A 95918-nucleotide genomic window follows, 5' to 3' on the forward strand; every position below is an offset into this window, starting at 1 on the left:
GGGGTGGGGGAGCGCGCGCCAGGCGGAGAGGGGACACGGGCCCGCCCCTCACGCGCTGGCGGCGGAGTCAGGCATTGAACTCGGCGGCGAGCTCCCGGCGGTCCTGCTCTCCGATGAGGTGCTGGGCGTAGCGGACCAGGTCCGCCTCGGTGAGGATGCCCTGGAGGACGCCGCCCTCATCCACCACGGGCAGGCAGCCGTACTTGTGTTCGAGCATCAGCGTCACCGCCCGGCGCAGCGGCGTGTCCGGGCGCACCGTCTGCACGTCGCGCGTCATGATGTCCGCGGCCCAGAGCGGCTGCGCGGCCGGGTCCGTGGCGTGGGTGGCGGCGGCGCGCAGCAGGTCGCGGTGGGTGATGAGGCCCACCAGCTTCTCTTGCCGCACCACCGGCAGGTGACGGATGCGGTGCAGCCGGAGCAGCTCATCCGCCTTGGCCAGGTTCTGCGTTTCCTTGAGCGTGACGACGTCACGGGTCATCAGCTCTCCGACAATCTGCATGGCGGTACTCCTGGCAGGTGGAAGACGACGATTGTCCCTTCATCGTTGCATCTCCGGGGCCAACAGGTCTGCCCCAGGGAACGGTGTTTCCCTGCTTTGGGGCGCGCAAGGTTTGCGTGGCGGCCCGCCACTCCGCAGGCATTGCGCGGTCGACAGGCGCTTGCGCCCGCGGCCGGGTTGAAGCCGGCCGCGCTGTGCGTTAGATGCTCGCCCTGTCGCTAGGGGTGTCCCGGAAGGGACTGAGACGGCCGTGGTCCCGGCCAACCCTTGGAACCTGAACCGGTTCGTACCGGCGGAGGGAAGCGGCCCGGGAGGCTTGCTGCCCCCCGACCGCCTGCCCGTCCGCCCTCTCAAGAGGAGATGCGTGATGAGCGGAGCGTCCAGAAGCCTGAAGGTCGACGGGAAGGTGCTGGAGGGAATCAGCCGGGGCCCGCTGCCAGCCTCGCGCAAGGTGTACGTGCCCGGCGTGCTGCACCCGGACCTGCGCGTGCCCCTGCGCGAAATCAGCCAGACGCCCACGCGCCACGGCCACGGCCCGGACGCGAAGGCGACGGCCAACCCGCCCGTGCACGTCTACGACTCCAGCGGACCGTATACGGATCCGGCCGCGGAGCTCGACCTGCGGCAGGGTCTGCCCGCGCTGCGCGAGTCCTGGATTCTGGGCCGCAATGACACCGAAGCGCTGTCCGGCGTGAGCTCTGAATACGGCCGCGCCCGTGAAGCGGACCCGCGTCTGGCGGGCCTGCGCTTCGCCCACCGCCGCTCGCCGCGCGTGGCGAAGTCCGGCGCCAACGTCACGCAGCTGCACTACGCGCGCAAGGGCATCATCACCCCGGAGATGGAGTACGTGGCGCTGCGGGAGAACCTCCAGGTGGAGGCGTCGCTCGCAGCCCAGCACCCGGGCCAGTCGTGGGGCGCGGCGATTCCGCGGGTGATAACGCCCGAGTTCGTGCGCGACGAAATCGCGCGGGGCCGCGCCATCATCCCGGCCAACATCAACCACCCGGAGCTGGAGCCGATGATCATCGGTCGCAACTTCCTGGTGAAGATCAACGCCAACATCGGCAACTCGGCCGTCACGTCTTCCATCGAGGAAGAGGTGGAGAAGATGGTGTGGTCCATCCGCTGGGGCGCGGACACGGTGATGGACCTGTCCACCGGCCGCAACATCCACGAGACGCGCGAGTGGATCCTCCGGAACGCGCCGGTGCCCATCGGCACCGTGCCCATCTACCAGGCGCTGGAGAAGGTGGGCGGCAAGGCGGAGGACCTCACCTGGGAGCTGTACCGTGACACGCTCATCGAGCAGTGCGAGCAGGGCGTGGATTACTTCACCATCCACGCGGGCGTGCTGCTGCGCTACGTGCCGTGGACGGCGAAGCGCCTGACCGGCATCGTCAGCCGTGGCGGCTCCATCATGGCCAAGTGGTGCCTCGCCCACCACCGGGAGAATTTCCTCTACACGCACTTCGAGGAAATCTGCGAAATCATGAAGGCGTACGACGTCAGCTTCAGCCTGGGAGACGGGCTGCGGCCGGGCTCCATCGCGGATGCCAACGACGCGGCGCAGTTCGGTGAGCTGGAGACGCTGGGCGAGCTGACCCAGATTGCCTGGAAGCACGACGTGCAGGTGATGATTGAAGGCCCGGGCCACGTGCCCATGCACCTCATCCAGGAGAACATGACGAAGCAGCTGGCCGTGTGCGGCGAGGCGCCGTTCTACACGCTGGGGCCTCTCACCACGGACATCGCGCCGGGCTACGACCACTTCACCAGCGGCATCGGCGCGGCGATGATCGGCTGGTTCGGCACGGCGATGCTCTGTTACGTGACGCCCAAGGAGCACCTGGGCCTGCCGGACCGGGACGACGTGAAGGAAGGCGTCATCACGTACAAGATTGCCGCCCACGCCGCGGACCTGGCCAAGGGGCATCCAGGGGCCCAGGCCCGGGACAACGCGCTGTCCAAGGCCCGCTTCGAGTTCCGCTGGGAGGACCAGTTCAACCTGTCGCTGGACCCCGAGCGCGCCCGCGCCTTCCACGACGAGACGCTGCCGGCGGAAGGCGCGAAGGTGGCGCACTTCTGCTCCATGTGCGGTCCGCAGTTCTGCTCCATGAAGATCACGCAAGAGGTGCGTGACTTCGCGGCGAAGCAGGGCGTGAGCGACGACGCCGCGCTTCAGTCCGCGCTCGATGAGAAGAGCGAGGAATTCAAGAAGGCGGGGAGCCAGTTGTACCGCTAGGCGGGTGACCCGTCAGATCACCTGTCCTGGACGTGACAATCGGAGCGGGTGCGTGTCATGGTGGACCCCGCTGGGTGCGGTGCACGCGCCCGAGACATCTTTGGAGGGGATTTTCAATGGAGACTCCGCCGCAGGAGCAAATGGGTTCGTTCGTCAGTGGCACGCCGATGCCGACCCAGGATGAGAAGACGATGGGGCTGCTCGCTCACATGGGCACCATCCTGGCCAACTTCGTGGGCCTGGGCTTCGCCGTGCCGCTGGTGCTGATGCTGACGAAGGGCAAGGAGTCCTCCTTCGTCCGCGCCCACGCCGTGGAGTCGCTGAACTTCCAGATCACGATGTTCATCGCGGGCTTCGTCAGCGCCATCACCCTCTGCATCGGCGTTGGCGCCGTCCTGCTGCCCATCGTCGGCATCGTCGCCATCGTCTTCGCCATCATCGCGGGCCTGAAGGCGAACGAGGGTCAGCTCTACAAGTACCCGGTCAACATTCGACTGGTGAAGTAGCGCGCCACGCGGGGCCGGCCGAAACGGTCCAGGAACACTCGGGCGGGCCAGGCGCGAAGGCGCGGGCCCGCCCGTCGTGTTTTCAACCGCCGATGCCCATCATGGACAGCAGCGTGGCGCCGTTTCCGGGCTCGGTGAAGCGGTGCCCTTCTGGCTTGTCGCCCAGCGCCCGGCGGATGGCCACGGCCAGCTCCACGTCGCTGGCGCCGCCGCGGATGAGCTGGTGCAGCGGCGCCTGCGCCCGGCCGCCGAGGCAGCTGCGCAAGTCGCCATTGGACGCCACGCGCACGCGGTTGCAGGTGCCGCAGAAGTTCTGCGTGAGCGGGGAGATGAAGCCCACGCGGCCTCCGGGCGCACGCCAGTAGCGCGCCGGTCCGGCGGCGTCGCCCGTGTCATCAGGCTCGGGTTCCAGCGGCAGTCCTGAAGCCTGGAGCCGCTCCACCAGCTCCGCGGTGGGCACCGGCGTGCCCTGACCGAAGGGCATCAGCTCGATGAAGCGGGGCGTGAAGCCGCGCGCGTGCGCATAGGCGATCAGGGCGGAGGCTTCCTCGTCGTTCACGCCCCGCATGACGACGACGTTGAGCTTGAGAGACGCGTAACCGGCGCCCGCCGCCGCGTCCACGCCTCGCAGCACCGCGTCGAAATCCCCCTGCTTGGAGATGCGGTGGAACGTCTCCGCCAGGAGGGTGTCCAGGCTCAGGTTGAGTTGGGTGACGCCCGCCTCGCGCAGGGGGAGGGCGAGCCGCTCCAGGTGGCTGGCATTGCTGGTGATGGCCAGGTGCTGGATGCCGGGCACCGCGGCGACGCGCCGGGCGATCTCGAGGATGTCCGGGCGGATCAACGGCTCGCCGCCGGTGAGCCGCACGCGGCGGATTCCCATGCGGGCGAAGACGGAGGTGATTCGCTCCAACTCCTCGGGGCCCAGCAGGTCCCGCTTGCCGCCCCACGAAGCGGGCGAGCAGTAGCTGCACCGGAAGTTGCACCGGTCGGTGATGCTCAGCCTCAGGTACGTCATCCGCCGCCCCTGCGCGTCCAGCAGGGGCGGAGCCAGCACGGAAGGTGGGGGCTGGAGGGCAGGAGTCGTCACGGCGGACCTGTCCTCATCATAGCCGACCCCCGTGCGGTCATCTCTTCCAGCCAGGCTCACCCCTTGTTGCCAGCCACCGAACGAACGACGGCCGACTTGGGCTCGTCCTCGTCACTGGCGGAGTGGCCAGGCACGGCGGCGTCCACGTCGTCGTCCAGATCCGTGAGCCGGGCCAGCTCCGCCTCGGCGTCATGGGCGTCCTGCTCGGCCTGCGGGAGCTGGAGCTTCTTCGTCGCCATCTCCTGCTTGATGCGGATCAGCCCCTCCTCGCCAATGTCGAGGAACGCCCGCACGACCTCCGGATCGAACTGCGTGTTGGCGCAGCGTTTGATCTCCTGGATGGCGTTGGTGAACGTCGTGCCCTTGCGGTAGGGCCGGTCGCTCGTCATCGCGTCCAGCGTGTCCGCCACGGCGAAGATGCGCGCGCCAATGTGGATTTCTTGCCGCTGGAGGTTGCGCGGATAGCCGGCGCCGTCCCAGCGCTCCTGGTGCGAAAGGACGATGGAGGCGGGCGTGTCCAGGAACGGAATGGCCTGGATCATCTGGAAGCCGATGTCCGGGTGCTTGCGCATCTCCAGCCACTCGTCCGGGGTGAGCTTGCCCGGCTTGAGCAGCACCGCGTCCGGCACGCCAATCTTCCCGATGTCGTGCAGCAGCGCGCCGCGTCCAATCTCCTCCAGATCCTTGCCCTGGATGCCCATGCGCTGCGCGATGGCGGACGTGTAGCTGACCACGCGCTGGGAGTGGTCGCTCGTCTCGTGCTCGCGCGCGTCCAGGGCGGCCACCAGGGCCAGCAGCGTGTTCTGGTACGTGTTGGCGATGTCGCGCAGGGCGCTGCGCAGCTCGGCCGTCCTGTCCCGGACCTTGCGCTCCAGCTTCTTCTGGTAGCGCTTGCGGGCCATCTCGATGCGGCGCTTGGCCAGCGCCCGCTCGATGGCCCGGATGAGGTCCGTGAGCTTGGGTGGCTTGAGCAGGTAGTCCACCGCGCCGCGGCGCAGGCAGTCCACGGCTGACTCGGTGTCACCATAGCCCGTGAGCATGATGACGGAGGTGTCGGGGAGCCGCTCGCGGAGGTTCTCCAGGAGCCAGAGGCCGTCCTTGCCCGGCATCTTCATGTCGCTGATGACGAGCGGCGTCTCCTCCTCGCCCGCCAGGTCCAGGGCCATCTCGGCCCCGTTGGCGACGACACAGTTGTAGCCTTCCTCACGTAGCAGGACAGAGATGACGTCTCGTACGGAGTCGTCATCGTCGACGATGAGGATTCGGGGTGGGGCAGGGGGGATGGCTTCCACGGCGAGCGATTCTAGAGGTTTCCTGGATTCATTGGCCAACGAGTACGGGAATTTACCATCGGATCAGGGTTCACGGCTGATCGATTCGGGGACCTGGCGAGGGGACGACCCCTGGCGGTGGGTGGGACAGGCAGGCTCCGCGTCCTGTCCGCCCCTCTGAATCAGGCGCCGGGACCGACCGCTCGCTCGTGCCCCCTGCGTCCGAGGAGGCAGGGGGACGGCTCCTCACCCTTGACGTCGGGTTGCGTCAGGTGCGGGGTTGGGCGGGCGAGCGGTCATACCGGAAGGGGGCCAGGTCCACGGCGGGCCGCTCACCCAGCACGGCCTGCGCGACGAGCTTCGCGGTGATGGGGGCCAGGAGGATGCCGTTGCGGAAGTGGCCCGTGGCCAGGAAGAGCCCGGGCACGGGGCCTTCACCCAGGTAGGGCCGCTTATCCTCGGTCCACGGCCGGAAGCCCGCCCACGTCTCCGTGACGGGCGCCGAGCCCAACTCCGGGCACAGCTCCAGGGCCATGTCGAGGATGCGCGCCAGCCCCGCCGCGGTCACCTGCTTGTCGAAGCCCACCAGCTCCATGGTGCTGCCGGCGATGACCCGGCCGTCCGCGCGCGGCACCAGGTAGCCTTTCTCGGACGTGACGATGCGGTCCAGCAGGGGCAGGCGTGTCTGGAATTGAACCATCTGCCCGCGCGCGGGCCGCACCGCCCGGGCCTCCACGCCGGCGCCGTGGACCAGGGCGGACCAGGAGCCCGCGGCCAGCACCACCGCGTCGGCGCGCAGCAACTCGCCGTCCAGGTCCACGCCCACCGCGCGGCCACCCTCCTGCACCACGCCGCGCACGTAGCCGCTGCGGAACTCCGCGCCCACCCGGGCGGCGGCCATCGTCAGGGCGCGCACCAGGAGCCGGTTGTCCAGCTGATGGTCGTCCGGGAAGTGCGCGGCGCCCACGGCCTTCGCGGACAGGCGTGGCTCCAGGGCGCGGGCCGCGGCACCGTCGAGCAACTCGGCCCGGAGGCCCATGCCACGCTGCCACGCCACCGTGGCGTCCAGGTGGTGCAGACTGGCCTCGTTGAAGGCGACCTTGAGGATGCCGCAGGGCCGGTAGGCCACATCCACGCCGGACAGCTCTCGCAGCTCGGCGGCGAAGGCGGGATAGAGGCCGCGGCTGCGCAGGCACAAATCCAGGAAGGCGCCCGGACCGTCGGACTCCATCTGGGGCGCGAGCATTCCCGCCGCCGCGCTGGAGGCCTCCGCGCCTGGAATGGAGCGCTCCAGCACGTCGACGCGCACTCCGGCCTGCCGCAGCCGCAGCGCGATGCCGCAGCCCATGATGCCCCCACCCACGATGATGACGTCCGCGACTTGCATGGGCGCTTCCTGCTCGCCCGCGCGGGTGTTTGCAAGCGTCGCGCGGGCTCTCCCCGGGCCCGGTTGACGGCGGGGCGCTTTGTCGTTACTCATGCTGCGATGCTCTTCGCGTCCCTTCACCATCACCATGCGCACCATCGGCTCGGCCCCGACGGGACCGTTCGCCATGCGCATGCCTGGGTGAGACGCTAGACGCACCCACCTCGGCACCTGCCGCAGCGACCGAAGGCCCGTCCCTCCAGGACGGGCCTTTTTTCGTTTCCGCGTCGTTGTCTCCTCGCAGTTTCGAAGGTCCCCCATGCTGCTGAAGATTGCTCTGCCCAACAAGGGCCGCCTCTCGGACGAAGTCCGGGAGTTGTTCAATGACGCGGGCCTGGAGGTGCGGGCCCGGGGCGAGCGCGCGCTCACCGCGTCATTGGGCGGAGAGTTCGAGGCCATCTTCGTCCGCGCCCAGGACATCCCGGAGTTCGTGGCGGACGGCGCCGCGCATGCGGGTGTCACCGGTTGGGACCTGGTGTGTGAGTCCGGACGTGAGCTGGACCTGCTGATGGACCTGGAGTTCGGCAGGTGTCGCCTGGTGGTGGCGGCGCGGGAGGAGGGCGGCTTCGCCTCGCCGGAGGACGTGAAGGAGGGCATGCGGGTCGCATCCTGCTTCCCCCGGCTGACGCAGGCGTTCTTCGCTAGGCGCGGGCAGCGGGTGGCGGTGGTTCCGGTGTCGGGCGCGGCGGAGATTGCGCCCCACCTGGGCATCGCGGACATCGTCGTGGACCTGACGTCCACTGGCTCCACGCTGAAGATGAATGGCCTGCGCGAGGTGGCCACGGTGCTGGAGTCCAGTGCGCGGCTGGTGGCGTGCAAGGGCAATCCGGTGGACGCACAGCAGCGGCTGGACGAGCTGAAGCAGGCGCTGGGTTCGGTGTTGGCGGCGCGCGACAAGCGCTACCTGATGGCCAACGTGCCGAAGGATTCGCTCATCCGGGTGCGCGAAGTCCTCCCGGGCCTCAATGGTCCCACCGTGGTGGACGTGCTGGACGGCGGTGACTTCGTGGCCGTGCACGCGGTGGTGCCGGCGAAGACCATCTACCGCACCATCAATGCGCTGAAGGCATTGGGCTGCGAGGGCATCCTCGTCACCCGCATTGAAAGGTTGATGGCGTGATGGCCTTCCTTGCTTCGTCGACCCTGAGGTACCGCGGTCCTCTGTCCGCTCTTGCTCGGGAGGACTTCCGGCGTCTGCTGGACCGCGCGACTGGATCCGATGCCCGCGTCGCGCTGCGCGTGCGGGAACTCATCGCCCGCGTGCGAGCGGAAGGAGACCAGGCGCTCTTCGAACTCGCGCGGCAGTTCGACCGCGTGGAGCTGACGGCGTTGGAGGTTCCGCGAGAGGTCTGTGCCGCGGCGCTCGCTGGATTGGAGCCATCGGTCAGGGACGCGCTTTCCCGAGCGGCTCGCAACATCGCCCTGGCGCATGCGCCGCAGAAGCCGCAATGGGTGGAGGTCGAAACCGAGCCCGGTGTCCTCGTGGGCCGGCGGCCGGATCCGCTGGGCCGCGTGGGGGTGTATGCACCGGGAGGCCGTGCGGTGTACCCCAGCAGCGTACTGATGGGCGTGGTGCCCGCGAAGGTGGCGGGCGTGGGCGAGGTCATCGTGTGCTCGCCGCCGGGGCCCGATGGCTTGCCACACCCCAGCGTGCTGGCGGCGGCATCCCTGGCAGGCGCGGACCGCGTCTTTTCGCTGGGCGGCGCTGGCGCGGTGGCGGCCATGGCCTATGGCACGGAGAGCGTGCCGCGCGTGGACCGCATCGTGGGGCCGGGCAATGCCTATGTGGCGGAGGCCAAGCTGCAGGTGGTGGGCGCGGTGGCGATTGAAGCACCCGCGGGCCCCAGTGAAATCCTGGTCGTGGCCGACGACACGGCGAACCCCGCCGCGGTGGCGCGGGAGATGTTGGCTCAGGCGGAGCATGACCCAGAGGCGGCTTGTGTCACGCTGGCGCTGGGCGACGCGCTGGCGGACGCCATCGCCGCGGAGGTGGAGCGGCAGGCCGAGCGCGCGAAGCGGTGGGAGATCGTCACGTCTGCCCTGGGCTCTCGCGGCGCGGTGCTGACGGTGGCGTCCCTGGAGGAAGCCTGGCCCTTCGTGGCGGACTTCGCTCCGGAGCATCTGCTCATCGCCACCGCGTCGCCGCGGGAGGACCTGGGACGGGTGCGCAACGCGGGCACCGTCTTCCTGGGTGAGCGCTCGTCGGTGGCCTACGGCGATTACATGACCGGCTCCAACCACGTGCTGCCCACGGCGGGGTTGGCGCGGGCATACTCGGGACTCAACCTGCTCGACTTCTACCGGTGGACCACCTACCAGCGCGTCGCGCCCACGGCGGCGGCGTCTCTGGCGGAGGACGTGGGGCGGCTGGCCGACAGTGAAGGTCTCTTCGCGCACGCGGACGCCGCGCGCGCCTGGGGGCGGCCATGATTCCCAGGCGGGCTTCGTACCGGGACATTCCGCTGTACGCGCCTTCGAAGCGGCCGTGCCGGGTGGACCTGAGTGACAACACCAACCTCTTTGGCGTTCCGCCCTCCGTGGAGCGGGTTCTTGCCACCACCGTGTCCCGCGTACCGCGTTATCCGCAGGGGTATGCCCCGGACCTGCGCCGGGCGCTGGCTGCGTCCATTGGAGCGGCGCCCGACGAGATAACGACGGGCTGTGGCTCGGATGACGTCATCGACTCGGCGCTGCGCGCCTTTTTGGAGCCCGGGGACACGCTGGCCTATCAGGACCCGACCTTCGTCATGGTGCCGCTGTTCGCCAAGGTGAACGGACTCGAGGGCGTGCCGGTGCCGTTGAAGCCGGACTTCGACGTGGATGCGGACGCACTGCTCGGCACGGGGGCGAAGGTCATCTTCCTGTGCTCGCCCAACAACCCCACAGGCACCGCGCTGTCGCGGGCGGCGGTGGAGCGTGTTGCCGAGAACGCACCCGGCATCGTCATCATCGATGAGGCCTATGCGGACTTCGCGCCGGGGAAGGACTTCCTCGACCTGGCGCGACGGCGGTCGAATGTCCTGGTGACGCGCACCTTCTCCAAGGCCTTCGGGCTGGCGGGGCTGAGAGTCGGGTGGGGCGTCGGCTCTCCCGAACTGGTGGCGGAGGTCGAGAAGGCTCGCGGACCCTACAAGCTCACCAGTGTCGCGGAGGCCGTGGCCGTCTCGGTGCTGAATGGTGACGCGGACTGGGTGCGAGCCCGTGCGGAGGAAGCCGTCGCCTGTCGTGAGCGGCTGCGCGGCGAGTTGGTGTCGTTGGGTCTGACGCCTCTGCCATCGGAAGCCAACTTCCTGATGGTGCCGCTTCCGGGCGCGCTGGCAGTCGCCGAGCGGATGCGAGAGCGGGACGTGAATGTGCGGGCGTTCCAGGCGCTGACGGGCGTGGGCGACGCGCTCCGAATCGGTGTGGGGCCCTGGCCCTTGATGGAGACGGCGCTGGCGGCGCTGCGGGAGGCGTTGCGATGAGAGTCACCTTGTTTGACTACGGCGCGGGCAACCTCCACTCGCTGGCCAAGGCGCTGGCCACGGTGCCGGGCGCTGAGGTGCGCGTCCAGGAGGACCCCGTGCGTTCGCTGGACACCGACGTGCTGGTGCTGCCGGGGGTGGGCGCATTCGGTGCGGCGGTGGCGCGGCTCGAACCGGGGCGTGAAGCCATGCGCGCGGCACTGGAGCAGGGCCTGCCGTGCCTGGGCATCTGCCTGGGCATGCAGTTGCTCTTCGAAGGCAGTGACGAAGGCGAGGGCGCCGGCCTGGGCTACTTCGCGGGCCGGGTGACACGGCTGGCGGCGAAGCGAGTGCCCGAGATTGGCTGGAACCAGGTTGAGGACGAACGCACGCTGGCGGGTGCGCGGCTGGACACCGTGTACTACGCGCACAGCTTGGCCTGCCGCGCCGCGGATGCTTCGGTGGTGACGGGGTGGACGACGCACGAGGCGGACCGCTTCCCGGCGGCGGTGCGCAGGGGAAGGGTGGTGGGTGTGCAGTTCCACCCGGAGAAGTCCTCCACGGCGGGCGTGCGCTTCGTGCAGGCCTTCCTGCGGGAGGTGGCGCCGTGATTGCGATTCCAGCCATCGACCTGCGCGATGGTGCGTGTGTCCAGCTCGTGGGCGGCTCGTACGCGGCGGAGAAGGTCCGGGTGGAGGACCCGCTGGAGGCATTGAAGCAGTGGCGCCGTCACGGCTTCCGCGCGTTCCATGTCGTGGACCTGGACGCGGCGCTGGGCAAGGGCTCCAACTCGGACGCCATCTTCCAGCTGACCGCCTACGAGCGAGGGCTCACCTTCTCCGTGGGCGGCGGCGTGCGCGATTCCGACCGGGTGGAGACCGTCCTGTCGGGCGGAGCCGAGTTCGTGGTGGTGGGAACTCGCGCCATCGAAGACGCCGGCTGGCTGGCGGACATCGCGAACCGCTTCCCCGGCCGGGTGGTGGTGGCCGCGGACGTGAAGGGGCGCGAGGTGGTGACGCGAGGCTGGACGGAGGGAAGCCATCGCGACATCCGGGAGGTGCTGGCGGCCTTCGAGCCCTTGCCGCTGGGGGGCCTGCTCGTGACGGCGGTCCACAAGGAGGGCCAGCTGTCGGGAGTGGACCTGGCGTTGATGTGGGAGGTGGCGAGCACCAGCCGGCACCGTCTGTACGCGTCGGGTGGCGTGACGACGATGGAGGACCTGCGGGCCCTCGCGGCGGCGGGCGCATATGGGGCCGTCATTGGCATGGCGCTGTACACCGGAAGGCTGGATGCGAGCGCAGTCGCTCGGGAGTTCACGGGATGACCACTGTCATTCGGGAGACGAAGGAGACGCAGGTCCGGGTGGAGCTGTCGCCGGGTAAGGGCGTCACGAACGTGGACACGGGGTTGAAGTTCTTCGACCACATGCTGGCCACCTTCGCGCGCTACGCGGGGCTGGACCTCTCGCTGCATGCGCGGGGGGACCTCACGCACCATGTGATGGAGGACGTGGCCATCACGCTGGGCACGGCGGTGCAGCAGGTGATTCCAGCCACGGCCGCGCGTTTCGCCGAGCGCACCATCCCCATGGACGACGCGCTGGTTCAGGCCTGTCTGGATGCAGGGGGGCGCTTCTATTACCAGGGCCCGTTGAAGAACCGGCTCTACGAGCACTGGATGCGCTCGTTCAGCGAGCACGCCCGGGTGACGCTGCACCTGCGGGTGCTGCGCGGAAAGGACAGCCACCACGCGACGGAGGCGTCCTTCAAGGCGCTGGGGCTGGCGCTGCGGGACGCCATGGTGGACTCCGGCTCGGTGTTCAGCATGAAGGGCTCCGTGTCCCTGGAGGTGACGTGATGCTCACGCGACGGCTCGTCGTCTGTCTGGACGTGAAGGGCGGACGCGTGGTGAAGGGCGTCCAGTTCGAGGGACTTCGCGACGTGGGTGACCCGGTGGAACTGGCCCGGCGCTACGAAGCGGAGGGGGCGGATGAGCTGACGTTCCTCGACATCTCCGCCAGCGCCGAGGAGCGGGACACCTTGTGGGAGCTGGTGCGGCGCACCGCCGAGCAGCTCTTCATTCCCCTGGCTGTCGGCGGCGGGGTGCGCACGGTCGATGACGTGGGTCGGGCGCTGCGAGCGGGCGCGGACAAGGTGAGCATCAACTCCGCGGCGGTGGCCAACCCGGCGCTGCTCACCGCTTGTGCGGAGCGCTTCGGCGCACAGTGCGTGGTGGCCAGCATCGACGCGAAGCGAGACGGCGAGCGCTGGCGCGTCTACACCCATGGCGGCCGGAAGCCCACGGACCTGGACGCGGTGGTCTGGGCGCGTGAGTGCGTGGCGCGAGGGGCAGGAGAAGTGCTCCTCACCAGCATCGACCGGGATGGCGCGCGGACGGGCTATGACCTGGCGTTGACGCGGGCCGTTTCGGAGGCGGTGGACGTGCCAGTCATCGCCTCGGGGGGCGCGGGCAGTGCGGCGCATGTCCGGGATGCGTTCCAGGAAGGCGGCGCTGACGCGGCATTGGTCGCTGGCATCCTGCACGACGGCCTCACCACGGTGGGCGCCATCAAGGCGGTGCTCCGCGAGGGCGGCCTTCACATCCGGAGCGTGGCATGACGGACTCAGGAAATCTGATGCAGGCCGCCGCTGAAGTGGCGCGGATAGCGGGTGACGCGGCGTTGGGGTTCTTCCGCGGTGGCATCGCGGTGGACACGAAGTCGGACGGCTCTCCGGTGACAGTGGCGGACCGCACGGCGGAGTCCCGTGCGCGCGAGTGGCTGGAAGCGCGCTTCACCCAGGACGGCATCCTGGGTGAGGAGTTCGGCGAAACGCGTCCAGGTGCGAAGCGGCGGTGGATCCTGGACCCCATCGACGGGACGAAGACGTTCATCCGCGGTGTCCCCCTGTGGGGCACGTTGGTGGCGTTGGCGGAAGGTGAGCGCATCCTCGTGGGTGCCGCGTACTTCCCCGCGGTGAGTGAGTTGCTGGTGGCGGCGCCGGGGCGGGGCTGCTTCTGGAACGACCAGCGCGCCGCCGTGTCCACGCAGGCGGAGCTGTCAAAGGCGGTGGTGTTGTCCACGGATGAGCGCTTCCCGGTGTACCCGGAGCGCGGGGCCGCTTGGCGCGCGCTCGCGCGGGACGCGGCCGTGGACCGCACCTGGGGGGATTGCTACGGCTACCTGCTGGTCGCCACCGGGCGCGCGGAGGTCATGGTGGATGAGCTGCTGTCCCCCTGGGATGGAGCGGCCTTGCAGCCCATCATCGAGGAAGCCGGCGGTGTGTTCACCGACTGGACGGGGCGGCGGACCGCGTTCGGCGGAAATGGAATCGCCACCAACGCGGCCATGGCGCGCGTGGTGCGGGAGCGGCTCGGCGCCGTGGAGACACGCTGATGCTCGACCTGGACGCGCTCGACTTCGCGAAGGGCAACGGACTGGTGACGGTCGTCACTCAGGACGCGAGCACCGGTGACGTGTTGATGGTGGCGCATGCGGACCGGGAAGCCCTGGAGCGCACACTGGCCACGGGGGAGATGCACTACCGGTCGCGCACGCGCGGCCTGTGGCACAAGGGCGCCACCAGTGGAAACGTCCAGCGCGTGGTGGCGCTCCGCGCCGACTGTGACGGTGACGCGGTGCTCGCGCGCGTGGAGAAGGCGGGCCCCGCGTGTCACACGGGGACGGAGACCTGCTTCGGCCCTGGCCGTTGGGATGCGCTGATCGCGCTGGATGACACGCTCGCTCGGCGCGCCGCACCGGTGGAGCGGCCCGATGATGCGCCCCCAAGCTACACGCGCCGCCTGCTGGAGGACCGCAACCTGCGCTTGAAGAAGCTGGGCGAGGAGGCCGCGGAGTTGGTGACGGCGTGCGCGGACGCGGACCCGTCACGCGCCGCGGAGGAAGCGGCGGACGTGCTCTACCACGTGCTCGTCGCGGTCCGGCCCCTGGGCCTCTCGCTCGACGACGTGAAGGCGGTCCTCGCCAGGCGCGCTTCGCGCTGATCCACCGCGCATGTCCGCTGTACGACAGGATCCGGTGAATCCTGGAGATGACGCGGGCGTATACGTGTTTTCCCTGAGTGTCCGTGTCGGTCCGGTTGGATTTGTCCGTTTCCGCTGCAGGACAGGACCGCGGTGCCGGGCGGAATGAATGCTGGTTCAGGTATCGTGCACTTCAACGAATGGAGTGTTCCTGCTACAGATCCGACCGCACGGCAGCGTGGCAAGCCGGGCGGGTGCCGGTCAGGCGCTCGCCTCACCGGAGGCATCGTGAACGGCCCTACCTACAAAGCGGAGATCATCGACCGAGTCATCTTCTCCCGCTGGGAGAATCCTCCGACCAAGGAGGACGTGACGCTGGTGCTGGCGCAGATGCAGGAAGCGGCGGCGCGGCTCAACACGAACCTCATCTACGTGGGGTCGGTGAGCTCGAAGTCGAAGGTGCCCGACGCGAACGAGCGCACCGTACTCAACCAGTTCCTCATGGATGCCCGCCGCACCTGCGTGGAGCAGGCGTGGCTCATCTATGAAGGCACGGACCTGCAGCACAACCTACAGCGCGTCATCATCTCCGGCGTGCTCATCCTCACGCGCACCTTCGACAACTTCCTGTCGGTCGCGAAGTCGGGTGACTCCATCGTCAAGGACGTGAGCGCGGTGCTGAAGAAGGACGCCGCGCCACTCTTCACGATGGCCAAGGAGCGCGGCCTCGTCGCCTGACGTCGGTCGGCGGCGCCTTCAGCGGGCGCCGTGGACCTCCAGCTCCTTCAGTTCGGTGTCCGCGCGCTCGGGGAAGACGCTCACGGCGTCCACGTTGCGCAGCGGCACCTGGAGCGGGCACTGCTCCCACTGACCCATGCCGGTGAAGCGGCACACGGTGGGGTTGACGAAGGCGAAGTCCTTCTCCGGATCCTTCAGGCCAACTCCCTGTGGCGTCCGGACGATGGCGCGCACCGTTCCCGGGCCCGTGGCGCGGATCCTCACCGATACGAGCTGCTTCAGCGTGGGCGCGTAGCTCGCGCGCAGCGCGCCGTCCGCCTCCCATCGTTGACTCTTGAGCGCCTTGCCGACCGGAACCCCGGTGTTCTCGTCCCGGTCGAACGCCTGGAAGCCGGGCTCGGTGCCTTCAATCCGGTCTGGCTTCATGGCGCTCGTCTCGGGAGGAATGGGCACCGCGGCCAGGGCGACCAGCGCGGGCGTGGGCGCCACGAGGTTCACAGCGGCGGCGCGCAGCAGCGCGTCATCCAGGAAGCCTGCCTGCGAGCAGCGGGGCGCCAGCTCCCCGGCGAGCGCGAGCACCGGGGGCCGTACCGTGAGGTCTGACTGGGCCGCGGGTGCGAGCCCCAACTGGACGAGCGAGGCACAAGCCCCTCCCAGGCCTGGCCCCGCATGCTCCAGGTTCCATTTCGCGCTCGCGACGTCGGCATTCGGCCCCACCGCGGCATTCAGCAGGGCTTGCCCCACGGCCCGGGCGCACGAATTGGCGGCCGGTGGGCAGCGCTCACACAGGCTGGCCAGCAGGCCACGCAGCGGTGTGGCTTCTCCCTCGGATAAGGGAGAGCGGGCGTCCAGGGCCACGCCCAGCGCGCAGGCGCGAACGGGCGGCTGACGGCATGCGTCGAGCTGCTGGCGCGCTTCGTCGAGGACCCGGGTGTCCTGGGGCGTGCGGAGGGCGCTTTCGAGCGCCCGTTCCAGCGTCCGGCACTCTGGGGCGGAGGAGGGGTCGGGGACCCCGGCCGGGGCGTCACCCGCCTGGGCCATGCGCTCGGGCCGAGGACCGGGCGCTTCCTCCTGGTGCGTCACACACCACAGGCGCCCGAAGGCGATGAGTGCTACGAACATCAAGAGGAGGGTTCGGAGCGGGAAACGGCGCACGAGCAAACTCCTTGATTCCAACCGGGACCGGGGGTTATCAGCCCACCCGGGTTCCATCCGCAATAATTACGGAGGCGTGCGTGGCTGAGACGTTCGACGTGGTGATCATCGGTTCGGGCCCCGGCGGCTACGTGGGCGCCATTCGCGCGGGTCAGCTGGGCCTGAAGACGGCCATCATCGAGAAGGACAAGCGGCTGGGCGGCACCTGCCTCCACCGCGGCTGCATCCCGACCAAGTCCCTGCTGTGGACCGCGGAGCTGTTCCACCACGTCCGCGAAGCGGCTGACTTCGGCGTTGACGTGAGCAGCCCGGCCATCAACTGGCCCAACGCGATGAAGCACAAGGACAAGATTGTCACCAAGGGTGCCAACGGCATCGACTTCTTGATGAAGAAGAACAAGGTGACGGTGGTGAAGGGCCACGGCCGCATCGCCGGCAAGGGCAAGGTGGAGGTCACCGCCGCGGACGGCTCCAAGCAGGTCCTGGAGGCGAAGAACATCATCATCGCCACGGGCTCGGTGCCCAAGTCCCTGCCCAACGTCCCCGTGGACCACAAGCGGGTTCTGAACAGCGACTCCATCCTGCAGATCGACCGCGTCCCCAAGAGCATCATCGTGCTGGGCGCCGGCGCGGTGGGCTGTGAGTTCGCCTCCGTGTTCAACCACGTAGGCAGCAAGACCTCCATCGTGGAGTACCTGCCCGCGCTGCTCCCCATCGAAGACGCGGACATCTCCAAGGAGCTGGAGAAGATCTTCAAGCGCCGCGGCATTGACGTGCACACCGGCTCCGCGGTGGAGAAGGTGGAGCACACGGCGGACGGCGTGCGCGTCACCATGAAGGTGGGCAACGAGACCAAGACGCTGGAGGCGGAAATCCTCCTGTCGGCGGTGGGCCGCTCGCCCGTCACCGAGGACGTGGGTCTGGACAAGACGAACATCCAGGCCGAGCGCGGCTACATCAAGGTCGACTCGATGCTGCGCACCTCCGAGCCGAACGTCTACGCCGTGGGTGACATCATCCCCACGCCGATGCTGGCGCACATGGCCAGCGCGGAGTGCGTGGTGGCGGTGGAGCACATCGCCGGGAAGAACCCGCAGCCCATCAACTACGACCTGACGCCGTCGGCCACGTACTGCTACCCCGAGGTCGCCTCGGTGGGCCTGACGGAGAAGAAGGCCAAGGAGCGCGGCTACGATGTGAAGGTGGGCATCGCTCCGATGGGCGCCGTGACGAAGGCCGCCATCTCCAACGAGGCCACCGGCATGATCAAGATCGTGTCGGACCGGAAGTACGACGAGGTCCTCGGCGTGCACCTCATTGGACCGCACGCGACGGAGCTGCTGGCTGAGGCGTGTGTCGCGCTGAAGCTGGAGATCACCACCGAGGAGCTGGCCAACACCATCCACGCGCACCCGACGCTCTCGGAAATCGTGCACGAGGGTGCCGAGGCCACGCTGGGCCACCCGCGCCACTTCTAGGCGGCGGCGCCTCGCTTGAAGTCCCAGGGGCCGTCCCGGTGTGCCGTGGACGGCCCCTCGTATTTCCGGCCCCCGCGGCCGCGCGAGGTGACGGTCCCCTGCCTGGCCGCCCTCACGAGTGCTCTGGGCCTGTCCCCAGGCACCGGGGGCATTAGTAGAGAGGCGACAACTGGTGGACGACTGGTGGATGCTGACGCCTCGCGTCAGTGGCTTCCGCTTGAACGTCCTCCGTCCAACCCATAGAAGGCCCGCGATCCATGGCGACTCCCGACCGGTTCCCTCTGCCCCAGGTGACTGAGACCACCCGCAAGCCGGAGTGGCTGAAGGTGCGGCTCCCGCACGGAGAAGGCTACGAGCGGGTCAAAGCCATCGTGAAGCGCACCAAGCTGGCCACGGTGTGCGAAGAGGCCCGCTGCCCGAACATCGCCGAGTGCTGGGGCGGGGGCACGGCCACGGTGATGCTGATGGGCGAGGTGTGCACGCGCGCGTGCCGCTTCTGCCACGTGAAGGTCGGCGCGCCTCCTCCGCTGGATCCGATGGAGCCCATCCATCTGGCCCAGGCGGTGAAGGAGATGGACCTGGAGTACATCGTCGTCACGTCCGTGAACCGGGATGACCGGCCGGACGGCGGCGCCAGCCACTTCGCTTCCGCCATCCGCGAGCTGCGCCGGGAGAGCCCGCGCACCATCGTCGAAGTGCTCATCCCGGACTTCAAGGGCGTGGAGAAGGACCTGACCACCGTGGCGGAGGCCAAGCCTCACGTGGTGGCGCACAACGTGGAGACGGTGGAGCGCCTCACGCCGACGGTCCGTGACCGGCGCGCGAAGTACCACCAGTCCCTGCGCGTGCTGGAGTACCTCAAGAACCGCCCCGAGGGCCTGTACACCAAGACGTCCGTCATGGTGGGCCTGGGGGAGACGGACGCGGAGCTGGAGCAGACGTTCAAGGACCTGCGCGACGTGGGCGTGGACGTGCTGACGCTGGGCCAGTACCTGCAGCCGTCGCAGTACCACCTGCGCGTGGAGCGCTTCGTGTCGCCCGCGCAGTTCGAGGCGTACAAGGCGCTGGCCGAGTCCTACGGCTTCCTCTACGTGGCCTCCGGTCCGCTGGTGCGGTCCAGCTACCGGGCCGCTGAGTTCTTCATGAAGGGCCTGATGGAGCGCGAGCGGCTCGAGCGGCTCGGCTGAGCTGTGACGCTCCGATTCATGGCTTGACCCAACACCCCTGCTTCCCGGAAAGACGACTCCATGGCGTTCTTCGAATTCAAGCTCCCCGACCTTGGTGAAGGCGTGATGGAAGGTGAGCTGGTGAAGTGGCACGTGAAGGCGGGGGATTCCGTCAAGGAAGACCAGGTGCTCGCCGAGGTGATGACGGACAAGGCCACCGTCACCGTTCCCGCTCCCAAGGCGGGCCGTGTCGTGAAGACGCACGGCAATGAAGGCGACATGGCGAAGGTGCACCAGCTCCTCGTCACCCTGGAGGTGGAGGGCGATGCGCCGGCGCAGGCCGGTGGTCATGGCGAGGCCAGCGCGCCGGCGGCGGTGCCCGCGGCGGGTGGCCATGGCGGTCGTGCGCCTGTCTCGGCGTCCAAGGTGCTGGCCACGCCGGTGACGCGGCGGATGGCGCGTGAGCACGGGCTGGACCTGGCGGCGATTGCCGGCACGGGGCCGCAGGGCCGCGTGACGAAGGCGGACGTGGTGGCGGCGCTGGAGGGTGGCGAGAAGAACGTCGTCGCGGCTCCGGCCGAGCAGAAGGCGCGTCCCGCGGCTCCTGCCGTCAGCTCGGGCGCGGCGGACGAGCGCGTTCCGCTCCGGGGCCTGCGCAAGAAGATCGCGGAGAAGATGGTGCGGTCGAAGTTCACGGCGCCGCACTTCGCCTTCGTCGAGGAAGTGGACGCCACGGAGCTGGTGGCCCTGCGCGCGCGGCTGAACGCGCAGCTGGCGGCGGCCGGTGAGAACACCAAGCTCAACTACCTGCCATTCATCATCAAGGCGACGGTGGCGGCGCTGAAGAAGTTCCCGCACCTGAATGCGAACTTCGACGAGGCGTCGCAGGAGCTGGTGGTCCGCGGCGAGTACAACATCGGCATGGCGGCGGCGACGCCGGACGGCCTCACCGTGGCGGTGGTGAAGCACGCGGACCGGCTGACGCTGGCCGAGCTGGCGCGTGAGACGGCCCGCCTGGGCGCCGCCGCGCGCGACCGCAAGCTGAAGATGGAGGAGCTGACGGGTGGCACCTTCACCATCAGCTCGCTGGGGCAGAGCGGAGGCCTGTTCGCTACGCCCATCATCAACCACCCTGAAGTGGGCATCCTGGGCGTGCACCGCCTGAAGAAGCGCCCGGCGGTGGTGGGGGACCAGGTCGTCGTGCGCGACATGATGAACCTGTCGCTGTCGTGCGACCACCGCGTCATCGATGGCTCGGTGGCGGCGGACTTCACGTACGAGATCATCAAGTACCTGGAGAAGCCGGACCTGCTGTTCCTGGCCATGGCGTGAGGTGAGCGCCGTGGCAGGTCCACGCCTCTGACGTGAGGGGCGTGGTGGCCCTGGAGCCGGGCCGGGAAGCGCCTGGTGCTGGGGCCCGCGTTCGAGGGCCGCGCGCGGGTGCCCCGAGCCGGTTAGGCTCTCCCCGTATGGCCGAGAACCCTCGCGAGCTGATCCGCGCCGCGCAATCCGCCGAGACACAGGGGGACGTGGCCCGTGCGGTGGAGTGCCTGCAGAATGCGGCGGAGCTGTACCGTCAGGCGGGTAATCCGTCCCGCGCGTTGCAGCTGCTTCGCCATGCGCAGCGGTTGGACGGCAGCCGCGCGGACATCGCGGATGCGGTGAACCGGCTGGAGTGGATGCCGGAGCCTCTGCTCGCGCGGCCTGGAACAGATGCTGACGACGAAGAGGCATTGCCTGCGTCCGGGGTGGTGCGTTCCCTGGAGTCGGAGTTGTTGCCGGACGTCGTCCACCGGCAGCGGCTCATCGAGGATGCGCTGCGAGAGGCGGCCCTGCACGCCGGTGACGAGGCGCCTCGCGACGCCGCCCAGGCCTGGGTCATCGAGACGGAGGTCGCGGAAGATCTGCAGCGGCTCGAAGCGCAGATTGCGCGCATCGCGGGGGCGGTCGCAGGGGCGGAAGATTCCTCGTCGCCACCGGATGCGACCGTGGACGTGCGGGGCGGTGTTGCGTCCGTACCGGGTGATGGCGTGGGCGAGCAGGAACTTCTGGGCGTCGAGGAGTCCACGACGCGGCTTGCGTCATCACGAATGGCGGGTGAGGCAGAGGAGGTACCCGCAGGAGAGGACATCCTCACGGATGCGCGGCCTCGGCGTCGCAGAGAGGCTCGGCTCATCGAGCGCGGCCCTACGCGTGCGGATGCCGCGCTCGACGCATGGTGCTCCTTCTGTTGCCGCCCGCGTATTGACACGGGGGACCTGGTCGCGGGGCCTGCGAGCGCGTTCATCTGCAAGAACTGCCTGTTCGAGTCGCAATCGCTGCTGGGAGACGCCACCCTGGTGCCTCTGCCCACGGTGTCGCGGCCGGAACGGCCCGTGACACCTGTCTTGGGGCTCGTGGGGCAGGGCGTGACGCAGGCGCTGCTGACGCAGTCGCTCGAGGCCCACGCGCGGACCCTATTGGTCATCGGGCCCGAAGGCAGTGGCAAGAGCGTCTGGTTCCAGCAGCTCCAGCGAGAGGCAGTGGGCGTCATCACCCCCGTCGCGGACCTGGACCTGACGACTTCCTCTCGCACGCTGCTGGTGGAGGACGTGGACCGCCTGGACGCGACGTCACACGCGACCCTGCAGGCCTTCCTGGCCCGGGACAGCCGACCCGTCGTCATGCTGAGCGCGAGGGGCATGCGCACGGAGGCTCGGGGCCTGAGCCTGCGCGGAGATTCATACAGTGTTCCTGTGTCCACCACCGCCGCGCTGACTCAGGCCGTGCGCGGAACCGTGCCCACGGACATTCTGGAGCACGTGCAGGTGCTCCTGCCGCTCCAGGTGCCCACACCGTCTGAATTCGTGGAGATTGCCCGCCAGCGCCTGGCCTCGCGAGAGCCCGCGGTCTCCGTCTCGGAGGAAGTGCTCATGGCGCTGGCCCAGGAGGCCAGCCGCTCGCCGCGCGCGGGTCATGAGTTGCATGCCCTCCTCAACCGGGTGCCCGCGGGAACGTGGAGCCTGGCGCCCACCGTGAAGCCCTCGCCCATGCGGAAGGCTCGAAAGAAGCGAACGTCATGAACACCATCACCATCTACCGCCTGGGCCGAGTGGAGTACGAGGACGGGCTCGCGCTGATGCACCTCTTCAGCGAGTCACGCCGCCAGGGGCTCTCCGGCGATGCGCTGCTCCTCTTGGAGCACCCGCCCATCCTCACCCTGGGCCGTGCCGCGAAGCGCGAGAACATCGTCGCCAGCGACGCGCAGCTGGCGAAGGAGGGCGCGGAGGTCTTCGAGACCAACCGTGGCGGCGACGTCACCTACCATGGCCCCGGCCAACTGGTGGGCTACCCCATCTTCCTGCTGCCGGAGGACCGACGCGACGTGCGTCGCTACGTGCGCGACGTGGAGCGCTCCGTCATGCAGGTGCTGGCCCAGTGGGGCATCACCGCGGGCCCCATCCCCAAGTGGCCCGGCGTCTGGATTGGCGCAGAAGGTGCTCCGGACGCGCGGAAGATCGCCGCCATTGGCGTGCACCTGTCGCGTTGGCTCACCACGCACGGCTTCGCGCTCAACGTGAACACGAACCTGGACCACTTCCAGCTCATCGTCCCGTGTGGCATCCGAGAAGCGGGCGTCACGTCCATGCAGCGGGAGTTGGGCCGCGCACTCCCCATGGCGGAGGTGGAAGAGGCCATCGCCAGCAGCTTCTGCACCGTGTTCGACAGCGAGCGCGTGGACGCGCCACCGCCGATGCGGACGGTGAGCATCGCGGTGGTGAAGGGGCGTGGTCCCGAAGCACGGGTGCTGCTCGTGCGCCGTCGCCCGGAGCGGGGCGGCTTCTGGCAGGTCCTCACCGGGAGGCTCGAAGCGGGTGAGTCGCCAGCACAGGCCGCGGCGCGGGAACTGGAGGAGGAGACAGGCCTCCGCGTGCCGCTGGTGGACCTGGACTACCGCCACGCCTTCGCCCTGGGAGAGGCGCTGCCGCCGCAACTCGTGGAGGAGAACGGCTTCGCCGTCCACGTGCCGCCGGACGCGGACGTGCGCCTGGGCGCAGAGCACGACGCCTTCGAGTGGGTGGACGTCCCCACGGCCCTGGAGCGGCTGCCCTTCCAGGGCCTGCGGGAGACGGTGAAGCGCGCTACAGCTTGATGACCAGGGACTCGCGAGCGGCGATGGCGTCGGGGCGGTGCTTGCGCACCTGACGCAGCAGCCGGTCCATGCCCGCGTCATCGCGTGACGGGTCGTGGTGGAAGAGCACCAGCTTCTTCACCCCGGCCTCATCCGCCGCGTGCACCGCGGCCTGCCAGGTGGAGTGGCCCCAGCCGGTGCGAGCCGGCCCGGTGCGGCCGTGGTACTCGTCCTCGGTGTACATGGCGTCGTAGATGAGGACGTCCGCGTCCTGGGCGAACGCGTAGAAGGCCGCGTCCATGTCGCTGCCATGCTCCAGGTCGGTGGCGTACACCACCGAGCGGCCCTGGCACTCGACGCGGTAGCCCATGTTGCCGCCCGGGTGGTTCAGCTCGATGGTGTGAACCGTCGCCGGGCCCAGCTGCAGTGTCTGCGTGGCGGCCAGGTCCGTGTACGTGAGCTGGGCCCGGAACACGCCGTCCGCCGTCACCGGGAAGTAAGGCGGCACCATCTGCCCGCTGAGGAGCTGCTTCACCGACTGCCCGTGCCGCGCCGGACCGTAGACAGTCAGGTCGCTCGTGGGCAGGAACATGGGGTCGAAGAAGGGCAGGCCCTGCAGGTGGTCGTAGTGGTAGTGCGAGATGAAGATGGAGCCCTTCACCGGCTTCTTCTTCGCCACCAGCGCATGCCCCAGCGCGCGCGCGCCGGTGCCCAGGTCGAAGATGAGCAGCTCGTCCCCGCAGCGGACCTCCACGCAGGGCGTGTTTCCGCCGTAGCGCTTCGTGTGCGCGCCCGGTGAAGGAATGGATCCGCGCACACCCCAGAAGCGCACCTCGAAGGGCACGCGGGCCTGGTTGCGCGCGACGGTGTTCCGTCGCCTCGCGGGGGGCTTCTCAGCCTGTCTTGGCTTCCGTGTCGTCGTCCTCGGCGAAGAGCTCAATCAGGTGCCCCGTACGCTCGCGCTTCGTCCTCAGGTAGTCGACGTTATGCGGATTGTGCTCGGTCCGGGAAGGGATTCGACGCCGGACGGGAATGCCTTCTTCGACCATGCCCGCGATCTTCAGCGGGTTGTTGGTCATCAGGTCCACCGAGCGCACATCCAGGCTCCGCAGCATCTCCGCCGCGATGTCGTAGGTGCGCAGGTCGTCCGCGAAACCCAGCTGCCGGTTGGCTTCGTAGGTGTCCAGGCCCTTGGACTGCAGGGCGTAGGCCTTGATCTTGTTCCCCAGGCCGATGCCGCGCCCCTCCTGCCGCAGGTACAGCACGACGCCCTGTCCCGCCTGGGTGATGAAGTCGAGCGAGCGGTCCAGTTGCTCGCGGCAGTCGCACTTCAGGCTGCCGAAGACCTCGCTCGTGAGGCACTCGGAGTGGATGCGCACCGGCACACCCTCGTGTCCTGAAACCTGTCCCACCACGAGCGCGACATGCTCCCGCCCGTTGCGCTTGTCCCGGAACACGATGGTCCGCAGCGAGCCGCGCTCGGTCGGGATGTCCGCCTCCGAGAACCGTTCCAGGTGTTGCGTGTGCTTACGGGTCGGAAGGACCTGAGGTGAGCGTGTGTCCGACATGTTGAGTCCTCTCCAGATGCGGGCCCCTGTTTGGAGTCCTCAGGTTCTCAAGTCAAGGCGGCTCGCGCTTTCGAGCACGAACCCCCAAGAGGATGCTCCACGGCGTCCTTCGTTCCTCAGGCCACCCATGAGAGCGGAAGCAGTTCTACCGCGTCCCCCTCCGTCAAACTGCTGGCTTCCCGCGGGAAATGCAGCAGATGGGTGGCCGCCGCCGCAGAACGCAGGGCACCAGACGTTTGTGTCGCCAGCGGACGGGCCCAGAGGTTGCCTTCTCTCCAAGCAGTCGTGACGCGGACGAAATGCGCCAGGCCAGGAGGCTTGGCGAGCTTGCCATCCAGGCGTCCAGTCACACGTCCGGGCCCCACCTGCGCATGCCCCAGCAGCTTGCGGAGGGCCGGGCGCACGAAGAGCTCGAACGTCACCAGGGAGGAGGTGGGGTTACCCGGAAGTCCAAAGAAAAGCGTGGCGCCACGACGGCCCACCACCAGCGGCTTTCCTGGCTTGATGGCGACGCGCCAGAAGTGCTGTTCCACGCCCAGCTCGGCCAGCACTTCCTTCACGTAGTCGCGCTCGCCCACGGACACCCCCGCGCTGGTGAGCACCACGTCGAACCCGTCCAGCCGGGAGAGCGCGGTGAGTACGGCGTCGCGCGTATCCCGAGCAATGCCCAACTGCGTGGGAGTGCCGCCCGCGCGGCGGACCGCCAGCGCCAGTGACGGAGCATTGGTGTCCACGATGCGGCCGTTGGGCGGCTCGTCCGCGTGGCACAACTCGTCGCCCGTGGAGAGGATGGCCACTCGCGGTGCGCGCGACACAGGCACGACCTGTCGGCCTTGGGCCCAGAGGAGGCCCAGTTCGGGGATGCCCAGCGGCGTGCCGCGTGCCAGCAGCAGCTGCCCCTCCCGAGCGTCCTCGCCCCAGGGCCGCACGAACTGGCCCGGGGCCACCGCTTCGAGCACGTCGACCTGATCCACGCCGCTCTGGACCACGGGCCGTGTCCGCTCCCGCATCACCACCGCATCCGCACCCGCGGGGAGGGGAGCGCCCGTCATGATGCGGGCGCATACCCCGGAGGCCAGCGCCTGGTGGCCCACCGCGCCGGCGTAGATGGTCTCTCCGACGTCGAGCCGGACGGGCAGGGGGCCCACCAGGTCCGCGCTGCGCACCGCGTAGCCATCCATGGCCGAGTTGTCCCAGGGAGGGAGTGTCCGCTGCGCCGTCACATCCTCGGCGAGCACGCGCCCCAGTGCGTCATCCAGGGGCAACCACTCGGTGGGAAGGGGCGCGCACAGGGCCAGGATCTGCGACCGGGCTTCTTCTTCCGGCAGCAATGTGGCGGAGTCGTTCATGCCCGGCTTATAGCCATGCCGTGGCTCTGTGGCTTGGACCCGTTCACGAACAAAGTCCGTGAGATAATCAAGTGTTAGTTTGACAGCCTACCTGATCATCGTTACAAGCAACGGTGATCGCGAGGCTTGCCTGCCCTCTGGGCAGGTCCGCCAACCCGTTGAAAGGACACGGGAACTCTCAAGGAGACTGCGTCGATGGCCAAGCCCAAGTCCGGGGCCAAGAAGACGACTCCCGCTGGCAAGGCTGGCGCAAAGCCCGCTGCGAAGAAGGACTCCGCTGCCCGGCTGGATCTGATCAAGAACGCCTCCAAGCGGGTGGCGAAGGCGGCGACGAAATTGGCGAAAGCGGCATCGGACGTATCGAAGGGGGCCAAGAGCGCGGTGAAGAAGGCCGTGCAGGAGAAGGCCACTGCGAAGAAGGCCGCGCCTGCTGGGAAGACGGCCTCGGCCGCGAAGGCCGCAGCCCCGGCAGCGAAGACCCCGAAGGCATCTCCGGCGAAGGCGCCTCCCGCGGCGAAGTCCGCCGCGAGCGCCAAGGCGGCGAAGGCGAGCGCGGTACCCGCCGCCCCTCCGGTGGAGAAGCCCCGTCCTCGCGCCACCAAGTTGCCGCCTCCGGGCGAGCCGCTCACCAAGCGTGAGATGGAGCAGTTGCTGACGGCCGGCGAAGGCCGCGGCGTCACGGGCGAGGGCAGCCTCAAGGGCCGCCTGGTGGTCACCAACGACATGCCGCACCTGGTGGTCGTCGGGCGCGACAAGCGCGAGCTGACCTTCCTCCTTCAGGGCCCGGATCAGGAAGTCCTCCCGGCCTACGTGGACCACAAGGTCTCCGTCAGCGGACTCATCCGCAAGACGACCAACCACGCTGGCGTGGTGGACGTTCGCAAGTACTCGGCCAAGAAGCCGGACGCCGAGGTGGTGGAGACCGCCCCGGTGGAGACGGAGGCGCGGCTGCGCTACCTGTCGCCCGGTGAGGTCTCCATGGTGACGGCGGCCGGCATGGGCGCGGGCATCAAGGGCTTCGCGGGCGTGCGTGGCAACCTGGAGATGACGGGCGAGGAGTTCGTGCTCGTCGTGTCCAATGGCGGCACGCGCCAGCAGGTGTCGTTCATCATCGAGGGCAAGGCCGCTGGCAAGGCCCTGCGCAAGCACGTGGGGTACACGCTCCAGGTGCAGGGCGTCGTCGACAAGACGTCCGGCTGGGGCGGCCGCATCATGGCGGAGAACGTGGAGCTGCGTCCGTCTGAAGCGCGCGCCGTGTCTCGCGACGAGATGGAGCTGGTGCACATCGAGGGAGAGGTCCCCACGTCCGTGGACGTGCGCCTCAACCACGGCCTCACCGTGCGCCTGCCCGAGCACCCCGGCTTCACCTGGGCCATCGAGCCCACGGTGGCCAAGCGCGTGGGCCTGCGCGAAGCCAACTTCGAGCCCGCGCCCGAGGACGGTCCTGGGACCCGCGAGTTCTTCTTCACCCCGCGCAACCCGGGCGCCTTCGAGGTGGAGTTCTTCCTGGCCAAGGCGCTGTCGCCCGGCCTGGTGGACCGCTCCTTCAAAATCAACGTCACGGTCAAGCCCTGAGGGTCGTCGCCCGGAGCAGGTTCCGGGGGGCGGCCGGTCGCCGGGGGGTTCCCGTCCGGCCGCTCCGGGCTTACCCGTTCCCGTAGCGGCCGCGCCGCGACCCCACCGTGAGCCTTTCTCAAGACCTTCTCAAGCAGATCCTCGCTGAAGCAGACCACCCACTGGGCATCAAGGAACTTCTCCGGCTCGCGGGCCTGCACCCCGGACAACAGACGGAGCTCAAGCGCGCCCTGCGCGAGCTCGTCCGTCAGGGCGACATCCTCAAGGACGGCAAGCGCTTCGTGCCCCGGCAGCCATCGCGGCGCGAGGCCGACGTGCGTGCAAGGGAGCAGGGCGCTCCCATGGCGTGGCGTCAGCGTGACGCCGAAGGGCCCCGCGAGGGCGGGCCGAACCGCGGACCTCGGCATGCCGGGCAGCGCGCGGCGGGCCCTGGTGGATTCGCGGCCCGCCGGCATGAGCCGGGGGCGCGCGGCAAGAGCGCGGGCTGGCAGGATCGGGGCCCAGGGCGTGAGCGCCGGGGCGCTTCGAAGCACGGAGGGGGCTTCCGCCAGGAGCGGGCGGAGTGGCCCGGCCGCCGGGGCCGTTTCAGCGAGGTCGAAGAGGATGGCCAGCTGGAAGGCATCCTCCACGTCCACCGGGATGGCTTCGGCTTCGTGCATCCGCTGTCGGGGGAAGGGGACAACGTCTTTCTGCCGCCGCACGAGGCTCAGCGCGCGCTCGACAATGACCGGGTGGTGGTGGCCGTCTCGGGGCGGCCTCCGCGCCTGGAGGGCCGGATCGTCCGGGTGGTGCAGCGCCGTCGCGAGCTGGCGGTGGGCACCTACGTCGTGAAGGGCCGCTACGCCGTGGTGTACCCCACGGATTCGAGCCTGCCCGGCCCCATCCGCGTGCCGCTGACGCAGATGGCGCGCGAAGGGGACCTGGTGAAGGTTCAGCTGGGCATCGGTGCCCAGATGCTGGACCCGGACCGGGGGCTGCACGGCGAGGTCGCCGGCTCCCTGGGCAAGCCTGGCACTCCGAGCGCCGAGGTATTGGGCGTCGCCTACTCGCAGGGGTTCTCCGACGAGTTCCCGCCAGAGGTCATGGGCGAGGCGGACCGCTACGCGGTGACGGTGTCCGAGGAAGAGGTCCGCGGTGAGCACCGGCGCGACCTGCGCGCCATGCCCCTCATCACCATCGATGGTGAGGACGCGCGCGACTTCGACGACGCTGTCTGCGTGGAGGACCGGGCGGATGGGTGGCGGTTGGTGGTGGCCATCGCGGACGTGACGCACTACGTGTGGGAAGGCAGTGCGCTCAACGCGGAGGCGCTGCGTCGCGCTACGTCCGTGTACCTGCCGGACCGGGTGCTGCCCATGCTGCCGGAGCGGCTGAGCAACGGCATCTGCTCCCTACGCCCGGACGAGGACCGGCTGTGCATGGTGGCGGACCTGACGTTCGACCGCCGGGGCCACCGTCGCTCCTACGACTTGTATCCGGCGGTGATGCGCAGCGTGGCGCGGTGCACGTACAACGAGGTGCAGGACGTCCTCGACGGCAAGGACGTACCGCACCGCAACGCGCACAAGCCCCACTTCGAGCGGCTGATGTCGCTGGCCCGTGCGCTGATGACGATGCGCAAGGAGCGCGGCGCCATCGACTTCGACCTGCCCGAGCACAAGGTGGTGCTGGACGAGGAAGGCCTGCCCGCGCGCATGGACAAGCGCGAGCGCAAGGACAGCCACCGCCTCATCGAGGAGTGCATGCTCGCCGCCAACGAGGCGGTGGCGACCTTCTTCCAGGATGAGGGCCTGCCCACGGTGTACCGGTTCCACGGCGAGCCGGACCCGGAGAAGCTGGCCACGTTCGCCGCGCTGGCGGAGGCCTATGGCTTCAAGATGCGCGTCGAGGACGGCGTGTCGTCGAAGGAACTGGATGCCTTCGTCAGCCAGCTCCAAGGCCACCCGGAGCAGCGGGCGCTGAACCAACTCCTGCTGCGCTCCATGATGCAGGCCGTGTACACGTCGTCCCGCGTGGGCCACTACGGCCTGGCCGCCGAGCACTACCTGCACTTCACGTCGCCCATCCGCCGCTACCCGGACCTGCTGGTTCACCGGCTGCTCAAGGCGCACTGGGCCCGGAAGGGGCGCAAGCCTTCGCAGTCGATGCTGGAGCGCGAGGAGGACCAACTCGAGGACATGTCCGCTCAGTGCTCCGAGCGCGAGCGCGCGGCGATGCAGGTCGAGCGGGAGGTGGTGTCCTTCTACGCGTGCCTGCTGATGAAGGACCGCGTGGGCGAGGAATTCGCCGCCACCGTGGCGGCCATCACCGACTTCGGCTTCTTCGTCGAACTGGACGAGGTGCACGTCGAAGGCCTGGTGAAGGCCGAGACGCTGGGGCCCGGGGCGAAGCTGGACAAGCTGACGCACTCCCTGGTGTACGCGAATGGCCGCCGGGTGCGCGTGGGACAGAAGCTGCGGGTGCGGCTGACGTCCGTGAACGTGACGGCGAAGAAGATCGATTTCGAGGCGCTCCAGTTCGACGGCGAGGCGCCGCTGAGCCGTGTCGCGACGCGGGGCGAAAAGCCGCAGCGGCGTCAGGCGTGGACGGCCGAGGTACCGTCGCATCGCGAGCGGGATGGCCGGCGGGAGGAGCGGGCAGGGCGCCCGGGCCGCCGCGAACGGGAAGCCGCCGCCGCGAGCCGGGGCGCGCCCTCCGGGCATCACGAGGAGACGGGGCCGGGCCGCCCACGCGGACGCTTCTCCCGCGAGGGCCGTCGTGAGGAGGTCGCGCCGCACCGGAAGGAGCCTCGGTTCCCGCCCAGTGCGCCAGAAGGACAGGAACCTCCTCGTTCCGAGTCGCCCGCGTGGCCCAAGCGCAGGACGTTCATCCGCCCGGAGCCGCAGGCACCGGCGCCCGTGTCCGCCGAAACGGCCGAGCCGCTTCCGCCCGAAGCGCCGTCCGCGCCCGCTCCATGGGAATTGCCGGCGGGCGAAGACGCCGCCCGGTCTCCACACCCGGGTTTCGACCGGATTCGCGCGTTGGCGTCCCAGCGTCAGCGTGGGCCTGAACCCCGCGGCGCTTCCCACGGCCGGTCGTTCCAGAAGCAGAAGCCTCAGGGCGGCCCAGGGCCCCGGTTCCCCGCACCCAAGCCCGGGCGCGAGTCCGAGGACGACAGGGCATTCTCGATGGAGCCCCCGCGCCCGCCGCCCGAGGCGCCCGTCGAAGCGCCCCCGCCTGTTCCCAGCCGGGCCGTGACGGAAGCCCCGATTCCCGTGGCCCCGGAGCCCGTTCGAGCCGAGCCCGCGAGCGTCGAGCCGCCCGTGACGACTCCCGCGCCCGCGCCAGAGGCGGCTGCGCCGAAGCGGAAGAAGGCCGTGGCGAAGGCAACGCGCACCCCCGCGCGGAAGAAGACCGTCGCGGCCGGCAGCGCCAGGCAGGCCGTTGCCACGAAGGCGAAGAAGCCCACCGCCAAGGCGAAGAAGCCCACCGCCAAGGCGAAGAAGCCCACCGCCAAGGCGAAGAAGGTTGCGCCTGCTCGGGCCGCCGCGAAGGCCACCAAGGTGGCCGCGTCGAAGTCCAAGGCGAAGGCGCCGTCGAAGAAGGCCGCGAAGCCCGCCGTGGCGCGTGCCGCGAAGCCAGCGAAGGCTTCGGGAGCCGCGAAGAAGAAGGCGCCTTCGGGGCGAAAGAAGCGCTGAGACCGACGCGGGCCTCCTACTTCAAGGGAGGCCCGTGACTTCAGGAGGCAACGTGAGCTTCGTCCGGCTGCTGGGTGTCATGCTCGCCATCGCGGGCGCCGTGTTGCTGTGGTCCGGGCTGAAGGCCCGGGACTCGCTCGCGGAGCGGGCCACGGAGTTGATCACCGGCCGGAACACCGACCGCACCACGCTGTATCTGGCGGGGGGCGGCGCGGCGTTGGTGGGCGGAATCTTGATGGTGCTCGCAGGCGGAGGCAGACGGCGCCGCTGAACCGTGGGCCAGAAATCCAGAAGGCCACCATCGGCTGAAACGCGAAGGGCCCGGAACCGGCGCGCGGTCCCAGGCCCTTGCGTACTGTCCGGCAGGCTGCGGTGGGTTACGGCGCGGGCGCCGCCGCCTTCGCGGCCTTCTGTGCCTCACCGAACTTCTTCGTCATCTCCGCGAACTGCGCCTGGTACTCGTCCATGCGCTTCTGGTGCTCGTCGGCGCGAGCCGTCGCTTCGGCGACGACTTCCTTGTTCTTCGCGTTCTCGGCCGCCTCGGACAGCGCCATCTCCTTCTGCTGCCGCTCGAACTCCATCAGCCGACCCATCACCACGCGCTTGTTGAGGTAGGTGTTGGCGGAGTTGGGGTTGATGGCGATGACCTGGTCGTAATAGCTGAGCGACTTCTCCAGGGACTCCTTGAGGATGGGCGCGCCCATGGAGCGGGCGCCGCCGCGCTGCGCGTAGATCTCCGCGATCCACCCGAGCGACGCCTCGTCCTTCGGATCCAGCTTGAGGGCCTCGTTGAAGTACTTCTCGGCGTCCTCGGTGGTGCCGCCGGTCATGTACATGCTGGCCAGCGTCCGGTAGATCTCCGCCTTCTCCGCGGGCGTCGTCTTGAGCTCGCCCATCTTCAGGACGGCCTCGGCGGCCTCGTTCATCTGCCCCAACTGCATGTGGGCGAAGGCCTTCTTCTCCCAGACCTTCTCCTGCTTGGGGTCCGCCTGGAGCGACAGCGCGTAGGCCGCGGCGGCTTCCTTGAACTCCTTCTTGCTCAGGTGGTCGCTGCCGACGATGCGGTGCTTCTTCGCGGTGTCTTCCTCGGCCTTACACCCGACGACTGCGCCACCCAGCGTGAGCGCTCCGACCAGCAGACCGACTTTTCCCAGGCGCTTCATATCTGTGCCTCTCAAGATTTTTGAGGACCCACCCTCACGGGTCCTGATTTGGCGGGGATCATACCCGAAGTCGAGCCGCCGCGGCCCTTCGCCCGATGGCCTGCTCCCTGGTGAGCAGGCAGGCCGCGCACCGGATGTCCCAGTGCGTCATGCTGTCAGCACGAGCTTGACCAACTCTGGCGGGCTGCCGACGCGCATGGGCGGTCCCCAGAAGCCGCAGCCACGGCTGACGTAGATGTTCGAGTCACCGTGCGCGTACAGCCCGGCGGAGTGCTCCCACGCCAGACCAATCAGCATCGTCATGGGCACGAGCTGTCCACCGTGGGTGTGCCCCGAAATCTGCAGGTCCACGCCGCGCTCCGCCGCCACCTTGAAGTTCGCGGGTTGGTGCGCCAGCAGCACCGCGGCGCGGTCGGAATCCCGCCCCGCGAGCGCCAGCTCCAGGTCGTACCCCTTCTTGTTGCGCCGCCGGCCTCCGCTCCAGTCATCCACGCCCACCAGGTCGAAGGATGCGCCCTTGTCACCGATGGGGACGTGCCGGTTGCGCAGCACCGAGATGCCGAGTGACTCCAGGAAGGCCGACCACTCCTCGTCACCCGAGTAGTAGTCGTGGTTCCCGGTGACGAAGTAGCTGCCATAGCGGGACTTCAGCGCGGCGAGCGCGGACACGTGGCCGCCCAGCGAGGCCACGTCGCCATCCACGAGGTCTCCCGTGATGGCGAACAGGTCGGGGCGCAGCGAGTTTGCCTGCTGGACGAGCGCGTCCATGTAGCGGCGCTGGATGAAGTGGCCCACGTGGATGTCGGTGAGCTGCACGATGCTCAGCCCGTCCAGGGCCTTGGGCAGCTTGGGAATCCTCACCGCCACTTCAGTGATGAGCGGCGGCGAGAAGGCGCGCCAGCTTCCGTAGGCGGCCAGCCCGCCCCCCGCGACGAAGGCGGTGCCGGCCACGGCCTGGCCCAGGAATCGCCGCCGGTCCTCGTCCACGGTGGGCCTGGATGCTGGCGTGGGAGGAGCGGGCGGGGCGTGTGGCCACAGCCGTCTTGCCAGGGCCGTGAGCCCCCGGCCGGCGTCCGTCAGGAGCAGGGCGATGACGAGGCAGAGCGCCACGCCCATCCACGTGTACACCGCCATGGTGAGCAGCCCTTCGGCGCTCTCCGGAAGCAGGTCCAGCACGGTGCGCCGGTTCCCCAGCACGCCCGTCATCAGCACGAGCACGCCGATGGCCAGCAGCCGAGGCAGGCGGCCCTGCACCAGGGGGCGCACCAGCCGACGGTACAGATACAGGTGGCCCAGCACCGCGCCGAGCCCGATGAGCATCGAAAAGGAGAAGAGTCGCAGCGGCATGACGGAAGGGCGCGGGAGGGGCCTCACGGTACCACGGCACGGCCCGCGGTGAGCCTGGCGCCGGGGTTGCGAAGCGCCCCCCACCGTGAGGCAGCCGGGCTCGCGGGGCGTCAGGGCGCCTGATAGAGGCACACGCGTCAGCCTGGGAGGACCATGGACATGGACAAGGTCATCGTCATCACTGGAGCAAGCAGCGGCATTGGCGCGGAGCTGGCGCGGCAAGCAGCCGGGAAGGGCGCCCGCTTGGTGCTGGCCGCGCGCCGCAAGGCGGAGCTGGAAGTGGTGGCCGGACAGTGTGGGCACGAGGCACTCGCCGTGGTCACGGACGCGACCCGGCGCGCGGACATGGAGCAGCTGCGTGACGCTGCGCTCGCCCGATTTGGCCGCATCGACGTGTGGGTGAACAACGCGGGGCGGGGCATCACGCGCTCCGTGGCGGAGCTCACGGACGAGGACCTGGAGGCCATGTGGCGCGACAACGTGAACAGCGCCCTCTACGGTATGCAGGCGGTGTTGCCGCACTTCCAGTCGCGCGACGCCGGGCAGTTGGTGAATGTCTCCAGCACCCTGGGGCGGCTGCCCATCGTTCCCCACCGTTCGGCGTACAGCGCGGCGAAGCATGCGCTCAACGCGCTCAGCGCCTGCCTGCGCCAGGAGCTGCGTGAGACGTACCCGGGCATCACCGTGACGGTGGTGATGCCCGGCGTGGTCGCAACGGCTTTCGGGGACAACGCGCTTGGCGGAGGGCCCGATTCGCGGGGGCTGCCAGGGGCGCAGCGCGTCGAGGATGCCGCGACAGTCATCCTCGATTCCATCGAACGTCCGCGTGCCGAGGTCTATACCCAGGCGGCGACCCAGGCCCAGGTGGAGCGGTACTACCAGGATGTGGAGGCCTTCGAGCGGGGAAGCACCTGAAGCAGCCGAGCCGTCCCCGCGGCGACGTCAGAGCACCCAGGCGCGCCGGGTGTTCACGTCGCTCTTGATGCGGTGGTAGGGGTTGCCGGAGTCCTGCACGATGATGGTCTCCGACCCGTCGTCCAGGATGGCGGTGACCCGGATGTCGTTCAGGTTCCAGTTGTCACCGGTCTCAAAGGGGTTTGACTGCCCGGATTGAAACCGGATCGCGAACTCGCGCATGTTGCTGGCGCCGCTGTGTGAGCTGGAGCCGCTGCCGCATGTCATCGCCATCAGCGGGACGGCGACGGCGGAGCAGGCCTTCCAACTCGCGCAGGAGGGCGTGCGTGCCTTCCTTCCCAAGCCGCTGGACCTCGCGCGGCTGGAGGCCGTTTGGCTGGAGACGCTGGCGCGTCCCCCCGATCTGGTCACCGTGCCGCGGGCGAGCGCGGGACGGGTGCCCCTGCACGGCTTCGAGAGCCTCGTCCGCGACACGTTGGTGGACGAGGCCCTGGCGAAATCCGCCGGGAGCGTGCGCGGGGCCGCGAAGCTGATCCGCATCTCGCGTCAGCTCCTCCAGCACATTCTGAGCGGCCGGAAGTAGACGCCATGTCAGGTGCGGGCTTCCCGCTCTCCTCGGGCGCCCGAGGCCAGGACTCCGGTTACTCGTAACGGAGCGACTCGATGGGCGCGAGGCTCGCCGCGCGCCGCGCCGGCCAGATGCCGAAGAACACGCCCACGGTCGCCGAGAAGGCGATGGCCACGATGATGGCCTCTGGTGCCACCACCACCGTCCAGCCCGCCATGCGCTGGAGCATCGCCGCGCCGCCCATGCCCAGCAGCAGGCCCAGCGTTCCTCCGGCCAGGCACAGCACCAGGGACTCCACGAGGAACTGGAGCATGATGTCCATGCCGGTGGCGCCCAGCGCCTTGCGCAGACCAATCTCGCGCGTGCGCTCCGTCACCGACACCAGCATGATGTTCATGATGCCAATGCCTCCCACCAGCAGGGAGATGGCGGCGATGCCGGCCAGCAGCAGGGAGAACGTCTGCGTCGTCTCCTGCATGGTGTTGAGCAGCGAGGCCTGGTCGCGGATGTTGAAGTCCGCGGGCTGCTCCGGGCGCAGCCGGTGCTCGCGCCGGAGCTTCTGGTCGATCTCCGCCATCGCGTCGTCCATGGACGTGTCGCTCACGGCCTGCACCGCGATGGAGCGGATGCGGTCGCTGCCCATGACGCGGAACTGCGCGGTGGACAGCGGGATGTAGAGGCTCTCGTCCGGGTTGTTGAAGCCCTGCGCGCCCTTTTCGGCCAGCACCCCGATGACCTCGAACGGAATGCCCCGGATGCGGATGGACTCGCCCACCAGGGACGCGGTGTCCGTCAGGCCCAGCTGCGCACCGGCCAGGGCGCCCAGCACCACCACCCGGCGGCGGCCCTTGTCCTCCGCGTCCGTGAAGAGCCGGCCGTTCGTGATCTGTCCCATGTTGACGCGGAAGTAGTCCGGCCAGGTGCCCACGACGGACAGGTTCGCGTTCTTCGCGCCGTACTCCACCTGGAAGCGCGACTCGATTTCCGGCGCCACGGCCTGGATGTGGCGCGCGTTCTCCCGCAGCGCCTCCGCGTCGTCGATGGTCATCGACGCCTGGGCGCGAATCATGCCGCCTGTGAACGCCTGACCCGGGCGCACGGTGAGGACGTTGGTGCCCAGCCCCTGGAGCCGCTGGGCCACCGAGCGCTGCGCCCCTTCGCCCAGCGCGACCATGGTGATGACGGCCGCGATGCCAATGACGATGCCCAGCATGGTCAGCAGCGACCGCAGCTTGTTGGCGAGGACCGCATCGAATGCGACCCGGATGATTTCACCCATGACGTGTCCTCCTGATGGACCTGGGGGTTAGCGCGGCCCGCGCGGGCCACCACCCGCGCCGGGAATCACGCCGCCCGACATCTGGCGCATCCGCTCGGTGGTCTGCTTCTGCTGCTGCTGGAGCTTCGCCACCGTGATGAGCACCACCTTCTCGCCATCCTCCAGGCCACTCACCACTTCCGTGCTCTCCCAGTCACTCAGGCCCAGGGTGACGCGCCGGGGCTGCGGACCGGTGGGGCTCTGCACGAAGACGACGCCCTGCCGCGTGTCCGTCGCGCCCTGGACATCCTCGCGAGCCCGGCGGCCCGCGCGGCCCTGGCCTCCGCCGCCCTGGCCTTCACCCATGCCGCCCTGGCCCCTGGCGGGCACCGCGCCCGGCCCGGTGCCATGGGCTACCGCGGCGGTGGCGCCCGCACCGGCTTCTCCCACGGCCGACACCGTCGTCGGTCCGGACGGCGCGCCCGGGCGGTTCGAGGCTCCCGGCGGCCGCATCACTGCGCGCATCGCATCTTCGGAAACACCCACCGCGGAGGCCGCGGTCCGGGCGTCCCGCACGCCCACCACCGCGGTGTTGGGCACGGTGAGGGCATTGCGGCGGCGGGAGATTTCAATGGCCACTTCCGCGTTCATGCCCGGCCGCAGCAGGCCGTCCGGGTTGTCCATCCGCACCAGTACCGGGAAGAGGGTGACGTTCTGCTCCACCAGGGCCTGCGGTTCGATCTTCACCACCTCGCCGATGAAGGTGCGGCCCGGGTAGGCCTCCATGGTGACGCGCGCCTTCTGGCCGGGCTTGATCTGCCCGACGTCCGTCTCGTCCACCTTGGCGCGCACCTGCATCACCGACAGGTCCGCCATCTTGAACAGCGCGGTGCCACCGGACACGTTGTTGGTGGCGGAGGCGATGATGACGCCCGGCTGGATGGTCCGCTCCAGGATGGTGCCGGGGCTGCGAGCGATGATGGTGACGTCCCGGCTGCGCTCACGCGCCAACTGGAGGTTTGTCTCCGCCCGCACCTTGGTGGCCCGTGCCGTCGCGGACGCGTCCACGGCCGTCTCGTATTCCTGCTGCGTGACGTAGCCGTCCTTGCGCAGCGCCTCCATGCGCTGGCGCTGGGCCTCCGTCGTGTTCAGCCGCACCCGCGCGGACTCCAGGTCGGCCTGGGCCTGCGCCAGCGCGTTCTGCACGTCGCGCGGCTCGATTTCCGCCAGCAGCGTGCCCTCGGCAACGGTGTCTCCCGTGTCGTAGTGGACCTTCAGCACTTCACCGGAGGCCTGGGACTTCACCTCCACGACGCGCAGCGGCTCCACCAGGCCCGCGGATTCGGCCACCACTTCCATGTCCCGGCGCTCCACCACGGCCACCGCCGCCGAGCGCTCGTTCGTCTTGGGCTCCTCGCCGCGCTGGGTGACGTACACCCCCGCGCCGAGAAGGAGCGCCGCGCTGCCTGAGATGATCCACTTCTTCGTCTTGCTCACGACGACCTCCCGTTCCCTGGCCCACGCAGCGAGCGTGGCGAATATTCAGTCCCGATTCCGCTCGTCCCGCTCGATGACGCCGTCCTTCAGGAACAGCACCCGCTGCGCATGCGCCGCGATGTCCGATTCGTGGGTGACGAGCATCAGCGTCTGACCCTGGCCATGCAGCTCGCCGAAGAGGGCCATGATCTCCTCACCCGTGCGGCTGTCCAACGCGCCCGTGGGCTCGTCCGCCAGCAGCAGGGCGGGCTGCGTCACGAGCGCGCGGGCAATGGCCACGCGCTGGCGCTGACCGCCGGACAGCTCGTTGGGCCGGTGGTCCATCCGCGCGCCCAGGCCCACCTTGTCCAGCATCGCCGCCGCGCGCTCGCGCCGCTCCTTCTTGGGGATGCGCGCGTAGATGAGCGGCAGGGCGACGTTGTCCAGCGCGGAGGCGCGGGGCAGCAGGTTGAAGCTCTGGAACACGAAGCCCAGCTCCCGGTTGCGGATGCGGGCCAGCGCGTTCTCCGACATGCCCGCCACCGGCTGGCCGTTGAGCCAGTACTGGCCTTCACTGGGGACGTCCAGGCAGCCGATGAGGTTCATGAAGGTGGACTTGCCGGAGCCGGACGGGCCCATGACGGCCACGTATTCGTTGCGGCGGATGGTGAGGTCCACGCCGCGCAGCGCGCGAACCACCTCGGAGCCCATCGTGTACTCCTTGCGCAGGCCCTCCACGCGGATGATCACGTCGGAGATGTCCCGCGCCGGGCCCGCGCCCGCCTGCTGCGGGGAGTTGGTGGACGTGCTCACAGCGGCCTCCCCGCGAGCGCTTCCAGCTCCGCGCGCGCAATCCGGTAGTCGAAGCGGGAGGCCACCAGGTTGATCTCCGCCGTCACCAGGTTCTCCTGGGACGTCAGCAGCTCGATGATGGTCGTGGCGCCCAGCTTGTAGCGCTCCTGCTGCACCTTCAGGTCCTCCTGGGCCACCGCGACGGACTCCGTGGCCAGGGCGATGCGGTTCGACGCCAGCTTGAGCTGGTTCAGGGACGTTCCCACGCTCGAGCGCAGCGCGCGCCGGGTATCCGACAGCGTGGCCTGGGCCACCGACGCCTGCGTCCGCGCACTCACCACGCGCTCCTCGCGAACGAAGCCGTCGAAGATGGGGTAGGACAGGCCCATCCGGACCGACCAGCTCGTGCGGCCTCCGTTGAAGGCGGGCTCGTCATTGAACCAGTCATAACCGCCGGAGAGACGCACCGTGGGCAGGTAGGACGACCTGGCCACCTTCACGCTGGCTTCGGCCGCCCGAAGGTCCGCCTCCGCCGCCTGGATGGACGGCGCCTGGGCGGTGATTTCGTCCGTCAGCGCCTCGTCGGTGAGCGCGAAGGTGGACACGTCCTGGAGCTCCAACGGCTGAGCGTCCACCGGGCCATCCTCGCCGATGAGCCGGCCCAGCGACAGGGCCGCGGCGGCGTGCTGGGTCTGCGCGGAGAGCAGGGCCTCCTGCGCGGAGGTGAGGTCGTACTTCGCCCGCAGCACGTCGGAGCGCGTCGCCGAGCCCACCGCCAGTCGCCGATCCGCGGCCTCCGCGTTCTGCTTCGCGCGCTCGATGCGGGACACGGCGACCTCTTCCAGGCCCCCGGCGCGGAGGACTTCGTAATAGGAACGCTCCACGTCGAGCACCGCGGACGCGCGCTGCGCGATCAGTCCGGCCCGCGCGGCGCTGGAGCGCGCCTGGGCCTGCTTGCTGGTGGCGCCGCGCTGGCCACCGGTGAAGACGTTCCACGAGGCCGACAAGCCGGCGCTGTACGTGTCGCTGGGGGCGTTGAACACCGCGCCCGTGGTGGGGTCCAGGCGCTGGCTGCTGGCCAGCGAGGTGTTCGCGCTCGCGGACAGGTTGGGCAGGTAGGCTCCAAACGCGCTGCGCTCGGCGGCCCCTGTCGTGGTGACGGTGCCGGCGGCTTGCGCCACCTGGGGGCTCGTCTTCAGCGCCCGGGCGATGGCTTCCTCCAGGGAGACCGTCGTCATCGTCGTCGTCGTTGCCTGGGCCAGACCCACGCCGGGCGCCGTCACCAGCCCGAGGAAGCCCAGGGCCAGGGCCGTCATCCGGTAGGGTTGCCGCTTCCACCACGGTGTCTGTGCGTTTTTCATCGCAAGCCGGGCCAATGCACTTGCCTTGCCACGGTCCAACCCATGGAAATGTGGAGGGAAAGTGGCGCCGAGCCTGCGGGAACCGCAGTGCGAGTGCGGATTCCGCATGCGATGCCGGCCATCTTCGCATGCACGCTTCGGGGCCTCCTTGGGGCCCGCGCGCGCGAGCCTGAACAGCGGGCCTGGGCCCCGTGATTGCACTGGGCAGGGCGACATGTGGGCGCGCCGAGGTTTTGCGCCTGCTCCTTCGCCCTGCCAGCGGCCACGTGGCCGCCCTCCAGCCCCAGGAGAACGCTCCATGCCCCCTCTCATGCTCGGACGACCGACGGCTCCCGAGGCGCGCGGCACCGACAGAAGAGAGTGCGGATTCCGCACTCCGCATGCAGAGTTCGCAGCCTGTGGAGGTATGCGATGGAGTTGGAGTCCCCACGGCGGAGGTCGGCGGTGAGCGGCGCTCCCTGGTGGCGGCCGCTTGGGCCTCGAGCGCCCTGGGTGGCGGCGGTGCTCATGTGCGTGGTGCTGATGTCCGCGGCGCTGTTCATCCGGAACACCGCGCTGGCGTCGTCCGCCCTGGTCACCCGGGGCATGGCCAACGTCATCATGGTGGCCGGCTTCGAGGCCTTTCGCGACACGGAGGGGCTCCCGGACCCGTCCGCGCTGAACGCCTTCCTGGCATCCCACCGGGAGGGCGGCCTGCGCTACGTGGCCGTCATGGATGACGACCAGGTGCTGGCGTCAGCCGGGGAGGCGAAGCTGGGGCGGCTTCTCTTGCATGAGGGCTCGCCGCTGGTAGTCGACGGGGCGCGCGCGCGCTTGGTCAGCCGCCTCCGCCGGCCCCGTCCCACCTTCGGTCCCCTGACGCGGGAGGAGGTCCGCGCCATGTCGGCGCAGGGCGATTCCCAGGAGCCGCGCAAGCACCTGCGCATGGTCTACGAGTTCGAGCCGCTCACCGCCCTGGCGTTGGAGTCGCGCTCGCAGCGTCTGCTGGGCGTGGCGGTGGCCTCGTGCGTGGGCATCCTGGCGTTGGCCTTCGCCTTCTCGCGCTCGTTGGCGCAGCGGGAGGCGCTGTCGGAGGAACTGGAGCGAGGCCGGCGGCTGGCGGCCCTGGGCACCATGTCCGCGGTGCTGGCGCATGAGCTTCGCAATCCCCTGGCCTCGCTCAAGGGCCATGCGCAACTGCTCGCCGAGCGCGTGGAGCGTGATGCCGTCCTGGCGCCCAAGGCGGACCGGGTGGTGTCGGAGGCTGTCCGGCTGGAGCAGTTGATGAACGACCTGCTGGGCTTCGTGGCCAGTGGAGAGCTTCGCCGCGTGGAGGCGGACCCCAACGACGTGCTCCGCGCGGCGGTGGAGAGCACGGGCGCGGCGCGTGTGGAGGCTCGCTATCTGCCGGACCGCACGCCCTTGCCTTTGGACGCGGGCCGGTTGCAGCAGGCGCTGGAGAACGTGCTGCGCAACGCTGTCCAGGCCAGCCCCGAAGGCCAGCGCGTGCAGGCGACCGTGGAGTGGCAGGACACGTCCCTGGTGTTCACGGTCAAGGACCACGGGCCCGGCATCGCGGCGGGGGAGGAGGAGCGCATCTTCGAGCCCTTCATCACGGGCCGCGTGCGCGGCGTGGGCCTGGGGCTGGCCATCACCCGCCGCATCGTCGAACTGCACGGCGGCACGGTGAGCGCGCGGAGCCATGCGGGCGGCGGCGCGGAGTTTCGTCTCACCGTTCCCGCGAGAGGAGCCTGAGCCATGGCGCGAATCCTGGTGGCGGATGACGAAGAGGGCGTGCGCTCGTTCCTCGCCGAGGCGCTGGAGTACGAAGGTCACTCGGTGACCATGGCCGCCGACGGCGAAGAGGCCGCGCGGCTGATGGCGCGGCAGGGCGTGGACCTGTTGCTCACGGACCTGCGGATGCCCGGGATGGACGGGCTGACCTTGCTGCGCAAGGTGCGCGAGGAGCAGCCCGACGTGGAGGTGGTGGTGCTCACCGCCGTGGGCACGGTGGAAAGCGCCGTGGCGGCGATGAAGGCGGGCGCCTTCGACTTCCTGCTCAAACCGGTGGGCAGCCCCGCCGAGCTGCGCCTGACGGTGGCGCGGGCCCTGGAGCGGCGCGCGCTGCTCAACTGGAAGACAGAGGCGCGGCAGTCAGCGGGCGAGGCGGAGCTGAGTTGGGGTGCTCCCGCCATGCACCCGGTGGTGGAAGCGCTGCGGAAGGTGTCGCCCACGCAGGCCACGGTGCTGCTGGTGGGGGAGAGCGGGACCGGAAAGGAGGTGACCGCGCGGGCCCTGCACCAGTGGAGTGAGCGCGCGGACGGGCCCTTCGTGGCCGTCAACTGCGCGGCGCTGACGGAGACGCTCCTGGAGAGCGAGCTCTTCGGCCACGAGAAGGGCGCGTTCACCGGCGCGGTGGCCCAGCGGCGCGGCCGCATCGAGCTGGCGCAGGGAGGCACCTTCTTCCTGGACGAGGTCGGCGAGCTGAAGGCCGAGCTCCAGGCCAAGCTGCTGCGCGTCCTCCAGGAGCGCCGCTTCGAACGCGTGGGCGGTACGCGGACCCTGGAAGCTGACGTGCGCTGGGTGGCGGCTACCAACCGCGACCTCAAGGCGATGATGGCGCGCGGTGAGTTCCGCGAGGACCTCTACCACCGGCTGGCCGTGTTCCCCATCCGGCTGCCGTCCCTGCGCGAGCGGCGCGAGGATCTGCGGCCGCTGTCGGAGCTGTTGCTGCGCCGCATCGGCGACGAGCTGGGGCGCCCGGGCTTGCGTCTGTCACCGGAGGCCGTGGCGCGGCTGGAGGCGTTCACCTGGCCGGGCAATGTCCGCGAGCTGCGCAATGCGCTCGAGCGGGCCGCCATCCTCGCGGATGGGCCGGTGGTGGAGCCTCGGCACCTGTGGCTGGATCCAACGGGCGTGGCTGGGCCCGTGGTGGATGCGCCCGTCTCGGAGGGGGACCGGCTTCCCAGCCTGACGCTGGAGGAGCTGGAGCGACGGGCCATCGAGCAGGCCATCGCGGACGAGGCGGGGAACCGCAAGCGTGCCGCGCAGCGGCTGGGGATTGGCTTGCGGACGCTGTACGACAAGCTGCGGCGCTACGAGTCGCCCTGAGCGCATCGAGCGGCGCGGAGAAGCGACTCCGCGCCGCGCGCCTCGGCAACCTACGCGGGGTTCACGGAGGGCCGTTGCCCTGCCGCTTCGAGTTCAGCTCCACCGCGGTGGCGTAGATCTGCGCCCAGGAGCGGTACTTGAAGCGGTTCAGCGCGCCCTTCTGGTCGTTCGCGTAGTCGAACATGTCCTTGCGGAAGAGGGCGTCGGCGGCCTTGCGCGCATCGGGGCCGAGCGGCGTGCCCTTCTTGTCGAAGTAGCGCAGCAGGTCGTAGCCGTAGTCGTGCGTCTTGGCCGCGGGGTCGAACTCCTTGTCCGGGCCGATCTTCAGCGGGACGGAGGCGTAGCCCAGAGGGTCCTGCATCCGCTGACCGTGCGGCGTCTGGATGGCGTAGGGCTTGTATCCGATGACCTTCTCGAAGTCCGCCGGAGGAGGGCGGGCGCCGGTCAGGTACTCCATCATCAGCTTGCCGTGGTCGCCTGCGGGCGCCGCACCCACCTTCGCCGTGCGCTGGAGCGCCGTCGTCGTGTTGCTGAACGAGTCCTTCTGGTGGATGGCCGCGGGGACCGCAGCGGCGTTGGGCTTCTCCGCGGCGGGCGACTCCGAGGGGGAGTTCGCCGGGCGGCGGGCCGAGACGGGGGCGTTTCGAACGAGCATGATGAAGTCCGGGGGGAAAGCTTCCTCTCAGTTTGTCGCAGTTTGTAGACTTGAAGTTGCGTGGAAATGACCGACGCACCGCGTGGTGCCAGGAGAACTCAGTGGGAACGGACCTTTATCGCGACGGAATGGCCCGGTTGGACGCAGGGGATGTGGCCGAAGCCCGCCGTCTGCTGGAAGAGGCGCTGCGCAAGTCCCCCGGAGACGTGGCGGTGATGCACGGATTGTCTCGCGTGTTGGATCTGGCGGGTGAGCGCGCACGCTCCGTGGAACTGCTGGAGCACGCCCATGCCCGGGCGCCGTCGGAGCCGGGCCCGGCGCACGACCTGGCCATGGCGCTGCTGGAGCGGGAAGAGGACGTACGGGCGGTACAGGTCCTCACGCCTGTGTTGGAGGCCCACCCCGAGGACACGCGGGCGCACCTCTTCATGGCCATGGCCCTGGCGAAGTCGGACGCCGCGCGTGCTCGCGTTCACACCGCGAAGGCCCTGACGGACTCGGATCCCGACGTGAAGCTGCAGGCCCAGGCCCTGGACGACGTGCTCGCGGAGCACCAGCGCGTGTCCTGAGCCGCGACACGCGCGGAGCGATGCCCGCCTGGGCGAAGGCATGCGCGTCGGGCTCGACCTCGGGAGACGAGGCAACGCTGGACGCCCCAGGGCATGGTGGCCTCGGGGAAAGGCGTCGGTACGTTCGCGGTGTGCGCCAACTGACGGCTTTCCGCGTGAGCCGGGTATCTGACGACGTTGCCGTGATTTCACCCTGGGCCAGGGGCTCGGCTGTGATTGAGGTCCCGGGCAGGTTGACACAGAATCCAGCGCCATGACCGGCTCTGACCATCACGACCCGCTCGGACTGGAGTCCTCCGCGACGGTGTCGCTCGGCATGGTGCGCCATGGTGTGCCGGTGCCGGCGGTGCTCGCCTGTGTCCATCAGGAGTCCGCTGCGGCCATCAACGATGCGCAGCTGGCACTGCTCCATCCGAACGAGCGGGCACGATTGGACGGCTTTCGCGCGGACTCGCGACGGCTCGGGTTCTTCTTGGGGCGCTACGCAGCCAAACGCGCCCTCAGTGGGCTCGGCGTCCAGGTACCGATGCACGCGGTCGAAATCGCACCCGGCGTCTTCGAACACCCGGTGGTCAAGGGCGCGGGAGGGGATTCGCCCGTGGTCTCCCTCAGCCACGCGCGCTCGGTGGCGGCCGCGGTTGCGTGTGGGCCGGAGCACATCGTTGGCGTCGACGTCGAGCAGCTCTCTCCCGAACGGACGGACGTCTTCGAATCCGTGATGCCGCAGCGCGAGCTGGCCATGGTCCGTCACTCGCCCGGCGGCGGCGAGCTGGCGGCGAACGTCATCTGGACCATGAAGGAGGCGCTCTCCAAGGCCCTACGCTGCGGACTCACCGCCCCGTTCGAGGTCCTGGAGGTCGACGCCTTCGAGGGGCATGTCGCGGGAGGCTACGGTTGCCTCTTCCGCAACTTCGCCCAGTACCGCGCCCGTGCCTGGGTGCTCGGCGGATACGTGCTCGCGGTGGTGTCTCCCAAGCACTCGCTGCTCCATGTCGCACCGGCGGACCTGGAGCGCATCCACCATGTGTTTGGCCGTGACGTGTCTCGAAGCTAGGCCACCAGCTCCGTCGCCGCGCCTGACAAGCGCTGGCGCCAGCGCAGCTCCAGTGCTTCAAGCTCCAGCTCGTGGGCGTGGACACCGCGGATCCGCTGGCGGCCGCGTGGCAGCGCGCTAGCCTGACAGACGAAGGGCCGGAGGCGGCCGTTTCCAGCCACCTCCGGCCCTGGATGCTTCAGTCCGTATCGCGGGTGCGCTTAGGAGCGCAGGGCGACCACGGTCACCCCGTCGCCGCCTTCGTGGCCTTCACCCGGCCGGTACATGCGGATGTACGGAGACTCGGCCAGGTAGTCACGGATGGCCTGCTTGAGTGCCCCCGTGCCATGGCCGTGGATGACGAGCGCGGCGTCTTCTCCGCTGCGCATGCCGCGGTCCAGGAACGACTCCAGCTCCGCCAGCGCGTCGTCCGCGCGCATGCCGCGCACGTCGCAGCGGAAATGGGTGGCCTCCACCTCGGCGGGGGCCGCGGAGGCCGCGCGCTTGATCGCCGCATCCTGCTTCTGGCGCTCCGGGAACTTCGCCTGCTGCGGCTTGCGCGTGCGCGCGCCCGACAGCTCCGTGGTGGGCACGCGCATCTTCAGCGCGCCACCCGCGGACACCACCGCGTGGTTGTCCGCCAGCTCCAGGATTTCCACATCGCGGTTTAGCCCCGAGTGGTGCACCCAGGCGCCCACCTTCAGGTTGGCCGGGCCAGGCGCCTCCACTTGGAACAGCTCCGCCTTGGCGGCCAGGGCGCGCTTCTGCGCCTCGTCCGCGCGCTGCTGGAGTTGCTGCCGGGCCTCGGAGAGGGCCTTCTCGTTCTGCTCGGCTCGAAGCTTCGTCAGCAGCTTCTGCACTTCCGCCGCCGCGTGCTCGCTGGCCGCGTGTACGTCGTCGTTGAACTGCATCATCCGGGCGCGGCGCTCGCGCTCGAAGGACTGCTTCTGCTTCTCCAGGTCGGCCCGGAGCGCCTCGGCCTCCTGGGCCGCCACGCGGGCGCGTTCCAGCTCCTCGTAGAGCTTGCGCCGTTCCTCCTCGGCCGCCGCCAGCGCCTTGGTGAGCGGACCGCCGGCACTGACGGACAGCTCCCGGGCGCGCTCGCACACGTTCTGGGGCAGGCCCACGCGCGCCGCCATCTCGATGGCCGACGACTGGCCCGCGGCGCCAATCTGGAGCCGGTAGGTGGGGGCCATGCGCTTCGAGTCGAAGCCCACGCGCGCGTTGAGGAAGCGCGGGTCCATGTGCGCCAGCGCCTTCAGCTCCTCCAAGTGCGTGGTGACGAGCACCACCACGCCCTTGGACATCAGCTCCTCCAGCACGGCGATGGCGATGGCCGCGCCCTCGCGCGGGTCGGTGTCCGCGGCGATTTCGTCGATGAGGACCAGCGAGCCCTCGCCCACGGCACCGATGATGTCGCGCAGCATCACCACGTGCGCGCTGAACGTGGACAGGCCCTGCTCCAGGTCCTGCGCGTCACCCACGGTGGAGTGGACGGAGCGGTACAGCGGCATCCGGGAGCCTTCGGCCACCGGAATCGGCAGGCCGGCGCGGAGCATCAGCGCGCAGAGGCCCACGCCCGTCAGCGTCACCGTCTTGCCGCCCGCGTTGGGGCCGGAGACGACCAGGGCCGTCGCATCGCCCGTGAGCGTCACGTCGTTGGCCACCACCTCGGCGCCCTTGAGCACCAGGCGCGGGTGGCGCAGCTGCCGCAGCTGCATGTCCGTGACGCTCTCGAAGGCCGGCATGCTGGCGCCCAAGTCCGCGGAGAGGATGGCCACGGATTCGGCCTCGTCCAGCTCCGCCACGGCGTCCAGGCCCTCCAGGATGCGCTCCGACTCCCGGCCGAGCTGGTCGCTCAGGGCCTGGAGCACCTTGCGCTCCTCCTCGGTCACCTCCGACTGGGCGATGGCGAGGTCGTTGCCCAGTCCCACCATGGCCTGGGGCTCCATGAAGAGCGTCTGGCCCGTCTGGCTGGCGTTGTGGACGATGCCGTCCACTTCCGAGCGGTAGTTGGCCACCACCGGCACCACGTAACGCCCGTTGCGGAGCGTGTAGTAGTTCTCGCGCAGCTTGGGGAGGAAGGTCTCATCGTGGAGCATCTCGTCGAGCCGCGACTTGATGCGGCGATGGAGTCCACGTGCCCGGTCCCGGGCTTCGCGCAGCTCCGGGCTGGCGCGGTCGGAGATCTCACCGTCCGGTTCGAAACACTGGTCGATGCGGCGGGCCAGCGGCTCCAGCGAGGGCATCCGGCGGGCAATCTCCACCAGCCGGGGGACGCGGGCCCGGCGTTCATCCAGTGCCTCGCGGGTGCGGACGAAGGCGAACAGGAGCTGCGCCGAGTCGATGAGCTGGCGGGGCTCCAGCATGCCGCCCTTGGCCGCATGGCCGATGGGCGTCCGCAGGTCCGTCACGCCACCCAAGGGGAGGGAGAACTGCTCCTGGGACAACGCGCGCGTCTCCGCGACGAGCGCGAGGGCCTCCGCCACGGCCTCGGGGGTGTCCAGGAAGGGCCGGGCGAGCACCCGCTCCCTGCCGGGCGCCGTCCTGCAGCGTTGCTCCAACGCGCGGAGCACATCCGCGAAGCCCAGGTCTTCCAGCGTTCTTTGCGATATCTGCACGGTCATGGGTTTCATGCGCGGCTGTTCGGCCGTCAAGAGGATCTATTGAGGCGCCCGGGTCGGCTCTGCTATCAGCCGCACATGAGGTGGGTCATCCTGGTGGCTTTGCTGGCGGGCGCGACTGACGCAGCGGAGCCTTCTGCTCTGACACCGGCCTCGTCACGGACGGTGGTTTCGCTCCCGGAGGCCCTGGCCCTGGAGGCGGATGGGAATGATGTGGGCGCCCTGGCCGCGCTGGAGGCCCTGGTTCGGGCCCAACCCGCGTGGGAGCTGCCCCGGTTGGAGATGGCCCGGCTCCTGTTGAAGACGGGAGGCGCGCTGGAGCAGGCGGAGTCCCACCTGAACGCCGCGCTCCAGCAGGCTCCCAATAATCCCCGCGCCTGGTACCTGCGGGGATTGTTGTGGGAGGAGCGGGATGATCGCCGGCAGGCCGTCCAGGCATATGAGCAGGCCGTGCAGCTGCGCGCCTCCTACGAGGAGGCCCGCTTCCGACTCGGGACGCTCTGGCTGGACATGGGGGATCTGCTCAAGTCGGAGTTGCACCTGCGTTACCTGGCACGGCTGAAGCCGGAGTGGGTGCAGGTGCGCCTCCAGCTGGCGGAGGTGCTGGAGAAGCAGGAGCGCCTGCTGGACGCGGAGAAGGAGCTGCTGGCGGCGCGTGGCTTCCAGCCGGCCAGTCCGCTGGTCCTCCGGCGGCTCGCCGACTTCTACACGCGCACGGGGCGGCCCCAGCTCGCGGAGCGGGTCCGCGCGGCGCTGGAAGCCCCTCCGAAGCGGCGAATGCGTGACCTCAAACCATCACGTCGCTGACAGCGAGCAGTCATTCGGTACGCAGTTGCGATTGCACCATCGACGGTGGCGCATACACTGCGCGGGCTTTGAAGACCGCCAACCTCGCCATCGTCTTCACCGACATCAAGGGCTTCACCGAGCGGACCAGCCGGCAGACGCTGGAGGAGAACCAGCGCCTGCTCCAGGTCCACGAGGCCCTGCTGGCGCCGCTGTTCAAGGCGTTTGGCGGGCGCATCGTCAAGTCCATCGGTGACGCGTACCTCGTCACCTTCGAATCGCCCACCCAGGCGGTGCTCAGCGGCATCGCCATCCAGGATCGGCTGTGGCACCACAACCGGACGGTGGAGGTGTCGGAGCAGATTCACGTCCGCGTGGCCATCAACGTGGGCGAGGTGCGGCTGGACGGGAACGACATCTTCGGTGAGCCCGTCAACATCGCCGCCCGGGTGGAGGGCATCGCCGAGGCGGGCGAGGTGTACTTCACCGAGGCTGTCTACCTGGCGATGAACAAGGCCGAGGTGCCTTCCAAGGAAGTGGGCGCCTACGAGCTGAAGGGCATCCCGGGGAAGATTCGCGTCTTCCACGTGCCCCGGGCGCCGTACCGCGTGGAGGCTCCCGCGGCCAGCGCCATCGCCGAGGCGCCGGGCTCCGAATCGATGCCGCCCTTCGGGAACCTGGCCCTGTCCCGCGTGGCGGAGGCTTCGTCACCGGGGGCGCAGGTGGACCTGGCCGTGCTGGGGCAGCGGGCCGCGGCGGGCGCCGCGGTCATCAGTCAACGCGCGGCCGCGGGTGCCACGGTGCTGGGCCAGCAGGCCGCGGAGCTCGGGCGGCAGGCGCGCACGGTGGGCGGTTCGCTCTTTTCGCGCGGCATGGCGACGCTTCCGCCGCAGGTCCAGAAGCACCGCGCGCTGGTGGGCGTGGGCGCGGCCGTCGTGCTCGCGGGCGTCGCGATGCTGGCGTTCAGTGGCGACGAGACGGTGCGCGCCATCAAGGCGGTGGAGCGGGCGCCGGAGGAGGAGCGGACCGCGCTGGCCAAGGACGTCCGGACCCTCATCATGAAGGAGGAGGACTCCGGGCGGCGCAACTTCCTGCTGGGCCGTCTGACGGAAGCGACGGGCAAACCCGATGACGCGCTGAAGGTCTACGCCACGGCCGTGAAGGCCGGCAGCCGCGCCGCGGAGGACCGCCTCATCGAGATGCTGTCGCATGCGCGATGCGACGTGCGCTCGGATGCCGCGTCCACGGTAGGCCGGCTCCAACTGAAGCGGGCGGTGAGCGCGCTGGAGGACCTGAAGTCCGACGGTGGGCCCGATGACGGGGTGCGGACAGGCCTGTTCGGCATTTCCAGGTGCGACTCGAAGGTGGCCGCGGACAGCGCGCTCAAGGGCTTCAAGGAGCGTTGATGTGCCGGCCCTCGGGGCTGGCTGAGGAAGGGAACGCCGTGACGAAGGTGAAGACGGGACTGGACGTATGGGTGGAGCAGGGCTTCTCCGCGTTGAAGGGCAAGCGCGTGGGCGCCATCGTGAATCCCACCAGCGTGGATGCTCGCTTCCGCCACCTGGCGGACCTGCTGTCGGGCGCGGACGGCGTCACGCTGGCTGCGCTCTTCGGTCCGGAGCACGGCATCCGGGGTGAGGCGCAGTACATGGTCGCCGTGGACGAGGCGAAGGACCGCCGCACCGGCGTGCCGGTGTACAGCCTCTACGGCTCCACCTTCGAATCGCTGTCACCCCGGCAGGAGTCACTCCAGGGGCTGGACGCGCTCGTCTTCGACATCCAGGACGTGGGCAGCCGCTACTACACCTACGTCTACACCATGGCGTTGGCCATGAAGGCCGCGGCGAAGGCCCGCGTGCCCTTCTACGTGCTGGACCGGCCGAACCCGCTCAACGGCGTGGCGATGGAAGGCAACCTGGTGGGGGAGGGCTTCCGCTCCTTCGTGGGCCTGTACGCGCTGCCCAACCGCCACGGTATGACGGCGGGGGAGCTGGCCCGTCTCTTCAACGTCCAGGAGGGCTTCGGCTGCGAGCTGACGGTGGTGCCGTGCGAAGGCTGGCGCCGCGGCCAGTTCTGGTCGGAGACGGGGCTGCCCTTCATCTCTCCGTCGCCGAACATGCCCACCGCCGACACCGCGCTGGTGTACCCGGGCATGTGTCTGGGCGAGGGCACCAACGTCTCGGAGGGCCGTGGCACCTGCCGCCCCTTCGAGCAGTTCGGGGCGCCGTGGGTGGACACGGACCAGTTGCTGGCGCGGCTGGCGAAGGAGGAGCTGCCCGGGGTCGCCTTCCGGGCCGTGGGCTTCACGCCGACGTTCGACAAGTACACGGGGCAGTCCTGCAACGGCGCCTTCATCCACGTGACGGACCGGCAGGCCTTCCAGCCCCTGCGCACCGGCGTCGCCATCTTCCAGGCGCTGCATGACATTGGCCCGGACTCGTTCGATTGGCGCGCGGATGCCTACGAGTTCGTCGAGGATGTGCCGGCCTTCGACCTGCTCTGCGGGACGGACCAGGTGCGCCGAGGCATCGAGGCGGGGTGGCCGCTGGAGCGGTTGCTGGAGGGGTTCTCCGCTCAGACGGAAACGTTCGCACGTCACAGGACGTCCTACCTGCTATACGCTTGAGGCGTGATCGGCGTCTTCTCCGACAGCCATGGGGACCTCGAAGCCTTCGACGCGGCCTACGAGCTGCTGCGCTCCAAGGGGGCGCGGCGTTTTCTCTTCGCGGGCGCGCGCTACACGGACCTGGATGAATGGGTGCTGTGGCGGCGGCAGAAGAGCCGGGGCGGGCGTGAGTACTCGGACGCGGACTTCCTGGCGGACGTGACGACCTGGCTGGGCAGCCAGGATGCGCTGCCTCGCACGCCGTCGCGCGCGGAGGCTCCGGCGGACGTGGCGTCGGAGGACGACCGCCGGCTCGTCATGGAGCGCTTCATCCGCGTGCCCGAGCGCGAGTCGCTCCAGTACAGAGACCCCTCCATCAACAACAAGGTCATGGACCTGATGGGGGACACGCTCTGCTGCGTGGTGCACGACAAGAACGATTTGACGCGGGATGACCTGCTCAACGCGCTGCTCTTCGTCCACGGCAAGGAGCCGGAGCCCAAGGTGGTGCAGATTGGCCCGCGCTACTTCCTGACGCCGGGGCGACTGGTGGGCGCCGCCGAGCAGACGTGTGCGCTCCTGGAGAAGGTGGACCGGAACCTGCGCTTCTCCGCGTTCCGCCTGGATGGGCACTCGATAGTGGAGCCCCAGGTCATCGTTCTGGAGAAGAAGTCCCCGAAGTTGTCCCTCAAGTGACGTGAGGCCCGCCGTGCAGGTCGCGCTCCTCGGAGGCTCGTTCAACCCGCCCCATGTGGGGCACCTCATGGCCGCCACGTACGTCCACGCCACCCAGGACGTGGACGAGGTGTGGCTGATGCCGTCCTGGCAGCACCCGTTCGGTAAGCAGATGGAGCCCTTCGAGCATCGCGTCGCCATGTGCGATGCGCTGTGCGCGGAGACATCGGGCTGGCTGAAGACGAGCCGGATCGAGCAGGAGCCGGGACTCTCCGGCCGCACGGTGGACACGCTGACCCTGCTGGTGGCGCGGCATCCGGACATCCGCTGGTCGATCATCATCGGCAGCGACATCCTGCGCGACCTTCCGCATTGGAAGGACTTCCACCGCATCGAGGAGCTGTCGCGGGTGATGGTGCTCAACCGCGCGGGGTACCCGGCGCCGAACACACTGGGGCCGCCGCTGGCGGAGGTGTCGTCCACGCTGATTCGCGACCTGCTCGCGCGCGGCGAGGCTCCGTCGGACCTGGTGCCCGCGCGCGCCATTGCCTATGCGCGCGAGCACGGCCTCTATGGCCTGAAGCGGACGCCGTAGCGCCGCCGTCCCCCGCTACATGGCTTCTATTCCGTTGATACGCTTGCGTAAAAACCAGGGCAGTTTGAAACTCGCGATGGCCGTTCTTTCCTGGAGAAACATCGCATGAATTCGAAGCTCGTGTTCGCTGCCGTGGCCCTGCTGTCGACGTCTGCCTTCGCCGAGGAGGATCTCAAGCCCGCGCAGGAGGAGGCGAAGGCGTCGTTCGAGGAGAAGATCTCCGAGGCTGTGAATGCCGCGAACGAGAAGTGTGGCACCAAGCTCACCGTCAAGACCGACTTCCAGAACTTCAAGCCGGAGGCCTGGGCGAACTCGAGCTATGGCTCCTACTGTGAGGCGGCCATCAATGGGATCACCAGCATGTGCGAGCGCCCGGCCTACAAGAAGGCGATTGCGAAGAAGGTGACCGGCATGTCGTGCCTGTTCGGTGGCGTCAAGCCGCCCGAGAAGAAGGACGGCACCAACGACGCGACGCTGCGCAATCTCTCGCTCGACAAGGGCACGCTGACGTACCGCATGAGCGTGGACCACACGAACATCGAGGACAACACCAAGGCGACCCTCGAGAAGGCGCTGAACTGATCATGGCGCGGAGGATGGCGATGGTGCTCCTGCTGCTGTGGGCCCAGGGGGCCGTGGCGGCGGAGTCACTTGAGTCGTTGGCCCTCAAGGTCTATCGGGGCACCGACGGGCAGTCCATCGAGGTCGTGACGCTGGCGCCCCGGGAGGCGTCGGAGGTGGTGCTGCGGCTTCAGGGCACCGACTCCGAGCAGGATGGCCTCTCGGTGCGCGGCAAGGCCCGGGACACGGGGCGGGGTGTTGATTACGTCGTCCGTCATCGCGGCGCGGACTGGGTGCTGCTGTCCCAGCGCGCTGGCGATTACGAGGCCTTCGTTCCCGGGAAGCCATCCTTCCGCGTCAAGTTCAGCCAGGAGGCGACGGACAAGGCGTCTGCCTCCGAAGTGCTTTCCGCGCACCTGCTGCAACGGGAGTCCGGGCGGCTCGCGGCCTTCGAGAAGAAGGCCTGGCCCCACCTGGAGAAGAAGTACACCGCGCGCGCCGCCGAGGCCATGGCGGCGCTGCGCAAGGCGTGTGGCGCGTCACCGACCTTCACGTTCGACTGGAAGACCTTCGACGATGCGGTGATGGCGGAGCTGGACGTCTGGGCGGTGTGTGCGCCGCTCGCGACGCGGGCCCGGGAACGCTGTTCCGCCGTGAAGGATGTCACGGTCCTCACCTGTCGCTTCGGGCCTGCGCTCGCATTCGAGCGGGGTGCCGACGCGCTCATCTTCACTACCACTCAAGGGGGCGCGGCCGAGGGGCCCGCGTTCCTGGACGGGAGGCTCAAGTGACGCGTCGACTGCCCATGGTGCTGGCGTACCTCCTGGCGGCGCCGGTGCTGGCTCGCCCGGCCGCCACGCTCGAAGACCTCCGGGCGCTGGCCGTGCAGAAGTCCTGGGCGGAGCTGCTGGAGCGCGCGGAGGAGGTTCCTCCCGCCACGCGCTCCGACGCATGGCGCGCGCTCGTGACGGAAGCCGCGACGGCCGAAGTCGAATCGGCCATGGCTCCGGACGACAAGGACCCGTTCGCCACCGCCCGGAAGGCGCGCGCTCTGGGGCAGCGGTATACGTTCCTCGCCAAGGCGCCTGGCTTCTCCTCGGCGCGCGATGCGCGAGGATTGAAGGACCTGGAGCGTTGCCTCGAGATCGAGCGGAGTGGCTGCATCGACACGTACCGGGAGCTGACGGGGGACGCGAGCGCTGAGACGACGCTCCAGGCCGCGAGGCTCGTGAAGAGGGGCCACTTCGCCTACGTCGCGATGCCGCTCTTCGCCTCGGCGGTGCGGGGTGGGAAGGAGGCTGGCGCCTGCAAGGACGAGGCGCTCGCGGAGGCGGTGCTGGCCGCACTGGACCTGCCCGCGACGGATGCCCGCGCGGGTGATGCGAGGAAGGTGGCGTTCGAGTGGTGCTGGTCGGCGCTCGGCGCGAGGCTCAAGAGCGCGACGGTGGGCGCCTCGTCCTACTTCCTGGCCAACACCTGCCAGCCCATGCGGGCGCGGAAGGCGCTGACGGAGCTGCCGGACGACCTCTGCAAGGACGAGGGGCTGTGAGCGACATGGAGTGCAAAACCAAGGTTCGTGATTCGCGAGCAGGTTGAGGGGTAAGCAGCCGGGGCAGGCCCACAAGTCAGAGCCCGAAGCCGATGAGGTGCAGGTGGTCCAGGCCCTGCTCGAAGCGGTAGGCGTATTGGTAATAGAGGGACACCGGAACCGCCTGCCCGAAGGTGAGGTGCAGTGACGCGGAGGCCCCCACGGCCGCATGGTTGGCGCGGTTGTCGGTGCGGGCCAGCGAGCCGAAGGCCTCGACGCCGACGTCGCGCACGAAGAGGGACGGGAAGAGCCACAGCGTGGAGGCCCATCCGTAGTCGATGGGGACCCGGTACTGGTACGTCGCGGAGCCGATGAGCGCGTTGCGCGCGCGAATCTCCAGGTCCTCGTAGCCGCGCAGGTACTCGCTGAAGGCGATGCCCGGCTGCAACTGCAGGGGCAGGGGGGCGGTCTGCTGGCTCTCGCGGTTGGCGTACCAGATTTGCCCCGCTCTCAGGCCGCCGACCTGGAGCAGCCCGGACGGCGCGCCGGGGAGGAAGCGCCCCACGGCGGTGAGGCGGAGGTTGTCGCGCCCCGTGAAGGGAAGGCCCCCCGTGAAGGCGTCGAGTCCCAGGCGCACATCGCCCATGGTGGAGTCCTGGAGGAATGCGCCGGGGTACACACCCGCGGCCGCCGTCATGCCCAGGCCGCGCTGGGTGCTGCCATAGGACGTGGCGTCACCCGCGAAGTACGACACGGAGACCTCCGGGCCGACGATGCGCGTCAGCATGCGCGGGAAGCGGTCCGTGGCGTCGTACTCGCGGCGCAGCGCCAGCACGCCGAAGGTCACCGGCGTCGTCCAGAACGAGCGCGAGGCGAAGGCCGTGGCCTGGAGGTCCGTGCGCTGATTCTGGCGGATGTACGCGCCCGACACCTGGATGTACCAGGGCGCGAGTTGCGCGTTGCCGTAGGCCAGCGAGAGGCTGGGGGCGTCTTCGCGCGAGTCGAAGGAGAGCAGCAGCGAGTACGCGTGGAAGCCGAGCCGGTCCTGTCCCGCCAGGGCCAGCCCGCCCATCACGTACGTGTCGTCCGTGTTGTCGGGGTCGGCTCCCGCGAGCAGGTAGGGCACGCGGAGCTCGGGGATGAAGAAGCGCTCCAGCGGCGAGTAGGGCTCGTCCGAGAGAATCTGGAGCTCCGTGCCCGGGTCAGGCGGGGCTTCGACAGGACCGTCGAGACCCGTGAGCGCCGTGGGCGCGTCTTCGGCCGCGGGAGATGGGGACGGCGGTGCGGTGTCCTCGGTGGCAGGCTGCTCCGAAGGGGGCCCAGGAGGGGGAGGTACGGCGCCCTCGGCAGGGCTGGTGGGGAGCTGCTCGGAGGGCGGTGCTCCAATGCCCGGCGCGTCCTCTGACGGCGAGGGCGGTTGCGCAGCATGGGCCTGGACCGGCGCGCCGGGCATGGGGAACGCGGCGAACTCGGACTCGGACTCGGAAGGTGCGGCCGTGGGCGCTTGCTCCGACTCCGATGCCGGAGTCTCCGTGCGCACTTCGGGGAGCCGGGGCGCTCCGGGTTCGGTCTCGGGAGACGTAGCCGAAGGGTGGGGCGCCTGCGCCAGCACCGTGTGCCGTGCCACCTCCACGCGCGCAGTGCCAGCGTCGGCCTCCGCTGGCGCAATGGGCTCCAGCGGCGCGCGATCGATGGTGAAGTTCAGACCGTCCCGGTTGAGGAACACGACCTCCTCGGTCCCCACGGGATGGACGTCCATCACCACGTGTGGCGCGTCCGTGATGCGAACCACCTCTCGCGTCGCCACCGTGAGGACGTGGGCCTGCAGCCGCCCCTCATGTTCCCGGAGGAACACGAGGCGTTCATCATCCAGCCACCTGGGCGAGTAGTTGAAGCGGCCATCGCGCGTGAGCCACCGAAGGCGTCCATCCGCTTCCCGCAGGACCAGGTCCCAACCCGCGTCCCCTGAGAGTGGGAAGACGACCCGCTCGCCATCCGGTGCGACCGCGGGCGGCCCCACGGAGGTGCTGGCGCCGAAGTCGGTGAGGGCCTTCCGGGTGTCCGTCTCCAAATCCAGCCGCACCACGTTGGCCGAATCCCCATCGACGCGGACGTAGACGTAGGCCGACTCGTCCGGCGTGATGCTTCCGCCCATCCCCGCCACGTCGTCCCAGAGCCGCACGACGTCACCCGTCCGTGCATCCACCTTCCACAGGCGCGCGGTGTAGCCGCCTTCGACGTTCAGGTCGGCCATCACCAGGTACAGCCACGCCCCATCGCGGCTGAACGACATGCCGCTGACCAGCGTCGCGGAGCCCAGCACCCAGCGGCGCCCGGGCAGCAGCTCCACCAGTGGCCGTTCGAAGCGCACGCGGCCGTCCGGCTCCAGCACCGTCAGCCGGGTGTAGCGCTCCCGGCCCACGCCAATCGTCGCGGTGGTCCCCGTGGCCGCGTGTGAGGTCAGTCGGGAGAAGTAGCCCGCGTCGGGCACCCACGTCCGTTGCGACGCGGGCCGCTCGCGCACCTGGAGGTCCCGCCGTAGCGACTGCGTGTACTCCGCGAACAGCGAGCCGATGTCCCGCCCGTACACACGCTTGAAGCGCAGCGTCACCGCCAGCGGAGGCGCCAGGGAGCCGCCCTGTTCATCCACCAGCTTCCACAGCTTCGACTCCCCGTAGCGCTTCGCGAGGTACTCCACGAAGTGCATGCCGGTGATGTAATTGCCGCCGAACGGGTCCAGCGCGCGCTGCTCGGGGGACAGGTAGCCGGGGTTCAGCCGTCCACCGGTGGCCTGCACCACGGAGTCGTACCAGCCGCGCCAGATGGGGCTGTGCGGCCGGCCCGCGTTCTTGTCGAACTGGCCTTCGTAATAGGTGGCCAGGCCCTCCAGGAACCACGACTCCGTATAGGAGTTGGGCTGGAACAGGCCCCCGGTGACGAGGTTGAGGAAACCCCAGACCCCGTCCGTCTGCTGGAGCTGCACGTAGTGGACGGCCTCGTGGCAAGCCACGTCGCCGACGTCCACCTCGCCCAGGTTGAACAGGTGGAACAGCTCCAGCGTCAGGTGGGAAGGCATCACCATCTGCTGAGGCGTGCTGGCGTAATCCGGGACCACGTAGGCGTTGTTGAAGTTGGAGCTCGTCAGGTAGACGAGCACCCGGTCCCGCTTCTTCTTCCCCCACGTCTGCTCGTGGAGGCGGGCCACGCAGCCCTCCAGCCGCGACGCCATGCGCAGGGCCGCGCCCCGGAGCTGGGCGGGGTAGTAGAGCTCCAGGGACTCGGTGGTGAGCTTGCGCATCTCGTCCCGAGCGAACGAGGCCTGGATGTTCTGGGGGAAACGGGGTGTGACGAAGGCACACCCGCCGTTTGTCAGCAGGAGACAGGTGGCGAGGACAGCCCAGCGAAGCCACCAGCGGGAAGCGGGCATGCGGGCCATCCTACAGGCCACAAATCGTAGCCACGACCGCGAATTTCACGGTAAGGGATGGCCCCGTCGCCTTCCTATTTCCGAGTCTGGATTCCGCCATGTCCGAACCCGCCACCCAGGCGCATCCCGTTCCGCAGCACGTTCACAATGCCCAGATGCAGGTCGCCACTGCCCTGGAGCAGGCCACCGGCAAGCCGGTCGACCTGCTCAATGCGCCCTGGGTGGAGATTGAACCCGCCATCGCGCAGCTGACTGGCGGCCAGTTCCAGGTGAACAAGCCGGAGCACCAGACCATCGCGCTGGGCCTGGCGGGGGCGTTCGCCCTGCGGCTCATCCAGGAGCACCAGGCCTTCTGGTTCCCCAACCGCGACTCGCCGGAGGGCGCCACGCTGGGCTTCCCGGAGGCCATCATCATGCTGTCGCCGTTCGGCGCGGTGATGGATTCGCTGGGGCAGGGCAAGCTGGCCCGCCTGGAAGACCTGGCTGCGGACATCCGCCGTTCGCTGGGACAGGCCCGCTTTGGCGGCAACCCGGCGCAGGCCCTGGGAGGCCAGGCGCCCAAGCTGACGCCGGTGGACTACCAGCGCCTCTTCGACCCCGGGTTCCTCCAGTTCGTCGTCCTGGACCCGAAGAAGGCCGCCACGGCCCTGGAGACGAAGCCGGACGGGCTCGCTCGGGACGTGCGCAACGCGCTGGGCCGCACGCAGCCGCCGCTGCCGCCCGAGGCGCGCCAGCAGTTCGAGGGGCAGATCGTGCAGTCCCTGCAGCGCCTGGACACCACCAAGTCGCTCATCGACCAGGCCGAGCGCGCGCCGCGTCTGGCGGAGTTGATGGCGCACCTGTTCGGCACCATCGGTGGGACGGGCTCGGCGCCCGAGGACTTCTGGCACGACCTGGTGCTGCCGCTGCTGTTCATCGGCACCCCGGCCAACTTCCCGCCGCTGGACGAGGAGGAACTGGAGATGTTCCGCCAGGGCGCGGACCCGCTGCCGCTCTTCGTGGACCTGGTGCCGCACGCGCACAAGGCCCCCGACGAGGGCCTGCTGGGCGCGTTCGAGATGAGTGACATCGGCCTGGTGCACCCGGGCTTCGGCCGGGTGGGCGCGCTTCGCCTCATCCGCATCAACGCCGCGCGCATCCAGTCGCTGTTGGAGCAGTTCGACCCCGCGAAGACGGCGGAGACGCTCCAGCGCTTCACGGAGTACGTGGCGAAGGCTGCCGGCAAGCCCGCCACCGAGTCGCCGCAGGGCAAGGAGATGCTGCAGGCCGCGCTGACGCTGCTCTCCGACCTGAAGCGCTCCGTGACGCAGGTTCAGGGCGGCGAGTTGTCCCTGCGCCGGCTCACCGAGGCCGAGGCCGCGTCCGAGCAGGCCCTGGCCGTGGTGCGCAAGGCCCTGCAGGGTTCCATCATCCTGACGGCTTGAGCAGCCGTTCCAGCGCGGCGCGCGACGTGGGCTCCAGCCGGTCTCCGGCCAGCCCCAGCGCGCGCCGCGACAGCAGCCGATAGAGGGGGGCGACGTCCGAGGGGAGCGCCTCCAGGTGCGCCGCCACCACGCCGGAGTCTCCGCGGACGATGGGCCCGGTGAGTCCCCCCGCGAGACCCCGGGTCTCCAATCCCCTCAGCGCCGAATGCATCAGCGGCAACAGGGCCGCCAGTGCGTCCGTTGGAGGGATTCCCGCGGCGCCCAGGGCCGCCACCGCCGCATCCGCCAGCGACACCAGGCCTCCAGCGCTGAGCACCGCGCCCGCGTGGTAGGCCGCGCGGTGGGCTTCTGGCACCTCGATGACGCGGAGCCCCGCGTCCGCCGCCATGTGACGCAGCACCTCCCGCAGCGTGCGTGACGGGGTGCTCACCGCCACGGTGCTGCCCGCCAGCGAGTCACGTGGCGAGGAGACAGCGCAGAGCGGATGGAACGAGCCGCGACTCCGGCCCTTGGCCGTGCCCAGCGCATCGAGCGAGAGCGCGCCCGCAGTGTGCACCAGTGCTGCCGTGCGGGGGAGGGTGGTGGACAGTGTCTGTGCGACGGCGGGCACCGCCGCGTCCGGAACGCACAGGAGGATGACGCGGGCCCGCTTCAGGTCCGCGGGAGCGGCCGTCTTCAAGCCGAGTGCTTCCGCGCGCTCGCGGCCTTCATCCGTGCGGGAGTGAATGTGCACGGGCCAGCGCTTCGCCTGGAGCGCCAGCCCGAGGGCGCCACCCAGGCGGCCCATCCCGACAATCACGACGGGTGGGCGCCGTTTCGAAGGCCCTGCGCGGCGGCGGGGGCCGGGGCTCATCGCTCGCGCTGGAACTGAAGCTGTCCGGAGTTCACCGCGATGCGCACGCGGTCGCCCGTGCCGAACTCACCCGACAGGATGCGCTCCGCGAGGGGGCCCTCCACCAGCCGCTGCACCATCTGCCGCATGGGGCGCGCGCCCAGCTGCGGGTCGAAGCCGCCGGACTTCAGCAGGTGGCCGACCACGTCGTCGCCCGCCACGTATTCGATGCCGCGCTCGGTGGCCAGGCGCTTGCTGCTCTCCTCCAGCAGCAGTGTGGCGATGCGTGCCACCTCCACCTCCGCCAGGGGACGGAAGGGGAGCCGTTCGTCGATGCGGTTCCACAGCTCCGGCGGCAGCGCCTTGCGCGCCACCGAAGATGCCATGTCCATGGCGTCCCCGGGGCCCGCGGAATCCGCGCCGAAGCCCACTGGGCGGCCGGTGCGGGAGAAGGCCTCCGCGCCCAGGTTCGTCGTCATGACAATGACGGTGTTGGAGAAGTCGATGTGGCGCCCCTTGCCGTCCGTCAGGCGGCCTTCCTCCAGGACCTGGAGGAGGAGCATCTGCACCTCGCGGTGCGCCTTCTCGATTTCGTCCAGCACCACCACCGACGAGGGCCGGCGGCGCACGGGCTCCGTGAGCTGTCCGCCCTCACCGAAGCCCACGTAGCCGGCGGGCGAACCGATGAGGCGCGAGACGCCGTGCTGCTCGGACATCTCGCTCATGTCCAGGCGCACCAGCGCGTCGCGGTTGCCGAACAGCACGTCCGCCAGCGCGCGGGCCATCTCCGTCTTGCCCACGCCCGTGGGGCCCAGGAAGAGGAAGCTGCCCATGGGGCGGCGCGAAGCGAAGCCCGCGTAGTTGCGGCGGATGACCCGGGCGATGCGCGTGACTGCCTCCGAGTGCCCGATGACGCGCTCCGCCAGGTCCTGCTCCAGCCGGAGCAGCCGCGACGAGTCGTTCATCAGCAGGCGCTCCTCGGGAACGCCCGCGAGCTTGGCCACCACGCGCGCCACGTCGGCGGGCTCCACCACGTCGCGGCCCTCGCGGTGGCAGCGGCTGCCCGCCAGGTCCACCACGGAGATGGCCTTGTCCGGCATGAAGCGGTCCGTCACGTAGCGGCTGGCGAGGGATGCCGCGGCCTCCAGCGCCTCGGGCGTGAAGCGCAGCCCGTGGTGCTCCTCGTAGCGGCCGATGACGCCGCGGAGGATCTCCACCGTCTCCGGTACGGAGGGCTCGTTGACCACCACGGCGGTGAAGCGGCGCTCCAGGGCCGGGTCGGTGCTGATGAACTTGCGGTACTCGTCGTGCGTGGTGGCGCCGATGCAGGGGAACTCACCGCGCGCCATGGCCGTCTTCAGCTCGTTGGCCGCGTCCTGCGGACCGTCACCCGTGGAGCCCGCGCCCACCAGCGTGTGGATTTCGTCGATGAAGACCACCACGCGGCCCTCGGCGCGGCGGACCTCTTCCTTCAGCGCGTTGAGCTTCTCGGAGAACGAGCCGCGCAGCTGCGTGCCGGCCACCAGCGTGGCCATGTCCAGCTCCACCAGCACCTTCTCCGACAGCGACCCACGCAGCTCGAGCAGGCGCTGCGCCACGCCCTCCACCACCGCCGTCTTGCCGACGCCAGGCTCGCCCAGCAGGCAGGGGTTGTTGGTGCGCCGCTTGCCCAGGATGTCGATGACCTCCTCGACCTCGCGCGCGCGGCCCACCACCGGGTCCAGGCGGCCCTCGTGGGCGGCCTGGCTCAGGTTGCGGCCCAGCGAGGTGAGCAGGGGATAGGCCTTGGCGTCGAGCACGGGCGACGCGGCGGCGGACTGCGCCGGCCGGCCCGCGGGTGCAGGGGCGGCCGTGGAGGTCGGGGCAGGGGACGGCGCGGCGCGTGCCACGGGCGCGGGCGGCGGCGCTTCCGGCTCCTCGTCCACGTCGATGAGATCGCGCGGCGACAGCGCGGGCGTGCTGTAGCGCGGAGGGGGTGGCGGCGCGGTGAAGGGCGGGGGCGACGACGGCGGGGCGCCGGGCCGGGAGCGCGGCAGGCTCAGCGTGACGGCGGAGGCCGGAAGGGGAGACGGCGGCGCGCCCAGGGGGCGGCTCGCGGGCCGGGGGCCCAGGGTCTGTGACCGGCCCAGTTGGAGGCGGCGCGGCATGTGACCACTGGTGAAATAGGACATCGCCACGCGCATGAGACCGCCCAGGTCCAGCCCGGCCTGTAGCAGCAGTTCCTGGGCCGCGCAGCGCACCCGGGCCACGGCGATGAGCAGGTGGAGGCAGTCCGCCTCCTGGGAGCCCACATTGGAGGCGATCTCCCGGGTCTTCTCGCGCAGCTCCCGGAGCAGGCTGTCCGGCTCCGCGGGAGCGGCCGTCAGCAGCTGGAGGATGGCGTCCTCGTCCACGCCTCGCTCCTTGAGCAGCAGCTGTGCACGGTTCTCCACCGTGAAGAGCGCCAGGAGCACGTGGGCGGAGGTGACCCTCTGAACCACGCTCTGTGCGATGTCATTCGCTTCGTGGAGGACCTGCGCGAGGTCCGTGCTATCGACCATTCGAACTCCGGCAAGCGACCAGACGAGCGCAATACACCCTCTTGGGGCGTCCGGCAAAATTTCCGCTACAGGCCGCTACATGTGCCGTAAAGCCCTGGAGTAGAAAGCGTCCGTCAGCGGAATTTGGCTGGCTGCCTGCCTGTTCGGCACCTTTCTTCGGCTGGCCAGGCAATTGCCTGAGGACGAGCGACGTACTTCGCTCCGAGACCTCCACCACCATATGACTTCTCTTGCTCAACCGGCCCGCGTCTTCGTCGATCCCCTCGATGGGACCCGTGCTGCCGTCGAGGCGCGCCGATGGGTGTGGCCTCTCCTCATCCTGGCCCTGTGCGTGTCCGCTTCCGGGACGCTCTTTTCCCTCCGTTGGGACGTCGCGCCTGACGTCATCCGCCAGCTCCAGGGTTCTGGTCAGCTGATGGGGCTGTCGGAGGCGGACCTCACGGACAAGATCCAAACGGAGTCGCGAAAGGCGCTGGTCGGTGGCATCGCCAAGGGCGTCATCCTGATGCCGCTGATGGCGCTGCTCCTGGCCTGCATCCTGTGGGTGGCCAGCTGGCTCTTCGACCGGCCCGCGTCCTTCGAGCAGTTGCTGTCCGCGGCCGTGCTGGCGCTGCTGCCCATCGCGCTCTACCACCTCATCCTGACCCTCTGCGTCGCGGCGCAGCACTCGATTACCGTGGCGCGGGTGATGAACCTCGTACCGTCGAATCTGGGAGCCGTGTTGCAAGGCCTGAGTCCGAAGATGCAGCGCGTGGCGTCCACCGTGGACTTCTTCAACCTCTGGAGCACGGGCCTGCTGGGGCTGGGCTTCTCCGCCGCCACCGGGATGAGCCGTGGGCGCGCGTTGCTGCTGGCGGTGGCGCTGTATGCCATGTACGCGGGCATCTTCCTCATCGGCCTTCCCGCCCAGGCAGGTGTGCAATGAACGCCTTCGTGCTCGCGGTCGCCCTGGCCGCCGCTCCCTCGGACTCCGGTACTTCCATCACCCTGGACCAGGCACGCGCGGAGGGCCGGCAGAACGTCGCGGCCATCCAGGCCCTGCTGGACGTGGCCATCGCGGACGAGGACGTGAACCTGTCTCGCTCGGTGCTGCTGCCGCAGCTCTCGCTCGATGCGTCGGCCGGTAAGATCTGGTTCGGCCGCAGGCAGGAGTTCACCACGGTTCCGGACCCGGCCAACCCGGGAGGCTTCATCCGCAACGCGGTGGAGACGCCCTCCACCAGCACCCAGAACTACGACCTGGGCTTGTCGCTCACGCAGATCATCTACGACCGCGCCCGCTGGAAGCAGTTGGAGCAGAGCGGCGTGGTGCGTGACGCGCAGAAGGGGCAGGCGCGGGAAGAGGCGGACACCTCCGAGCTGGAGGCCATCCGCCGCTTCTTCACCTTGTACCGCACCCAGGCCACGCTCCAGGTGCTGAAGGCCACCGTCGAGCGCAGCGAGCAGCAGGTGGAGCGGGCCCAGGCCCTCTTCCACGCGGGCCGCACGGGCAAGAATGAAGAGATCACCGCCACGGTGAACCTGGGGACCGACCGCATCAACTACACCGCCAGGCTCGGGCAACTGGTCAACGACCAGTCCCAGCTCGCTGTGTGGCTGGCCCGGCCGGGCACCGAGGTGCTGACGGCCCAGGACCCGGGCGTGCTCACGACCGAGCCGCCGCCCGCGCCGTCAGTCAACGAGGCGCTCGCGTCGGCCCGAGCGTACCGGCCGCTGCTCAGGACGCTGGAGTTGCGCATCCGCGCCGCGGAGCTGAAGCAGTCCATTGCCCGCTCGGAGTACCTGCCGCGCCTGGTGGCCCAGGGCCTCTACAACCGCGGCGGTCCGGACGCCTCGCTGGTGTTCACCGAGCCGCGCCTGCAGAACCGCTTCACTGCCGCCGTCGGGTTGAGCTGGGACCTGTTCACCGGTCTGTCCACGGGGGCGAGCTCCCGTCGCGCCGAGGCGGATATCCGCAAGGCGCAGCTGACGCTGGAGCAGACGGCGCGGGAAATCGAAGGTGAGGTTCGCGCAGCGCACCGCACGCTGGAGGCCCAGTTGGAGGCCGCCCGCCTGGCTGCGCAGAACGTCGAGGCCGCTGTCCAGGGCCTTGAGATGCAGGAGGCGCGCTTCCGCGCTGGCGCGGGCTCCACCCTGGAGGTCCGCGACGCGCAGCTGAGCCTGACGCGCGCTGAACTCGCCTTGTTGGAAAACAGGATCGATGTCGAAATCGCCCGCTATTCATTGCAGCGGGCCATGGGCGCCCTGAGCCCGGGAGAGTCGAAATGAAGTGGTGGAAGGGTGCCATTGCTGGCGCGTTGTTCCTGGGTGCTGCGGCCATCACCGCGGGCGGGTTGAAGGACCGTCCTCCGCCGTCGCTCGAAGTCCAGCTGTCGAAGGCCCGCAAGGGCTCCATCACCCGCACCATCACCGGCGCGGGCAAGGTGCAGGCGGCCACGACGGTGAAGATTTCGTCCAGCCTCTCCGGTGACCTGGTGGAGCTGGCGGTGAAGGACGGCGAGGCGGTGACGAAGGGGCAGGTGCTGGGCCGCATCGATCCGCGCCTCTACCAGGCCGCGCACAAGCAGGCCTTGGCGTCGCTGAACGCCTCCCGCGCCGACGTGCAGGTGGCGGAGGTGGAGGTGGGCCGCGCGCAGTTGGAGCTCGCGCGCGTGGAGGACCTGGCGAAGAAGGGCCTTTCGTCCACCGCCGAGGTGGAGACGGCGCGGGCCACGAAGAACACGGGGGATGCGCGGCTGGCGTCGGCCAAGCAGATGCTTGCCCGCAACATGGCCATCGTGGACCAGGCGCAGACGGACCTCACGCGCACGACGCTGGTGTCGCCCATCGACGGCAACGTCATCGAGCTGTCGCGTGAAGTGGGTGAGCGTGTTCGTGGCTCGGACCTGTCCGAGGACGTGGTGATGACCATCGCCGCGCTCAGCGCCATGGAGGTGAAGTTCGAGGTGGGCGAGCACGAGGTGGTGCACCTCAAGCCGGGCCAGCCCGCGGAGATCACGCTCGACGCACTGGAGGGCCAGACGTACTCGGGCTCCGTGGTGGAGATTGCCCAGAAGGCGCTCATCAAGAACGAGGGCACCGAGGCCGAGGTGACGAGCTTCCCCATCACCGTCGCGCTGGACACCCGTCCGCCCAACGTGCTGCCCGGCATGAGCTCCGAGGTGCGCATCTCCGCGGAGACGCACAATGACGTGGTGCTGGTGCCCATCCAGGCGGTGACGGTGCGCTCGGAGCGCTCGCTGCCGGACTACAAGGCGCCCATCGAAGGCGGTGGGCTGACGGCGAAGCGGACGGAGTCGCTGGCCAAGGTCGTGTTCGTGGTGGACAGCAGCAACAAGGCGCAGGTGCGCCGCGTGCAGACGGGCATCGCCTCCGACACGGAGCTGGAGATCGTCTCCGGACTCAATGATGGCGACCGGGTGATTGAAGGTCCGTACCGGACGCTGTCGAAGGAGCTGAACGACGGCGACATCGTGCGTGAGCCGGAGCAGGGCGCGGGAATGAAGGGCGGTCGGAAGTCGTGAGTCAGGCCAGCGGCGCGGGACCGCTCATCCAGGTGGAGAACATCACCCGCGTCTTCCACGTGGGTGGAGAAGAGGTGCGCGCGCTGCGCGGCGTCTCCTTCGGCATCAACCGGGGCGAATGGGTGGCCATCATCGGCCAGTCCGGCTCTGGCAAGAGCACGATGATGAACGTGCTCGGCTGTCTGGATACGCCCAGCAGCGGCCGGTACATGCTGAACGGCAAGGACGTGTCGCGCATGAGCGACGACGAACTCGCCGTCATCCGCAACGTGGAGATTGGCTTCATCTTCCAGACCTTCCAGCTGCTGCCCAAGGAGACGGCCCTGGCCAACGTGGAGCTGCCGCTGGTGTACCGGGGCATTGGCGCGCGGGAGCGGCGCGAGCGGGCCAAGGCGGCGCTGGACAAGGTGCAGCTCACCCACCGCATGCACCACCGGCCCAACGAGCTGTCCGGTGGTCAGCGCCAGCGCGTGGCCATTGCCCGCGCGCTGGTGTCCGAGCCCTCCATGCTGCTGGCCGACGAGCCCACGGGCAACCTGGACTCGGCGACGGGTGAGGAGATCGTCCGCCTGTTCGAGCAGCTCCACAAGGCGGGCCACACGCTGGTGCTCGTCACGCACGAGCCCAAGTTGGCGGCGCGCTGCCCCCGGGCCATCCGCCTGAGCGACGGAGAGATTGTCGCGGACGGCGACGGCCGCACGGTGGCCATGGGGACGGCGACGGACGTGCTGAACGCGGGGGGCGCATGAGCCAGCGCTCCGCCTTCCGCGTGGATGTGCTGGAGGGCGCACGCATCGCGGTCTTCTCCCTGAAGGCCAACCGCCTGCGCACGGTGCTGACCACGCTGGGCATTGGCATCGGCGTGGCCACGCTGCTGGCCATCGTCGGCATCATCCAGGGGCTCAACACGTCCTTCCACAAGCAGTTGGCCACCTTCGGGGCGAACACGATGTACGTGTCCAAGTGGCCCTGGATGATCAAGGGCGACTGGTGGAAGTACCGCAACCGGAAGAACTTCACCCTGGAGCAGATGCACCGGCTGCGCACGCTGGCGCCCTTCGTGACGGCCATGTCCCCGGCGGTGTCACGACTGTCGGACGTGGCGCATGGCGGCGAGCAGATGTCCACCGTGCGCATCCAGGGCGTGACGCACGAGTACCTCAACATCTCCGGCTACGAAATCACCGGTGGGCGCTTCCTCACCGAGGCGGACGACGCGACGACGCGGCCGGTGGCGGTGGTGGGCGCGGACGTGGTGGACGGGCTCTTCCCGGGCGTCAGTCCGGTGGGGCAGTCGATTCGCATCGACAACCGCACCTTCCAGGTGGTGGGCACACTCAGCCGCAAGGGGAAGATGGTGGGGGAGAGCATGGACCTCATCGTCTTCATCCCCTTCAAGACGTTCTATTCGAGCTTCGGCAAGGGCCGCAGCTTCGAGATTGCCATGGCGGTGGAGGATGCCTCGCAGATGCGGTCCGCGGAGGACCAGCTCACCGGCATCATGCGGCGCGTGCGCTCCACGCCTCCGGGGGCAGAGGACGACTTCTCCATCAACCGGCCGGAGGCCATGGCGCAGACGTACGAGCAGCTCACGGGCGCGCTGTACGGCGTGGCCGTGGGCGTGGGGCTCATCACGCTGCTGGTGGGCGGCATCGGCATCATGAACATCATGCTGGTGTCGGTGCGCGAGCGGACGCGGGAGATTGGCGTGCGACGCGCGCTGGGCGCCCGGAAACGGACCATCGTCTTCCAATTCCTGATGGAAGCCTCGAGCGTGTCCGCGGTGGGAGGCCTGCTGGGGACAACCGTGGGCTTGGGCACGGCCAAGGTGGTGTCGCTCATCACGCCGCTTGCGGCGGACGTGCAGCCGATGACCGTGGTGGCGGGGGTGGGCTTCGCCGCGCTGGTGGGCCTGCTGTTCGGCATCTGGCCGGCGGCGCGCGCGGCGAACCTGGACCCCGTGGAAGCCCTTCGGTACGAGTAGCGCGATGCGAGCGTTCCTGGACAATTTGCGGTTGGCGTTGGGCACCTTCCTGGGCAACCCGCTGCGCTCGCTGTTGACGCTGCTGGGCATCGTCATTGGCGTGGCGACGGTCATCACCATGATGGGGCTCATCGAGGGCCTGCGGGTCAAGGTGAACAACGACCTGGGACGGATGGGGGCCCACACCTTCCAGGTGACGAAGTGGCCCGCGGGCGGCTTCGGGCGCATCAACTGGGCCAAGTTCGCCAAGCGCAAGGACTTCGAGATGCCCGACTCGCGGGCCATCGAGGAGTCCTGCCCGTCGGTGGGGACGGTGGTTCCCACCGACGACGAGGGTGGCCAGAAGCTGGCCACGGCGAGCTCGGAGACGCGGCCTTCGGTCCGCGTGTTCGGCACGCCCGCCAACTACCCGTTGGTGAGCGGGGTGTCGGTGCAGGCCGGGCGCTACTTCAATGAAGTGGAGGCGCTGGACGGCCGCTACGTGGTGCTGCTGGGGACGGACGTGTCGGACGCGCTCTTTCCGGGCATGAATCCGGTGGGCCACGAGGTGCGCATCAAGGGCCGGCCCTTCCGCGTCATCGGCCTGCTCCAGAAGCGGGGGAGCATGCTGGGCATGTTCAGCCTGGACAACCAGGTGATGATGCCGCTGAGCGTCTTCCACCAGCTCTACGGGAAGAAGCGTTCGCTGGACATCAGCGTGCAGGCGAAGTCCCCGGAGCTGTTCAGCAAGGCGCAGGACGAGGTGGCCTCGCTGATGCGCCGCCGCCGCGACGTTCCGGCGAACATGCCCAACGACTTCGAATTGCACACGAACGAGTCGGTGACGGCGTCGTTCAATCAGCTCTCCCAGGTCATCACCATCGCGGGCGTGGGCGTGTGCCTGCTGTCCCTGGTGGTGGGCGGCATTGGCATCCTCAACATCATGCTGGTGTCGGTGATGGAGCGGACGCGGGAGATTGGCGTGCGCAAGGCGCTGGGCGCGCGCAAGCGCCGCATCCTGGGACAGTTCGCCACGGAGGCGGTGCTGCTGTCGCTGATGGGCGGTGCCCTGGGCCTGGGCCTGGGCTTCGGGCTGGTGTTCCTGGGGAACTGGATGATGGGCTTTCCCATGCAGGTGCCCCCGTGGGCGGTGGGCCTGGCCCTGTTCATGAGCTGCGGCGTGGGGCTCCTGTTCGGCATCTACCCGGCGGCCCGGGCGGCGAAGTTGGATCCAGTGGAGGCCATGCGGGCGGACTGAGGGCGGTGGTTCCCGGTGACGGGCGCCACCCTTCGCGTTAAGCACAGCCCATGGCGCCTCGCATTGGAACGCTCTGGGACTCCGTCGGAAACACCCCGCTGCTGCGCATCGGCTCGCTGAGCCGGCAGACGGGGTGTGAAATCCTCGCGAAGGCCGAGTTCATGAATCCCGGCGGCAGCATCAAGGACCGCGCCGCGAAGGGGATGATTCAGCGCGCAGAGGCGCAGGGCCTGCTGAAGCCGGGCGGAGCCATCTTCGAGGGCACCGCGGGCAACACCGGCATTGGCCTGGGGCTCTTGGGCCGCGAGCGCGGGTACCGCGTGGTCGTCACCATGCCGGACAACCAGGCCCGGGAGAAGTACGAGCTGCTGGAGGCCATGGGCGTGGAAGTCCGCAAGGTCCCCGCGGTGCCCTTCGCCAATCCCAACCACTTCTTCCACCAGGCCCGCGTGCTGGCGGAAGCGCAGGGCGGCTTCTGGGCGAACCAGTTCGAGAACCCGGCCAACGGCGACTACCACTACGAGACGACGGGCCCCGAAATCTGGGAGCAGTGCGAGGGCCGCGTGGACGTGCTGGTGGCGTCCGTGGGCAGCGGTGGGACGATGGGCGGCGTCAGCCGTTACCTGAAGGAGAAGAACCCCTCCGTGCGCGTGGTGTTGGTGGACCCGCCGGGCTCGGGTCTCTTCACCTACGTGCGCGAAGGGCGCATGGAAGGGCCCGGTTCTTCCGTCACCGAGGGCATTGGCATCATGCGCCTCACGGAGAACTTCCGCCGGGCCCGCGTGGACGAGGCCATGCGCCTGGGTGACCAGGAGATGGTGGAGATGCTCTATCACCTGGCGCGCGAGGACGCGCTGGTGGTGGGCACATCGGCGGCCCTCAACGTGCGCGCCGCGTGGGAGCTGGCGCGACGTCACCGGGGCGAGGGGCTGCGCATCGTCACCTTCCTGTGCGACCACGGCAGCCGCTACGCGTCGAAGGTGTTCAACCCAGAGTTCCTCGCGTCCAAGCAGCTGGAGGTCAGGCCACTTCCCGTGGATTGACAGTGCGGGGTACTCGGGTGGCCGTGCTGCAATTCAACACCCTGGGACTGCAATGACTCTCCCTTGAGCCTGTGACGTCTGCTGTTACAGGGCGAGTCACGCTGTGGCGTGATTTGTCATTGCCACCAGCGGCGGCGCACGCGCTGCGCTTAATGGCGTTGAAAGAGGACTCTGGCCTGCGGGGTGCACAAGGCCGCGTTGCAGTCTACCCGCGAGGAGTCCCCCATGAAGCAGTCCTCCAAGAAGTTTCCAGGCGTGTTGCGCGCCTGGTCTGGCGTCGTCGCCGCATCCCTGCTCGCAGGGTGTGGTGGCCCCGAATCCCTCCCGTCGGAGGAGCCGGCCGCCGCGGCGCAGGAGCAGGCGCAGACGGGCGCCGCGCCCATCATCGATTCGATGGATGCCATCGCGCTCGACAGCGCGCTGACGTCGAAGACGCGCAGCCTCATCCGCGCGAAGCTCGCGCAGGGGCAGGTGCATCAGCAGGTTCCCGTGGTGTCGGACTCGGGGCAGGCGCTCGTGCTGAACGACGAGGGCCTCAATGGTGACGAGCAGGCCGGTGACGGTGTGTTCTCCGCCATTGGCGACGTGGACTTCGTCACACACAGCGCCACGCAGGACCGCATTCGCGAGTTCCAGGAGCGCAATCCCCAGACGCCGCTGACGGTCGCGACCTTCGACAACCGCGTCCGCGTTTCCGAGCGCGTACTCACGCCGCTGTCGCCCGACGTCTTCCGGCCGGGTGTCCCCATCCCCATCTTCCCCGCGGGTATCTCCCACGCGGTGAAGCCGGAGAACTCGCTCATCATCACCCACCCCAACGTGGTCAATGACCCGACGCGCACGTATGACCCGTGCACGAACGCCGGCAACCCGAATGGTGTGTGGACGTTCAACCACCTGATGCGGGAGATGGCGAGCTCGTACGTGTCGCCAGCAAACCTGACGGAGCACTGGCTGCGTCAGTGGACTGTGAATCAGAACATCAACGGCTGGACGGTGCCGGCGCGCCCGGCGATGACCGCGCGCATCCTCACGCCGTGGCCGCGCGCGAGCGGCGCGCTGGATCTGGCACGGTCGCCGTTCAAGCTGGTGGCCATCGTCAACCGCCTGGACCTGGGCGCCGGCGCGGGGCCGTCCGCCTACGCTTCTGGTAACGCGGGCGAGCTGCGCTTCGTCTTCGCCGCGGTGGATCGTTCAAGCGGGACCTGTGGCGTGCGGCCCTTCCTGGTCATCTTCGAGTACGGCGTCCCGCACGCCAGCTGTGACGCGGTCCGCACCTGGGCGCAGGGGTGGCTGAACCTGTCGGCGCCGTCCATGATTCTGGGCAGCTCGGCGTACAATGCGGCGCTGACGAGCCTCACGCAGCAGGTGGTGGTGCGCAACGCCGCGCCCCGCAAGCCGAACGGCAGCGCCATCAACCAGATCCGCACCAACGAGGAGTGGCTGCGCTACCCGTGGGAGCTGCGTGAGTTCCACCTGATGGGCTCGGGCCCCTCGGTGAACCGCCTGCAGGGCCAGCCGACGGTGCTGACGCCGGGCGACTCGCACAACAACACGACGGTGCTGCGTGACTTCATCAACGCGAACACGCCCGCCATCCTAGCCAACAGCTACACCGTGCCGCCGACGTACCCGACGGCGGGCACGCCGTTCCTCGGCGCGTTCCCGTGGATTTCGTCGGTGACGGACTCGTACTGGCATTCGTTGGGCATCTCCGTCAACGACGCCCGCCACATCTTCTCGCGCAACACCTGCAACGGCTGCCACGGCCGCGAAACGCGCACCCGCTTCACGCACATCAATGAGAACGGGATGCTGTCTCCCTTCCTCGCCACGGGCATGGCCAGTCCTTCCACGGCCTTCTGGGTGCAGGACCCCGTCGTGACGTCGCTGAGCCGTCCGTTCTACGAAATCCAGATGCGCAACACGAACCTGGACAGCGTGGCGAACCAGTCCTGCCTGGCTCGCGCGTTCGACCGGCCTCTGCTCTCCGCGCACTGACGCGGGGAAGCCCGACCGGGGCGCATCGATTCAACGGTGCGCCCCGGGGAGGGCGGCCGAGGCCGCTACATGAGCGGCGTCGGGAGGATGGACAGCGGCGGCGCGTCCAGGGGCGCGTCCTCGGGACGGCGCGCGTAGGCGAGCATGCTGCCGCCGTCCTCTGACTCAGCGAAGAACTGCTCGATGGGGCCGAAGAGGAAGTCCAACTCGTCGTCCGTGCACGTGGGCAGGTAGACGCGCAGCACGCGCGGGTCGTAGTAGCGGAACACCAGCGGCTTGCCGTTGGCGTCCTTGACCTTGAGGAAGCGCCGCAGGTGCCGCCGCAGCGCGTCCGGGTGGGCCGGGCTCTGCACGAAGATGCCCCAGCTCTTGCCCCAGCCCGCGGCGAGCAGCTGCTCCGTGGCGGGCGCTCCGGGCCGCAGTTGCACCAGGTAGGGCGCCACCTCCACCAGCTCCGGCGGCAGCTTCCCCGCATAGAGGCAGCTCTGCGTCAGGCCGCAGGTGAGCACCAGCCGGTGGATGTTGGGGGCCCGCGCCCCGTCCAGGATGGCGTAGAGCGCCGAGGTGGGCGCTTCCTCCGTGGCCTGACGCACCCACTGAAGCAGACCCGGAATCTGGGGGACCGGTGCGCTCACGCCGCGGCCCGTTGCTTCTGCTTTTCACACTCCTCGCAGAACGGCACACCCGCCGCCGCGGCCTGGCGCAGGGCTTCGGCCTGCCGTGCCGGGTCAGGGAAGAGGGTGAAGACCTCCACGGGCGGGCGCGCCAGGGGGATGACCTCGGGCTCGGGCCGGGGGGGCGGCAGGGCCGGTTCCGGCCACGCCCAGGCGGCGGCGCGGCGCTGCACGCGCAAGGCCACCAGCTCACGGCGCTCCAGCGCCTGCACCAGCCGGTCTCGCACGCGGGCGTCCTGCCGGGCGCGGTCCAGCGAGCTGGCGTTCCACGGAAGGATGCCGCCCAAGGCCTCGTACATCTCCAGCAGGGGCCTGCGGGCGGAGGTCAGCCAATGGTCGAGCTGCCAGGTGATGTGCTCGGCCGGGACGCACTCCCGCTCGTCGAGGGCCGTTACGGCTCGCATGACGAGCAGTTCGTATTCTTCGGCTCCAGAGCGGAGCCGCCAGGGGCCAGGGAAGCCGATTCCAGGGACGGACATGACGACCTTGTCGGGGCTTCAGGGAAAGGGCCGCGTCCAGGACGCGGAATGGACTCGGAGTGTACCCGGGGCCGGGTGAAGCTGCATCCCGGCCTGCACGAAATCTGCACGAACATTCCTTGGCAGCCGCACAAGGGGGCCATCACCGTTGCACGGGGGGCGCACATCCTGCGCCCATGAACGCACCTCCTCCGCTGCCTCCCCGTCCGCCGCGAGCGCCCGAAGGCGCCCTTCGCCGGGCCCTGCGCTGGCTCGTGGCCCACCACGTCTTCGGCAGTCTGGTCATCGTCGTCTTCGCCACGGCCGTCATCGCCGGGCAGGTGGCGGACCGGACGGACTTCGCCAACTCGGAGCTGGCCGCCGGGGTGGAGGACCGCTGGGGCGCGCCCGTCACCCAACCCGCGCCGTCCCTGCGCTACGTGCACAGCGGCACCATCTTCACCGAGCTGAAGCCGCTGCCCTTCGACCGCCAGCACGTCGAGGTGCAGGCGAAGATGAACTACCGCAAGCGCGGGCTGCGCTACTTCTCCGGCTTCGACTTCACCCTCAACGCCGACTACGCGGTGGTCAACCGCGAGAGCACCGACATCGACGTGGCGTTCATCTTCCCCATGGAGATGGACAAGTCGCAGGTGCTGCTGTCGGAGCTCCAGTTCCTGGTCGATGGCACGGAGTCCAGCCTGGACCTGGGCGAGTCCGGCAACCGGCTGGTGTGGACGGGCCGCATCGCCAAGGGCGCCACGTCCCGCTTCACCATCCGCTACCGCGCCCGGGGGCTGAACTCATTCGTGTACCGCCTGGATCCGGCGCTGCCCGCGCGGGACGTGCGCGTCCACGTCGCCGTCGAAGGAGGGGAGAACTACGACTACCCATCGGGTGTGCTGGCCGCGTCGTCGGTGAACACCACGGCCGACGCGGTGACGCTGGATTGGGCCTTCCAGTCGCTGGAGTCGGGAGTGAACCTGGGCGTCATCCTCCCGTCGGAGAAGACGTTTGACGCGCTGGTGGGCACGATGGCGACCCGGGCCTGGGTGCCCTTCCTGGGGCTGCTCGCACTGCTCGCTGCCCTGGGGTTGCGCCACCGCCGTTCGCTCGCGCTCCACGAGACGTACCTGCTGGCGTCCGTGTACGGCTTCTTCTTCGTGCTGCTGGCGTACCTGGCGGCCTTCATGAACTTCTACGCCGCCTACGCCCTCTGCGCGGTGGGCCTGGGCGCGGCGGTGGTGGTGTACGTCCGCTGGCTCTTCCCGAAGGAGCGGACGTCTGTGCTCGCGGGATTGTGGGGCGCCACGCTGGTGGTCCCCACCGGCGCCGTCATCCTCCAGGGCTACACCGGCCTCATCTACACGCTGGAGATCCTCGCCGCGCTGCTGGGGCTGATGGTGCTCTCCACCCGCGCTGGTGTGCGGGCCTTCCTCTCCGACTTGTCCCTGCCCGGTGAGCCTCCGCGCACCGCCGTGGCTCCCGCTGCCTCCACCCCTGTCACCCCGGAAGCGAGCTGATTCCGCCATGTGGACCGTACCGCTCTTCGTTGGACTCCTGCTGACCACGGCCGATGGCTCGGCCTCCACGTCTCCCTCCGGCACCGCCACCGTGCCGCTTCAGGAGCTGATTCCCCTCTACGCGCAGCGCCAGGCGGCGCCCGCCGAAGCACCTCCGATGGAGGCCCTGGTGAAGAGCCAGCTCAAGGGCCGGATCACGGCGGATGCCCTCTTCGTGGACGGGCACTTCGACGTGGAGGTGCTCGCGGATGGACGGTGGACGCAGGTGCGCCTGCTCCAACTCGACGCCGACACGTTCCCGGCCGCGTTGCCCGCGCTGGAGGAAGGCTCCGTGGGCGTCGTCGACGGGTACCTCTGCCTGCTCACGCGGAAGGCGGGGCGCTACGTCTTCGACGTGGGCGTCTCCATCCGCTCGCCCGGCGCGGGGCCGGAGCGCCGTGCCCAGCTGCGCTTCGGGCCCCACGCATCCCCGGTGCCGCTGGCGCTGGAGGCGGACACGTCCGTCTTCACACTCACCGAGCCGCTGGCTTCTATGGGAGGCGAGTCCCACGCCGTCTATCCCGTGCAAGGCACGCTGCGCGTCGGCTGGCGCGCGGCGGTGGCTCGGGTGGCACAAAGCCAGAAGCAGCAGGTGCGCCCGCCGCTCGAGCCGCGCATCACCGAGGCCACCGCGTCCTGGGTGTCCACGCTGGAAGGCCGAGCCACGCTGCGCGTCAGCTACGCGCTGAGCCTGGACCGCGAGCAGCCGCTGGAGCTGGTGCTGCCGGAAGGACACCGGCTGGAGCGCGTCACCCTGAATGCCATTCCCGTCCCCGTGGAGTCGGAGAACGGCACCCTGGCGTTGAAGGCCGCTCCGGCGCGGCTAGGAGAGACAGGCGGGACGCTGGAGGTGGTGCTGTCGCGAGAGCTGGGCGTGTTCCACCTCTCCGGCCGGTTGAAGCTGGCGTTGCCGCGAGTCTCCTGGCCGGTGGCGGAGCTCCGCGCACGCGCGCACTTCCCAGCGGTGTTCAACTACCGGCGCGAGGGCGGCAGCCTGGAGCAGTACGAGTCGACGGAAGCCGTGGCCGCGGAGGCGGCGGGCCTGCCCGGAAAGGCGCTGCACTTCCGCCAGTTCCTGGTGGCCGCGTCCTCGCCCACGCTGGAGCTGGGCTACTCCGTGGACATTTCCGACAGCTACTTCCGTTGAAGCCGGGGCACGGGCGCCACCACGGCGAAGGTGGTGCCCGTGTCGGAAGGAAGCAGCTCCAACCTCGCGTGGAAGGCGCGCAGCATGGACTGGGCAATCGTCAGGCCCAGGCCCGTGCCGCCTCGCTCGCGGGCGGTGGTGAAGAAGGCGTCGAAGATGCGCGCGCGGTTGGACTCGGAGATGCCCTTGCCGCGGTCCTTCACCACCACGCGCACCAGGTCCGCCTCTGGGGCCTGCTCCACCGACAGGTCCACGCGGACGGTGTCGCCACCGTGCTGGCGGGCATTGGTGACGAGCTGCCACAGCACGTCGTCGAGCACCTCCTGCGGGAGGCTCACCTTCAGGCCCGCGGGTGGTGCCGTCACATGGATGTCCGTGGCACCGTCAGCGCGGGCGCGGAGGGCGAGCCCCTCCAAGAGCGGGCCCAGATCCACCTGCGCGGGCGTGGCCGTCATGGAGTCCGCCCGGGCCAGCTCCAGCAGGCGCTGCACCAGTCGGGTGAGCCTGCGGGCATCCGCGTCCACGTTGGCGAGGAACCGCGCGCGTTGCTCGGGGGACATCGCGTCGGCGCTGTCGCGCAGCAGCTCCACCGCGCCTTGGATGGAGGCCAGCGGCGTCTTGAACTCGTGCGACACGTTGGCCGCGAAGGAACGGATGTACTGGTTCCTGTCTCGCAACGCGGTGGCCATGCCGGCCAGGGACTCGGAGAGCTCGGCCAGCTCGGCCACCACGGGGCGCGCCATGGGTTCGAAGCCCGAAGGGTCGCTCATGGCGATGGCGCGCGTCTGCTTCACCAGCGCGCGCACCGGCCGGCCCACCAGCGCGGCGGCGGCCAGGGACATCAGCGCCACCGCGCCGAGCAACACGAAGCCGGTGGCGGTGAGGTTCCACCGGTCCGCGTACGTCGCCTTGGCGAACGTCATGGGCGTGCGCGTCAGCACCACCGCGCCCCAGACGCGATCGCCTTCCAGCACGGGCAGCGCCACCGTGACGCGGATGCCGGTGTCGCGGCTGAGTGATGCCAGTGGGGTGTCCTCGGGATCGGCGACGCGGCGGCGCATCACGCTGACGGGCTCGCCGCGCAGGGCCCGCTGGACCTCCGTGCGGTCCGCCAGCGTCGTCCACAGCAGGGCGGGGCTGCTGCTGGCCACCACCACGCCCTCGGTGTCCACCACGCGGATGCCGGCCAGGGTCGCCGCACGCACCTGTTCGAGCAGCGGCGTCAGCTGCAATCCCGCCGCGTGTGACAGCGGCTCCGCGGGGACGTGCGAAGGCCGAGGCGTGTCGCCCGGCGGCAGGGATGCATCCGAGGCCCTGAGCGACGGGAGGATGGGGCGCAGGCGCGTGTCGTCGGGAATGGGGAAGGGCCAGGGAGCGGTGCGCTCGCGGCCGTATGCGCCCGCTGGCACGGTGGCGCGCAGCCGCTCGCGGAAGACCTCCGCGACCACCGCGCCCTGGGCAATCAGCTCCGACTCCGTCTGGCGGATGAGCTGGTTGTCGTAGACGCGCACGAAGGCGAGCCCCGCCAGCGTGAGGGCGAACCCCGCGACGCCCACGGCGGCGAACACCAGCCACAAGCGCGGGCGCGCGCGGCGCTCAGGGGAGGGCGAGCCGATAGCCAAGGCCATGCACCGTCTCGATGACGTCTCCGCCCGCGCTCGCGAACTTCTGCCGGACCCGGCGCACGTGGCTGTCGATGGTCCGGTCGCTGACCACCACGTCGTCGTAGACGCGGTTCATCAACTCATCCCGGGTGAAGACCTTGCCGGGGACTCGGAGCAGCGTGGCCAGGAGCTGGAACTCCGTCACGGTGAGCACCACTTCCGTGTCCTGCCACCACGCGCGCCAGCGCTCCGCGTCCATGCGCAGCGGCCCTCGGGACTGCATCCGCGCCGCGGGCGATTCGGCCTCCGGGGCCGGCGCGGGCCGTGCGCGCCGGAGCACCGCCTTCACGCGTGCCACGAGCTCGCGCGGGCTGAAGGGCTTGGTGAGGTAGTCGTCGCCGCCCAGCTCCAGGCCCAGGATGCGGTCGACCTCGTCATCCCGCGAGGAGAGGAAGACGATGGGCAGCTCGTGCTTGCGCCGGACCTCACGGCACACGGCGAGCCCGTCCAGCTCCGGCATCATGATGTCCAGGACGATGAGCACTGGGAGGGCGCGGTCGACCTGCGTCAGGGCGGCGCGGCCATCGGCGGCCTCATCCACCCGGAAGCCTCCCTGCTCCAGCGCGAAGCGGACGATCTCCCTCAGGTGAGGATCATCGTCGACGACCAGGACTGTGGGACGTTCGGCCACGGCTGCTCGGGAGGGGAGGGTTGCGACGACTGCCGCACTCTACACCCGCCCGGGCCCTGGAGACGGCCGGGGCGCAACCCCGGCCGTGACTACGACTACCGGCGTGAGCGCCGGCGGGGCCGCGGAATCGCAATTGCCGCGGCGAGTAGGAGAACCACTGGAATGAACACGAGCATCGTCTGCGCCGTCACCTTCGCCCCCATCGAGGAAGTGCCGCTACTATGGCGGGCCGGTCTGACGTTGCGCTCGCGGCAATCCTGAAAACAGGTTTTGACGGGACGGTGACAGCGCCCGGCGTCAGATCAGCTCGCGGGTGATGACCTCGGAGCGTTCCTGGTCGTTCCAGGTGACCTTCCGGGTCTCCCGGCCGTTGAAGTAGATGGCCTCCCGGTCGTTGATGAGCTTCCGGATGGTGATGCGGGCGACGGACTGCTGTTCGTCCACGCCGTGGGTCAGCTCGTACCGGGCGACGTCATGGCGGAGCTCGCCCAGGTGGAGGCGGACCTCGCCCAGCATGTCCACGTAGTCCGCCAGCGCCTGCATCTGCCCCAGCGCGCGCCGCATCACCGTGCCCGTGCGCTTGCTGAGCACCCGGTCCCAGAAGAGGTAGCCCGCGCCCAACGTGGCCGCGCTGGTGAAGAACATGAAGAAGGTGAGCGCCGGATCCAGGTACCGGTTCTGGGTGAGGCCCTGGTGCTTCGAGGCTTCCACCAGGATGTCCTTCATGGCCTCCACGGCCGTGCGGTGGGCCAGCTGCGTCCACTCCCGCGCATCCCGCTCCGAGCCCAGCAGCAGCCAGCAGAGGCCCAGGTGCAGGGCGATGAACGACAGCCGCGCCTTGTCGCGCTCGGTGCCCATGGCTTCCGTGAAGCAGCTCCGCGCGGACTTCAGCCGCTCCAGCTGTTCGTCGCGGGTGGCCTGAGGGGCGCGCACTGCCTCCAGGTGGAGCCGTCCGGCCTGGAAGGGACCTTCCTGCAGCGGCCGGACGTCGCGATGCAACCCGCGAAGGAGGGTGAGCTGTGCTTCGTGAAGGCCGAGGAGTGTCTCCAGCAGCGTGACCGCGGCGGGAGCCTGAGACCTGCCGCCCCCGTGCGGTGGAATCGCCAGGACGAGATCATCCCACTTGGCCATGTGCGGACTCCGTGTGGCTGGGCGATGCAAGACGTGCGGCAAGCCCCCTCACGGATCAGTCTGCCACAACCTCCACGCCATCGAAGAATGTGGGCCGCAGTTCATGCGGGAGCGGCATTCTTCAATGCGACGGAGCGGCTGGCTTTCAAGCTCGGTAGAAAAAGCCAGTCACTCTCTCGAAATGGCGTGAGTCTGTTTCTACTCCCCCGTGCCGAGCACCGCGTGTGGCTCAGCCCTGGCCTGGTGGAGGCGCCATGTACATGCGGAAGCGCGTCACCGGCCGGTAGCCCATGCGGGTGTAGACGGGCTCGCCTGCGCTCGTGGCGTGGAGGACGGTGCGCTCGATGCCCCAGTCCTGATGGGCCTTCGCCAGCGCATGTCGCATCACGGCCTCGGCGGCACCTTGCCGGCGGTGTTGCGGCTGGGTCGCGACCAGTGCGACGTAGGCGGCGGCATCCACGCGCAGCACCACCGTGCTGGCCGCGGCCTCTTCGTCGCGGCACGCCACGAAGCCCTGGCAGTCCGGGGTGTAGAGCGAGTCCTCGTCGAAGGCTTCACGGCCGAAGTGGCGGGGGACGTCGTAGACGTTGGCGTTGATGTCGGCCACGGCCTGCCGGCCCCACGCATCCGTGACGGGACGCACGGTGAACGGAGGCCGTGGGTGAATGGAGGGCGCCAGCCGGTCCGCCACCATGCCGGTGACATCCATCTCGGACTTGAGCCCGTACCAGGCGAGGATGGATGGCGCGTTGTCGCGCACGGAGGGCGCCAGCCAGTCGTCGCAGATGACGAAGCTCCAGCCATGTCTGCCAGCGGAGAAGTAGCGCGCCGCGGAGGCCGCGGAGGCCGCCAGCGCTTGTTCCGTTTCGACGGGCGCGCGCAGGAAGGCGGAGTTCATCATCGACCAGGCGACGTGGCAGGCGGTGATGTAGACCTCGGGGCGCTCCACCACTTCACCCGACCTGCTGCCCAGGGCGAACAGCCTCCAGGCTCCACGGAACTGCGCGTTGGACTCGTCTATCTCGACGCGTGAGGGGGCGGGCATCGCGGCTCCTGGGGTGAGGGGAATCGGCGAGCATACCCGACCTCGGGAGCGTTCAGCGCGCCACTGCCCGGCAGTCGCGGGTGGCGGTGGACGCGGGGCGCGTCTACGTTGAGCGGATGACGCATGCGGTTTCCGAGACGTGGACACTGCCCTGGCGGGGCCTGGGGTTGAGCAGCAACCTGAGCGTGGCGGACGTGCCGCAGCCCTACCGCTTGCTGGACGAGTCACCGGGCCTCTTCGACTACGTGGAGTACAGCGCGCCGCTCTCCTTGGAAGAGTCGAAGGCGCACGCCTCGCTGTTCCCAGAGATGTGGCGCCGTCGCCAGGACGTCCCGGTGCTCTTCCATCCCGTCCACCTCAACCTCTGGGGGCCCGCGCTGGAGCCCGTCCAGGCCTTGAGGGATTTGGACGCCCACGCGCGCGCCGTGGAGAGCCCCTGGGTGGGCAACGACGTGGGCTGGTGGCACGTGGATGGGCAGCCCTTCCCGGGCTACCTCTACTTCACGCCGCCCTTCAACGAAGCGGGTCTGGAGGCGTGCGTGTCCCACGCGCTCCATGTCCAGCAACACCTGTCCGTGCCGCTCGCGCTGGAGAACCCCGCGGTGCTCGCGCGGCGCGGGCAGTGGCATGTGCTCGACTTCATGGCGAAGCTGCACGCGCGCACCGGGGCGCCGCTGCTGCTCGACCTGGGGCACCTGCTCAGCCATCAGCTCTCCGCCGGCCTGCCGCTGCAGACGGGGCTGGACGGCTTTCCGCTCGACCAGGTCATCGAGCTGCACATTGCCGGAGGCGTGGTGACGCACCGGGGGCCGCGCAGCTTCTACGTGGATGACCACACGCAGCCGGTGCGCGAGGAGCTGTTCGACCTGCTGGCCTCGTTGATTCCGCGCTGCCCATCGCTGCGCGCCGTCACCTTCGAGGGGGATGGCCACCCGCCCGAGGTCGCCCGGATGTCCTTGCGCCGCCTGCGCCAGCTGGTGCCCGCGGGCGCGCGTCCGCCGCTGGCGTGGCGCGTACCGGTGGCTGTCGCGGCCGTGCCTCCACTCACGGAGGAAAGCCAGCCCTGGGCCTTGTTCGACGCCGGTTACGCGGCCGCGCCCGCGGCCTCCGTGGAGGACGAAGCGGGCACGCTGGCGGACCAGGACTTCCGCCTGGCCGTGGTCGCGGAGGTACTGGATCGCGATTGGCCACTCACCCGGTTGTTGCTCGCGGGCACGCGGGAGGGGTTGGCGGCCTTCACCGGCTCGAAGGAGTACCGGAAGCTCTTCGACTCCGTGGCGCGGACGCCCGGGCAGTCCTTCGCGTCCTGGGCCATGCGCCGCCTGCGCGAGTCACCGGATGAGGGGGCGTCGGCGGCACTGACGCTGGAGATGCTGCTGCCGTCGCTGTTCACGCGTCGGGTGCCCGCGCCCGCGCCGGGGCAGGTGGGGTTGATGGAGGACGTGCGGGTCGGGTCGCTTCCCGTGGACCTGTCCGAGCTGGTCCATTCCGCCCGAGCCGTGCGCCGGCACCTCACTGCCCGTGCGTGGGCGTGTGGCACGTTGGAGCTGTCCGGCCTGGATTCGCTGAACCAGGTAGCGCGCCGGCCCGGCCCGGGGCCCTGGTCCTTCGTCGCTCGGCGGAGGGCAGGAGGACCGGAGGTGATATCGGTGCCCCCGGCTTTGGGTGAATTCCTTGGAATGCTCGCTGTGCGGCCCATGGTCGAGGCGGAGGTAGCCCCTGGGTTGCTGGAGGCGGCGAGGGCGCGAGGGCTGATCCGCCAGGGATAGCGGGAAGAATTGTCCGGGATTGGACCGAACCCTTGCGCTGGTCGTCCTGGTAAGATACGTCGCGCCCACATGGCGTCCCCCCTCGTCGTCGGAATCGCGGGCGGCACCGCGTCCGGCAAGACCACCGTTGCCCGCAAGGTACGCGAGGCATTGGCCGATTGCCGCGTGGCCTTCATCGATCAGGATTCATACTACCGGGACTTGAAGGACCTTCCGCTGGCGGACAGGCGTGAGGTGAACTTCGACCACCCGGATGCGTTCGACAGGGAGCTGCTGGTTCAGCACCTGCAAGCGCTGAAGTCCGGGCAGCCCATTCAGAAGCCCGTCTACGACTTCGTCACTTCGTCGCGCACGCCGCAGACGAAGAACGTGGACCCCGGCGACATCATCCTCATCGAGGGCATCCTGGTGCTCCACATGAAGGAGGTCCGGGATGAGATGGACGTGAAGATCTACGTCGACGCGGACGACGACCTTCGCATCCTCCGGCGCCTCACCCGCGACATCAAGGACCGCGGCCGCGACTTCGACCACGTGGTGAGCCAGTACCTGCGCCACGTGCGGCCCATGCACATGGGCTTCGTGGAGCCGTCCAAGCACTTCGCGGACATCATCATCCCGCACGGCGGCAACAACGAGATTGCCATCGGCATGCTGGTGGGCGCGCTTCGCGGCAAGCTCTCTGGCGCCGTGAATCGGGACTAGTCAGCACCGCCGCAGGAAGTCGCTCAGCGGGCCATGGAGCCGCTCCGCGTCCTGGAGCAGTGCCGCGTGGTCCCCGGGCCCCGGCAACTCAAGGAAGCGGGCGCTCACGCCCGCGGCGCTCAGCAGGTGGTAGGTGTCACGCACCCGGTTCGCCGGGGCCATGGCATCCGACGTCCCCGTCACCAGGAGCACCCGCGCACGGATTCGCGAGAAGCCGTCCGACACGTCACTGCCCGCGTACGCCGAGCACAGTGACGCCCAGGACACCGCGTCGAAGGCGTCCGCGAAGGCGTCCGCTTCCGCCTCCAGCGCGGCGCGGGCTGCTTCGGGGGCCGGGTACGCGGAGGCCAGGAACTCACGTCCGCAGAGCAGCTTCTGGAAGTCCAGACGCAGCTTGCGCATCGTCTTTCGCGGCGGCGCGTCCAGCGCGTAGAGGCCGTCCCGGTAGTCCGGATCCGCGCGCAGCACCTGCCAGGACAGGCCCAGCTTCTCGCGCACGCCTTCGGGCAGCGCGCGCGCCGCGCCGATGGCCACCACGCCCTCGGCCAGGTCGGGGAACAGCGACGCCAGTCGCAGCGCCACATGGGCGCCCAGGCCCACGCCCACCAGCGCGCGCACCTGCGTCAGTCCCCGCGCGCGCAGCGTGGCCGACACGGCGCGCGCCATGTCCTGCACCGTGAGCGGCGGCAACTCGAGCCCCCAGCGTTCACCCGACGCGGGATTCACCGTCGCGGGCGACGTGCTGCCGAAAGGGCTGCCGAGCAACCCGGGAGAGAAGACGGGGGTGATGGCGGGGTCCAACGCGAGGTTCGTCCCCACCAGGGCGCGTCCCCAGCCGGAGGGCTGGTATGCCGAGTCCTCCGGCGGGCCCAACGCGAGGTGCGAGTGCGCGAGGTCGTGCAGCAGCACCACCGCTTTGCCGTCTGATGGTTCTCCGTAGGCCGCCCAGGCCACCTGGGGATTGCCCAGCAGCTCTCCTTCCTCCAATGGAAGGGGCGTGGTGAACAGGTGGGTCCCGGTGGCCTGGATCACGTTGGGGATTTTTCATATCACTGCCGGGACAAAGGCACAGGAGACTGCCGCGTGAAGCGCTACTTCGGAGTCATCGTCATCGTCGCGGGTGTGCTGCTGGCCGCCGTCATGAGCTATCGCAGCGCGAGCGGTCGCGCGCTGGAGGCTCAGCGGGATGCGGATCAGCAACGGATTCACGCGGAGTACCTCGAACGGGTGGGCTGGATGCGCGCCAACCCCGACGAGGCCAGCTACCGTGATGAGTTGAAGCCCTTCTTCAAGAACTACTTCGAGCAGGTGGACGCGCACCTGACGCGTTTCAAGGGGAACACGAAGTTCGACGACTACCTCCTGGAGTTGGAGAAGCGCGAGGAGAGTGGCGCGAAGGATGACCGCGCCAAGGACCGCAAGGCCTTCTACGAGTACACGCGCAAGACGTTCGACAGCCTGCGCGAGGGCCGTTACCGCCCGGTGTGGTCGGCCACGGACAAGGGCATGCGCCTGGACATCATCTCCTCCGACGTGGTGATGGTGCTGGGCAAGCCGCAGATCCGCCTGCAATTGGCGGTGTGGGGCGCGCAGCGCGTGCTCAAGGATGACGGCAAGGTGCTGAAGATGATGACCAGCGCCACGTTCGACACGGTGTGGAAGCTCACGGACGCGAAGGGGAAGCTGCTGGGCGAGATGCGCGGCGCCGACCCGTCCATGAAGATTGACCACCCGGAGCGCTTCGTCCAGGCGTTCCCCCCGCAGATGGTGCTGGGCCATTACGACCTGGACCTGCTCCCGAACGAGGTGGCGAAGGTGGAGATGACCATCAATCTCTCCTCCAGCGCGGCGTCGGGCGGCACCGCGACGTCCACCTACGTGTGGAAGCTGGACGTGCCGTCGGAATGGAAGCTCGGCGCTGGCGAGTCCTGGGAGGGCGCCACCCAGGAAGAGCGGCCCGAGGAGGAGATCGACCCGTCGAAGGCCGCGGCGAACTAGGCCTTCGCGGGGGTTACTCCACCACCGTGAAGTGAGAGCCGAGCCGGTACGCGGACAGCGTGCCGGCGTCGTCCAGGAAGTAGAGGTTGAGGCGCACGTCGGCCTGGAGCGCGACGAGCCCCACGCCGGCCTGGACCTCCGCGAGCACCTGCCCGCCGCGGGGGTCCACGGCGCGGACGCGCTCCCCCGGCACCAGCGTGATGTCGCGCGCGGTGTGGGCGGGGAGCGCGCTGATGAGCGGCTCGCCCGCGGCGCCCACGCGCCAGTCCACCGTGCCGGATGCGGCCACCCGGGTGGCGGCGCCCGAGGCGCTCGTCACCACGACCGCACGGGGGAGGGACGCCAACGCAAAGGGGCCAGGGCCCAGGTTGAGCGGGCGTTCCCAGAGGCGCCGGCCCTTCGCGTCCAGGCAGAGCAGCATGCCTTCGCGCTCGCGCTCTCCGGCGATGAACACCCGCGAGCCCACGGGCAACGGCGCGGACAGGTGGGACAGGTCCGGCTCATACGTCCACACGGATTCGCCGGTGTGCGCGTCCGCGAGCAGCACGGCCCAGTGCGAGCCGCGGCCCAGCATTGCCAGGAAGCGCCGGCCCCAGGCCACCGGGGGCCCGTGGAACGACATGGGCGCGCGCATGCGGTAGCGGACCTGTCCGTCCTCCAGGTCGAGCCCATAGAGGTAGCCCGAGTCCGTGCCCACCAGTGCGCGGTGTCCCTGGGTGGCCAGCCAGCTGCGCTGTGTGCGCGGCGGCGCCAGGCGCCAGACCTCGCGGCCCGTGGCCTCCGCGAAGGCCACGACGGTGCGGTCCTCGGACAAGGTGAGCAGCAGGCCGTCCTTGCGCAGCAGCAGCGGGCCCAGCGGGATTCCGTCGTGGTCATGCAGCCAGCGCGCGCCACCACCCCGGCCCGTGAAGCCGTAGACGCGCGCGATGTCCGCCGCCACCGCGTGGCCATCCGCCGACGCGGCCACACCCAACGCCGCGGCGCGCTTCCACAGCAGTTCTCCGTCCTTTCGGGAGAACGCGGAGGCCAGGTGCGGCGCGCAGTACACCGGTCCGTGCCGGCCAAGCAGCAGCCGCGATTCCTCCGCGTCCGGCAGGCCGCGCTTCTCCCACAGCTTCGCGAAGCGCAGCCGGCGCAAGCGGCCGGGGACCTTCAACGGCCGTGAGGTGCCCTGGCCCGTGGCCCGGGCCTTCTTCTCACGGGCCGCGCCCTTGGCCTCGGGGGGCTGCACGGGGCCTCGCAGGTGAGACAGGCCCTCGCGGCAGCGCTCCGCCAGCTCCATCCGGTACGGGTTGGCCACCAGTGCGCGGTCCGCTTCCGCGAAGGCCGCGGCCAGGGACTCGCCCAGGTGGAAGAGGGCGGCGGCGAGCACGGTGCCCGTGAGCGGGAAGGGCGTCCCGGTGCGTCCCGCCTTCGCCTGGCCCGACTTCAGGTCGACCAGGAGCGAAGGCTTCGCGCCCGCGGGGGCCAGTTCGAAGCGGCTTTCGCCCAGCTCCACCGCGCGCGCCAGCTCCACCGCCTGTCGCGACAGCTCCAGCGCTGTCAGGAACGGCGGGCCGTGGACGCGCCAGGCCTCGGGCTTGCCGGGCAGCGACAGCCAGACCTCGCCCGCTGCCAGCAGGGGCGCAAGCAGTCCGGCCGTTCCCCGCGCGGCGCCACGGCTCGTGGGGGCCCCGGCGTCCCGGAGTTCGAAGCCGAAGCCTGGGACTTCCGTGGGCTCCACGCGCCGGGTGGCGGGCCGGGCCGGCGCCTCGTCAGGAGGACGGGCGGGCCGGTTCAGGCCCTTCAGCGGCTCCTTGAGGGCCTGCCCCACGGTGGTGGCGAGCGCCTGGGGCCCAGCCCGGGTGACGTCGGCGAGGAATCGCTCGCCGGCCTCGCGGACCGCCTCCACCAGTTCCTCCAGCTCCACCCGGACGGGCGGGCGCATCAGCCGGGCAGGGCGGGAGAGGTTGGCCACCAGCAGCTCCACCTCCGGCCCCATGCGGCGGAGCACCAGCTCCAGGTGGGCCTCGGGCAGGGAGACCTGGGCCAGTTTCTGGCGCCCACCCGCGAGCGCCGCAACTGAGCGCACCAGGGAGGGGACGACTTCTGCTAGAGACTCCTCCACGGCCCCGGACAGAAGGTCCACCCCGTCCAATTCCAGTGCGATGGAATCGAGCGGGGAAGCCGCGGGTTCGCGTTTCCAGCGCTGTCCGATGCGTATGCGGGTCATCTTGCGTTCGTTGACAAGCCAGTTTAGCGATGGCTAGCATCCGCCGCCTATACGGACCTACATTTTTGTAACCGTTCGGAATTCCTGGGGAATACTCGATGACATTCTACGAGGCCGCGCTCCGCATCCTGGAGAGCGAAGGTCGTCCCCTCCACTTCCTTGAAATTACCGAGAAGTCCATCCAGCAGAGCCTGCTCTCCCACGTGGGCAAGACGCCTGAGGTGACGATGCTGTCGCGCCTCGCAGCCATGGCGCGCCGCACGCGGGATCGCAAGGTACTTGTGACGGCGAAGGACACCTTCGCGCTGGTTGACTGGTCGATTCCCGAGGACGTCGAGGCACTGGCTCAAACCGGCGTGGTGGAGCCGCATCCTGAAGAAGAACTGCCGCCGCTGCGTCCGCCGGAGCGTCACCCGGAGCCGCGCACGGACAACGTGCGGGTCGCGGGCCGTGGCAGCGACCGCAAGCGCCGCCGCGACGAGGACGAGGAGCGTGGCGGTCGCCGCAAGCGCTTCCCGCCGCTGCCCGAGGTGGTGTTCGAGATTCTCAGCGAGTCGGACATCGGGCTTCGCACCGAGCAGATCATCGAGCGCGCCCGGGTCAAGGAGCTGTGCGCCGAGGACACCACGGTGGAGGCGGTGCTCACCGCGCTGCTGGAGGACAACCAGCGTCGCATCGACGCGGGCCGTCGGCCGCAGTACGCCTTCAGCAAAGACTCTGGAGAGGTGTCGCTGGAGCGCGCTGGCGCCCCGAGCGAGGCCCCGCCGCTGGAGCTCCAGGCCGCGTTCGCGCAGGCACTGGGCATCCCGCTGGAGGCTGGCCGTCCGGTGCTGGGCAAGCCGGCTGCCGCGGGCGAGGCCCCTGCGGATGCCGCGCTGGTGTCCACGCTGCGCGCCGCGCTCAAGGACGCGCGCCGCTCCGTGGCGCGTGGGCTGCGCAAGCGCCTGGGCGAACTGGACGTCGGTACGTTCGAGAAGTCCGTCGTGAAGATGATGCACGGCCTGGGCTTCCGCGAGCTGAAGGTGGCCAAGCGGTCCAAGGAAGGGCCCTTGCTCACGGCGCGCAAGCGCGAGGGCAGCGTGGAGCTGCGCTACGCGGTGCGCATGCTGAAGGGCACCCCCGGCATCGACCGCAAGTCGGTGCAGGAGCTGCGGCGTGACCTGGGCCACTACTCGGCGCAGGTGGGCCTGTTGGTGAGCGCGGGTGACGTGCGCGGTGATGCGCGCACCGAGGCGCAGGCCAATGGTTCGCTGGTGATGCTCTGGTGCGGTGACGCGCTGGGCGAGAAGTTCCTGGAAGCGGAGACGGCTGTCTCCGTCACGCAGGTCGCGCTGTACGAGGTCGACGAGAAGTTCTTCGAGGCCGCGAAGCTGGATGCCGAGGAGGCCCAGAAGCGCCGCGAGGAGCGTCAGCGCGAGAAGCAGGCCCGGGAGGGCGAGGAGCCCACCGAGGCCGCGGCGCCGACGGAGCGCGAGCGTCCGCGTGAGAAGCGCCGCCGTGAGCGTGAGTCGCGCGAGGCGCGTGAGGCTCGTGAAGCCGAGGTCGCCGCGGGGGCTTCCACGGAGGAGGCTTCGGCTGCTCCCGCCGGGGATGCGCGTGAAGCCGCTCCAATTCCGGCCGCGCCGGTCCTGCAGGGCCGCGAGGACGAGGAGGAGGGCGACGACGAGGACGGGGAGGATGACGACCTCGAGGCCGCCAGCGCTTTCGTGGGTGGTGTGCGTCCCGATGGAACTGCAGCGGAGGCCGGTGCCGAAGGGGCACAGGGTGACCGCAAGCGCCGCCGCCGTCGTCGCCGGGGTCGTCGCGGCCGTGGCAGCCGCGCGGGTGAGGCCGGTGCCACCGGAGCTCCTGGTGAGGCGGGGGCTGCTGGAGAGGCCGCTGCCGCGGGTGAGGCGGGCGCTTCGGTTGCGGGTGAGGCGGGCGCCTCCAACGCGGGCGCTGAGGGTGCGACTGGCGAGGCCGGTGTCGCGGCTTCGGGTGCTGGTGGTGCAACGGGGGAGGCGGGTGCCTCCAACGCGGGTACGGGTGGTGTCGCTGGCGAGGCTGGTGCCACGGGTGATGCGGGCGCCTCCGTTACTGGGGCTGTTGGTGCCGCCACTGGCGAGGTACCTCCCGTCTCCGAGTCGGGCGATGTACGCGCTGACAGTGGCGAGGGCTCGGCTGCTGCCCCAGGTGCCGTGTCGAGCGAAGCGATTGCCTCGGCTGCTGTGTCGAGCGAAGCGATTGACTCGGCGGGTGGTGGTGCCGGTTCCGGGGCAGTCTCCGGCGAAGCGGCATCCGCGTCCGTGGACGTCGCCACGCAGGCAGACGTGTCCGGGACTGTTCCTTCCGAGGAAACGCCATCGGCTCCTCCGACTTCGGGGCAGACGCAGGCGGGCGTGCCGGACGGCTCGGCGGGCGAAGTGGCCCCTGGTGCCGCCACGACGACGTCTTCTGGATTCGTGGAGGGCGCGCAGGTCAGCGAGCCTGCTTCCTCTCCCACCGAAGGTGAGCTGGCCGCTGATTCGTCCGTGCCCCCCAAGGGGCCGACCGAGGAGCGCGATAGCTGACGCGGCACTCCAGGAGGTGAGGGATTGGTCGGCGCCGTCGCTCTCCAGGTGTTACCCTGGGGAGCGATGAAGCCGGTCCTGTTGCTCGCCTCCTGCGTCGTCCTGCTGCTCGGTGCCTGCCGGTGGCAGTCGCCGCGCTACCCGGTGGCGCCGGTGGAACTCTCCGGGGCCACCTTGCGGGACAACGCCCTGCTGGGCCTGGCTCCCGAGGGCGTGGCCACGCTCTTCACCGCCGCCCTGAAAGACTCCGGCCGTTTCGAGCAGAAAGGCGCGGATGCGCCTCGTGAGGAGCGGCCCTGGCGCCTGACGCTGGACGTGCCCTTCACCCGCGAAGTGCTGAAGGACGGTGACCCGCGCAGCTTCGCCGAAGTGGGGGCCAACCTGGTCCTGGAGCGCTTCGGTGGGAGTCTGCCCCAGCGCTACGAACTGGTCGGGCTCGGAGAGGCGCCCGTCGAGGAGGACTCGCCCGCGGGACGGCAGATGGCCATGCGCACGGCGCTGGCCAACGTGCTGCGCCAGGTGACCGAGTCCGCCGTCATGCAGTTGACGGCGCTGGACCGTACCGATGAAGAGCTGGTGCTGGACCTCAAGGCCTCGGATTCGCGGGTGCGGGAGTTCGGCCTGCGCACGCTGGCGGAACGGCAGCACCCGGCGGCCGCGCCGCTGCTCATCGACCGGCTCAAGGAAGCGACCGACGCAGAGACGGTGCGCAGGACGATGGGCTCGCTCGTGGAGATGAAGGCGCGAGTCGCCGTGCCCGTGCTCATCGACCTGGCGCGTGGCCGTGACCTGGGCTTCGTGCAGGAGATTGTCTTCGCGGTGGGCGAAATCGGTGGCCCGGAGGCGGAGGCCTATCTCTACACGATGGCGCAAGGGCACGATGCGCCCGCCGTCCAGGCCGCCGCGCAACAGGCGCTGGACACGCTCTACGCATCACGTAAGCACTCACCTGCGGAGGCGCGTGGCCCCAGCCGCGCGGACTGACATCGACATGAAGCGTTCATTCGGCATGGGCGGAGCCGCTGTGCTGGCGGCCCTGGTGCTGGGCACGGGCTGTTCCAAGAACGTCGACGCGGCGGCGGGCGCGAGCGCCAGCACCGATGACGTGTCCGCGTACTACCCGCTCGCGGTGGGCAACAGCTGGACCTACCGGCTCAACGGCCGCGACGACAAACAAGTCACCGTGGAGATTCTCAAGGAAGAGGCCGGCGTCTTCCATGACAACCAGGGCGGTCAGCTCTCGCTGGACGGCTACGGCTTGAGGGATCCCAAGCGCTACCTGCTGCGCGGTCCGGTGCGGACCGGGCACTCGTGGACGAACGTGGTGTCCGTGTCCTCCACGGAGCGCTACCACATCGTCCAGGCAGGGGACTCCTGTGAGACGCCCGCGGGCACCTTCCCGCGCTGTGTCCAGGTGGAGGGCCGCAACCGGGCGGACGCCAAGGCCACGTTGGTGAACACGATGACGTTCGCGCCTGGCGTCGGCGTGGTGCGCATCGAAATGGCCGTGGAGACCAACGGCCAACTGGTGCCGCAGGGCTCCCTCGAGCTGACGGCCTGGCAGCTCCGGGACGGCGCGGCGCCGCCTTCGGGTTGATACGGTGGAGGAATCTCCACGAGGTGCCGCTGTGGCCGCCAATGCGAACGAGCAGACCCAGGAAGAGCTCATCCTGAGCTTCCTGTCGGAAAGCGGGGGCGATTACACCTCCGGTGAGGCGCTCTCCAGCAAGCTGGGCCTGTCGCGCACGGCGGTGTGGAAGCACGTGGAGGCCCTGCGCGCGAAGGGTTACCGCATCGAGGCGGTGTCCGCGCGAGGCTACCGGCTGGTGGCGGTGCCGGACCGGCTCACATCGCTCGAGGTGGGCCCGCTGCTGGACACCCGCGACCTGGGCCGCACCATCCACCATCACGAATCGCTGCCTTCCACCAACGAGAAGGCCTTCCGCCTGGCCCAGGACGGCGCCAGGCACGGTGAGGTCGTGGTGGCCGAGCAGCAGACCGCGGGCAAGGGGCGCCGGGGCCGCACCTGGGTGTCCCCGCCGGGCCTCAACCTCTACTTCTCCGCCATCCTCCGTCCGGGCCTGCCGCCCCAGCGCGCGCCGGAGCTGACGTTGGTGGCGGCCGTGGCGCTGGCGGAGTCGCTGCGCGACGCGGGCGTGGAGGCCGCCATCAAGTGGCCCAACGACGTCCACATCGACGGCCTCAAGGTCGCGGGAATCCTCACCGAGCTGTCCGCCGAACCCGAGCGCGTGCACTTCGTCATCGTGGGCGTGGGGGTCAATCTCAACTCCCAGGCCGAGCACTTCCCGGAGGAGCTGCGGGCCACCGCCACGTCGTTGTCGCTGGCCCTGGGGCAGCCGGTACACCGGGCTCGCTTCGTCGCGTCGCTCTGGACGCGGCTGGAGGAGTGGCTGGACCTCTACCTGGACACGGGCTTCGACGCGGTGCGTGCCCGCTGGAAGGCGCTGTCCTCCACGCTGGGGCAGGACGTGCTGGTGCGCACCGACCGGCAGGAGCTGCGGGGACGGGCCGAGGACATCGACCCCTCCGGGGCGCTGCTGGTCCGGACGGCGGAGGGCTCGCTCGAACGCGTGTTGGCGGGCGACGTGGAGCAGCTGCGCCCACGGCGGTAGAGTGCGCGGTGTGATGCTCCTGGCCATCGACGTCGGCAACACCAACACCGTGCTCGGAGTGTTCGAGGGCCGGCGCCTGCTCGACCACTGGCGCGTGGAGACCAGCACGCGCCGTACCTCGGATGAGTACGGCATCCTGGTCCGGCAGCTCTTCACCCATCGCGGCATCGACCCGACGAAGGTGACAGCGGTCGTCGTCTCCAGCGTGGTGCCGCCGCTCCAGTCCAACCTGGAGAAGATGAGCGAGCGGTACTTCCGCATCCGTCCCATGTTCGTCGGGCCCGGCGTGAAGACGGGCATGCCCATCCTCTACGACAACCCCCGGGAGGTGGGCGCGGACCGCATCGTCAACGCGGTGTCCGCCTACGAGAGGCACCACGCCGGCGTGGTGGTGGTGGACTTCGGCACCGCGACGACGTTCGACGCGGTGTCGCCGAAGGGGGAGTACCTGGGGGGCTGCATCTGCCCCGGCATCAACATCTCCATGGAGGCGCTGTTCCAGAATGCCTCCAAGTTGCCGCGCGTGGAGTTCGCGCGGCCGCCGCATGTCATCGGGCGCAACACCGTGCACTCCATGCAGGCCGGGCTCGTCTACGGCTACGTGGGCATGGTGGACGGCATCTGCACCCGCATGCAGGCCGAACTGGGCTTTCCGGTGAAGGTCGTCGCCACCGGAGGGCTCGCGTCGCTGGTGGCCAGCGAGTCCAAGGTCATCCACCAGGTGGATGAGTTCCTCACGCTCGAGGGCCTGCGCATCATCTACGGAAGGAATCACGCGTCATGACCACTGCCGCTCCCAACGCCGTCCCGGCGCCGCCTCCGGGCTGTCCCTTCGATGCGGAGTTCCTGCCGCCCAACCTGCGCAAGCACGTGGACCCCGCGGCGCCGGTGCCGCTGCGGATGATGGCGGCGAAGTCGCTGGTCCCGCTCAGCCCGTCCGACATGGTGGGCGCGCTCTACATGCTCACGTTCGACCCGGACGCGAACGTGCGCGAGACGGCCGCGAAGACGGCCGCGGGGCTGCCGGATCGGATTCTGGGCTCCGCGCTGCGCGACGAAGAGGTGCAGCCGCAGGTGCTCGGCTACCTCCTGGGGCTCGTGAAGGGCAACGAGGCCTACGCGGAGATGCTGGTCCTCAACGCCAGCACGCCGGACGACGCGGTGGCGGACGTGGCGAAGGATTGCAGCCCGAAGCTGGCGGAGATCATCGGGCAGAACCAGCTCCGTCTGCTGCGCCACGAGGACATCCTCCGCAACCTCTGCGCCAACGCGAGCGCGCCGGTGTCGCTCATCGACAACGTCTGCGACTTCGCGGTGCGCAGCGGGCTGACGCTGATGGACGTGCCGCAGATGAAGGCCGCGCGCGTGCGCGTCTTCGGCCCCGAGGCCGCGGAGGCGCCCCCGCCGCAGGGCCCCACCGCGGAGGAGGTGCTTCAGGAGTTCCAGGAGGCCGCGGACGAGTCCGCCGCGCCCATGGAGGAGGGCAAGCGCCTGACGCTGGCCCAGCGCATCATGCGCATGTCCATCGCGGAGAAGATCAAGCTGGCCACGCTGGGCAACAAGGAAGCCCGCACCGCGCTCATCCGCGAGACGAACAAGCTGGTGGCTGTGGCCGTCATCCGCAGCCCGCGCATCACCGATGGCGAGGTGCTCTCGTTCGCCACCAACCGCGCGATGATGGATGACGTGCTGCGCGTCATCTACAGCAACCGCGAGTGGACGAAGAACCACAAGGTGAAGATGGCGCTGGTGAAGAACCCCAAGGTCCCGCTCACCGTCACCATGAAGTTCCTCAACGCGTTCCGCGACGCCGAGCTGAAGGACCTCAGCCGCGACAAGAACGTGCCCGCGGCCGTGCAGGGCTTCGCGAAGAAGCTGCACGAGAAGAAGACGACCCCGAAGAAGCAGGGGTAGGGGCTGGCAGTGCCCCGGGCACGGGTGGCCCGGGGAGCGCGGCCCGTACGACTAGGCCGCGGCTTCGCTGGCGTCGTCCGCCACGGAGGAGGCGGGCTCGTCCAGGAGCTGCTGAGCGATGACGAGCGCCTTCTTCGTCTTCTCGCGCAGCTTCTCCTCGCTCTTGATGCGTGCGTAGAGGCGCGTCACGCGCTCCTCGTTAAGGGCCGTGGCGGCCTCCAGCTCGGCGATGCGGCCGCGCAGTTCGTCGGTTTCCGCGTTGGCGCGGCTGCTCTGCTCGGACAGCTCCACCTGGGCCTGGCCCAACTGGACGCGCAGGTCCTCGGCCTCATGCTGCGCGGCCTGGACGTCCGCCTCCAACTGCCCCGCGCGAGCGCGCAGCTCCTCCAGCTCCGCGGCGTAGGCATGCGCCTGGGCCTGGTGTTGGTCCAGCTCCGTCTGCAGCGCGGTGAGCTGCGCGGACGCGCCCCGGGCCTCTTCCTTGGCGGCGGCCAGCTGCTGGTCCACGCGCTTGCGGTCCGTGGCGAGCGACTCCGCCCGGGCGCTCAGCGTCTTGAGCTGGGCGTCGCGCTGGGCGAGCTCGGACTCGGCGGTGCTGGCCTTCTGCTCCAGCTCCAGGCTCTGGTCCTTGAGCTCGATGATCTCCTGGTCCTTCTGATTCAGCTCCGTCTTGAGGCGGAGGATTTCCTTGTCCTTCTTGTTGGCCGCGTCGCGGAGGGCGAAGGTGTCCTTGTCGTTCTTCCCCGAGGACGCCCGGGCCGCCTCCAGCTCCGTGGCCTGGCTCTCCAACTGCGCCTCCAGGTCACGCACGCGCTCCTCGGCGTGGGACGCCACGCCACGCGAGTCGTCGAGCTCGGCCTGCAGTTCGGCCACCTTCGCGCGCAGGCTGCGCAGCTCTGCGGCGTCGGCCGCAGGCGCCACCGCGACGGGCGGGGCAGGGC

General features: G+C 69.6%; 82 protein-coding genes, 1 pseudogene and 1 riboswitch. Of the genes and pseudogenes, 54 read left to right on the forward strand and 29 right to left on the reverse strand.

The window, feature by feature from the left end; genetic code table 11:
* Positions 1-67 precede the first annotated feature (67 nt).
* On the reverse strand, positions 68-499 hold the full coding sequence (locus F8M74_RS14335; RefSeq protein WP_011554239.1) for a CBS domain-containing protein: 432 nt from the start codon (positions 497-499) through the stop codon (positions 68-70).
* A gap of 210 nt (positions 500-709) precedes the next feature.
* A riboswitch (TPP riboswitch) is annotated at positions 710-817 on the forward strand.
* Positions 818-866: 49 nt separating this feature from the next.
* Between F8M74_RS14335 and thiC the strand changes: the two genes are divergently transcribed.
* On the forward strand, positions 867-2741 hold the full coding sequence (gene thiC, locus F8M74_RS14340) for a phosphomethylpyrimidine synthase ThiC (RefSeq protein WP_141254510.1): 1875 nt from the start codon (positions 867-869) through the stop codon (positions 2739-2741).
* Positions 2742-2857: 116 nt separating this feature from the next.
* Positions 2858-3247, forward strand: a complete 390-nt coding sequence (locus F8M74_RS14345) for a DUF4870 domain-containing protein (RefSeq protein WP_141254511.1) — start codon at positions 2858-2860, stop codon at positions 3245-3247.
* An 82-nt stretch (positions 3248-3329) separates the two neighbouring features.
* Here the strand turns inward: F8M74_RS14345 and moaA are convergent, their stop codons facing one another.
* From moaA to thiO, 3 genes are all read right to left on the reverse strand, one after another.
* Positions 3330-4334, reverse strand: a complete 1005-nt coding sequence (gene moaA / locus F8M74_RS14350; protein ID WP_141254512.1) for a GTP 3',8-cyclase MoaA — start codon at positions 4332-4334, stop codon at positions 3330-3332.
* Positions 4335-4390: 56 nt separating this feature from the next.
* Positions 4391-5626, reverse strand: a complete 1236-nt coding sequence (locus tag F8M74_RS14355; protein WP_141254513.1) for an HD-GYP domain-containing protein — start codon at positions 5624-5626, stop codon at positions 4391-4393.
* A gap of 247 nt (positions 5627-5873) precedes the next feature.
* The gene (gene thiO / locus F8M74_RS14360; protein ID WP_141254514.1) at positions 5874-6992 is read right to left on the reverse strand and encodes a glycine oxidase ThiO; all 1119 of its coding nucleotides are present in this window, start codon (positions 6990-6992) and stop codon (positions 5874-5876) included.
* 298 nt (positions 6993-7290) lie between these two features.
* Between thiO and hisG the strand changes: the two genes are divergently transcribed.
* The 10 genes from hisG to F8M74_RS14410 all read left to right on the forward strand — a co-directional run bounded on the left by hisG (position 7291) and on the right by F8M74_RS14410 (position 15193).
* Entirely contained in the window at positions 7291-8151 is an 861-nt protein-coding gene (hisG, locus tag F8M74_RS14365; protein WP_141254515.1) for an ATP phosphoribosyltransferase, read from the forward strand.
* A complete protein-coding gene (gene hisD, locus F8M74_RS14370) occupies positions 8151-9461 on the forward strand; it encodes a histidinol dehydrogenase (protein WP_171410272.1) in 1311 nt (436 codons plus the stop codon). Before hisG ends, hisD begins: the two co-directional genes overlap by 1 nt.
* Positions 9458-10495 (forward strand): histidinol-phosphate transaminase, encoded by a 1038-nt coding sequence (locus F8M74_RS14375; RefSeq protein WP_141254517.1) that lies wholly within the window; start codon positions 9458-9460, stop codon positions 10493-10495. The genes hisD and F8M74_RS14375 overlap by 4 nt, the downstream gene beginning before the upstream one ends.
* Positions 10492-11085 carry an imidazole glycerol phosphate synthase subunit HisH gene (gene hisH / locus F8M74_RS14380; RefSeq protein WP_141254518.1) on the forward strand — a complete coding sequence of 198 codons (594 nt, stop codon included), beginning with the start codon at positions 10492-10494 and terminating at the stop codon, positions 11083-11085. The genes F8M74_RS14375 and hisH overlap by 4 nt, the downstream gene beginning before the upstream one ends.
* Complete coding sequence (locus F8M74_RS14385) at positions 11082-11798, forward strand: HisA/HisF-related TIM barrel protein (protein WP_141254519.1); 717 nt, start codon at positions 11082-11084, stop codon at positions 11796-11798. The genes hisH and F8M74_RS14385 overlap by 4 nt, the downstream gene beginning before the upstream one ends.
* The gene (locus tag F8M74_RS14390; RefSeq protein ID WP_141254520.1) at positions 11795-12331 is read left to right on the forward strand and encodes an imidazoleglycerol-phosphate dehydratase; all 537 of its coding nucleotides are present in this window, start codon (positions 11795-11797) and stop codon (positions 12329-12331) included. Before F8M74_RS14385 ends, F8M74_RS14390 begins: the two co-directional genes overlap by 4 nt.
* Positions 12328-13092 carry an imidazole glycerol phosphate synthase subunit HisF gene (hisF, locus tag F8M74_RS14395; protein WP_203330822.1) on the forward strand — a complete coding sequence of 255 codons (765 nt, stop codon included), beginning with the start codon at positions 12328-12330 and terminating at the stop codon, positions 13090-13092. Before F8M74_RS14390 ends, hisF begins: the two co-directional genes overlap by 4 nt.
* Positions 13089-13868: a histidinol-phosphatase gene (gene hisN / locus F8M74_RS14400; protein ID WP_141254521.1), complete on the forward strand. Its 780-nt coding sequence runs from the start codon at positions 13089-13091 to the stop codon at positions 13866-13868. The genes hisF and hisN overlap by 4 nt, the downstream gene beginning before the upstream one ends.
* The gene (hisIE, locus tag F8M74_RS14405) at positions 13868-14476 is read left to right on the forward strand and encodes a bifunctional phosphoribosyl-AMP cyclohydrolase/phosphoribosyl-ATP diphosphatase HisIE (RefSeq protein ID WP_141254522.1); all 609 of its coding nucleotides are present in this window, start codon (positions 13868-13870) and stop codon (positions 14474-14476) included. Before hisN ends, hisIE begins: the two co-directional genes overlap by 1 nt.
* A 267-nt stretch (positions 14477-14743) precedes the next feature.
* Positions 14744-15193, forward strand: a complete 450-nt coding sequence (locus tag F8M74_RS14410; protein WP_140863630.1) for a DofB protein — start codon at positions 14744-14746, stop codon at positions 15191-15193.
* A gap of 18 nt (positions 15194-15211) precedes the next feature.
* Here the strand turns inward: F8M74_RS14410 and F8M74_RS14415 are convergent, their stop codons facing one another.
* On the reverse strand, positions 15212-16348 hold the full coding sequence (locus F8M74_RS14415; protein ID WP_228560153.1) for a hypothetical protein: 1137 nt from the start codon (positions 16346-16348) through the stop codon (positions 15212-15214).
* Positions 16349-16428: 80 nt separating this feature from the next.
* Here F8M74_RS14415 and lpdA point away from each other — a divergent pair, with 80 nt between their 5' ends.
* The 5 genes from lpdA (at position 16429) to lipB (ending at position 23124) form a co-directional block, all read left to right on the forward strand.
* The gene (gene lpdA / locus F8M74_RS14420; protein ID WP_140792645.1) at positions 16429-17826 is read left to right on the forward strand and encodes a dihydrolipoyl dehydrogenase; all 1398 of its coding nucleotides are present in this window, start codon (positions 16429-16431) and stop codon (positions 17824-17826) included.
* Positions 17827-18083: 257 nt separating this feature from the next.
* Positions 18084-19013 (forward strand): lipoyl synthase, encoded by a 930-nt coding sequence (lipA, locus tag F8M74_RS14425; protein WP_141254524.1) that lies wholly within the window; start codon positions 18084-18086, stop codon positions 19011-19013.
* A 60-nt stretch (positions 19014-19073) separates the two neighbouring features.
* Complete coding sequence (locus tag F8M74_RS14430) at positions 19074-20324, forward strand: dihydrolipoamide acetyltransferase family protein (RefSeq protein WP_141254525.1); 1251 nt, start codon at positions 19074-19076, stop codon at positions 20322-20324.
* Between the two features lie 137 nt (positions 20325-20461).
* Positions 20462-22054, forward strand: a complete 1593-nt coding sequence (locus F8M74_RS14435) for a ClpX C4-type zinc finger protein (protein WP_228560151.1) — start codon at positions 20462-20464, stop codon at positions 22052-22054.
* Positions 22051-23124 carry a lipoyl(octanoyl) transferase LipB gene (lipB, locus tag F8M74_RS14440; RefSeq protein WP_141254527.1) on the forward strand — a complete coding sequence of 358 codons (1074 nt, stop codon included), beginning with the start codon at positions 22051-22053 and terminating at the stop codon, positions 23122-23124. Before F8M74_RS14435 ends, lipB begins: the two co-directional genes overlap by 4 nt.
* Here lipB and F8M74_RS14445 read toward each other — a convergent pair.
* The 3 genes from F8M74_RS14445 to glp form a co-directional block, all read right to left on the reverse strand.
* The gene (locus F8M74_RS14445; protein WP_141254528.1) at positions 23114-23947 is read right to left on the reverse strand and encodes an MBL fold metallo-hydrolase; all 834 of its coding nucleotides are present in this window, start codon (positions 23945-23947) and stop codon (positions 23114-23116) included. The genes lipB and F8M74_RS14445 overlap by 11 nt on opposite strands.
* A gap of 49 nt (positions 23948-23996) precedes the next feature.
* Entirely contained in the window at positions 23997-24671 is a 675-nt protein-coding gene (gene ribA, locus F8M74_RS14450) for a GTP cyclohydrolase II (protein WP_011554216.1), read from the reverse strand.
* Between the two features lie 116 nt (positions 24672-24787).
* A complete protein-coding gene (glp, locus tag F8M74_RS14455; protein ID WP_141254529.1) occupies positions 24788-26020 on the reverse strand; it encodes a gephyrin-like molybdotransferase Glp in 1233 nt (410 codons plus the stop codon).
* 195 nt (positions 26021-26215) lie between these two features.
* Here glp and F8M74_RS14460 point away from each other — a divergent pair, with 195 nt between their 5' ends.
* The 3 genes from F8M74_RS14460 (at position 26216) to F8M74_RS14470 (ending at position 31543) form a co-directional block, all read left to right on the forward strand.
* Positions 26216-27595, forward strand: a complete 1380-nt coding sequence (locus tag F8M74_RS14460) for a protease inhibitor I42 family protein (RefSeq protein WP_141254530.1) — start codon at positions 26216-26218, stop codon at positions 27593-27595.
* Positions 27596-27702: 107 nt separating this feature from the next.
* Positions 27703-31272: a ribonuclease R gene (gene rnr / locus F8M74_RS14465; protein ID WP_141254531.1), complete on the forward strand. Its 3570-nt coding sequence runs from the start codon at positions 27703-27705 to the stop codon at positions 31270-31272.
* Between the two features lie 52 nt (positions 31273-31324).
* Positions 31325-31543, forward strand: coding sequence for a DUF3185 family protein (locus tag F8M74_RS14470; protein ID WP_020478851.1), 219 nt, complete (start codon positions 31325-31327; stop codon positions 31541-31543).
* Between the two features lie 106 nt (positions 31544-31649).
* Here the strand turns inward: F8M74_RS14470 and F8M74_RS14475 are convergent, their stop codons facing one another.
* Positions 31650-32435, reverse strand: coding sequence for a tetratricopeptide repeat protein (locus F8M74_RS14475; protein WP_141254532.1), 786 nt, complete (start codon positions 32433-32435; stop codon positions 31650-31652).
* A gap of 147 nt (positions 32436-32582) precedes the next feature.
* Positions 32583-33782 (reverse strand): metallophosphoesterase, encoded by a 1200-nt coding sequence (locus tag F8M74_RS14480; protein ID WP_141254533.1) that lies wholly within the window; start codon positions 33780-33782, stop codon positions 32583-32585.
* A gap of 153 nt (positions 33783-33935) precedes the next feature.
* On the opposite strand from F8M74_RS14480, the gene F8M74_RS14485 reads away from it, so the two are divergent.
* Positions 33936-34697 carry an SDR family oxidoreductase gene (locus F8M74_RS14485; protein WP_141254534.1) on the forward strand — a complete coding sequence of 254 codons (762 nt, stop codon included), beginning with the start codon at positions 33936-33938 and terminating at the stop codon, positions 34695-34697.
* A 27-nt stretch (positions 34698-34724) separates the two neighbouring features.
* Here F8M74_RS14485 and F8M74_RS14490 read toward each other — a convergent pair whose 3' ends face one another.
* On the reverse strand, positions 34725-34919 hold the full coding sequence (locus tag F8M74_RS14490) for a hypothetical protein (protein WP_228560149.1): 195 nt from the start codon (positions 34917-34919) through the stop codon (positions 34725-34727).
* Here F8M74_RS14490 and F8M74_RS14495 point away from each other — a divergent pair.
* Entirely contained in the window at positions 34918-35280 is a 363-nt protein-coding gene (locus F8M74_RS14495) for a hypothetical protein (RefSeq protein ID WP_228560148.1), read from the forward strand. The two genes, F8M74_RS14490 and F8M74_RS14495, sit on opposite strands and share 2 nt — an antisense overlap.
* Before the next feature lie 58 nt (positions 35281-35338).
* On the opposite strand, the gene F8M74_RS14500 is transcribed toward F8M74_RS14495, so the two are convergent.
* Genes F8M74_RS14500 through F8M74_RS14515 form a run of 4 tightly spaced genes read right to left on the reverse strand, consistent with a single transcriptional unit; the run spans position 35339 to position 40107 of the window.
* On the reverse strand, positions 35339-36544 hold the full coding sequence (locus F8M74_RS14500; protein WP_141254535.1) for an ABC transporter permease: 1206 nt from the start codon (positions 36542-36544) through the stop codon (positions 35339-35341).
* Between the two features lie 27 nt (positions 36545-36571).
* The gene (locus F8M74_RS14505) at positions 36572-38020 is read right to left on the reverse strand and encodes an efflux RND transporter periplasmic adaptor subunit (protein WP_141254536.1); all 1449 of its coding nucleotides are present in this window, start codon (positions 38018-38020) and stop codon (positions 36572-36574) included.
* Between the two features lie 45 nt (positions 38021-38065).
* Complete coding sequence (locus F8M74_RS14510; protein ID WP_141254537.1) at positions 38066-38812, reverse strand: ABC transporter ATP-binding protein; 747 nt, start codon at positions 38810-38812, stop codon at positions 38066-38068.
* Complete coding sequence (locus F8M74_RS14515) at positions 38809-40107, reverse strand: TolC family protein (protein WP_141254551.1); 1299 nt, start codon at positions 40105-40107, stop codon at positions 38809-38811. Before F8M74_RS14515 ends, F8M74_RS14510 begins: the two co-directional genes overlap by 4 nt.
* 537 nt (positions 40108-40644) lie before the next feature.
* Between F8M74_RS14515 and F8M74_RS14520 the strand changes: the two genes are divergently transcribed.
* Positions 40645-41886 (forward strand): nitrogen regulation protein NR(II), encoded by a 1242-nt coding sequence (locus F8M74_RS14520; protein WP_141254552.1) that lies wholly within the window; start codon positions 40645-40647, stop codon positions 41884-41886.
* Positions 41887-41889: 3 nt separating this feature from the next.
* On the forward strand, positions 41890-43242 hold the full coding sequence (locus F8M74_RS14525) for a sigma-54 dependent transcriptional regulator (protein WP_141254538.1): 1353 nt from the start codon (positions 41890-41892) through the stop codon (positions 43240-43242).
* Positions 43243-43303: 61 nt separating this feature from the next.
* Here the strand turns inward: F8M74_RS14525 and F8M74_RS14530 are convergent, their stop codons facing one another.
* Positions 43304-43897 carry a hypothetical protein gene (locus F8M74_RS14530; protein WP_141254539.1) on the reverse strand — a complete coding sequence of 198 codons (594 nt, stop codon included), beginning with the start codon at positions 43895-43897 and terminating at the stop codon, positions 43304-43306.
* Positions 43898-43929: 32 nt separating this feature from the next.
* Between F8M74_RS14530 and F8M74_RS14535 the strand changes: the two genes are divergently transcribed.
* Positions 43930-44466 carry a M48 family metallopeptidase gene (locus F8M74_RS14535; RefSeq protein WP_141254540.1) on the forward strand — a complete coding sequence of 179 codons (537 nt, stop codon included), beginning with the start codon at positions 43930-43932 and terminating at the stop codon, positions 44464-44466.
* Between the two features lie 253 nt (positions 44467-44719).
* Entirely contained in the window at positions 44720-45520 is an 801-nt protein-coding gene (locus F8M74_RS14540; protein WP_141254541.1) for a 4'-phosphopantetheinyl transferase superfamily protein, read from the forward strand.
* 200 nt (positions 45521-45720) lie between these two features.
* Here F8M74_RS14540 and F8M74_RS14545 read toward each other — a convergent pair whose 3' ends face one another.
* Positions 45721-48126, reverse strand: coding sequence for an endonuclease MutS2 (locus F8M74_RS14545; protein WP_141254553.1), 2406 nt, complete (start codon positions 48124-48126; stop codon positions 45721-45723).
* A 75-nt stretch (positions 48127-48201) separates the two neighbouring features.
* On the opposite strand from F8M74_RS14545, the gene F8M74_RS14550 reads away from it, so the two are divergent.
* The 8 genes from F8M74_RS14550 (at position 48202) to F8M74_RS14585 (ending at position 54894) form a co-directional block, all read left to right on the forward strand.
* Entirely contained in the window at positions 48202-48930 is a 729-nt protein-coding gene (locus tag F8M74_RS14550) for a tetratricopeptide repeat protein (RefSeq protein ID WP_011554192.1), read from the forward strand.
* 68 nt (positions 48931-48998) lie between these two features.
* Entirely contained in the window at positions 48999-50315 is a 1317-nt protein-coding gene (locus F8M74_RS14555) for an adenylate/guanylate cyclase domain-containing protein (protein ID WP_171410270.1), read from the forward strand.
* The gene (locus F8M74_RS14560) at positions 50315-51535 is read left to right on the forward strand and encodes an exo-beta-N-acetylmuramidase NamZ domain-containing protein (protein ID WP_141254543.1); all 1221 of its coding nucleotides are present in this window, start codon (positions 50315-50317) and stop codon (positions 51533-51535) included. The genes F8M74_RS14555 and F8M74_RS14560 overlap by 1 nt, the downstream gene beginning before the upstream one ends.
* A gap of 3 nt (positions 51536-51538) precedes the next feature.
* Positions 51539-52210, forward strand: coding sequence for a hypothetical protein (locus F8M74_RS14565; RefSeq protein ID WP_141254544.1), 672 nt, complete (start codon positions 51539-51541; stop codon positions 52208-52210).
* A gap of 1 nt (position 52211) precedes the next feature.
* Entirely contained in the window at positions 52212-52784 is a 573-nt protein-coding gene (gene nadD, locus F8M74_RS14570) for a nicotinate (nicotinamide) nucleotide adenylyltransferase (RefSeq protein ID WP_011554188.1), read from the forward strand.
* A 105-nt stretch (positions 52785-52889) separates the two neighbouring features.
* Positions 52890-53366 carry a hypothetical protein gene (locus F8M74_RS14575; protein ID WP_141254545.1) on the forward strand — a complete coding sequence of 159 codons (477 nt, stop codon included), beginning with the start codon at positions 52890-52892 and terminating at the stop codon, positions 53364-53366.
* Between the two features lie 14 nt (positions 53367-53380).
* Positions 53381-54136: a hypothetical protein gene (locus F8M74_RS14580; RefSeq protein ID WP_228560144.1), complete on the forward strand. Its 756-nt coding sequence runs from the start codon at positions 53381-53383 to the stop codon at positions 54134-54136.
* Entirely contained in the window at positions 54133-54894 is a 762-nt protein-coding gene (locus F8M74_RS14585) for a hypothetical protein (RefSeq protein ID WP_228560142.1), read from the forward strand. The genes F8M74_RS14580 and F8M74_RS14585 overlap by 4 nt, the downstream gene beginning before the upstream one ends.
* A 76-nt stretch (positions 54895-54970) precedes the next feature.
* Here F8M74_RS14585 and F8M74_RS14590 read toward each other — a convergent pair whose 3' ends face one another.
* The gene (locus F8M74_RS14590; RefSeq protein ID WP_216620050.1) at positions 54971-58309 is read right to left on the reverse strand and encodes a hypothetical protein; all 3339 of its coding nucleotides are present in this window, start codon (positions 58307-58309) and stop codon (positions 54971-54973) included.
* A gap of 89 nt (positions 58310-58398) precedes the next feature.
* Here F8M74_RS14590 and F8M74_RS14595 point away from each other — a divergent pair, with 89 nt between their 5' ends.
* Positions 58399-59724 (forward strand): hypothetical protein, encoded by a 1326-nt coding sequence (locus tag F8M74_RS14595; protein WP_141254547.1) that lies wholly within the window; start codon positions 58399-58401, stop codon positions 59722-59724.
* On the opposite strand, the gene F8M74_RS14600 is transcribed toward F8M74_RS14595, so the two are convergent.
* Together F8M74_RS14600 and F8M74_RS14605 are read right to left on the reverse strand one after the other, a co-directional pair.
* Entirely contained in the window at positions 59708-60577 is an 870-nt protein-coding gene (locus tag F8M74_RS14600) for a Rossmann-like and DUF2520 domain-containing protein (RefSeq protein WP_216620051.1), read from the reverse strand. The two genes, F8M74_RS14595 and F8M74_RS14600, sit on opposite strands and share 17 nt — an antisense overlap.
* Positions 60574-63096 carry an ATP-dependent Clp protease ATP-binding subunit gene (locus F8M74_RS14605; RefSeq protein WP_163884433.1) on the reverse strand — a complete coding sequence of 841 codons (2523 nt, stop codon included), beginning with the start codon at positions 63094-63096 and terminating at the stop codon, positions 60574-60576. Before F8M74_RS14605 ends, F8M74_RS14600 begins: the two co-directional genes overlap by 4 nt.
* Before the next feature lie 172 nt (positions 63097-63268).
* On the opposite strand from F8M74_RS14605, the gene F8M74_RS14610 reads away from it, so the two are divergent.
* The 8 genes from F8M74_RS14610 to F8M74_RS14645 all read left to right on the forward strand — a co-directional run bounded on the left by F8M74_RS14610 (position 63269) and on the right by F8M74_RS14645 (position 72885).
* Positions 63269-64021: a YIP1 family protein gene (locus tag F8M74_RS14610; protein WP_141257069.1), complete on the forward strand. Its 753-nt coding sequence runs from the start codon at positions 63269-63271 to the stop codon at positions 64019-64021.
* Positions 64018-65364, forward strand: a complete 1347-nt coding sequence (locus F8M74_RS14615) for a TolC family protein (protein ID WP_141257070.1) — start codon at positions 64018-64020, stop codon at positions 65362-65364. Before F8M74_RS14610 ends, F8M74_RS14615 begins: the two co-directional genes overlap by 4 nt.
* A complete protein-coding gene (locus F8M74_RS14620; RefSeq protein ID WP_141257071.1) occupies positions 65361-66620 on the forward strand; it encodes an efflux RND transporter periplasmic adaptor subunit in 1260 nt (419 codons plus the stop codon). Before F8M74_RS14615 ends, F8M74_RS14620 begins: the two co-directional genes overlap by 4 nt.
* A complete protein-coding gene (locus tag F8M74_RS14625) occupies positions 66617-67369 on the forward strand; it encodes an ABC transporter ATP-binding protein (protein ID WP_141257072.1) in 753 nt (250 codons plus the stop codon). Before F8M74_RS14620 ends, F8M74_RS14625 begins: the two co-directional genes overlap by 4 nt.
* On the forward strand, positions 67366-68604 hold the full coding sequence (locus F8M74_RS14630; protein WP_090490608.1) for an ABC transporter permease: 1239 nt from the start codon (positions 67366-67368) through the stop codon (positions 68602-68604). The genes F8M74_RS14625 and F8M74_RS14630 overlap by 4 nt, the downstream gene beginning before the upstream one ends.
* A 4-nt stretch (positions 68605-68608) precedes the next feature.
* Positions 68609-69841 carry an ABC transporter permease gene (locus F8M74_RS14635; protein WP_141257073.1) on the forward strand — a complete coding sequence of 411 codons (1233 nt, stop codon included), beginning with the start codon at positions 68609-68611 and terminating at the stop codon, positions 69839-69841.
* A gap of 50 nt (positions 69842-69891) precedes the next feature.
* Complete coding sequence (locus F8M74_RS14640; protein ID WP_141257074.1) at positions 69892-70884, forward strand: cysteine synthase A; 993 nt, start codon at positions 69892-69894, stop codon at positions 70882-70884.
* A 225-nt stretch (positions 70885-71109) separates the two neighbouring features.
* A complete protein-coding gene (locus tag F8M74_RS14645) occupies positions 71110-72885 on the forward strand; it encodes a choice-of-anchor X domain-containing protein (RefSeq protein WP_228560651.1) in 1776 nt (591 codons plus the stop codon).
* A 65-nt stretch (positions 72886-72950) separates the two neighbouring features.
* On the opposite strand, the gene F8M74_RS14650 is transcribed toward F8M74_RS14645, so the two are convergent.
* Both F8M74_RS14650 and F8M74_RS14655 read right to left on the reverse strand, forming a co-directional pair.
* Entirely contained in the window at positions 72951-73520 is a 570-nt protein-coding gene (locus tag F8M74_RS14650) for a DUF4123 domain-containing protein (RefSeq protein WP_141257076.1), read from the reverse strand.
* The gene (locus F8M74_RS14655) at positions 73517-73963 is read right to left on the reverse strand and encodes a hypothetical protein (RefSeq protein WP_228560653.1); all 447 of its coding nucleotides are present in this window, start codon (positions 73961-73963) and stop codon (positions 73517-73519) included. The genes F8M74_RS14650 and F8M74_RS14655 overlap by 4 nt, the downstream gene beginning before the upstream one ends.
* Positions 73964-74214: 251 nt before the next feature.
* Between F8M74_RS14655 and F8M74_RS14660 the strand changes: the two genes are divergently transcribed.
* Together F8M74_RS14660 and F8M74_RS14665 are read left to right on the forward strand one after the other, a co-directional pair.
* Positions 74215-75540, forward strand: a complete 1326-nt coding sequence (locus F8M74_RS14660) for a hypothetical protein (RefSeq protein WP_141257078.1) — start codon at positions 74215-74217, stop codon at positions 75538-75540.
* Positions 75541-75547: 7 nt separating this feature from the next.
* Positions 75548-76726: a hypothetical protein gene (locus F8M74_RS14665; protein ID WP_141257079.1), complete on the forward strand. Its 1179-nt coding sequence runs from the start codon at positions 75548-75550 to the stop codon at positions 76724-76726.
* On the opposite strand, the gene F8M74_RS14670 is transcribed toward F8M74_RS14665, so the two are convergent.
* From F8M74_RS14670 to F8M74_RS14685, 4 genes are all read right to left on the reverse strand, one after another.
* Positions 76714-78354 (reverse strand): HAMP domain-containing sensor histidine kinase, encoded by a 1641-nt coding sequence (locus F8M74_RS14670; RefSeq protein WP_141257080.1) that lies wholly within the window; start codon positions 78352-78354, stop codon positions 76714-76716. The two genes, F8M74_RS14665 and F8M74_RS14670, sit on opposite strands and share 13 nt — an antisense overlap.
* The gene (locus F8M74_RS14675; RefSeq protein ID WP_141257081.1) at positions 78323-79021 is read right to left on the reverse strand and encodes a response regulator transcription factor; all 699 of its coding nucleotides are present in this window, start codon (positions 79019-79021) and stop codon (positions 78323-78325) included. The genes F8M74_RS14670 and F8M74_RS14675 overlap by 32 nt, the downstream gene beginning before the upstream one ends.
* 297 nt (positions 79022-79318) lie before the next feature.
* Entirely contained in the window at positions 79319-80152 is an 834-nt protein-coding gene (locus tag F8M74_RS14680; RefSeq protein ID WP_228560655.1) for a hypothetical protein, read from the reverse strand.
* A gap of 229 nt (positions 80153-80381) precedes the next feature.
* On the reverse strand, positions 80382-81197 hold the full coding sequence (locus tag F8M74_RS14685; RefSeq protein ID WP_141257083.1) for a GNAT family N-acetyltransferase: 816 nt from the start codon (positions 81195-81197) through the stop codon (positions 80382-80384).
* Positions 81198-81313: 116 nt separating this feature from the next.
* Between F8M74_RS14685 and F8M74_RS14690 the strand changes: the two genes are divergently transcribed.
* Together F8M74_RS14690 and udk are read left to right on the forward strand one after the other, a co-directional pair.
* A complete protein-coding gene (locus tag F8M74_RS14690) occupies positions 81314-82966 on the forward strand; it encodes a DUF692 family multinuclear iron-containing protein (RefSeq protein ID WP_216620535.1) in 1653 nt (550 codons plus the stop codon).
* Between the two features lie 69 nt (positions 82967-83035).
* Positions 83036-83671 carry a uridine kinase gene (gene udk / locus F8M74_RS14695; RefSeq protein WP_141257086.1) on the forward strand — a complete coding sequence of 212 codons (636 nt, stop codon included), beginning with the start codon at positions 83036-83038 and terminating at the stop codon, positions 83669-83671.
* Here the strand turns inward: udk and F8M74_RS14700 are convergent, their stop codons facing one another.
* Positions 83672-84703 (reverse strand): alpha/beta fold hydrolase, encoded by a 1032-nt coding sequence (locus F8M74_RS14700; RefSeq protein ID WP_141257087.1) that lies wholly within the window; start codon positions 84701-84703, stop codon positions 83672-83674.
* 51 nt (positions 84704-84754) lie between these two features.
* On the opposite strand from F8M74_RS14700, the gene F8M74_RS14705 reads away from it, so the two are divergent.
* A complete protein-coding gene (locus F8M74_RS14705) occupies positions 84755-85669 on the forward strand; it encodes a hypothetical protein (protein ID WP_171410432.1) in 915 nt (304 codons plus the stop codon).
* A gap of 13 nt (positions 85670-85682) precedes the next feature.
* Here the strand turns inward: F8M74_RS14705 and F8M74_RS14710 are convergent, their stop codons facing one another.
* Positions 85683-87881, reverse strand: a complete 2199-nt coding sequence (locus tag F8M74_RS14710) for a PQQ-binding-like beta-propeller repeat protein (protein WP_163884435.1) — start codon at positions 87879-87881, stop codon at positions 85683-85685.
* A gap of 98 nt (positions 87882-87979) precedes the next feature.
* On the opposite strand from F8M74_RS14710, the gene F8M74_RS14715 reads away from it, so the two are divergent.
* The 6 genes from F8M74_RS14715 to F8M74_RS14740 all read left to right on the forward strand — a co-directional run bounded on the left by F8M74_RS14715 (position 87980) and on the right by F8M74_RS14740 (position 94977).
* On the forward strand, positions 87980-90430 hold the full coding sequence (locus F8M74_RS14715) for an HTH domain-containing protein (protein ID WP_141257089.1): 2451 nt from the start codon (positions 87980-87982) through the stop codon (positions 90428-90430).
* Between the two features lie 66 nt (positions 90431-90496).
* Entirely contained in the window at positions 90497-91414 is a 918-nt protein-coding gene (locus F8M74_RS14720) for a HEAT repeat domain-containing protein (RefSeq protein WP_141257090.1), read from the forward strand.
* Entirely contained in the window at positions 91392-92027 is a 636-nt protein-coding gene (locus tag F8M74_RS14725) for a hypothetical protein (protein ID WP_141257091.1), read from the forward strand. Before F8M74_RS14720 ends, F8M74_RS14725 begins: the two co-directional genes overlap by 23 nt.
* 31 nt (positions 92028-92058) lie before the next feature.
* Complete coding sequence (locus F8M74_RS14730; protein WP_141257092.1) at positions 92059-93063, forward strand: biotin--[acetyl-CoA-carboxylase] ligase; 1005 nt, start codon at positions 92059-92061, stop codon at positions 93061-93063.
* Positions 93064-93076: 13 nt separating this feature from the next.
* A complete protein-coding gene (locus F8M74_RS14735) occupies positions 93077-93847 on the forward strand; it encodes a type III pantothenate kinase (protein ID WP_141257093.1) in 771 nt (256 codons plus the stop codon).
* Positions 93844-94977, forward strand: a complete 1134-nt coding sequence (locus F8M74_RS14740; RefSeq protein ID WP_141257094.1) for a hypothetical protein — start codon at positions 93844-93846, stop codon at positions 94975-94977. The genes F8M74_RS14735 and F8M74_RS14740 overlap by 4 nt, the downstream gene beginning before the upstream one ends.
* 51 nt (positions 94978-95028) lie before the next feature.
* Here the strand turns inward: F8M74_RS14740 and F8M74_RS14745 are convergent.
* Positions 95029-95918 (reverse strand): annotated as a pseudogene (locus F8M74_RS14745) (hypothetical protein); the annotation flags it as partial.

Origin of the sequence: Myxococcus sp. CA023 (assembly GCF_010998615.1) — a bacterium.
Taxonomy (GTDB): domain Bacteria; phylum Myxococcota; class Myxococcia; order Myxococcales; family Myxococcaceae; genus Myxococcus.

Coding starts and splice junctions, on each gene's coding strand:
- F8M74_RS14335 (WP_011554239.1), bottom strand. CDS start 499: ATGCAGATTGTCGGAGAGCTGATGACCCGTGACGTCGTCACGCTCAAG.
- thiC (WP_141254510.1), top strand. CDS start 867: ATGAGCGGAGCGTCCAGAAGCCTGAAGGTCGACGGGAAGGTGCTGGAG.
- F8M74_RS14345 (WP_141254511.1), top strand. CDS start 2,858: ATGGAGACTCCGCCGCAGGAGCAAATGGGTTCGTTCGTCAGTGGCACG.
- thiO (WP_141254514.1), bottom strand. CDS start 6,992: ATGCAAGTCGCGGACGTCATCATCGTGGGTGGGGGCATCATGGGCTGC.
- hisG (WP_141254515.1), top strand. CDS start 7,291: ATGCTGCTGAAGATTGCTCTGCCCAACAAGGGCCGCCTCTCGGACGAA.
- hisD (WP_171410272.1), top strand. CDS start 8,151: ATGGCCTTCCTTGCTTCGTCGACCCTGAGGTACCGCGGTCCTCTGTCC.
- F8M74_RS14375 (WP_141254517.1), top strand. CDS start 9,458: ATGATTCCCAGGCGGGCTTCGTACCGGGACATTCCGCTGTACGCGCCT.
- hisH (WP_141254518.1), top strand. CDS start 10,492: ATGAGAGTCACCTTGTTTGACTACGGCGCGGGCAACCTCCACTCGCTG.
- F8M74_RS14390 (WP_141254520.1), top strand. CDS start 11,795: ATGACCACTGTCATTCGGGAGACGAAGGAGACGCAGGTCCGGGTGGAG.
- hisN (WP_141254521.1), top strand. CDS start 13,089: ATGACGGACTCAGGAAATCTGATGCAGGCCGCCGCTGAAGTGGCGCGG.
- hisIE (WP_141254522.1), top strand. CDS start 13,868: ATGCTCGACCTGGACGCGCTCGACTTCGCGAAGGGCAACGGACTGGTG.
- lipA (WP_141254524.1), top strand. CDS start 18,084: ATGGCGACTCCCGACCGGTTCCCTCTGCCCCAGGTGACTGAGACCACC.
- F8M74_RS14430 (WP_141254525.1), top strand. CDS start 19,074: ATGGCGTTCTTCGAATTCAAGCTCCCCGACCTTGGTGAAGGCGTGATG.
- F8M74_RS14435 (WP_228560151.1), top strand. CDS start 20,462: ATGGCCGAGAACCCTCGCGAGCTGATCCGCGCCGCGCAATCCGCCGAG.
- lipB (WP_141254527.1), top strand. CDS start 22,051: ATGAACACCATCACCATCTACCGCCTGGGCCGAGTGGAGTACGAGGAC.
- ribA (WP_011554216.1), bottom strand. CDS start 24,671: ATGTCGGACACACGCTCACCTCAGGTCCTTCCGACCCGTAAGCACACG.
- glp (WP_141254529.1), bottom strand. CDS start 26,020: ATGAACGACTCCGCCACATTGCTGCCGGAAGAAGAAGCCCGGTCGCAG.
- F8M74_RS14460 (WP_141254530.1), top strand. CDS start 26,216: ATGGCCAAGCCCAAGTCCGGGGCCAAGAAGACGACTCCCGCTGGCAAG.
- F8M74_RS14475 (WP_141254532.1), bottom strand. CDS start 32,435: ATGAAGCGCCTGGGAAAAGTCGGTCTGCTGGTCGGAGCGCTCACGCTG.
- F8M74_RS14480 (WP_141254533.1), bottom strand. CDS start 33,782: ATGCCGCTGCGACTCTTCTCCTTTTCGATGCTCATCGGGCTCGGCGCG.
- F8M74_RS14485 (WP_141254534.1), top strand. CDS start 33,936: ATGGACATGGACAAGGTCATCGTCATCACTGGAGCAAGCAGCGGCATT.
- F8M74_RS14495 (WP_228560148.1), top strand. CDS start 34,918: ATGTTGCTGGCGCCGCTGTGTGAGCTGGAGCCGCTGCCGCATGTCATC.
- F8M74_RS14490 (WP_228560149.1), bottom strand. CDS start 34,919: ATGCGCGAGTTCGCGATCCGGTTTCAATCCGGGCAGTCAAACCCCTTT.
- F8M74_RS14500 (WP_141254535.1), bottom strand. CDS start 36,544: ATGGGTGAAATCATCCGGGTCGCATTCGATGCGGTCCTCGCCAACAAG.
- F8M74_RS14515 (WP_141254551.1), bottom strand. CDS start 40,107: ATGACGGCCCTGGCCCTGGGCTTCCTCGGGCTGGTGACGGCGCCCGGC.
- F8M74_RS14525 (WP_141254538.1), top strand. CDS start 41,890: ATGGCGCGAATCCTGGTGGCGGATGACGAAGAGGGCGTGCGCTCGTTC.
- F8M74_RS14530 (WP_141254539.1), bottom strand. CDS start 43,897: ATGCTCGTTCGAAACGCCCCCGTCTCGGCCCGCCGCCCGGCGAACTCC.
- F8M74_RS14540 (WP_141254541.1), top strand. CDS start 44,720: ATGACCGGCTCTGACCATCACGACCCGCTCGGACTGGAGTCCTCCGCG.
- F8M74_RS14545 (WP_141254553.1), bottom strand. CDS start 48,126: ATGACCGTGCAGATATCGCAAAGAACGCTGGAAGACCTGGGCTTCGCG.
- F8M74_RS14550 (WP_011554192.1), top strand. CDS start 48,202: ATGAGGTGGGTCATCCTGGTGGCTTTGCTGGCGGGCGCGACTGACGCA.
- F8M74_RS14560 (WP_141254543.1), top strand. CDS start 50,315: ATGTGCCGGCCCTCGGGGCTGGCTGAGGAAGGGAACGCCGTGACGAAG.
- F8M74_RS14575 (WP_141254545.1), top strand. CDS start 52,890: ATGAATTCGAAGCTCGTGTTCGCTGCCGTGGCCCTGCTGTCGACGTCT.
- F8M74_RS14580 (WP_228560144.1), top strand. CDS start 53,381: ATGGCGATGGTGCTCCTGCTGCTGTGGGCCCAGGGGGCCGTGGCGGCG.
- F8M74_RS14590 (WP_216620050.1), bottom strand. CDS start 58,309: ATGGCCCGCATGCCCGCTTCCCGCTGGTGGCTTCGCTGGGCTGTCCTC.
- F8M74_RS14595 (WP_141254547.1), top strand. CDS start 58,399: ATGTCCGAACCCGCCACCCAGGCGCATCCCGTTCCGCAGCACGTTCAC.
- F8M74_RS14600 (WP_216620051.1), bottom strand. CDS start 60,577: ATGAGCCCCGGCCCCCGCCGCCGCGCAGGGCCTTCGAAACGGCGCCCA.
- F8M74_RS14605 (WP_163884433.1), bottom strand. CDS start 63,096: ATGGTCGATAGCACGGACCTCGCGCAGGTCCTCCACGAAGCGAATGAC.
- F8M74_RS14615 (WP_141257070.1), top strand. CDS start 64,018: ATGAACGCCTTCGTGCTCGCGGTCGCCCTGGCCGCCGCTCCCTCGGAC.
- F8M74_RS14620 (WP_141257071.1), top strand. CDS start 65,361: ATGAAGTGGTGGAAGGGTGCCATTGCTGGCGCGTTGTTCCTGGGTGCT.
- F8M74_RS14630 (WP_090490608.1), top strand. CDS start 67,366: ATGAGCCAGCGCTCCGCCTTCCGCGTGGATGTGCTGGAGGGCGCACGC.
- F8M74_RS14635 (WP_141257073.1), top strand. CDS start 68,609: ATGCGAGCGTTCCTGGACAATTTGCGGTTGGCGTTGGGCACCTTCCTG.
- F8M74_RS14640 (WP_141257074.1), top strand. CDS start 69,892: ATGGCGCCTCGCATTGGAACGCTCTGGGACTCCGTCGGAAACACCCCG.
- F8M74_RS14645 (WP_228560651.1), top strand. CDS start 71,110: ATGAAGCAGTCCTCCAAGAAGTTTCCAGGCGTGTTGCGCGCCTGGTCT.
- F8M74_RS14655 (WP_228560653.1), bottom strand. CDS start 73,963: ATGCGAGCCGTAACGGCCCTCGACGAGCGGGAGTGCGTCCCGGCCGAG.
- F8M74_RS14660 (WP_141257078.1), top strand. CDS start 74,215: ATGAACGCACCTCCTCCGCTGCCTCCCCGTCCGCCGCGAGCGCCCGAA.
- F8M74_RS14665 (WP_141257079.1), top strand. CDS start 75,548: ATGTGGACCGTACCGCTCTTCGTTGGACTCCTGCTGACCACGGCCGAT.
- F8M74_RS14670 (WP_141257080.1), bottom strand. CDS start 78,354: ATGGCCTTGGCTATCGGCTCGCCCTCCCCTGAGCGCCGCGCGCGCCCG.
- F8M74_RS14680 (WP_228560655.1), bottom strand. CDS start 80,152: ATGGCCAAGTGGGATGATCTCGTCCTGGCGATTCCACCGCACGGGGGC.
- F8M74_RS14685 (WP_141257083.1), bottom strand. CDS start 81,197: ATGCCCGCCCCCTCACGCGTCGAGATAGACGAGTCCAACGCGCAGTTC.
- F8M74_RS14690 (WP_216620535.1), top strand. CDS start 81,314: ATGACGCATGCGGTTTCCGAGACGTGGACACTGCCCTGGCGGGGCCTG.
- udk (WP_141257086.1), top strand. CDS start 83,036: ATGGCGTCCCCCCTCGTCGTCGGAATCGCGGGCGGCACCGCGTCCGGC.
- F8M74_RS14710 (WP_163884435.1), bottom strand. CDS start 87,881: ATGACCCGCATACGCATCGGACAGCGCTGGAAACGCGAACCCGCGGCT.
- F8M74_RS14715 (WP_141257089.1), top strand. CDS start 87,980: ATGACATTCTACGAGGCCGCGCTCCGCATCCTGGAGAGCGAAGGTCGT.
- F8M74_RS14720 (WP_141257090.1), top strand. CDS start 90,497: ATGAAGCCGGTCCTGTTGCTCGCCTCCTGCGTCGTCCTGCTGCTCGGT.
- F8M74_RS14735 (WP_141257093.1), top strand. CDS start 93,077: ATGCTCCTGGCCATCGACGTCGGCAACACCAACACCGTGCTCGGAGTG.
- F8M74_RS14740 (WP_141257094.1), top strand. CDS start 93,844: ATGACCACTGCCGCTCCCAACGCCGTCCCGGCGCCGCCTCCGGGCTGT.